Annotated in this window: 98 protein-coding genes, 1 tRNA gene, 1 pseudogene and 1 riboswitch (2 of these 101 only partly in view); of the genes and pseudogenes, 37 read left to right on the top strand and 63 right to left on the bottom strand. The window is 71.3% G+C overall.

Features of this window, described 5'->3' with window-relative positions:
- A protein-coding gene (locus ACFFIA_RS38815; protein ID WP_377261330.1) for an AI-2E family transporter crosses the window boundary here: on the bottom strand, positions 1-1,271 show its 5' portion. It extends 28 nt beyond the left edge of the window; only the first 1,271 of its 1,299 coding nucleotides appear in the window; the start codon lies at positions 1,269-1,271; its stop codon lies off the left edge, out of view.
- A gap of 111 nt (positions 1,272-1,382) precedes the next feature.
- Here ACFFIA_RS38815 and ACFFIA_RS38810 point away from each other — a divergent pair, with 111 nt between their 5' ends.
- Entirely contained in the window at positions 1,383-1,721 is a 339-nt protein-coding gene (locus ACFFIA_RS38810) for a GroES family chaperonin (protein ID WP_377261328.1), read from the top strand.
- Here ACFFIA_RS38810 and ACFFIA_RS38805 read toward each other — a convergent pair.
- Both ACFFIA_RS38805 and ACFFIA_RS38800 read right to left on the bottom strand, forming a co-directional pair.
- Positions 1,712-3,079: pseudogene (locus tag ACFFIA_RS38805) on the bottom strand (PrsW family intramembrane metalloprotease); the annotation flags it as partial. The gene ACFFIA_RS38810 and the pseudogene ACFFIA_RS38805 sit on opposite strands and share 10 nt — an antisense overlap.
- 157 nt (positions 3,080-3,236) lie before the next feature.
- The gene (locus tag ACFFIA_RS38800) at positions 3,237-4,373 is read right to left on the bottom strand and encodes an FUSC family protein (protein WP_377261326.1); all 1,137 of its coding nucleotides are present in this window, start codon (positions 4,371-4,373) and stop codon (positions 3,237-3,239) included.
- A 29-nt stretch (positions 4,374-4,402) separates the two neighbouring features.
- On the opposite strand from ACFFIA_RS38800, the gene ACFFIA_RS38795 reads away from it, so the two are divergent.
- Positions 4,403-5,026, top strand: coding sequence for an HD domain-containing protein (locus tag ACFFIA_RS38795; protein ID WP_377261323.1), 624 nt, complete (start codon positions 4,403-4,405; stop codon positions 5,024-5,026).
- Here the strand turns inward: ACFFIA_RS38795 and ACFFIA_RS38790 are convergent.
- A complete protein-coding gene (locus ACFFIA_RS38790; RefSeq protein WP_377261320.1) occupies positions 5,013-5,282 on the bottom strand; it encodes a DUF4031 domain-containing protein in 270 nt (89 codons plus the stop codon). The genes ACFFIA_RS38795 and ACFFIA_RS38790 overlap by 14 nt on opposite strands.
- A gap of 55 nt (positions 5,283-5,337) precedes the next feature.
- Here ACFFIA_RS38790 and ACFFIA_RS38785 point away from each other — a divergent pair, with 55 nt between their 5' ends.
- Entirely contained in the window at positions 5,338-6,732 is a 1,395-nt protein-coding gene (locus ACFFIA_RS38785) for an FAD-binding oxidoreductase (RefSeq protein ID WP_377261318.1), read from the top strand.
- A gap of 100 nt (positions 6,733-6,832) precedes the next feature.
- Here ACFFIA_RS38785 and ACFFIA_RS38780 read toward each other — a convergent pair whose 3' ends face one another.
- Complete coding sequence (locus ACFFIA_RS38780) at positions 6,833-8,614, bottom strand: glycerol-3-phosphate dehydrogenase/oxidase (protein ID WP_377261317.1); 1,782 nt, start codon at positions 8,612-8,614, stop codon at positions 6,833-6,835.
- Between the two features lie 87 nt (positions 8,615-8,701).
- Between ACFFIA_RS38780 and ACFFIA_RS38775 the strand changes: the two genes are divergently transcribed.
- Genes ACFFIA_RS38775 through ACFFIA_RS38765 form a run of 3 tightly spaced genes read left to right on the top strand, consistent with a single transcriptional unit; the run spans position 8,702 to position 13,298 of the window.
- Entirely contained in the window at positions 8,702-10,948 is a 2,247-nt protein-coding gene (locus ACFFIA_RS38775; protein WP_377261316.1) for a S8 family serine peptidase, read from the top strand.
- A 22-nt stretch (positions 10,949-10,970) separates the two neighbouring features.
- Positions 10,971-11,861 (top strand): GNAT family N-acetyltransferase, encoded by an 891-nt coding sequence (locus ACFFIA_RS38770; RefSeq protein ID WP_377261314.1) that lies wholly within the window; start codon positions 10,971-10,973, stop codon positions 11,859-11,861.
- Between the two features lie 27 nt (positions 11,862-11,888).
- Positions 11,889-13,298: a sugar porter family MFS transporter gene (locus tag ACFFIA_RS38765; RefSeq protein ID WP_377261311.1), complete on the top strand. Its 1,410-nt coding sequence runs from the start codon at positions 11,889-11,891 to the stop codon at positions 13,296-13,298.
- A gap of 4 nt (positions 13,299-13,302) precedes the next feature.
- Here ACFFIA_RS38765 and ACFFIA_RS38760 read toward each other — a convergent pair whose 3' ends face one another.
- Complete coding sequence (locus ACFFIA_RS38760; protein ID WP_377261309.1) at positions 13,303-13,914, bottom strand: dihydrofolate reductase family protein; 612 nt, start codon at positions 13,912-13,914, stop codon at positions 13,303-13,305.
- 206 nt (positions 13,915-14,120) lie between these two features.
- Here ACFFIA_RS38760 and ACFFIA_RS38755 point away from each other — a divergent pair, with 206 nt between their 5' ends.
- Entirely contained in the window at positions 14,121-14,435 is a 315-nt protein-coding gene (locus tag ACFFIA_RS38755; RefSeq protein WP_377261307.1) for a hypothetical protein, read from the top strand.
- Between the two features lie 100 nt (positions 14,436-14,535).
- On the opposite strand, the gene groL is transcribed toward ACFFIA_RS38755, so the two are convergent.
- Both groL and ACFFIA_RS38745 read right to left on the bottom strand, forming a co-directional pair.
- Positions 14,536-16,158, bottom strand: a complete 1,623-nt coding sequence (gene groL, locus ACFFIA_RS38750) for a chaperonin GroEL (protein WP_377261305.1) — start codon at positions 16,156-16,158, stop codon at positions 14,536-14,538.
- A gap of 368 nt (positions 16,159-16,526) precedes the next feature.
- Positions 16,527-16,730 carry a cold-shock protein gene (locus tag ACFFIA_RS38745; protein ID WP_173040429.1) on the bottom strand — a complete coding sequence of 68 codons (204 nt, stop codon included), beginning with the start codon at positions 16,728-16,730 and terminating at the stop codon, positions 16,527-16,529.
- Between the two features lie 269 nt (positions 16,731-16,999).
- Between ACFFIA_RS38745 and ACFFIA_RS38740 the strand changes: the two genes are divergently transcribed.
- Positions 17,000-17,818 carry a serine hydrolase gene (locus ACFFIA_RS38740; RefSeq protein ID WP_377261303.1) on the top strand — a complete coding sequence of 273 codons (819 nt, stop codon included), beginning with the start codon at positions 17,000-17,002 and terminating at the stop codon, positions 17,816-17,818.
- Positions 17,819-17,828: 10 nt separating this feature from the next.
- Positions 17,829-18,335 (top strand): GNAT family N-acetyltransferase, encoded by a 507-nt coding sequence (locus ACFFIA_RS38735; RefSeq protein WP_377261300.1) that lies wholly within the window; start codon positions 17,829-17,831, stop codon positions 18,333-18,335.
- A 19-nt stretch (positions 18,336-18,354) separates the two neighbouring features.
- Here the strand turns inward: ACFFIA_RS38735 and paaN are convergent, their stop codons facing one another.
- The 5 genes from paaN to ACFFIA_RS38710 all read right to left on the bottom strand — a co-directional run bounded on the left by paaN (position 18,355) and on the right by ACFFIA_RS38710 (position 26,788).
- A complete protein-coding gene (paaN, locus tag ACFFIA_RS38730; protein ID WP_377261297.1) occupies positions 18,355-20,031 on the bottom strand; it encodes a phenylacetic acid degradation protein PaaN in 1,677 nt (558 codons plus the stop codon).
- Positions 20,032-20,241: 210 nt separating this feature from the next.
- Positions 20,242-21,261 (bottom strand): GNAT family N-acetyltransferase, encoded by a 1,020-nt coding sequence (locus ACFFIA_RS38725; RefSeq protein WP_377261294.1) that lies wholly within the window; start codon positions 21,259-21,261, stop codon positions 20,242-20,244.
- A gap of 354 nt (positions 21,262-21,615) precedes the next feature.
- Positions 21,616-22,917 (bottom strand): threonine synthase, encoded by a 1,302-nt coding sequence (gene thrC / locus ACFFIA_RS38720; RefSeq protein ID WP_377261291.1) that lies wholly within the window; start codon positions 22,915-22,917, stop codon positions 21,616-21,618.
- 11 nt (positions 22,918-22,928) lie between these two features.
- Positions 22,929-23,064, bottom strand: a riboswitch (SAM riboswitch).
- 71 nt (positions 23,065-23,135) lie between these two features.
- The gene (locus ACFFIA_RS38715; RefSeq protein ID WP_377261289.1) at positions 23,136-24,002 is read right to left on the bottom strand and encodes an ABC transporter permease; all 867 of its coding nucleotides are present in this window, start codon (positions 24,000-24,002) and stop codon (positions 23,136-23,138) included.
- The gene (locus ACFFIA_RS38710) at positions 23,999-26,788 is read right to left on the bottom strand and encodes an alpha/beta fold hydrolase (protein WP_377261287.1); all 2,790 of its coding nucleotides are present in this window, start codon (positions 26,786-26,788) and stop codon (positions 23,999-24,001) included. Before ACFFIA_RS38710 ends, ACFFIA_RS38715 begins: the two co-directional genes overlap by 4 nt.
- A gap of 110 nt (positions 26,789-26,898) precedes the next feature.
- Between ACFFIA_RS38710 and ACFFIA_RS38705 the strand changes: the two genes are divergently transcribed.
- The gene (locus tag ACFFIA_RS38705; RefSeq protein ID WP_377261387.1) at positions 26,899-29,091 is read left to right on the top strand and encodes an AAA family ATPase; all 2,193 of its coding nucleotides are present in this window, start codon (positions 26,899-26,901) and stop codon (positions 29,089-29,091) included.
- Between the two features lie 244 nt (positions 29,092-29,335).
- Here ACFFIA_RS38705 and ACFFIA_RS38700 read toward each other — a convergent pair whose 3' ends face one another.
- The 5 genes from ACFFIA_RS38700 to ACFFIA_RS38680 all read right to left on the bottom strand — a co-directional run bounded on the left by ACFFIA_RS38700 (position 29,336) and on the right by ACFFIA_RS38680 (position 33,168).
- Complete coding sequence (locus ACFFIA_RS38700; RefSeq protein ID WP_377261285.1) at positions 29,336-29,728, bottom strand: type II toxin-antitoxin system VapC family toxin; 393 nt, start codon at positions 29,726-29,728, stop codon at positions 29,336-29,338.
- 171 nt (positions 29,729-29,899) lie between these two features.
- Positions 29,900-30,283: a DUF3263 domain-containing protein gene (locus tag ACFFIA_RS38695; RefSeq protein ID WP_377261282.1), complete on the bottom strand. Its 384-nt coding sequence runs from the start codon at positions 30,281-30,283 to the stop codon at positions 29,900-29,902.
- 49 nt (positions 30,284-30,332) lie between these two features.
- Positions 30,333-31,355 carry an ABC transporter permease subunit gene (locus ACFFIA_RS38690; RefSeq protein WP_377261280.1) on the bottom strand — a complete coding sequence of 341 codons (1,023 nt, stop codon included), beginning with the start codon at positions 31,353-31,355 and terminating at the stop codon, positions 30,333-30,335.
- The gene (locus tag ACFFIA_RS38685) at positions 31,352-32,323 is read right to left on the bottom strand and encodes an ATP-binding cassette domain-containing protein (protein WP_377261278.1); all 972 of its coding nucleotides are present in this window, start codon (positions 32,321-32,323) and stop codon (positions 31,352-31,354) included. Before ACFFIA_RS38685 ends, ACFFIA_RS38690 begins: the two co-directional genes overlap by 4 nt.
- 59 nt (positions 32,324-32,382) lie before the next feature.
- Positions 32,383-33,168: a DeoR/GlpR family DNA-binding transcription regulator gene (locus tag ACFFIA_RS38680; protein ID WP_377261276.1), complete on the bottom strand. Its 786-nt coding sequence runs from the start codon at positions 33,166-33,168 to the stop codon at positions 32,383-32,385.
- 172 nt (positions 33,169-33,340) lie between these two features.
- Here ACFFIA_RS38680 and ACFFIA_RS38675 point away from each other — a divergent pair, with 172 nt between their 5' ends.
- The 3 genes from ACFFIA_RS38675 (at position 33,341) to nagA (ending at position 36,346) form a co-directional block, all read left to right on the top strand.
- Positions 33,341-34,261 (top strand): SIS domain-containing protein, encoded by a 921-nt coding sequence (locus ACFFIA_RS38675; RefSeq protein WP_377261273.1) that lies wholly within the window; start codon positions 33,341-33,343, stop codon positions 34,259-34,261.
- A 76-nt stretch (positions 34,262-34,337) separates the two neighbouring features.
- Positions 34,338-35,249: an ROK family protein gene (locus ACFFIA_RS38670; protein WP_377261271.1), complete on the top strand. Its 912-nt coding sequence runs from the start codon at positions 34,338-34,340 to the stop codon at positions 35,247-35,249.
- Positions 35,246-36,346, top strand: coding sequence for an N-acetylglucosamine-6-phosphate deacetylase (gene nagA, locus ACFFIA_RS38665; RefSeq protein WP_377261269.1), 1,101 nt, complete (start codon positions 35,246-35,248; stop codon positions 36,344-36,346). The genes ACFFIA_RS38670 and nagA overlap by 4 nt, the downstream gene beginning before the upstream one ends.
- Positions 36,347-36,358: 12 nt before the next feature.
- Here nagA and ACFFIA_RS38660 read toward each other — a convergent pair whose 3' ends face one another.
- A complete protein-coding gene (locus tag ACFFIA_RS38660) occupies positions 36,359-37,069 on the bottom strand; it encodes a phosphatase PAP2 family protein (RefSeq protein WP_377261266.1) in 711 nt (236 codons plus the stop codon).
- Between the two features lie 9 nt (positions 37,070-37,078).
- The gene (locus tag ACFFIA_RS38655) at positions 37,079-38,260 is read right to left on the bottom strand and encodes a trypsin-like serine peptidase (protein ID WP_377261264.1); all 1,182 of its coding nucleotides are present in this window, start codon (positions 38,258-38,260) and stop codon (positions 37,079-37,081) included.
- Positions 38,261-38,473: 213 nt separating this feature from the next.
- On the opposite strand from ACFFIA_RS38655, the gene ACFFIA_RS38650 reads away from it, so the two are divergent.
- The gene (locus ACFFIA_RS38650) at positions 38,474-39,700 is read left to right on the top strand and encodes a DUF4032 domain-containing protein (protein ID WP_377261262.1); all 1,227 of its coding nucleotides are present in this window, start codon (positions 38,474-38,476) and stop codon (positions 39,698-39,700) included.
- Here ACFFIA_RS38650 and ACFFIA_RS38645 read toward each other — a convergent pair whose 3' ends face one another.
- Positions 39,701-41,464, bottom strand: coding sequence for an NAD-binding protein (locus ACFFIA_RS38645; protein WP_377261260.1), 1,764 nt, complete (start codon positions 41,462-41,464; stop codon positions 39,701-39,703).
- Between the two features lie 190 nt (positions 41,465-41,654).
- Here ACFFIA_RS38645 and ACFFIA_RS38640 point away from each other — a divergent pair, with 190 nt between their 5' ends.
- Complete coding sequence (locus ACFFIA_RS38640; RefSeq protein ID WP_377261258.1) at positions 41,655-42,824, top strand: hypothetical protein; 1,170 nt, start codon at positions 41,655-41,657, stop codon at positions 42,822-42,824.
- Positions 42,825-42,953: 129 nt separating this feature from the next.
- Here ACFFIA_RS38640 and ACFFIA_RS38635 read toward each other — a convergent pair whose 3' ends face one another.
- From ACFFIA_RS38635 to ACFFIA_RS38625, 3 genes are all read right to left on the bottom strand, one after another.
- Positions 42,954-43,388, bottom strand: coding sequence for a PIN-like domain-containing protein (locus ACFFIA_RS38635; RefSeq protein ID WP_377261256.1), 435 nt, complete (start codon positions 43,386-43,388; stop codon positions 42,954-42,956).
- Between the two features lie 2 nt (positions 43,389-43,390).
- On the bottom strand, positions 43,391-44,077 hold the full coding sequence (locus ACFFIA_RS38630; RefSeq protein ID WP_377261254.1) for a DUF433 domain-containing protein: 687 nt from the start codon (positions 44,075-44,077) through the stop codon (positions 43,391-43,393).
- A 120-nt stretch (positions 44,078-44,197) separates the two neighbouring features.
- Positions 44,198-44,271: transfer RNA gene (locus ACFFIA_RS38625), tRNA-Thr, on the bottom strand.
- A 312-nt stretch (positions 44,272-44,583) separates the two neighbouring features.
- On the opposite strand from ACFFIA_RS38625, the gene ACFFIA_RS38620 reads away from it, so the two are divergent.
- The gene (locus ACFFIA_RS38620; RefSeq protein ID WP_377261252.1) at positions 44,584-45,675 is read left to right on the top strand and encodes an ABC transporter ATP-binding protein; all 1,092 of its coding nucleotides are present in this window, start codon (positions 44,584-44,586) and stop codon (positions 45,673-45,675) included.
- Between the two features lie 261 nt (positions 45,676-45,936).
- Here ACFFIA_RS38620 and ACFFIA_RS38615 read toward each other — a convergent pair whose 3' ends face one another.
- From ACFFIA_RS38615 to ACFFIA_RS38575, 9 genes are all read right to left on the bottom strand, one after another.
- Entirely contained in the window at positions 45,937-46,875 is a 939-nt protein-coding gene (locus ACFFIA_RS38615) for a pectate lyase family protein (RefSeq protein ID WP_377261249.1), read from the bottom strand.
- Between the two features lie 63 nt (positions 46,876-46,938).
- Complete coding sequence (locus ACFFIA_RS38610) at positions 46,939-48,558, bottom strand: pectate lyase family protein (RefSeq protein ID WP_377261247.1); 1,620 nt, start codon at positions 48,556-48,558, stop codon at positions 46,939-46,941.
- 143 nt (positions 48,559-48,701) lie between these two features.
- Positions 48,702-50,291 carry a pectate lyase family protein gene (locus tag ACFFIA_RS38605; protein ID WP_377261244.1) on the bottom strand — a complete coding sequence of 530 codons (1,590 nt, stop codon included), beginning with the start codon at positions 50,289-50,291 and terminating at the stop codon, positions 48,702-48,704.
- A gap of 13 nt (positions 50,292-50,304) precedes the next feature.
- Entirely contained in the window at positions 50,305-51,639 is a 1,335-nt protein-coding gene (locus ACFFIA_RS38600) for a pectate lyase family protein (protein ID WP_377261241.1), read from the bottom strand.
- Between the two features lie 191 nt (positions 51,640-51,830).
- Positions 51,831-53,135, bottom strand: a complete 1,305-nt coding sequence (locus tag ACFFIA_RS38595; protein WP_377261239.1) for a Gfo/Idh/MocA family protein — start codon at positions 53,133-53,135, stop codon at positions 51,831-51,833.
- Entirely contained in the window at positions 53,132-54,634 is a 1,503-nt protein-coding gene (locus ACFFIA_RS38590; RefSeq protein WP_377261236.1) for a mannitol dehydrogenase family protein, read from the bottom strand. The genes ACFFIA_RS38595 and ACFFIA_RS38590 overlap by 4 nt, the downstream gene beginning before the upstream one ends.
- Positions 54,631-55,941 (bottom strand): enolase C-terminal domain-like protein, encoded by a 1,311-nt coding sequence (locus tag ACFFIA_RS38585; protein ID WP_377261234.1) that lies wholly within the window; start codon positions 55,939-55,941, stop codon positions 54,631-54,633. The genes ACFFIA_RS38590 and ACFFIA_RS38585 overlap by 4 nt, the downstream gene beginning before the upstream one ends.
- Complete coding sequence (gene uxaC / locus ACFFIA_RS38580; protein WP_377261232.1) at positions 55,938-57,365, bottom strand: glucuronate isomerase; 1,428 nt, start codon at positions 57,363-57,365, stop codon at positions 55,938-55,940. Before uxaC ends, ACFFIA_RS38585 begins: the two co-directional genes overlap by 4 nt.
- Positions 57,366-57,390: 25 nt before the next feature.
- Positions 57,391-58,728 carry a Gfo/Idh/MocA family protein gene (locus ACFFIA_RS38575; protein ID WP_377261229.1) on the bottom strand — a complete coding sequence of 446 codons (1,338 nt, stop codon included), beginning with the start codon at positions 58,726-58,728 and terminating at the stop codon, positions 57,391-57,393.
- A 233-nt stretch (positions 58,729-58,961) separates the two neighbouring features.
- Between ACFFIA_RS38575 and ACFFIA_RS38570 the strand changes: the two genes are divergently transcribed.
- The 6 genes from ACFFIA_RS38570 to ACFFIA_RS38545 all read left to right on the top strand — a co-directional run bounded on the left by ACFFIA_RS38570 (position 58,962) and on the right by ACFFIA_RS38545 (position 65,167).
- Positions 58,962-59,966, top strand: a complete 1,005-nt coding sequence (locus ACFFIA_RS38570; RefSeq protein WP_377261226.1) for a LacI family DNA-binding transcriptional regulator — start codon at positions 58,962-58,964, stop codon at positions 59,964-59,966.
- A 7-nt stretch (positions 59,967-59,973) separates the two neighbouring features.
- Positions 59,974-61,281, top strand: a complete 1,308-nt coding sequence (locus ACFFIA_RS38565) for an ABC transporter substrate-binding protein (protein ID WP_377261223.1) — start codon at positions 59,974-59,976, stop codon at positions 61,279-61,281.
- A 30-nt stretch (positions 61,282-61,311) separates the two neighbouring features.
- Positions 61,312-62,295: a carbohydrate ABC transporter permease gene (locus ACFFIA_RS38560; protein ID WP_377261221.1), complete on the top strand. Its 984-nt coding sequence runs from the start codon at positions 61,312-61,314 to the stop codon at positions 62,293-62,295.
- The gene (locus ACFFIA_RS38555) at positions 62,295-63,170 is read left to right on the top strand and encodes a carbohydrate ABC transporter permease (protein ID WP_377261218.1); all 876 of its coding nucleotides are present in this window, start codon (positions 62,295-62,297) and stop codon (positions 63,168-63,170) included. Before ACFFIA_RS38560 ends, ACFFIA_RS38555 begins: the two co-directional genes overlap by 1 nt.
- A gap of 8 nt (positions 63,171-63,178) precedes the next feature.
- Entirely contained in the window at positions 63,179-63,784 is a 606-nt protein-coding gene (locus ACFFIA_RS38550; RefSeq protein ID WP_377261216.1) for a hypothetical protein, read from the top strand.
- A 96-nt stretch (positions 63,785-63,880) separates the two neighbouring features.
- Positions 63,881-65,167 carry an ABC transporter substrate-binding protein gene (locus ACFFIA_RS38545; protein ID WP_377261385.1) on the top strand — a complete coding sequence of 429 codons (1,287 nt, stop codon included), beginning with the start codon at positions 63,881-63,883 and terminating at the stop codon, positions 65,165-65,167.
- A gap of 398 nt (positions 65,168-65,565) precedes the next feature.
- On the opposite strand, the gene ACFFIA_RS38540 is transcribed toward ACFFIA_RS38545, so the two are convergent.
- The 3 genes from ACFFIA_RS38540 to cysS form a co-directional block, all read right to left on the bottom strand.
- The gene (locus tag ACFFIA_RS38540; protein ID WP_377261214.1) at positions 65,566-68,226 is read right to left on the bottom strand and encodes an Hsp70 family protein; all 2,661 of its coding nucleotides are present in this window, start codon (positions 68,224-68,226) and stop codon (positions 65,566-65,568) included.
- A 265-nt stretch (positions 68,227-68,491) separates the two neighbouring features.
- A complete protein-coding gene (gene rlmB, locus ACFFIA_RS38535) occupies positions 68,492-69,610 on the bottom strand; it encodes a 23S rRNA (guanosine(2251)-2'-O)-methyltransferase RlmB (RefSeq protein ID WP_377261212.1) in 1,119 nt (372 codons plus the stop codon).
- Positions 69,600-71,015, bottom strand: a complete 1,416-nt coding sequence (gene cysS, locus ACFFIA_RS38530) for a cysteine--tRNA ligase (protein ID WP_377261210.1) — start codon at positions 71,013-71,015, stop codon at positions 69,600-69,602. The genes rlmB and cysS overlap by 11 nt, the downstream gene beginning before the upstream one ends.
- A gap of 49 nt (positions 71,016-71,064) precedes the next feature.
- On the opposite strand from cysS, the gene ACFFIA_RS38525 reads away from it, so the two are divergent.
- Together ACFFIA_RS38525 and ACFFIA_RS38520 are read left to right on the top strand one after the other, a co-directional pair.
- Positions 71,065-71,712, top strand: a complete 648-nt coding sequence (locus ACFFIA_RS38525) for a helix-turn-helix domain-containing protein (protein ID WP_377261208.1) — start codon at positions 71,065-71,067, stop codon at positions 71,710-71,712.
- A 122-nt stretch (positions 71,713-71,834) separates the two neighbouring features.
- Positions 71,835-72,755 carry a type IV toxin-antitoxin system AbiEi family antitoxin gene (locus ACFFIA_RS38520; RefSeq protein WP_377261206.1) on the top strand — a complete coding sequence of 307 codons (921 nt, stop codon included), beginning with the start codon at positions 71,835-71,837 and terminating at the stop codon, positions 72,753-72,755.
- A gap of 52 nt (positions 72,756-72,807) precedes the next feature.
- Here ACFFIA_RS38520 and ACFFIA_RS38515 read toward each other — a convergent pair whose 3' ends face one another.
- From ACFFIA_RS38515 to ACFFIA_RS38495, 5 genes are all read right to left on the bottom strand, one after another.
- Positions 72,808-73,608, bottom strand: coding sequence for an HAD family hydrolase (locus ACFFIA_RS38515; RefSeq protein WP_377261203.1), 801 nt, complete (start codon positions 73,606-73,608; stop codon positions 72,808-72,810).
- Positions 73,605-74,960 (bottom strand): class II fumarate hydratase, encoded by a 1,356-nt coding sequence (locus tag ACFFIA_RS38510; protein ID WP_377261382.1) that lies wholly within the window; start codon positions 74,958-74,960, stop codon positions 73,605-73,607. Before ACFFIA_RS38510 ends, ACFFIA_RS38515 begins: the two co-directional genes overlap by 4 nt.
- Positions 74,961-75,181: 221 nt before the next feature.
- Entirely contained in the window at positions 75,182-78,202 is a 3,021-nt protein-coding gene (locus tag ACFFIA_RS38505; RefSeq protein WP_377261201.1) for an AfsR/SARP family transcriptional regulator, read from the bottom strand.
- Positions 78,203-78,464: 262 nt separating this feature from the next.
- On the bottom strand, positions 78,465-80,132 hold the full coding sequence (locus ACFFIA_RS38500) for a fumarate hydratase (RefSeq protein WP_377261199.1): 1,668 nt from the start codon (positions 80,130-80,132) through the stop codon (positions 78,465-78,467).
- Positions 80,133-80,276: 144 nt separating this feature from the next.
- The gene (locus tag ACFFIA_RS38495) at positions 80,277-81,674 is read right to left on the bottom strand and encodes a PQQ-binding-like beta-propeller repeat protein (RefSeq protein ID WP_377261197.1); all 1,398 of its coding nucleotides are present in this window, start codon (positions 81,672-81,674) and stop codon (positions 80,277-80,279) included.
- Positions 81,675-81,804: 130 nt separating this feature from the next.
- On the opposite strand from ACFFIA_RS38495, the gene ACFFIA_RS38490 reads away from it, so the two are divergent.
- Genes ACFFIA_RS38490 through hisC form a run of 3 tightly spaced genes read left to right on the top strand, consistent with a single transcriptional unit; the run spans position 81,805 to position 84,463 of the window.
- Positions 81,805-82,428 carry an RDD family protein gene (locus ACFFIA_RS38490; RefSeq protein WP_377261195.1) on the top strand — a complete coding sequence of 208 codons (624 nt, stop codon included), beginning with the start codon at positions 81,805-81,807 and terminating at the stop codon, positions 82,426-82,428.
- The gene (locus tag ACFFIA_RS38485; RefSeq protein ID WP_377261193.1) at positions 82,425-83,384 is read left to right on the top strand and encodes an RDD family protein; all 960 of its coding nucleotides are present in this window, start codon (positions 82,425-82,427) and stop codon (positions 83,382-83,384) included. The genes ACFFIA_RS38490 and ACFFIA_RS38485 overlap by 4 nt, the downstream gene beginning before the upstream one ends.
- Positions 83,381-84,463: a histidinol-phosphate transaminase gene (hisC, locus tag ACFFIA_RS38480; protein WP_377261191.1), complete on the top strand. Its 1,083-nt coding sequence runs from the start codon at positions 83,381-83,383 to the stop codon at positions 84,461-84,463. The genes ACFFIA_RS38485 and hisC overlap by 4 nt, the downstream gene beginning before the upstream one ends.
- Positions 84,464-84,485: 22 nt before the next feature.
- Here the strand turns inward: hisC and ACFFIA_RS38475 are convergent, their stop codons facing one another.
- Positions 84,486-85,079, bottom strand: a complete 594-nt coding sequence (locus ACFFIA_RS38475; RefSeq protein WP_377261189.1) for a GNAT family N-acetyltransferase — start codon at positions 85,077-85,079, stop codon at positions 84,486-84,488.
- 198 nt (positions 85,080-85,277) lie between these two features.
- Between ACFFIA_RS38475 and ACFFIA_RS38470 the strand changes: the two genes are divergently transcribed.
- Complete coding sequence (locus ACFFIA_RS38470) at positions 85,278-86,120, top strand: helix-turn-helix domain-containing protein (protein ID WP_377261187.1); 843 nt, start codon at positions 85,278-85,280, stop codon at positions 86,118-86,120.
- Positions 86,121-86,145: 25 nt separating this feature from the next.
- Positions 86,146-86,355, top strand: coding sequence for a DUF397 domain-containing protein (locus ACFFIA_RS38465; RefSeq protein WP_377261185.1), 210 nt, complete (start codon positions 86,146-86,148; stop codon positions 86,353-86,355).
- Positions 86,356-86,466: 111 nt separating this feature from the next.
- Here the strand turns inward: ACFFIA_RS38465 and ACFFIA_RS38460 are convergent, their stop codons facing one another.
- The 3 genes from ACFFIA_RS38460 to ACFFIA_RS38450 form a co-directional block, all read right to left on the bottom strand.
- The gene (locus tag ACFFIA_RS38460; protein WP_377261379.1) at positions 86,467-87,714 is read right to left on the bottom strand and encodes an outer membrane protein assembly factor BamB family protein; all 1,248 of its coding nucleotides are present in this window, start codon (positions 87,712-87,714) and stop codon (positions 86,467-86,469) included.
- A gap of 24 nt (positions 87,715-87,738) precedes the next feature.
- Positions 87,739-88,215 carry an SRPBCC family protein gene (locus ACFFIA_RS38455; protein ID WP_377261183.1) on the bottom strand — a complete coding sequence of 159 codons (477 nt, stop codon included), beginning with the start codon at positions 88,213-88,215 and terminating at the stop codon, positions 87,739-87,741.
- Between the two features lie 79 nt (positions 88,216-88,294).
- Positions 88,295-89,152: a hypothetical protein gene (locus ACFFIA_RS38450; RefSeq protein ID WP_377261180.1), complete on the bottom strand. Its 858-nt coding sequence runs from the start codon at positions 89,150-89,152 to the stop codon at positions 88,295-88,297.
- 95 nt (positions 89,153-89,247) lie between these two features.
- On the opposite strand from ACFFIA_RS38450, the gene ACFFIA_RS38445 reads away from it, so the two are divergent.
- The gene (locus ACFFIA_RS38445) at positions 89,248-90,444 is read left to right on the top strand and encodes a homogentisate 1,2-dioxygenase (protein WP_377261177.1); all 1,197 of its coding nucleotides are present in this window, start codon (positions 89,248-89,250) and stop codon (positions 90,442-90,444) included.
- 8 nt (positions 90,445-90,452) lie between these two features.
- On the opposite strand, the gene ACFFIA_RS38440 is transcribed toward ACFFIA_RS38445, so the two are convergent.
- From ACFFIA_RS38440 to ACFFIA_RS38425, 4 genes are read right to left on the bottom strand one after another with little or no spacing between them, the layout of a single operon-like run.
- Positions 90,453-91,472, bottom strand: a complete 1,020-nt coding sequence (locus ACFFIA_RS38440) for a tetratricopeptide repeat protein (RefSeq protein ID WP_377261175.1) — start codon at positions 91,470-91,472, stop codon at positions 90,453-90,455.
- Between the two features lie 15 nt (positions 91,473-91,487).
- Positions 91,488-91,961, bottom strand: a complete 474-nt coding sequence (gene ispF, locus ACFFIA_RS38435) for a 2-C-methyl-D-erythritol 2,4-cyclodiphosphate synthase (protein ID WP_377261172.1) — start codon at positions 91,959-91,961, stop codon at positions 91,488-91,490.
- Between the two features lie 31 nt (positions 91,962-91,992).
- Complete coding sequence (gene ispD, locus ACFFIA_RS38430) at positions 91,993-92,688, bottom strand: 2-C-methyl-D-erythritol 4-phosphate cytidylyltransferase (protein ID WP_377261169.1); 696 nt, start codon at positions 92,686-92,688, stop codon at positions 91,993-91,995.
- 47 nt (positions 92,689-92,735) lie between these two features.
- On the bottom strand, positions 92,736-93,221 hold the full coding sequence (locus ACFFIA_RS38425) for a CarD family transcriptional regulator (RefSeq protein ID WP_091551228.1): 486 nt from the start codon (positions 93,219-93,221) through the stop codon (positions 92,736-92,738).
- Positions 93,222-93,515: 294 nt separating this feature from the next.
- Between ACFFIA_RS38425 and ACFFIA_RS38420 the strand changes: the two genes are divergently transcribed.
- Positions 93,516-94,268, top strand: coding sequence for a hypothetical protein (locus ACFFIA_RS38420; RefSeq protein WP_377261166.1), 753 nt, complete (start codon positions 93,516-93,518; stop codon positions 94,266-94,268).
- Between the two features lie 17 nt (positions 94,269-94,285).
- Here ACFFIA_RS38420 and ACFFIA_RS38415 read toward each other — a convergent pair whose 3' ends face one another.
- The 4 genes from ACFFIA_RS38415 to ACFFIA_RS38400 all read right to left on the bottom strand — a co-directional run bounded on the left by ACFFIA_RS38415 (position 94,286) and on the right by ACFFIA_RS38400 (position 97,908).
- Positions 94,286-94,786 (bottom strand): DUF6023 family protein, encoded by a 501-nt coding sequence (locus tag ACFFIA_RS38415; RefSeq protein ID WP_377261163.1) that lies wholly within the window; start codon positions 94,784-94,786, stop codon positions 94,286-94,288.
- A gap of 165 nt (positions 94,787-94,951) precedes the next feature.
- Positions 94,952-95,986: a type III polyketide synthase gene (locus tag ACFFIA_RS38410; RefSeq protein ID WP_377261161.1), complete on the bottom strand. Its 1,035-nt coding sequence runs from the start codon at positions 95,984-95,986 to the stop codon at positions 94,952-94,954.
- An 8-nt stretch (positions 95,987-95,994) separates the two neighbouring features.
- Entirely contained in the window at positions 95,995-97,164 is a 1,170-nt protein-coding gene (locus ACFFIA_RS38405; protein ID WP_377261158.1) for an acyl-CoA dehydrogenase family protein, read from the bottom strand.
- A 21-nt stretch (positions 97,165-97,185) separates the two neighbouring features.
- Positions 97,186-97,908, bottom strand: a complete 723-nt coding sequence (locus ACFFIA_RS38400; protein ID WP_377261156.1) for a methyltransferase domain-containing protein — start codon at positions 97,906-97,908, stop codon at positions 97,186-97,188.
- 47 nt (positions 97,909-97,955) lie between these two features.
- On the opposite strand from ACFFIA_RS38400, the gene ACFFIA_RS38395 reads away from it, so the two are divergent.
- The 4 genes from ACFFIA_RS38395 (at position 97,956) to disA (ending at position 102,514) form a co-directional block, all read left to right on the top strand.
- On the top strand, positions 97,956-98,792 hold the full coding sequence (locus ACFFIA_RS38395; RefSeq protein ID WP_377261154.1) for a UbiA family prenyltransferase: 837 nt from the start codon (positions 97,956-97,958) through the stop codon (positions 98,790-98,792).
- 143 nt (positions 98,793-98,935) lie between these two features.
- Positions 98,936-99,643: a hypothetical protein gene (locus ACFFIA_RS38390; RefSeq protein WP_377261152.1), complete on the top strand. Its 708-nt coding sequence runs from the start codon at positions 98,936-98,938 to the stop codon at positions 99,641-99,643.
- Between the two features lie 37 nt (positions 99,644-99,680).
- The gene (gene radA, locus ACFFIA_RS38385; RefSeq protein WP_377261150.1) at positions 99,681-101,123 is read left to right on the top strand and encodes a DNA repair protein RadA; all 1,443 of its coding nucleotides are present in this window, start codon (positions 99,681-99,683) and stop codon (positions 101,121-101,123) included.
- 191 nt (positions 101,124-101,314) lie between these two features.
- Positions 101,315-102,514 (top strand): DNA integrity scanning diadenylate cyclase DisA, encoded by a 1,200-nt coding sequence (gene disA, locus ACFFIA_RS38380; RefSeq protein ID WP_377261148.1) that lies wholly within the window; start codon positions 101,315-101,317, stop codon positions 102,512-102,514.
- A 92-nt stretch (positions 102,515-102,606) separates the two neighbouring features.
- Here disA and ACFFIA_RS38375 read toward each other — a convergent pair whose 3' ends face one another.
- The 3 genes from ACFFIA_RS38375 to ACFFIA_RS38365 form a co-directional block, all read right to left on the bottom strand.
- Positions 102,607-103,305 carry a hypothetical protein gene (locus ACFFIA_RS38375; RefSeq protein WP_377261145.1) on the bottom strand — a complete coding sequence of 233 codons (699 nt, stop codon included), beginning with the start codon at positions 103,303-103,305 and terminating at the stop codon, positions 102,607-102,609.
- Between the two features lie 108 nt (positions 103,306-103,413).
- Positions 103,414-103,965, bottom strand: coding sequence for a peptide deformylase (locus ACFFIA_RS38370; RefSeq protein WP_377261143.1), 552 nt, complete (start codon positions 103,963-103,965; stop codon positions 103,414-103,416).
- On the bottom strand, positions 103,962-104,528 hold the full coding sequence (locus ACFFIA_RS38365) for a glycine cleavage system transcriptional repressor (RefSeq protein ID WP_377261141.1): 567 nt from the start codon (positions 104,526-104,528) through the stop codon (positions 103,962-103,964). Before ACFFIA_RS38365 ends, ACFFIA_RS38370 begins: the two co-directional genes overlap by 4 nt.
- Positions 104,529-104,631: 103 nt before the next feature.
- On the opposite strand from ACFFIA_RS38365, the gene ACFFIA_RS38360 reads away from it, so the two are divergent.
- Positions 104,632-105,513, top strand: coding sequence for an iron-sulfur binding domain-containing protein (locus tag ACFFIA_RS38360; RefSeq protein WP_377261139.1), 882 nt, complete (start codon positions 104,632-104,634; stop codon positions 105,511-105,513).
- Positions 105,514-105,607: 94 nt separating this feature from the next.
- On the opposite strand, the gene ACFFIA_RS38355 is transcribed toward ACFFIA_RS38360, so the two are convergent.
- The 3 genes from ACFFIA_RS38355 to lysS form a co-directional block, all read right to left on the bottom strand.
- On the bottom strand, positions 105,608-108,133 hold the full coding sequence (locus ACFFIA_RS38355) for an ATP-dependent Clp protease ATP-binding subunit (RefSeq protein WP_377261137.1): 2,526 nt from the start codon (positions 108,131-108,133) through the stop codon (positions 105,608-105,610).
- Between the two features lie 556 nt (positions 108,134-108,689).
- A complete protein-coding gene (locus tag ACFFIA_RS38350; protein WP_173057610.1) occupies positions 108,690-109,040 on the bottom strand; it encodes a histone-like nucleoid-structuring protein Lsr2 in 351 nt (116 codons plus the stop codon).
- 90 nt (positions 109,041-109,130) lie between these two features.
- A complete protein-coding gene (gene lysS, locus ACFFIA_RS38345) occupies positions 109,131-110,585 on the bottom strand; it encodes a lysine--tRNA ligase (protein WP_377261135.1) in 1,455 nt (484 codons plus the stop codon).
- A gap of 132 nt (positions 110,586-110,717) precedes the next feature.
- Here lysS and ACFFIA_RS38340 point away from each other — a divergent pair, with 132 nt between their 5' ends.
- Entirely contained in the window at positions 110,718-111,467 is a 750-nt protein-coding gene (locus ACFFIA_RS38340; RefSeq protein WP_377261133.1) for a class I SAM-dependent methyltransferase, read from the top strand.
- Positions 111,468-111,486: 19 nt separating this feature from the next.
- Here the strand turns inward: ACFFIA_RS38340 and ACFFIA_RS38335 are convergent, their stop codons facing one another.
- The 4 genes in view from ACFFIA_RS38335 to ACFFIA_RS38320 are tightly spaced (at most 52 nt apart) and all read right to left on the bottom strand, a layout consistent with a single transcriptional unit that may run on beyond the window.
- Positions 111,487-112,245 carry a type III pantothenate kinase gene (locus ACFFIA_RS38335; RefSeq protein WP_377261131.1) on the bottom strand — a complete coding sequence of 253 codons (759 nt, stop codon included), beginning with the start codon at positions 112,243-112,245 and terminating at the stop codon, positions 111,487-111,489.
- 10 nt (positions 112,246-112,255) lie between these two features.
- Positions 112,256-113,131 (bottom strand): carboxylating nicotinate-nucleotide diphosphorylase, encoded by an 876-nt coding sequence (nadC, locus tag ACFFIA_RS38330; RefSeq protein WP_377261129.1) that lies wholly within the window; start codon positions 113,129-113,131, stop codon positions 112,256-112,258.
- Complete coding sequence (locus ACFFIA_RS38325; protein ID WP_377261127.1) at positions 113,128-114,759, bottom strand: L-aspartate oxidase; 1,632 nt, start codon at positions 114,757-114,759, stop codon at positions 113,128-113,130. The genes nadC and ACFFIA_RS38325 overlap by 4 nt, the downstream gene beginning before the upstream one ends.
- 52 nt (positions 114,760-114,811) lie before the next feature.
- Positions 114,812-115,343: the 3' portion of a septum formation family protein gene (locus ACFFIA_RS38320; RefSeq protein WP_377261124.1), read on the bottom strand. The gene runs 377 nt beyond the window's last position; 532 of the gene's 909 nt are visible here — the last part of the coding sequence; its start codon lies beyond the right edge, outside the window; its stop codon occupies positions 114,812-114,814.

Genomic DNA, 115,343 nt, shown 5'->3' with positions numbered 1-115,343 from the left:
GCGTCGGGAGGCACCTCGGGGCGGCGAGGGCGGCTCAGCCGGCGCGCCGCCGTGTTGAGGACCGCGACCAGCGGCACCGCCACCAGCGCGCCCACGATGCCGGCGAGCACGACACCGGCCGCGATCGCCACGATCACGGCGAGCGGATGGATCGCCACCGCCCGGCCCATGATGAGCGGCTGGAGCACGTGCCCTTCGACCTGCTGCACCGCGATCACCGCGCCGAGCAGGATCAGCGCGCTCACCCAGCCGCTGTCGACCAACGCGATGAGCACCGCGACCGCGCCGGAGAGCGTGGCACCGACGATCGGGATGAACGCGCCGAGGAAGACGAGCGCCGCCAGCGGCAGCGGGAACGGCACGCCGAGGATCCACACCGCGACGCCTATGCCGACCGCGTCGATGAACGCCACGAGTACGGTCGCCCGCACGTACGCCACCAGCGTCAGCCACGAGGCGCGGCCGGCGTCGTCGACCTGCCACCGGGCCCGCAGCGGCAGGATCCGGACCAGGAAACGCCAGATGCGCCCGCCGTCGCGGAGGAAGAAGAACGTCGAGAACAGCACCAGGAACATGCCGGTGAGCAGTTCGAAGAGCGTGGTGGCGGTGGAGACGGCCCCGCTCGTGAGCGACTCGGTGTTGTCGTCGAGCCACTTTTCGGCGGTGTCGACGTAGCTGTCGATCTGCCGGTCGGAGAGCTGGAGCGGACCGGTCTGCAACCACTCCTGGATCTGCCGGATGCCCTGCGTGGCGCTCTCGGTGAGCTGCGGCAGCCCGTCGATGAACTCGGTGATGACCAGCGTCAGCGTGCCGGCCACCGCGGCGAGGCCGCCGATCAGTACGACCGCGGTCGCCAGCGAGCGGGGGAAGCCGAGGCGCAGCAGCCAGCTCACCGCCGGCGCGAGGAGAGCGGAGAGCAACAGCGCGATCACCAACGGGATGACCACGATGTGGACGACACCGATGATCTTGAGCAGCGCCCAACCGAGCACGCCCAGGACGATCAGGCGCCACGCCCACGCCGCCGCGATCCGCAGCCCTCGGGGCACCTCGCCGTCGTCGCGGCTCGCAGTGGAAGGATGTACGTCGGGTGACGTCGCTGGTGGTGGCTCCTCGTCGCGGTAGCCACCGTTGCCGTTGCCGAACTCGCTGGCACGCCGGGCCTCCTCGCGACGTGCCCGCACGGTCTCGCGACCCGCCTCGTATGCCCGGCGCAGATTTGCCCGAACGCGTCCTACCCGACCCTCGCCGCGTTCGCTCACGTCACGCACACCCCCTCCGCTGGCGTTGACGTTTCCCTACCGTATCGGGGACGAAGCGCTCAGCCCTGCCTATTTGTCCCTGAGTTCTCCCCCACAATCGCACGCTGTAGCGTTCGGTAGGTGACCGCCGAACCCGACATCGACCAAGGCTTGCCGATCAGGCTGCTGCACGATCGCGTCCTCGTCCGGCTTGAGGGCAACGAGGGCGAGCGCCGATCGAGCGCGGGCATCGTCATCCCGGCGACCGCCGCGATGGGGCGCCGGCTCTCGTGGGCCACGGCGGTCGGGGTCGGCCCGCACGTACGCTCGATCGTCGCCGGCGACCGGGTCCTCTTCGACCCCGACGACCGCTCCGAAGTGGAGCTGCACGGCCGGGAGTACGTGCTGCTCCGCGAGCGCGACGTGCACGCCGTCGCCGCCCAGCGGGTCGAGACCGACGCGACCGGCCTCTACCTGTAGGGCCGGTCGTGGCCATAGGGCCGGTCGTGGCCATAGGGCCGGTAGTAGCCGTAATGCGGCACCGGCGGCGGGGGTGGCGGAGGTGCCAGCACCACCGGGATCGGCACCACCGGCTGCTCGGGCTGCTCGATCGTGCGCGCGACCCCGTCCGGGAAGGTCACCTGATAGCGGGCGCCATCCCACCGCGCCGCCGGCGCCTGCGGGTCGCGCCCGGCGAAGACTTGGCGGTGCCCGTTGATCGCATCGAGTAGCTCCTGCTCCTCCGCCGACGCGCGAGCCGCCTCCTCGGGGCTGGCGTACAGCCCGCGGCGCATCCCGTCGCGGAGCAGCGCGAGCCGGGTCGCGGAGAACTGGTATCCCCGCATCGCCTTGAGCCCCGGGTCGCCCGCCACACGCCGGGCCCACCGCCGGGCCGAGTGGCGCCGCCCGAGGCTGCCCAGCGCGGCCACCTCCGGCGGGGAGAGCCAGCCGGCCCGCACGTAGTCAGGGAGCATGCGCTCGGTGAGCCGCCCCTCCCAACTGCGCAGCCACACCGCGAGCCCCACCATGCCTAAGAAGACCGGCAGCATCACGCCGATGAAGCCGTACAGCAGGATGAGGTTTTCGCCGGTGACCTGGGTGAGCGTGGGGATGAGGTTCCACGCGCCGTGCAGGATCATCGCGAGCAGCAGGCCGCCGAGCGGGGCGAGCCACCGGATGCGGCGGTCACTCGTGCGGGCGGCGATGCCCAGCCCCACGCCGGTCATCGAGGTGAAGAGCGGGTGGGCGAAGCCGAAGAGCAGGATGCGCCCGATGAAGAGCGCGAAGACCATCTGCGCGCCGGTGGCCGGACCGTACTGGTCGGCGCCCGACGCGTAGCCATGCCCGCCGAGGTAGAGGATGTTTTCCACCATGGCGAAGCCGATCGCGGAGAGGCCACAGTAGACGATGCCGTCGGTGATGCCGGACCACTCGCGCCGCCGCCGCCACAGCAGCAGGAACGGCCCGACCGCCTTCATCAGCTCCTCGATGAACGGCGCGACAAGCACCGCCACCAGCGCGTCCGGCACGTCCCAGCGCTCGAAGAGCATCGCCGCGCCGGTGTTGACCCACAGGGCCGCCAGCGTCGAGGGGAACGCGCCCCAGGCGAAGCAGAAGACGAGGTACCTGGCGGGCTCCGGCTCGTACCGGTCGAGCCAGAGGAAGCAGGCGACCAGCACGGGCACCGGCAGGATGGCCGCCACCAGCCCGATGATCAGCGCGGTGAGGCCGATGTTGTAGCCGAGGAAACCCAGCATCGCGATCGCGCACACGGCGATGAACCCGATGACCGCGCCGATCAGGATGCCGCGCCCGACCGACGACCGGCGCGGCGATGCCGCCCCGACGTCGCTCATGCCCGTCCTCGCTTCGCCGCGGGCGGACATTTCGCTGCGGGCGGGCACGAGGCTCCAAACGCACTGAGCTTGATGACTCGCTCGCCGCGCTCGCTCATGCCGCCCAGCCTAGCCGTCCGCCGGAAAGGGCCGGGTCTCATCAGCCGCGCGGGGAGGGCGGCACATGCCGGCCCACCGCGCGGCGCACCAGGCGGTTGGCGTCCGACCCGTTGACACCGGACGCGCGGACCAGGTCGACCGCAGTGGAGCGGACCTGGGCGACGATCACGCTGCCGGAGAAGCCGACCCCCGCCGCGTACGCCACGCCGGCCTCGCTCGCCGCCCGCAGCGCCCGCTCCCGGGCCGCCACCGGCTCGACCGCGTCCGCCAGCTCCCGCCGCAGCCAGCCCACCGCCTCGCCGAGCGCCTCGACCGCCTCGACCAGTTCCGCCGGCAGCGGCTCGCCGTCGCGCAGCAGCGTGAGTGCCCGCCGCACCAGTACGCGGCTGTTGCGCAGGGCGCGGGCCACGTGTTCGGCCGCGTCGACGTACTGGTTGAGCGCGCCCCGCGCCCGCCACCGCACCGGCGCCAGCGCGGTGGTCTCGCTCGCCGCCTCGATCGCCTCCTGGAGCGTGCGCAGGTCGCCCTCCGCCGCCCGCAGTCGCGCCAGCGCCGCCTCCGCCCGGTCGGTGTCGCGCGACGCGAGCGCCTCGGCGGTCGCGGTCAGCCCCTCCCCGAGTACGTCGAGGGCCGGTCCCGCCGCCCGCCCCACCACGGTCAGCGGGTTGAGCGGGAGCAGCAGCGCCATCACGCCGAGCCCCACCAGGCCGCCGACGAGCGCGTCCACGAACCGGTCGTACGAGATACCGGTGATCGTGGGCGGGGTGAGCGTGGCGACCAGTACGGCCGACGAGGCGGCCTGCGTGACCAGGGCCGACCCGCCGCCCACGAAGATCGCGGTGACGATCGCGAGCGTGACCACCAGCCCGACCTGCCACGGTCCGGTGCCGATCAGGTAGATCAGCAGGTCGCCGACCGCGATCCCGATCGCGACCCCGAAGACCAGCTCGAACGCCCGCCGCAGCCGCTGCCCCACCGACACCGCGAGCGTGATCACCGCCGCGATGGGGGCGAAGAAGGGCGCGCTGTGGCCGATCAGCTCGTGCGCGATCAGCCAGGCGAGGCCGGCGGCGATCCCGGTCTGGAGCGCCAGCAGCACGTTCATCCGCACGCGGCGAAGGCGGTCGCGCAGATCGGCACCGGTGCGCCGGGCCAGCCCATCGGTTGCGAGCGCCATGCCGGGAGACTACCGGGCATGATCGGCGCATGACCCTGATCGAGCGTTGGACGGTGGCGGCGCGAGGCGCCGGCTCGACCGCCGGCGACGCGACGCTGGCCGAGGCGGGCGCGGCCCTGCTCGCCCGGTGGCGGGAGCCGCAGCGGCACTACCACACGGTCGAGCACCTCACCGCGATGCTGTCCACGGTGGACGCGGAGGGCGGTGGCGACCCGGTACGCCTCGCCACCTGGTACCACGACGCCGTCTACGACCCGCGCTCCCCCGGCGACGCCAACGAGCGGGAGAGCGCCGCGCTGGCCCGCGCCGAGCTGGCCGGGCTGGGCGTGCCCGAGCCGGTCGCGGCCGAGGTGGAACGGCTGGTGCTGCTCACGGCCGGGCACGTGGTGGCGCCCGGAGACGCCGACGGCGAGCTGCTCTGCGACGCCGACCTGGCCGTGCTCGCCCGCCCGCCGGCCGAGTACGACGCCTACGCCGCGGCGGTGCGCCGGGAGTACGCGCACGTGCCCGACGACCTCTTCCGGGCCGGGCGGGCGGCCGTGCTCCGCGGCCTGCTCGACCTGCCCGCGCTCTACCGCCGCCCGGCGCTCGCCGCCCGGTGGGAGGCTCCGGCCCGCGCCAACCTGAAACGGGAGCTGCTCAGCCTCGCCTGACCAGGTGCTTGGGGCGGCGCAGCCCGGTGCCGCGGAGCAGGCCGACGATCTCCCGGCTCGACACCAGGCGGGCGCCGAGCCACACCGCCACCTGCACGCGCGCGGCCGGCACGTCGTAGTGATCGCGGTCGAACCCGCGCCGGGGCACGCCGAGCATCTCCGCGAACGCGTGCAGCTCGTCGTACGACACGTCGCTGATCAGGTGGGACCACAGCCGCCCGCGCGCCGGCCAGGCAGGCGGGTCAACGTACAGCATCGCCCGTAACCTCGCTCATGGCCGTCACCGTAGCGCGACAGCTAGCCTGCGAGGCATGGCCGATCTGCTCGCAGCGCTGCGTACCGCCCTTCCAGCCGAAGCCGTCCTGACCGACCCTGACCTGCTGAGGGGCCACCAGCGCGACGAGGCCGACCTGTGTGCGGCGGGCGAGCCGGCGGTGGTCGTACGCCCGCGCACGACCGAGCAGGTGGCCGCGGTGGTGAAGATCGCAGCGGAGCACCAGGTCCCGCTCGTACCGCAGGGGGCCCGCACCGGCCTGGCCGGCGCCGCCAACGCGGTGGACGGCGCGATCCTGCTCTCCACCACGGCGATGAACCGCATCGTCGAGATCGACCCGGTCAACCGCACCGCCGTGCTCCAGCCTGGCGTGGTCAACGCCACACTCGCCGCCGAGGTCGCCAAGCACGGCCTGCGCTACCCGCCCGACCCCGGCTCGTGGGAGTCCTCCACGATCGGCGGCAACGTGGCCACCAACGCGGGCGGCATGTGCTGCGTCAAGTACGGCGTCACCACCGAGTACGTGCTGGGGCTGGAGGTCGTGCTCGCCTCCGGCGAGGTGCTGCGCACCGGGCGGCGCACCGCCAAGGGCGTGGCCGGCTACGACCTGACCCGCCTCTTCGTCGGCTCGGAGGGGACGCTCGGCGTGATCACCGAGATCACGGTGAGCCTGCGCCCGGCCGCCGAGGAGTCGCTCACGCTGGTGGCGCTCTTCCCGTCCACGGCCGCGGCCGGTGCCGCGGTCGCCGCCATCTCCGCCCAGGGGCTCTCGCCAAGCCTGCTGGAGCTGCTCGACCAGACCCACCTGTTCGCACTCGAGGCGTACCAGCCGATGGGGCTGCGCACCGAGGCGAAGGCGCTGCTGCTCGCCGCCTCCGACACCGGCAGCCGGGCCGCGGCCGACCTGGAGCGGATCGCCGCGCTGTGCGAGACGGCGGGCGCCGACGAGGTGTTCGCGGCCACCGACTCCGTCGAGGCGGCCCAGCTGCTCCAGGCGCGGCGGCTGGCGCATCCGGCGATGGAGAAGTACGCGGCCGAGATGTTCCCGCAGGGCAACGGCGGCCTGATCATCGACGACGTGGCCGTACCCCGCTCGGCGCTGGCCGCCCTCCTCGACGGCACCGAGAAGATCGCGGCCGAGCACGGCGTCGCGATCGGCGTGGTGGGTCATGCCGGCGACGGCAACATGCACCCCAACATCGTGGTCGATCGCGCCGACCCCGCGAGCGTGGCGAGCTGCCAGCGGGCCTTCGACGACATCGTGGAGCTGGCGCTCGGGCTCGGCGGCACCTGCACCGGCGAGCACGGCGTCGGCCTGCTCAAGCGGGAGTGGCTGGCCCGCGAGATCGGCCCGGTCGGCGTACGCGTCCAGCAGGCCGTCAAAGCCGCCCTCGACCCGGCCGGCCTGCTCAACCCCGGCAAGATGCTCTAGAAAGGCGTGCTCATCTCCACCAGCTCGACGATGCGCTTCGCGGTGGACGGGGCGTCGCCGCAGTCAGCCCACCGCATGGACGGTACGCCTGGCCCGTTTCTCACGAGGCGAGCGGGCTGGCTCCCCGCACATCCGGCGCGCCGAGCCGGGCCGCGTCGGCCGTCGCGTCGTCGGGCATCTTCTGCGACTGGCGCTCCGCCTCGACCCGCGCCAGGTAGTGCTCCACCTCGCGGGCCCGCGCGTCGGCGTCCCACCCCAGCACCGCGCCCATGATCTCGGCGGCGTGCTGGGCCGACTCGGTGCCCCGGTGCGGCGTCTCGAACGAGATGCGGGTGCGCCGGGTCAGCACGTCGTCGAGGTGCAGCGCGCCCTCGGCCCGGGCCGCGTACGCCACCTCCGCCGTCAGGTACTCCGGTGCTCCGGCCAGCGGCGCGGCCAGCCCCGGCTCGGCGTGGATCATCGCGATGAGCTGGGGCGCGAGCGAGCCGTACCGCTCCAGCAGGTGCTCCAGCACTCCGGCCCGCACGCCGTACCGCCGCGCCAGGTCGAGCCGGTCACGCCACATCGCCGCGTACCCGTCGGCGCCGAGCAGCGGCAGGTCGGCGGTGCGGGAGGGCACACGTACGCCGAGCCGGCGGGCGGCCCGGTCGACGACATCGGCGGCCATCACCCGGTACGTCGTGTACTTTCCCCCCGCCACCAGCATCAGCCCGAGCATCGGCTCCACCACGGCGTGCTCGCGGGAGAGCTTCGAGGTGGGCTCGGCCTCGCCGGAGAGGAGGGGGCGCAGCCCGGCGTAGACGCCCTCGATGTCCGAGGTGGACACCGGCCGGTCGAGCACCTGGTTGACCTGGTCGAGCAGGTACTCGATGTCGCGTGCCGAGGCGGCCGGATGGTCGCGGTCGAGTTGCCAGTCGGTGTCGGTCGTACCGATGATCCAGTGACCGCCCCACGGCAGCACGAAGAGCACCGAGGTGGACGTGCGCAGGATGAGGCCGGCGTCGCCGGTGATCGCCGAGCGGGGCACCACCAGGTGCACCCCCTTGGAGGCGCGCACGCGCAGCCCGGGCCGCACACCGACGTCGCCGAGCATGGCCGAGATGTCGTCGCTCCACACGCCGGTGGCCGCGATCACCGTACGCGCGCGCACCTCGAACTCGCCGGTGCCGGACTCGAGATCGCGCACGCGTACGCCGGTCACCTCGCGGGCTTGCCGCACCATCCCGACAGCGCGTGTGCTGGTCACCACCGTCGCGCCGAGGCTGGCCGCGGTGCGTGCGAGCGTGACCACCAGGCGGGCGTCGTCGACCTGCCCGTCGTAGTAGCGGATCGCGCCGGTCACCGTGTCCGGGCGGAGGCTCGGGAAGACGTGCCGGGCGCCGTCGCGGGAGAGGTGGCGGTGCAGCGGCATGCCCCGCCCGCCGCCGAAGAGGCCGGCGAAGGCGTCGTACGCCGCCACGCCCGCCCCGTAGTACGCCCGGCGCCACGCCCGGCCCGGAAACTCGCGCGGCGAGTGGCCACCGGGCAGCGGTACGAGGATCGGCACCGGCCGCACCAGGTGCGGGGCGAGGCGAGTGGCGAGCAGGCCGCGCTCGGTGAGCGCCTCGTGCACGAGGTGCAGCTCCAACTGCTCCAGGTAGCGCAGGCCGCCATGGATCAGCTTGCTCGACCGGCTGGATGTGCCCGAAGCCAGGTCACGGGCCTCGACCAGCGCGACCTTGAGCCCGCGGGAGGCGGCGTCGAGCGCGGCGCCGGCGCCGGTGACGCCACCGCCGATCACCAGGACATCGAAGCGTTCGGTCCGCAGCCGGCGCAGGTCGGCGGCGCGGCGCTCGGGTGAGAGCTCGCTGGCGGCGTACCGGGACACGGCAGGATCTCGCACCCGTCCACCGTAGCCGCCGCCCCGCCACCGTGAGCGACCTACCGGCTCGGCGGTGGCCGCGTCACCGCACCCCACTAGGGTTCGCACATGGCGTATCCGTATCCCGCCGGCCCGGAGCGGCCCACCAGCCCGTGGGTGGTCGTCGCCGCGGCGTCGATCGGCGTTTGGGCGGTGGTGGCGACCGTCCTGTGCCAGGCGGTGGGCTGGCTGGCCGACCAGGTGCTCCTGGTGACCGGCCTCCATACGCCCGCCTGGACCTGGCCGGTCGTCGCGATCGTCAACGCGGTGCTGGTCGGCACGCCGTCGGTGATCCTCGCGTTCGTGCCGCGCTCCGCCGCGATACGCACCGCCGGGCGGGTCTGGCTCGCCGGCGCGGCGGCACTGGGCGGCCTCGGCCTGCTGCGCGCCGTGCCCCAGCCGCAAAACGAGTTCTACCTCGCCCTCCTCGCCCTGCTCGCGGCGGGCGGCGCGATCCTGCTGCGCGGCCGCCCGAGCCTCCCGGCGCTCGGCTTCGCGGCCGGGCTCGCCGTGCTCCTGCCATGGCTCTGGATCGGCGCGCTCGGCGGGCTGGCGGAGACCGTGCTCGCACTGCTCGCGGCCGCCGCGGTCGGCTGGCTCGCCGCCGCCATCCTCGACGCCGCCTTCTGGGACCGGTACGGCGTGGTGCTCGGCGGCTTCATCGCCGGCGTCACGCTGCTGCTGCTCGCGGCCGGCGTGGGGCAGGCCGGCGCCCAGCTCGCCGCGATGCTGGTGCTGCCGCCGCTCGGCTTCGCGGCCGCCGCGCTGCGCAGCGCCGCACCGCTGGTCGCGGTCGCAGCCGCCGGCCCGCTGGCCTTCATCGATCCCGAGGAGATCACGCTGCTGCTCAGCAGCGGGCGGGACCTGCCCGCGTGGGCCGCCATCGCCGCCGCCGTCTCCCTCGCCGTCGCGGTCCTGGTCGGCATCGGGTACGGGCTGGCGCGTTCCCGCCTCGCCCACCGCTGGGCCGGTGCGGTGGCGGTGGTCGTCGTGGTGATCGCCGGCGGGGCGATATACCTGGGACCGGGCCAGCCTGGCCTGCACGGCGAGCGCCTCTTCGTGATCCTCAAGTCGCAGGCGGACCTGACCGGAGTGACCGGCGGCAGCCACGAGGCCCGGGTCGCCAGCGTGTACGGCCGGCTGGTCGAGCACGCTCAGAGCAGCCAGGCCGACCTACGCCGCACGCTCGACCGGTGGCACCTGGACCACACGCCGTACTACCTGCTCAACGCCGTCGAGGTGGAGGGCGGCCCGGCCGTCCGGGCGTGGCTCTCCCGCCGCGACGACGTCGACCGCGTGCTGCTGAGCCAGCGGCTGCGCCCACTGCCCGCAAATCCGGGCGTGAGCCACGGCGACGAGCCCGCCCCTTCCGCCCCGCCGTGGAACATCACGCTGATCGGCGCCGACCGCGCGGCCAGCCAGCTCGGCGTCGACGGCTCGGGCATCGTGGTCGGCAGCTCGGATTCCGGTGTGGACGGTGCGCATCCCGCGCTCTCCGGCGGCTTCCGCGGCGGCGACGACTCCTGGTACGACCCGTGGAACCACACGCGCACGCCCACCGACCGAAATGGGCACGGCACGCACACGCTCGGCTCCGCCGTGGGACGTACGGTCGGCGTGGCCCCCGGCGCGCAGTGGGTCGGCTGCGTCAACCTCGACCGCAACCTTGGCAACCCGGCCCGCTACCTGGACTGCATGCAGTTCATGCTGGCCCCGTTCCCGTACGGCGGCGACCCGCTCACCGACGGCCGCCCCGAGCGGGCCCCGCACGTGCTCACCAACTCGTGGGGTTGCCCGCCGATCGAGGGATGCGACCAGGGGGCACTGCGCGGGGCGACCGCGGCGATGGCGGCGGCCGGCATCTTCTTCGCCGCGGCGGCGGGCAACACCGGCCCGTTCTGCGGCTCGATCGACGACCCGCCCGCCCCGTACGCCGATGTGGAGACGGTCGGCGCGGTCGACCGGCGCAAGGAGGTCACGCAGTTCTCCAGCCGCGGGCCCGCCGAGTCCGACCTCGCCAAGCCCGACCTGGTGGCGCCCGGCGACGACATCCTCTCCGCGATGCCCGGCGGCGGATACGCCCAGCTCAGCGGCACCTCGATGGCGACTCCCCACGTGGCCGGCGTGGTGGCGCTGATGTGGTCGGCAAACCCCCGGCTGGTCGGCGACATCCCGCGTACCCGGGAGATCCTGCGCGACACGGCCGTGTCCGCGAGCCCCGGCGACAGCACGGGCGAGTGCGCCCCGGTCGACGTGACCGGCGCCGGGATGGTCGACGCGTACGCGGCGGTGCAGGCGGCACGCACGGCATCGTGACCGCCCATTAATGTCGGCCAACGTGGAGTTCTCGATCGCCGCGCTGGCCGACACCGACGTACCCGCTGTGGTTGACCTGTGCCGCGAGGCGCTGGACCTGCCCGAAGACGCCGCGGAGGCGGATCAGATCATGGCCCGGCTGCGGGAGCGGCCGGGCGTGGGCTTCACCGCCACCGCCGACGGCGAGCTGGCCGGCGTGGTGCTCGGCTCGCTCTCGCACCGCGACGACTCGATCGGGCACATCGACCTGATCGCCGTCCGTCCAGCGGCCCGCCGCCAGGGCGTCGGGCGAGCGCTGCTGGCGCGGGCCGAGGGCGCGCTCGCCGGGCGGGGTGCGGTCGAGGTGTTGCTCGCCGGCAACCCGCCCACGTACGCCTGGCCGGGCATCGACGTCCGCTACACGCCGGCGGTCTGCGCGGCCATCGCCCACGGGTACGAACAGGACCGCACCGCCTGGAACATGACCGCCGACCTCACCGGCCTGCGCCCCACCGAGCCGGCCGAGGAGCGGCTGGCGGCGAGCGGCGTGACCGTGCGGCGGGCCGAGGCCGCCGACGTGCCCGCGCTGGTCGAGTTCGCCCGCGCCAACTTCAGCGACGGCTGGGCCGGCGAGGTCTCCGACTCGGTGGGCCGGTCCGGCGCGGGCTGCCACCTCGCGCTGCGCGACGGGGAGGTGCTGGGCTTCGCCGCGTACGGCTCGTCCCGCCCGAGCTGGTTCGGCCCGATGGGCACCGCGCCGGCCGCGCAAGGGCTGGGCATCGGGGGCGTGCTGCTCCGCCGCTGCCTCCGGGACCAGCGGGACACCGGGCTCGACACGGCTCAGATCGGCTGGGTCGGGCCGGTGCCGTTCTACGCCTCGGCGGTGGGCGCCCGGATCGAGCGCGTCTTCTTTCTTTACCGAAAGCAGCTATAAATCGGCTTGATCTGCGCAATATGGGTTATGGCGACGACCGCCCGTCCCGATACCGCTGGCAGCAGCTCCCACACCGGCGCCGTCCTGCTGGTGACCATCGCGGCCGCGCTCGGCGGCTTCCTCTTCGGCTACGACACCGCCATCATCAACGGCACCGTCGACGCGATCGAGGCCGAGTTCGGCATGTCCTCCGCGCTGCTCGGCTTCGTGGTCTCGTCAGCGCTGCTCGGCTGCGCGGTGGGCGCCTGGTTCGCCGGCCCCATCGCCGACCGCGTCGGCCGCGTACGGGTCATGCTCACCGCCGCCGTCATCTTCGGCGTGAGCGCGGTCGGCTCGGCGCTGGCGGTCGGCCCGATCAGCCTGACGCTGTGGCGCATCGCGGGCGGCCTCGCGATCGGCGCGGCGAGCGTGATCGCCCCCGCGTACATCGCCGAGATGGCCCCGGCCCACCTTCGGGGGCGGCTCGGCTCGCTCCAGCAGCTCGCGATCGTGACCGGCATCTTCGTGTCGCTGCTCGTCGACTACGTACTCGCGAACTCGGCCGGCGGCGCGAGCGGCGACGTGCCCTGGGGCGGTACGGCCTGGCGGTGGATGTTCGCCTCGGCGGCCGTGCCCGCGGTCGTGTACGGCGTGCTCGCCCTCCGGATCCCCGAGTCGCCCCGGTACCTGGTGAAGAAGCAGCACTTCGCGCAGGCCCGCGAGGTACTGCGGCGGTTTGTCGGCGGCGACGTCGAGCTGCGCCTCCGGGAGATCCGGCGCTCGCTGGCCGGCGGCGACCAGGCCGTGCACCTCTCCGACCTGCGCGGGCCCCGATTCGGGCTGCTGCCGATCGTGTGGGTCGGCATCCTGCTGTCGGTCTTCCAGCAGTTCGTCGGCATCAACGTGATCTTCTACTACTCCACCACGCTGTGGCAGGCGGTCGGCTTCTCCGAGGACGACGCGATGCTGACCAGCGTCATCACCTCGGTCACCAACATCCTCACCACGCTCGTCGCGATCGCCCTCATCGACAAGATCGGTCGCCGCCCGCTGCTCATCATCGGCGCGGCGGGCATGGTGGTGACGCTCGGCACGATGGCCATCTGCTTCAGCACCGCCACAGGCAGCGGCGACGACCTGAGCCTCGGATCGGTGGCCGGCCCGATCGCCCTGGTCGCCGCCAACCTCTACGTCGTCGCGTTCGGCATGAGCTGGGGCCCGGCGGTGTGGGTCCTGCTCGGCGAGATGTTCAACAACAAGATCCGAGCGACCGCGCTCGCCGTGGCCGCGGCGGCCCAGTGGATCGCCAACTGGCTGATCTCCACGTCGTTCCCGGCGCTCGCGGACGTCGGCCTCTTCCTCGCGTACGGCATCTACACCGCCTTCGCCGCCCTCGCGCTCCTCTTCGTGCTGCGCTCGGTACGCGAGACCAAGGGCCGCGAGCTGGAGGACATGTAGCGGCTCACTCAGCGGGCAGGTGCGCCTTCGCCTCGTCGTAGCCGCCCTCGGGCGCCTCGGCGGCGGGGCCGTAGACCAGGTACATCACGCCGGTGGTGAACGGCGTCGACGACAGGAGCGTGAGCGGGATCGAGGCGTCGCTCTCGTCGAAGAGGCGCGTCCCCTTGCGTACCGCGATCGGGTGCACCAGCAGGTGCAACTCGTCGAGCAGCCCCGCGGCGAGCAACTGGCGCACGATCGAGATCGAGCCGCTGATGCCGATCGTGCCCTCGCCCGGCTCGTTCTTCAGCGCGGTGACCGCCTCCGCCAGGTCGCCCCGCAACAGCTCCGAGTTGCGCCAGGTGAACTCCAGCGGCTGCCGCGAGACCACGATCTTCCGGGCGTCGCCCAGCTTCTTCGCGAAGGGCGCGTCCTCCGCACCGGCGGCCTCCCGCTCCGGCCAGGCACCGGCGAAGCTGTCGTACGTCACGCGCCCCAGCAACAGCGTGTCCGCCGCGCCGAGCTGCCCGTCGACGGCCGCGCCCATCTGTTCGTTGAAGTACGGGAAGTGCCACTGGTCCGGAGCCTCGACAACGCCGTCCAGCGAGATGAACAGGCCAGCGGTGATCTTCTTCATGACGCTTCTCCCACGTATCCGTCGAACGCTCGGTCTCGGATAAGACGGGGCGAGCCCGTTCAACTCATCGGTGACCCTACCGAGCCGCCCATCCCCCGCGCCGGAAGTCGCACTATAACCGGCAGGACGCACATCTGGATCGATACTCTCTTTTCACCGCGAGCTACCCGATCGACCCATAACGTTGCCCCTGGAAGGAGGAGATCATGGCCAAGGAAAAGCGACCTAAGGACGATCTCCAGACGATGGCGAAGTCCCGGATGGCTCAGATGCCGGCCGAGACGGCTGGGGGCAGGCTCGACGAGAGCCCCCCTCCAGGCGCGGCCCGACCCGACCGGTCGGACCGCCCGGAACGGCCCGACATGGCGGCCAGGCGGGACCTGAACCCACCACAGCACAACCAGCGCCAGTCGCAGCCTGGGCAGCCACGCGAGATGGGCAGTCCACCGCCGTCCAACGAGGACATGCCGCCGAAGCCGATGTCGCGGGCGGACAAGCAACGCAACCAGCCACGCCGCTGAACCGGTACGACCGTGCCGCAGCGACGAGCGCGCTGAACAGATAAAGAAAGGGGCGAGCCGGAGAACCCGGCTCGCCCCTCCTCGTTTGAGACGTGGACTGTCAGAAGTCCATGTCGCCGCCGCCGGGCGCACCCGCCGGGGCCTTGTCCTTCTCCGGCTTGTCCGCCACCACAGCCTCGGTGGTGAGGAACAGGGCCGCGATCGAAGCCGCGTTCTGCAGCGCTGAACGGGTCACCTTGGCCGGGTCGATGATGCCCGCCGACAGCAGGTCGACGTACTCACCGCTGGCCGCGTTGAGGCCGTGGTTGGTCTCCAGGTTGCGCACCCGCTCCACCACGACGCCACCCTCGAGGCCGGCGTTGACGGCGATCTGGCGCAGCGGCGCGTCCAGCGCGATCTTCACGATCTGGGCGCCGGTGGCCTCGTCGCCAGCCAGGTCGAGCTTGTCGAAGGCGGTCTTGCCGGCCTGGACCAGCGCGACGCCACCACCGGGGACGATGCCCTCCTCGACAGCGGCCTTGGCGTTGCGGACCGCGTCTTCGATGCGGTGCTTGCGCTCCTTGAGCTCGACCTCGGTGGCCGCGCCGACCTTGATCACCGCAACACCGCCGGCGAGCTTCGCCAGGCGCTCCTGCAGCTTCTCGCGGTCGTAGTCGGAGTCGCTCTTCTCGATCTCGGCGCGGATCTGGTTGACCCGACCCTGGATCTGGTCGGCGTCACCGGCACCGTCGACGATCGTGGTCTCGTCCTTGGTCACCACGACCTTGCGGGCGCGGCCCAGCAGGTCGAGCGAGGCGGCGTCGAGCTTGAGCCCGACCTCCTCGCTGATGACCTGGCCGCCGGTGAGGATGCCGATGTCGGTCAGCATCGCCTTGCGGCGGTCGCCGAAGCCGGGCGCCTTCACCGCGACGGACTTGAACGTGCCGCGCACCTTGTTGACGACCAGGGTGGCCAGAGCCTCGCCCTCGACGTCCTCGGCGATGATCGCGAGCGGCTTGCCCGACTGCATGACCTTCTCGAGGATCGGCAGCAGGTCCTTGACCGACGAGATCTTGCTGTTGACGATCAGGATGTAGGGGTCGTCGAGGACGGCCTCCATCCGCTCGGCGTCGGTCCAGAAGTAGGGCGAGATGTAGCCCTTGTCGAAGCGCATGCCCTCGGTGAGCTCAAGCTCAAGGCCGAAGGTGTTGCTCTCCTCGACGGTGATGACGCCTTCCTTGCCGACCTTGTCCATCGCCTCGGCGATGATCTCACCGACGGTGGCGTCACCGGCGGAGATGGAGGCGGTGGAAGCGATCTGCTCCTTGGTCTCGACGTCCTTGGCGATCTTCGCCAGCTCCTCCGCGACGTTGGCGACAGCCGCCTCGATGCCCCGCTTGAGGGCCATCGGGTTGGCGCCGGCCGCCACGTTGCGCAGGCCCTCGCGAACCAGCGCCTGGGCCAGGACGGTCGCCGTCGTCGTGCCGTCGCCGGCCACGTCGTCGGTCTTCTTGGCGACCTCCTTGACCAGCTCCGCGCCGATCTTCTCGTACGGGTCCTCGAGCTCGATCTCCTTGGCGATGCTCACACCATCGTTGGTGATGGTGGGCGCGCCCCACTTCTTCTCGAGCACGACGTTGCGGCCCTTCGGGCCGAGCGTCACCTTTACGGCGTCGGCGAGGGTGTTCATGCCCCGCTCAAGGCCGCGGCGCGCCTCCTCGTCGAACGCGATAATCTTGGCCATACGGCGTTGTCCTCCAGCTGGACATCCACAGCACTCCGAGCCATCAGCTCGAAGCGACCTTCCGTCCGGCCGGGCCGGATAGCCCGCGACGACCGGCCCGTGCCGCGCCACCGTTACGGTGCTCACGACCGTGGCCCCACCGCCCCGACCATTGGCACTCACATGCCGCGAGTGCCAATCACTTGTTTAGCACTCTCCCCTAGCGAGTGCAAGCGCGTCCGGTGAACGCGGAGTGGCTGCCACGTGCATGTCGCCCGCGCGGCGGGAAGCCGAGGGCTGCCTCGTGTGAGGTGGGCACGCCCTGGTGCTGGAGAAAGCTGGAGGCGGGGCCGGATACCGGTGCCCCGCCTCTACGGTTCGCTGAAGGATCAGGCGATGAGCCGGACCTTCTCGGCCTGCGGCCCCTTCTGGCCCTGAGCGATCTCGAACTCCACGCGCTGACCGTCATCGAGCGCCTTGTAGCCGTCCATCTCGATCGCCGAGAAGTGGACGAAGACGTCCTGACCGCCATCGACCGCGATGAAGCCGTAGCCCTTTTCGCTGTTGAACCACTTGACGGTGCCCTGTGCCACGGTGCACTTCCCTCACTTCGATGGTGCTGGGTTCGACAACCCCCGGCCAAACTGTTTGCTGGCCGGGGCCGCCGATCCGTGGTCCGGGGTGGTCCGTCGAACACAGCGGCCGAAATCGCACGCTACACGAGGACCCCCGCCCGCGCACTACCCCAAACCGGACACGGGGGTCGGGACCAGGCATCCTGCCGCCCCCACCAGCGCCCCTGCCTCGTTGAACCGGCGTGGTTTCGAACCGACGACACGCGCCCGGCAGGCATCGAGCGCGGTTGAGCCAGCGGTGGCTCGCGGCGGGGTACGCGACGGCCGCGCTGACCGCCGTCGCACTGCTCGCCACCGTGAGTACCAGCCAGGGCGCGATCCCCCGCTGGGTCGCCGGTGAGGTGCCGGCGTCACCGATCCCGGCGCCGAAGCCACCGCCGGTCGTCCACATCGACCACAGCGGCTTTCTCTCCTGGGCACTGCTGGACCGCCGCACCGGACGGATCAGCGGCTCGGCCAACCTGGGCGCCCCCAGCGACACCATGTCGATGGTGAAGGCGTGGATCGCGGCGGACTACCTACGCCGGCTGGGGAGCGAGGAGCTTGGCGAGACCCGCCGGCGCCAGCTCACCATCATGATCCGGGACAGCGACAACGCGGCCGCGCAGGCGCTGTTCGAGGCGGTCGGCCGCCGCGCCTCCATCGAGCGGCTGATCGAGATCTGCGGGCTCACCGAGAGCAGCGCGTACGGCAACTGGTGGAGCAAGACGTCCGTCACCGCCCGGGACACCGTACGGCTGGGCGCCTGCATCGCCGACGGGCGCGCGGCGGGACCAAAGTGGACGGCCTGGCTGCTGGACGAGATGCGCCAGGTACGCGGCGCGGGCGACTTCGGCGTACGCCTGTCGCTCCCCCAGCCCGAGGCCGTGGCGATCAAGAACGGCTGGCTCCTGCGCGACGAGGACAGGCTGTGGCACATCAGCTGCCTCGCGATCAGCCGCGAGTGGGTACTCGGCGTGCTCGCCCGCTACCCCGGCGAGCTGGGCTTCGACTACGGCACCTCGCTGTGCCAGGAGGTGGGCCGGCAGATCGTCACAGCCGTTTAGGGTGACCTGCATGACGACGCGAGCGACCGTGCGCCGGGTGCGGCGCCAGGACGCCGGCCGCATGCGCGCGCTGCGGCTGGAGATGCTCGCCGACACCCCGCTCGCCTTCCTGGAGACGCTGGCCGAGGCGGCAGCGCTCCCGCACGAGGAGTTCGCCGACCGGCTCGCACGCAGCTCGTTCGGCAACTTCTGCGCACAGTTCATCGCCGAGGTCGACGGCCGCTTCGTGGCGCACGCGGGCGGGCTCGCCGCGCCCGACGACCCCAAGGTCACGATCATCTTCGCCGTCTACATCACGCCCGCGCACCGCGGCGCGGGCATGCTCGAATACCTGGTGGCCGAGGTGGCCGCCTGGTCGCGCAGCGCCGGCCGCCCCGAGCTGATGCTGGAGGTCGTGGTCGGCAACGACCGGGCCCGCCGAGCGTACGAGCGGCTGGGCTTCACCGACACCGGCGTGCGCGTGCCGCACCCCGTGATCCCGGTGCTCACCGAGTTGCAGATGCGCCGGCCCGCCTGAGACGGGCCGGCGCGGAGCGTCAGGCGGTGTGCCGCCGCGACTGCACGATGCGGAAGCGGCTCGCCACGTAGGCGCCGTCGGTGAGCGCCGCGTTCGCCGCCGGATTGGCGCCGCTCGCGTGGAAGTCGGAGAAGGCCGCCGACTGGTTGACGAAGACGCCGCCGGTCAGGTTGCAGGAGAGGTGGACCCCGACGTCGAGCGCCGCCGCCTCCGCCGCGTCCAGCACCTTCTCGTCGGTCGAGTACACCGACGCGGTCAGCGCGCCCCGCTCGCCCACCGTCGACCGGAAGATCTCCAGGCTCTCCTCCGTCGACCCGGTCGCGATGACGAAGGAGATAGGCCCGAACCACTCCCGGCCGTAGGTCGCCGCGGCGTCCGCCGGCAGTTTCACGATCAATGGGGTACGAACGACGGCGCCCTCGAACGCCGGATGCTCCACGACCCGCGACTCCAGCACAGGCTCGCCGATCGACTTGACCTCGTCGAGGCGGTCGAGCACGCCGTCGTTGACGATCGCGCCGGTCAGCTCCACCGCGCGGGCGGGGTCGCCGGTCAGCTTGCCCACCGCGCCCGCGATGCCGGCCGCCACCTCGTCGAACGACTTGTGCCCCTGATCGGTGCCGATGCCGCCGGCGGGTACGAGCACGTTTTGCGGCGTGGTGCACATCTGGCCGCTGTAGAGGGTCAGCGAGAAGCCGAGGTTGCGGCACATCCCGGCGAAGTCGTCCGTCGAGTCGACCACGATCGTGTTGACCCCGGCCTTCTCGGTGTAGACGGCGGCCTGCCGGGCATTCTCCTCCAGCCACTCGCCGTACGCCGTCGAGCCGGTGTAGTCGATGATCTTCACTTCGGGACGGAGTGCCAGTGTGGACGCGAGCGCCTCGCCCGGCGCCTCCGGGGCCAACAGCACCAGGTTGGGATCGAAGCTGGCCTCGGCGAGCACCTCGCGGGCGTACCGCACGGTGATGGCGAGCGGCAGCACCGCCCGCGGATGCGGCTTGACGATCACCGGGTTGCCGGTGGCGAGGGAGGCGAAGAGCCCGGGGTACGAGTTCCACGTCGGAAACGTGTTGCAGCCGATGACCAGCCCCACGCCGCGCGGCACCACGTGGAACGTCTTGGTCATCCGCAACGGGTCGCCCTTGCCGGCGGGCTTCTCCCACCGCGCCGTGCCGGGGTGGCGGGTCATCTCCGCGTACGCGTACGCCACCGCCTCCAGCGCCCTGTCGAGCGCGTGCGCCCCGCCCGCCTGGAACGCCATCACGAACGCCTGCCCGCTCGTGAACTGCACCGCGTTGGCCAGCTCGAACACGTGCGCGTGCAGCCGCGCCAGGATCTCCAGGCAGACACCGACCCGGGCCTGCGGACCGGCGTCCCGCCAGGCCGGCAGGGCGGCCGTCGCGGCGGCGATCAACGCCCCCGCGTCGGCGTGCGGGTACGTCACCGCAAGCTCGACGCCGAAAGGGCTCGCCTCGGTGGCGATCCAGCCGTCGGTGCCGGGCTGGTCGAGCGGGAAGCGGTTGTCGAGGTACGCCCGGAACGCGGCTTCGCCTTCCGTGGCGGCTGTCTCGCCGTAGACACGAGGGCTCGGCGACTCGGGGTAGGCCGACCAGTAGCCACGGTCGGTGATGGCGCTGAGGGCACGCTCGAGGGTGGCGGCGTGCTTGTCGTGCAGGAGGCGCGGGGTGTCCGTCATGCCGTCATCATGCCGCAGTTCCGGTGGGATCGAGCGGTCGTCCAGCGGTGCGCCCAGCCCTCTTCCCGCTATACGCGCTCGCCTCCGCCTACTCGTACCTGATGACCGGCGGCTACGGCTGCCGCAACGTCTTCGAGCGGCACGCGGGGCTGACGGCTGGTGGCTACCGCCAACTCCCGCCGCGTCCCTGGGCCCTGCGGACAGGCACCGTCATAGGTCGTGCTGCCAGTTCTGCCAGGCATCGACGGGGCGGAAACCCATCGCCTCGTTGATCGAGATCATGTGGTCGTTGACGCCCGCGTTCCACGTGTCGATCACGCGCAGCCCTGGCTCGTACACGCGCGTGTACCGCAGATTTTCGATCTTGGCGACAGTGCCGAGGCGGTGGCCGCGGTGGGTCGGGTCGACGATGGTGATCTGCTGGAAGGCGTGCCAGTCGGCCGTGCCGGCGAAGTCGATCGTGGTGAACGAGACGACCTTGCCGCTCTCGTCGTGGCGCATCGCCGTGTGGTAGCGCCGGCGCCCGCGGGCGGCGACCACGGCGTCGATCGCGCGGATGCGGGACGCGTCGACGTTTTCCGCCTCCCAGGCGAGGTCGCCCATCGGGGCGTCGGTGAGCAGGCGGCCATCGAGGTAGGCGACGTCGTCGATGATCTCCTCGGGCGTCGCGCCCTTCCACTGGACGATCGAGTAGCCGCCGGCCCGCTCCCAGGCGGCGGCGAGCTGCCGGTCGAGGTCGGCGTCGTCGACCGTGGTGACGTCGAGGCGCCGGCGCACGTCGGTCAACGCGCCCTTGGCGCCCATCGCCGTGGCGAAAGCGCCGCCCGCCTCGTCACGCGCCACACCGCCGGGCAGCGTCTCGACCGACATCCCCATGATTCGCTTGCGGCCCAGGCCGCGGACCACGCCTCGCACATGGTCGTAGAGCGCGCGCCCCACACCGCGCCGGCGAAACTCCGGATGCACGGTGAGATCGGCGTCGGCGTTGTCGAGGTTGTCGAGCTGAGGCAGCTCGATGACCACGTATCCCGCGGCGGCGCCGTCGATGGTGGCGACAGCCCGCTCGTGCGAGGCGCCGGGCCACGGGTGACGCAGCTCGGCGAGAAAGCGCTGCCGGCCCACGGGTGGGAAGTCCGGCACGTCCGCGGCGATCGCGGCTTCGACGACCTGGTAAGCCTGCTCGACGGCTTTTTCGTCGGCCGGATCCAGGGGCTTGACGGCGATGTCCATGTCACCGAGGGTCTCGCGCTGGACCGCGCTCCGCGACCGATTTACCCGGGCGGCTTTGGTCGGGAGGGACGGTCGCACAGCGCCTCCGGCGCTGGGACGTTAGAGCAAAGCCTACGGCGACCGCCCTCCCGCACGGAGCATCCTGCGTCGTCCAGGTGGCTCCGTCAAGTCCCCACAGCGGTGTTTTCTCGACGGACGGCAAATTCACGACTACGCAATGCAACTTCCATCCCGGTCAGACCCCTCGCGACCTGCACTTCCCTCCATGGTCGCGCTCCCGCTCCGCGTAATCGGGAATCGCAAAATCGACGAAGGCATCTGGCCGGTCGCGCCTGACGGCCCCGGCCGCAAGGCTCAGGAGTCGAGGAGGCCGGCGTCGCGCGCGCCGCGGAGCGAGGGCTTGATCCGGTGGGTCGGACCGACCTGCTCGGCGACCGCGTCGATGGTCTTGAGCCCTTCGCCGGTGTTGTAGACGACCGTCTCGGCGTCCGGGTCGAGCTTGCCCGCCTCGACGAGCTTCTTGAGCACGGCCACCGTGACGCCACCGGCCGTCTCGGCGAAGACGCCGGTCGTCCGCGCCAGCAACTGGATCGCGTCGCGGATCTCGTCGTCGCTGGCGTAGTCCATCCAGCCACCGGTGCGGCGGACGGCCTCCAGCGCGTACAGCCCGGCGGCCGGGTCGCCGATGTTGAGCGACTTGGCGATGCCGACCGGTTTGACCGGGATGATGTCGCTGACCCCGTTGTGCAGCGCGACGGCGATGGGGTTGCAGCCGGCGGACTGTGCCCCGAAGACCCGCCATCCGTTGGCCGGCGCCTCGACCAGCCCGATCTCGACCAGCTCGCTGAACGCCTTGTCGACCTTGGTGAGCAGCTCGCCGCTCGCCATCGGGATGACCACCTGCTCGGGGATGCGCCAGCCGAGCTGCTCGGCGACCTCGTACCCGAGGGTCTTGGAGCCCTCCGCGTAGTAGGGCCGCACGTTGACGTTGACGAACGCGGTGTCCTCGAACTCGTCGGTCTCCACCAGCTCGCTGCAGAGGCGGTTGACGTCGTCGTACGACCCCTCGATCGCGACCAGATCGCCGCCGTACACGGCCGTCGTCACGACCTTGCCGGGCTCGAGGTCGCCGGGGATGAAGACGATCGACGGCACGCCGGCGCGGGCCGCGTGGGCGGCGACCGAGTTGGCCAGGTTGCCGGTGGAGGCGCAGGCGAACCGGGCGAAGCCCAGCCCTCGCGCCGCGGTGAGGGCGACCGAGACGACCCGGTCCTTGAACGAGTGGGTCGGGTTGGCGCTGTCGTCCTTGACCCACAGCGGCCCGCGGATGCCGAACTCGGCGGCGAGCTGCCCGGCGGAGATCAGCGGGGTCAGCCCGGGGTCGAGGGTCACTCGGCTGGCCGGGTCCTGCCCGGCGGGGAGCAGCGCGGCGTACCGCCAGATGCTCTCTGGGCCCGCCTCGATCTGTGCCCGGGTCACCCGCGCGAGAGCGGCCTGGTCGTAGGCCACCTCGAGCGGGCCGAAACACTCGTAGCAGGCGTGCTGGGCGGCGAGCGGGTACTCCTTGCCGCAGCCGCGACAGACGAGCGCGCGGGCCGGGCTGGCCGGAGCCGAGGTGCCGGAGGTGGTGGTTGTAGCGCCGAGGGTCGACGTCATCGCGAGGCGTCCTCTCATCTTTCCCTGCGCCGCACCGTGCGGCGGGGACGGAATTGGCACCTGTCCCGCGAAATCTCGTCGTCGAGTCGTGCGGGGTGGTTGCCGGGGCGTCTTCGGGCCGTATCCCTCAGCCCCTCTGGATGAGGTATTCAGTTGTGGTCCGACCAGTGTACGGGGCGGAAGCGGCTACCGGGCCTTTCCGGTGACCTGCCTCACGATCACGACACGACATCCTTTCGGGTGAATCGCCAGAAGGCGAGCGACCAGAAGAGCGTGGCGTACGCGACCGCCGAGATGCAGCCCTTCACGATGTCGTCGGACTGTGCCGGGGTCGAGAGGAGTCCCAGCCAGGCGTTGCTGTAGTGCGTGGGCAGGAACGAGCGCAGGCTGCCCAGCGCGGTGATCTGGTCCAGGATGCTGGAGAGGATGAAGAGCAACACCGCGCCGCCGACCGCGCCGAGCGGGGCGTCGGTGAGCACCGACAGCAGAAACGCCAGCCCGGCCACCACGAGCAGCCCCACCGCCAGGTAGCCGAGGATGCCGAGCAGCCGCAGCAGCCCCTCGCCGGCCGGGATCTCGGCGGCGACCGTGCTGCGCAGCGGCGACCAGCCGTACCGCAGCGTGCCGACGAGCAGCGCGGTGCCGGCGAGCAGGAGCAGGGCGATGGCCGAGTACGCGAGCGCGACCACCAGCTTCACCGCGAGCAGGCGGGCCCTCGGCACCGGTACGGCCAGCAGGTAACGCAGGCTCCCCCAGCTCGCCTCGCTGGCCACCGTGTCGCCGCAGAAGAGTGCCACCACGACCGTGAGCAGGAAGCCGGCCGAGACGAAGAGTGTGAAGAGCGTGAAGTTGAGACCGCCGGTGGTGGCCAGGTCGATCAGGCTGGCGAACTCGCCGCCACCGTTGTCGTCGTCGCCGCTGTCGAACTGGAACGCGATCAGCACGATCAGCGGCAGCAGCACCATGAAGCCGAGCGCGAGCTGCGTACGCCGCCGGGACGCCTGCCGCCGCCACTCCTGCCACACCGAGAGCGTGCGCCCGGGGCGGTAGCCGGCCGCCGCGCCACGCGTGGTCACCGTGCTCATCGGTCGCCACTCCCCCGCGAGTTGTCGCCCACCAGGGCCAGGAACGCGTCTTCGAGCCGCCGCCGGGGCACGACCCGGTCGACGCCCACGCCGGCCCGGACGAGCTCGGCGACCACCTCGCTGCGCGCGGTGCCGTTGATGTCGACCACGAGCCCGTTGGAGCCGTCGGTGGCGACCGAGCGCACGCCGGCCAGGCGGTCGAGCACGGCCTCGGCGGCGTCCACGTCGGAGACGTCGAGCCGTACGGTCGGCGAGTCGCCCACGATCTCCTCGACCGGGCCGGACGCCACGATCTCGCCCTTGTTGACCACGACCGCGTGTGTGCAGGTCTGCTCCACCTCGGCGAGCAGGTGGCTGGAGACCAGCACGGCCCGCCCGTCGGTGGCGTACCGCTTGAGGACGCGCCGCATCTCGGCGATCTGCGGTGGGTCGAGCCCGTCGGTCGGCTCGTCGAGCACCAGCAGCTCGGGCAGGCCCAGCATCGCCTGGGCGATGGCGAGGCGCTGCTTCATACCGTGGCTGTACTTGCGGATCTTGCGGTGGATGGAGTCGCCCAGCCCGGCGATCTCGATCGCCTCGTCGAGCCGCGCCTCCGCCTCCGGCCGCCCGGTCGCCCGCCAGTACGCCTTGAGGTTCTCCAGCCCGCTCAGGTGCGGCAGGAATCCCGGCCCCTCGACGAGCGCGCCGAGCCGGGACAGCACCGGCGAGCCGGGCACGAGCCGGTGCCCGAAGACGAAGATCTCGCCGCCGCTCGGCTGGGTGAGCCCCATGAGTACCCGGAGCGTCGTCGTCTTGCCCGCGCCGTTGGGGCCGAGGAGCCCAACCACCTGCCCCCGCGCCACCGTGAAGTCCACATTGGACACCGCGACGAAGCCGTCCGCGTACTCCTTCCGCAGTTGGCGGACGACGAGCGGCGTCTGCGCGTACTCCTCGACGATGGAGGAGTCGGCGCGGCGGTGCCGGCGGCGCACGACAAGGATGACCACCGCGAGCCCGAGCAGCACCGCGGCGACGAGCCCGGCGAGGACCCAGCGCCACAGCACCGCCGTGGTGGGGATCGGCTCACCGGCGATCGTGGGCACCGTGACGCCGTCACCGTCCAGGGCGACGGTGTAGAGGGCGGGCTCGGTGGGCGTGGCATACGACTGGTCGGAGGTGGCGACGACGACCCGCAACCGGTGTCCGGCCTCGACCCGGCGCACGATCGCCGGCAGCGTCACCGTGACCGCCCGCGCCTGGGCCAGGTCGGTGGGGAGGCCGGTCAGCCGCACCGGCGCCACGATGCCGCCGGGAAGCGTGGCGGTGCCGTCCTCGGCTACGTCGTAGAGCTTGACGAAGAGCACCGCCTCGCCGGTCGGCGATGCGGCCCGGATCGAGACCGTGGGCGCGCCGGCGATGTCGACCGCCTGGTCGAGCGGCTGCGACTGGAAGACGGCGTGCTGCCCGGGCAGGTCGCCGCCGAGCCCGCCGGCCGCCGAGGCCGCCGCGCCAAGGCTCCCGATCCCGGGGAGCGTGGAGATGGCGGCCGGGTTGCCGCCGGGCGGGTTGGCGATCGGCTGCGGCGGCCCGCCGACGGTCACGCGCTGCGTGGTCGTGCCGGTAAGGCCGGGGTAGTCGTCGACCGAGTAGCCGTTGGTGACCAGGCCGCGGTCCATCGCGTTGAAGCCGGCGACGCGCGACCAGGTGAAGCTGTTGGCCGGCGCCTCGCCCTCGCCCTTGACGTAGTGGTCGAGCCACTGCGCGGTGAGGAACCGCGTGCGGTCGCGGTCGGACTGCGGGCCCAGGCCGCCGTCGTGGCCACCGGTGAACCAGGCGACCCGCACCGGTGTGCCGTTGGCGGCGATGCCCCGCGCGTTGGCGTCGGCCTCGGAGAGCGGGAAGAGCGTGTCCGCTTCGCCCTGGATGAGCAGGGTCGGTGCCTTGATCCGGTCGAGTACGGTCGCCGGGCTGGAACGGCGCAGCAGCTCGACGGCCTCGGGCGTGGCCCGGCCGGAGGTGGCGGTGCGCTGGTACATCTCGCACACGTCCCGCGCGAAGCGCCCGCAGGTCGGGTCGAGTCCGATGCCTTCTCCAAGGTCGAGGCCCGCGCCGCTTTCTTCGAGGGCGCTGTCTCCTTCGAGGGCGCCGACGCCGGCGCTGCCGCCGAAGAAGAGGCCGGCCCAGCCCTTCTTGAAGACGCCGTCGACCGGGTCGCCACCGGTCGACTCGGGGAGGAACGAGCGGGCCAGGTCGTTCCAGGTGATCATCGGGACGATCGCGTCGACCCGCTGGTCCTGGGCGGCGAGGAGCAGGGCCAGGCCGCCGCCGTACGAGCCGCCGACCACACCGACCCGGGGATCTCCGTCGGCGTCCTTGCGCACCTCGGGCTGGGCGGCGAGCCAGTCGAGGAGGCGCTGCGCGTCGCGTACCTCGTAGTCGGGGCTGTCGAGGTGAATTTCGCCACCGCTGCGCCCGAAGCCACGCGCCGTGTACGCCAGCACCGCGTAGCCCAGCCCGGCCAGGTCCTCCGCGTCGGTGTGCACGCTCTGCTTCGTGCCGCCGAAGCCGTGCGCGAGCAGCACCGCCGGCACCGGCCCGCTGCGGTCGGCGGGCAGGTAGAGCGTGGTGTCCAGGTCGACCGGCTCGTCGCCGGCTGGCCCGGAACGGACCGTGAGCACCTGCTCCCGCGTCGTGTACGCCGCCGACTCCGGCCAGGCCAGCCACACCGCCGCCCCGACGAGCAGGGCGAGCGCGACCGCCGCCGCGGGGAGGGCACGGCGCAGGCGCGCGGACCGGATCGCTGGCATGACGCAAACGGTACGGCTCGCCGCACCGACCTGACTGAGAACCCTCTCAGGATGAAAGGCCGGGCTACTCTCGGCGGGTGGCCGAACGCGATCTCACGCTGACCGCAAGCATGCGTCCGGCGGCACTGGACGCCCGGCGTGGCGTGGTGCGGCTCCATCCCGAGGTGCTGACCGCGCTCGACCTCAATCCCGGCGACCCGGTGCGGCTGACTGGCAGGCGAGCGACCGCCGGCATCGCCGCGCGCGCCGAGCCGGGCGCCAGCCGCGCACTGCTGTACGCCGACGACCTGATCCTCGGCAACCTCGGCGTGCGCGACGGTGGCCAGATCACGGTCACCCCCGCGCCGGTCGTGGCCGCCCGGCGGGTCACGCTGGCCGGGCCGGTCGAGATCATCGCCGCCGTCTCCCCCGAGATGCTGCGCCTCGCGCTGCTCGGCAAGGTGGTCACCGCCGGCGACAACGTCTCGCTCCTCCCCCAGGACGTGGTCACCGAGTCCGGCGTCCGCGCGCTCATCCAGGCCGCGCGGCGCAGCCTCGCCAACACCGTCGGGTACGCGTGGACGAGCACGCTGCTCACGGTCACCGCCGTCGAGCCGGCCGACGCCGCGCTGGTCACGATGGACACGGTGGTCGCCTGGGAGGGCGGGCAGGCCACGCACGAGCCCGGCTCGGTGACGGTGCAGCCACCGGCGGCCGCCGCCAGTGCCGCCGCCCCCGAGGAGGCCCCCTCGGTCGACGACCTGCCCGGGCTCCGCACGCAGGCGCAGGAGCTGACCGAGCTGCTCGACCTGGGCTTTCACCACAGCGAGGTGCTGAGCCGGCTCGGCACCACCGTCGCGCTCGGCGTGCTGATCACCGGCCCGGCCGGCTCGGGCAAGTCGGCGCTCGTACGCGCGGTCGCCGCCGCCGTCGGGGCGCGCGTGACCACCGTGTGGGCGCCCGAGGTCGCCGCGCTCACCAACAACGACGCGGCGGCGAGGCTCCGCTCGGCCGCGGCGGGCGTACGCTCGGGCGGCCCGGCCATGCTACTCGTCTCCGACGTGGAGGCGCTCGCCCCGCGCGAGCAGCCCGGCCCGCTCGCGACCGTGTTCCGGCAGCTGATCGCCGAGGTCGTCCGCGCCGGCGCCGCCGTGGTCTGCACCACGAGCCGCCCCGAGTCGGTCGACCCCACGCTGCGCGGCCCCGACCTACTGGCCGTGCAGCTCGCGGTGGCTCTGCCAGACGCCGCCATGCGCCGCGAGCAGTTGGCCGTACTGAGCCGGGGCATGCCGCTCGCCGAAGACGTACGGCTGGACGACGTGGCGAGCCGCACGCCCGGCTTCGTCGCCGCCGACCTGGCCGCGCTCACCCGCGAGGCCGGGGTGCGCGCGGCGCTCCGCATCCGGTCTTCCGGCGCGCCCGACGACGCCCCACCGACCGTCTCGATGGCCGACTTCGAGGCGGCTCTGGAGGTGGTCCGCCCCACGTCGATGGCACAGTCCACACTGGAGCTCGCCGCCGTCACGCTCGACGACGTGGGCGACATGGTCGAGGTCAAGCAGATGCTGACCGAGTCGGTGCTGTGGCCGCTGACGTATCCCGACACGTTCGCCCGGCTGGGCGTGCAGCCACCGCGCGGCGTGCTCCTCTACGGGCCGCCCGGCTGCGGCAAGACCTTCCTGGTCAAGGCGATCGCCGGCACCGGCAAGGCCAACGTGCTCTCCGTCAAGGGCGCCGAGTTGCTCTCCAAGTGGGTCGGCGACAGCGAGCGGGCGGTGCGTGAGCTGTTTCGCCGGGCCCGCGAGGCGGCGCCGACGCTGGTCTTCCTCGACGAGGTGGACGCGCTGGCCCCGATCCGCGGGCAGGCCACCGACGGCGGCACCACCGACCGGGTCGTGGCGGCGCTGCTCACCGAGCTCGACGGCGTGGAAGACCTGCGCAACGTCGTCGTGGTCGGCGCCACCAACCGCCCCGACCTGATCGACGCCGCGCTGCTCCGCCCCGGGCGGCTGGAGCGCCTGGTCTACGTGCCACCGCCCGACGCCGAGGCCCGTGGCGAGATCCTCCGCGCCGCCTCCCGCGGCGTGCCCCTCGCGGACGACGTCGACCTGCCCTCGCTCGCCTCGTCGCTAAAGGGCTTTTCCGCGGCCGACTGCTCCGCGCTGGTACGCGAGGCGGCACTCGCCGCGATGCGCGAGTCGCTGGAGGCGTCGTCGGTGACCGCCGCCCATGTGGCCACCGCCCGCGAGCGAGTGCGCCCCTCGCTCGATCCGGGGCAGGTCGCATGGCTCGAAACGTACGCGGAGCAGCAGGCCGCCCGCTGACCTCGCGCCCTCCCGCGCGACGACGTCGTGGCCTGCCGATCGGCGGGCTGCCGGCACAGCAGGGAGAGCGGTGTGGCTGGCTCTGCTCTGCCTCCGCGGAGGAACGCGTTAGCACCTGCTGTGTCGCCGATGCGGAAGCAAAGCAGAGCCGGCCGGCCCTTGGACCGTCGCGGTGCGCGGTCAGACCTGAACGCTGGTCGGCGGTAAAGGCCGGCCGCTCTGCCCTGCTCGCGGCGGTGCTCGGTCAGGCCGGCGCCGCGACCGGCAGGCCCTCACTCGCTGCCGCGTCGGCCTGGCGTTTGTCGTAGGTGACGAACGCCTCCAGCCCTTCCGCGATCGTCTTCGCCGTAGCCAGGTGCAGCGCGTCGAGCGTGCGGACGAGCGGCCCACCGGCCGTGGCGGCGCTGGTGACGATGTCGCTGGCGAGCGGCACGGTCATGACCCGCTGAGTGAGGGCCACGGCGCGACCGACCAGGTCCGGCTGGTGCCGGGCGGCCATCCGGACCAACTCCGGATAGAGCAGTGCGGAGGAGACCAGCGGCACGGCGATGCGCTCCGCGAGGAACGTCGTCAACGCCACCGACTCGGGCTCGGCCCGCACCAGCTTTGCCGCAGCCGAGGTGTCGAGGTAGATCACCGCTCGGCATCCCGCTCGGCGATGACCGCGCCGGCCAGACTGCCGCCCTCACCCTCTCCGCCGCCGCGCAGGCCCAGCCACCACGCAGGCCCAGCCACCGCACCACGGCGGGCCATGGCCGGGCACCGCGCGACGGAAGTCAGGTCCGGAAGCGCCGGCCCCGGGCGGACGTCAGCGGCGCCGGGTGCGGGCGCGCGTGGAACGGATGCGCCGCAGCCGCCCGACCACGACCGGATCGTGCGCGAGTGCCGCCGGGTTGTCCAGCAGTCCATTGAGGATCTGGTAGTAGCGCGTCGCGGAGAGGTCGAACTCGTCGCGGATCGCCTGCTCCTTCGAGCCGGCATGCTTCCACCACTTGCTCTCGAAGGCCAGGATCTGCCGCTCCCGCTCGGACAGCGCCGGCGGCCCCGCCACCTCGTCGGCCTCGACAGTGGAATCCGCGTCGAGCGCGGCGTCCGAGTCGACGTCTGCGTCGGGCTCGACGTCGAGATCACCCTCCACAGTGGGGGCTCCCTCGGCGTCGAGCGACCGAGCGTCAGCGGCGGGGGGCTTCATTAGGCTCCTCGCGAGATATTGATTAGCACGGAAGTACTAAGAGACTACCTCACGTGATGTCGCGGCTCCTCATCAGCCAGATCGCCGCGGCCAGCACCGCAGCCGTGCCCACGCCGAAGACCAGGGCGGACTGCTGCCAGGTCACGACGAACGTGTCCGGCTCGCACTGGCCGAACGAGAAGTTGCACGAACGCCAGTCGGTCAACTCCCACCGCTTCTGGAACCACGCCAGCGCGTAGGTGGACAGGACCCACCGGTCGCCGAAGCGTACGCCGGCGATGTCCAGCGCGATGCGCATGCCGATCTCGCTGACCACGCCGAGGCCGACCGCCGCGCCCAGCGCCATCGCGGTGTGGCGCCCGACCGACGCGAGGCCGAACGCGACCGTGGTCACCGCCAGCACCAGGCCGACGCCGCGCGCCCCGCTGAGCGCGAACGACTCCCAGGCCCCCTGCGTCATCTTGCCGCTCTGCCCGTCGAAGCGGCCGATCAGCCAGAACGTGAGGGTCCACAGTGCGCCGAGCAGGACCGTGAGGCCGAGCATGCCGCCGAGCAGCACGCCGAGCTTGGTGAGCAGCACGTGGAGCCGGCGTGGGCGCCACAGCAGGAGGTTCATCATGCCGCCGCTGTTCCACTCGGCGCCCACGTACGACGCGCCGAGGATGAAGCCGACCAGCGCCACGATGCCGGCGAACACCGAGATGAAGGTGCTGAAGTGCTCGCGGAAGTTGAACTCGTACGGCAGGTGCCACTCGGCGCTGAAGTGCTCGCGCTGTGGCGCGTACGTGGGGTCGCTGCCGCAGTCGGGCGGGTAGCGGTCGGCGATGGCTTCGCCGCGCGCCTTCGCCGCCTCGCACTCGGTCACCATCTGCTGGTGGTAGATGAGGGACTGCTGGTAGTCCCGCTCGGCCCTGGCCTCGGCGGCGGCGACCTGGGCCGGCCCGATCTTCTGGCTGGCGACGGTGAACGCGACGGCGATCGCGCCCAGCCCCAGCACCAGCAGGACCACCATCAGCCGAGTGATCCGACGCTTGGTCAGGCGACGCACCTCGGCCCGGATCAGCCCCTTCATGCCGGCACCTCCACGGACTGGTCGACCTGACGGTGCTGGCCGGCGACCGGCGCGGTGCCGGTCAGCTCGAGGAAGACGCTCTCCAGGTCGACCGTGACCGGGGCGAGCTCGTTGACGTACAGGTCACGGGCGGCGAGCGTGCGGGTGACCCACGCCGGCTTCTCGATGCCGGTGACGAGCAGGTGGTCGGGCTTGAGGTCGACCCGCGCACCGGCCGCGACCAGCACCTGCGCGGCGACGGGCAGGTCGGTGGCGGCCTCCAGCCGCACGACCACGCCGCCGCCCGAGTGCTCCGCCAGCACCTCCGCGACCGGCCCCGAGGCGACCCGGCGGCCAAGCGAGATGATCGTGACGGAGTCGCAGATCTGCTGCACCTCGCCGAGGATGTGGCTGGAGAGCACCACCGTCATGCCGGACGCGGAGAGCTGCCGCATCAGGTCGCGCATCTCCCGGATGCCGCCCGGGTCGAGCCCGTTGGCCGGCTCGTCGAGTATCAGCAGCTCGGGCTGCTTGAGCAGCGCTGACGCCACGGCGAGGCGCTGCTTCATGCCGAGGGAGTAGGTCTTGACCTTCTCCTTCGCCCGGTCGCGGAGCCCCACCAGCTCCAGCACCTCGGCCACGCGCGTCTGGGGCACCTCACCGGCGTCGGCGAGGATCGACAGCGTGTCTTGCGCGGAGAAGTGCGGGAAGAACTGCGGGCTCTCCACGATCGCGCCGACCCGGCCGGCGACCTCTGGCAGGCGGGCCGGCACCTCCTCGCCGAGGATCGCCATCCGGCCACCGTTGGGACGGATCAGACCCAGCAGAGTGCGCAGAGTGGTCGTCTTGCCGGACCCGTTGGGCCCCAGGAAGCCGTGCACCTGCCCGGCCTCCACCACCATGTCGAAGCCGTCGAGCGCCCGTCGGGCCCCCTTGCGACGGCTGCGGTAGGTCTTTTGTAGACCTTCTATCTCCAACACCGCTGTCACGCCCGACAACATACTCGGTATGCACCACGGCGCGCTGCCCCATCGCGGATGATGGCGAATTAGGCGCAGATAACCCTTACGCCCACAGCCTCGAACGCGGCGACGGCCTCCGGCAACGCGCCCGAGTCGGTCACCAGCATCTCGATCCGCTCGATGGGGCAGATCCGGGCGAACGCGTGCCCGCCCAGCTTTGAGGAATCGGCGATGATGACGACCCGTTTCGCCCTAGCGACCATCAGGTTGTTCATCGACGCCTCGCCCTCGTGGTGGGCCGCGGCACCGAGCTGCACGTCGATCGCGTCGACGCCGAGCAGCGCCACGTCGAGCGTCACCTCCCGCAGCAGCGCCCCGCCGAGCGGCCCCACCAGCTCGTACGACTGGGGGCGCACCACACCGCCGGCCACCACGATCTTCATCCGCGAGCGCACGAGCAGCTCGTTTGCGATGTTGAGCGCGTTGGTCACCACGGTCAGCTGGGCGCCGTCGTTGCCGCTGTTGAGGTCGGGGCGTACGGCCAGCGCGCGGGCCACCTCGGTCATCGTCGTGCCGCCGTTGAGCCCGACCACCATGCCCGGCGCCACCAGGGCGGCGGCGGCCGCGCCGATGCGCTGCTTCTCCGCGGAGTGCTTGGCGGTCTTGTAGCGCAGCGGCAGGTCGTACGACACGCCGTTGGCGACAGCGCCACCGCGCGTGCGCGTAATCATCTGCTGCTGGGCGAGCTGGTCGAAGTCGCGGCGTATCGTGGCCTGCGAAACGTCCAGGCGGGCGGCCGCGTCCTCCACGCTGACCCGCCCGCTGTCGGTCAGCAGCTCGAGCAGGGCGTTCCAGCGTGCGTAGCGATCCACCGTAGCCTCCGCCGTACGGACGGTGCATGAATGCGTGCACAATAGTGCGCGAAACATCGGTACGCAAAACAGGCCGCTGCGCGAAGTTGCGCACGGTTGCCACCGACCAGCCGGACCGCGCACAATAACGCTCGAAAGCGGGCCGGACCGAGCCGTTACGCGCAGGAGAATCATGGCTTACGTTGACGGGGAGATAGCCAGTCAGCCCGACTGCTGGCGACAGGCGGCAGACCTCGCCGGCCGGTCGGTTGGCCTGCCCCGCCCGGGGGAGCGAGTCGCCGTGGTCGGTTGTGGCACGTCGTGGTTCATGGCCATGGCCTACGCGGCGCTGCGCGAGCGCGCCGGCCACGGCGAGACCGACGCCTTCCAGGCCTCCGAGTTTCCGGGCAACCGGCGCTACGACCGGATCGTGGCGATCACTCGTTCGGGCACCACGACCGAGGTGGTCGACCTGATCGGTGCGGTCGAGGCGCCCACCACCACGATCGCCGGCGACCCCTCGTCGCCAGCCGTGCAGTTGGCGACCGACGCCGTGCTGCTGCCCTTCGCCGACGAGCGGTCGTTGATGCAGACCCGCTTCGCCACCACCGTGCTCGCGCTGCTCCGCGCCCACCTCGGCGAAGACCTCGGGCCGGTCGCGGTCGACGCCGAGGTGGCCGTCCGCGCACCGCTGCCGGTCGACGCCACGCTGGTCGAGCAGGTCACGTTCCTGGGTCGCGGTTGGACGGTAGGGCTGGCCCACGAGGCGGCGCTCAAGTGCCGCCAGGCCGCCACGCTCTGGGCGGAGGCATACCCGGCGATGGACTACCGGCACGGTCCCATCTCGATCGCGACGATCGGGCGAGTGGTGTGGGCGATCGGCGACGTGCCAGAAGGGCTGGCCGAAGACGTGGCGGCCACCGGCGCGGCCTTCGTGCACGGCAGCCTCGGCGGCGGCTACTCCGCGCTCGGTCACTGGGGCGGTGGCCGCCAGCCGCTCGACCCCATGGCCGACCTCGTCCTCGCCCAGCGCTTCGCCGTGGCCAACGCCGCCAGCCGCGGGCTCGACCCGGACACTCCCCGCCACCTCAGCAGGTCGGTCGTCCTCGCATGACCGAGCGCAGCGGGCGAGTCATCAGGCACAGCGGGCTTGGCGCCCCAGTCCCGCCCGCGATAAAGCGAGGACGGGCGTGAGCCGGGCGGTCGTCGCGCTCGACGTCGGCGGCACCGGCATCAAGTCCGCGCTCGTCTCCGAGAGCGGCGCGGTGCTGCACACCGAGCGCCACGCCACCGGCGCCGCACGCGGCCCCGACGCGGTGGTGGAGACGATCCTCGACCTGGCTGAGAGCCTGGCCGGCAAGGCCCGCGCCGACGGTCTCACCCCGGTCGCCGCCGGCGTCACCGTGCCGGGCGTCGTCGACGAGGCGGCCGGTGTGGCGGCCTGGTCGGCAAACGTGGGCTTCCGTGACGTACCCCTGCGTGATCTTGTGTCGGCGCGGCTCGGCCTGCCCGCGGCGCTCGGCCACGATGTGCGCGCGGGCGGCCTGGCCGAGGCGCGGCTGGGCTCCGGGCGCGACTTCCGGCAGGTGCTCTTCGTGGCGATCGGCACCGGCATCGCGGCCGCGCACGTGGTCGACGGCAAGGGCTTTTCGGGCGCGCACGGCGCCGCGGGCGAGCTGGGGCACATCGTCGTGCGCCCCGGCGGCACCATCTGCGGCTGCGGCGCGCGCGGCTGTCTCGAGGCCGAGGCGTCGGCGGCCGGGGTGAGCCGGCGATACGCGACCGCCACCAGCAGCGCCGCCACCGCCGCCGAGGTCGTCGCACTCGCGGCCGCTGGCGACGCCGCCGCCACGGAGGTCTGGAGCGAGACCGTCGAGGTACTGGCGGACGGGCTGGTCACCGCGCAGACGCTCTACGACGTCGAGGCGATGGTGCTCGGCGGCGGCCTGGCCGAGGCGGGCGACGCGCTGCTCGTCCCGCTGCGGGTCGCGATCCGCGCGCGGCTCCGCTTCCAGGCCGAGCCGGCCCTGGTGCGCGCGGCGCTCGGCGACGAGGCCGGCTGCGTCGGCGCCGCCCTCCTGGCCCTGGACGCGCGCGCGTGAGGATCGACGGCCGAGTCGTCACGCCCACCGGCGTCGTACACGGATATGTAGAGGTGCGCGGCGACACGATCGCCTCGGTCGGTGCCGCCGACACGGTGGCCGACCGGTGGATCGTGCCCGGCTTCGTCGACATCCACACGCACGGCGGCGGCGGGCACACGTTCACGACCGGCGACGCCGCGGCCGCCCGCGAGGCCGCCGCCTTCCACCTGCGGCATGGCACGACGACGCTGGTTGCCAGCCTGGTCAGCTCGCCCTACGAGCTGATGCGCGACGCCACCGCCGCCTTCGCCCCGCTCGTGGCCGAGGGCGTGCTGGCCGGCATCCACTACGAGGGCCCGTACCTGTCGCAGGTCCGGTGCGGCGCGCAAAATCCCGACCACCTGCGCGACCCGTCGCTCGACGAGCTCTCCGCGCTGATCGCACTGGGCGGCGGCGCGTTGCGGATGGTCACGCTCGCCCCCGAGCGGCCGGGCGCGCTGGAGGCCATCGAGCTGCTCGGCGCACACGGCGTGGTGGTCGCGGTGGGGCACACCGACGCCACGTACGACCAGACGCTCGCCGCGGTCGCCGCCGGCGCCACCGTGGGCACACACGTCTTCAACGGCATGCGCCCGCCACACCACCGCGAGCCGGGGCCGGTCTTCGCGCTGCTCGGCGCCGCGCCGGTGGTGTGCGAGCTGATCGCCGACGGCACACACCTGCACGACGGCACGCTCGCCTTCGCCGCCAAGGTCACCGGCCCCGACCGGGCCGCCCTGATCACCGACGCGATGGCGGCGGCGGGCATGCCCGACGGCGAGTACGAGCTGGGCGGTCAGACGGTGGTGGTGGCCGACCGCGTGGCCCGGCTGGCCCGTGACGGTTCGATCGCCGGCAGCACGCTCACCATGGACGCGGCACTGCGCCGGGCGGTGGGCGCGGGCATCGCGATGACCGACGCGGTGCGCATGGCCGCGACGACGCCGGCCCGCGCGATCGGCCTCGCCGGTGAGGTGGGCGCGCTCGAGCCCGGCCTCCGCGCCGACCTTGTCGTGCTCGACGACGCTCTCCAGGTGCGGCAGGTGCTGCGCGCCGGCTCCCCGATCGCTCTCTGAGCCCGCCCAAGCTCAGAGATCGGCTGGTGGGGCCTCGCCGGAGGTCTCAAGATCGGGGCGCGGCAGGGCGGGCCAGGGCACGCGCGCCAGCAGGCGGTCCAGCACGATGCCCAGCAGGACGCCGGCGATCGAGTCGGTGACCCAGTGGTAGTTCAGGTAGACGGTCGTGACGAAGACGATCGTCGGCGGGGCGATGCGCAGCCAGCGGCGGGCGGTACGGCCCAGCCAGGGAGCGAGCAACAGCGCCAGCACGCCGTACCAGACGATGGTGTTGACCATGTGGCCGGAGGGATAGGAAAGGCTGTACTCATCCGGCGGCAGGTGATTGAAGATCTCCACCGCGTCCGGGAGGATCGAGCGCGGCGCGGCCCGGTCGGTCCAGAGCTTGAGCGGCATGATGGCGAAGCCGGTGGCCAGAAACGCGGCGACCACCAGCGCCAGGGGCCAGATCGAGCGACGGCGGATGCCGAGCCAGATCGCGATGATCCCGCTGATGACGGTGAGCGGGCCGCCGCTGCCCAGGAAGTTGAGCGTGCGAGCGACCCAGTAGCCCGGATCCCACTCGTGCGCGAAGAGCCAGTCGGCGACGTCGCGGTCGAGGTCGAGCAGCCAGCCGGCCGCGAGGGCAGCGGTCAGCGCGGCGAACGCGACCAGCAGAAGGGCGTCGAACCACCATCCGGCCGGTCGCACGCGGCTCGGGCGACGGGTGACGGTCTCCTGCACACGCCCAAACTACAGTTGCGACTTGATCTTGTTGTAGATCAGGTCGATGCGCACGCCGGAATTGGGGCAGCCGCCGAAGTGGTGCAGCGCGAGCACCTTGTTGGTGCGCTTCGAGATGACCGGCGAGCCGGAGGAGCCGCCCTCGGTGTCGCAGAAGTACGAGACGTCGGACGCCTTGGCGTACCCGGTGTAGCTGGGGTCGTCGATCGCGCAGTTGCCGTTGTCCGCGTCGCTGTCCATCGCGATCTGGGTCGGGTCACCGCCGGGGTGCTGGGGGATGTACAGCTCCTCCCCCTTCGCCGGCCGCCGCAGGTCGAACTCCAGGTAGCCGAACTTCTTCACGCTGTCGAAGTCTTCGATCGTGAAGAGCGTGTAGTCGAGTTCCTCGTTGGTGCTGAGCACCTTGTCGCCCCACACCTTGGTCGACCGGAAGACCGCGTGGCCACCGCACTGGGCGCACTGGTAGTTGAACCACACCTCGGTGTCGTACGCGTCCCTCGACGTCGCGATGCAGTGGTTGTTGGTCATCATGCGGTTGGTGGGGCCGACCCGCCACGCGGTGCACAGTTCGTTGCCGTTGATCAGGAGGCGGGCGACCGCCTTGGAGCGCTCGTACGCGACCGGATCCGACGACTTGTAACAGACCGCGTCCGCCTTCTCGTCGCCGCCGCAGATGCTCTCCGGCGTCCGCTGCGGCTGGCGGGCCCGCTCGTCGGCGCTGAAGCCGTGAGCCACCTTGTCGACGCCCACGCCCAGGTTGGCGATGGTCGACTCCAGCCCGAGCAGGTCGGGGCGGATCGAGTGCAGCTCGACCACCGCGGTGTCGCCGGAGACCGACATGCCCCACCGGCCCGCCCCCGACAGCAGGCCGGACTCGACCCGGTGCACCTCCGTGCCGGTCGGGTCGGAGATGGTCAGGTAGTCGCCGGGCAGCAGCAGGACCCGGCTGAAGTGTGGCTTCACGTAGGTGGCGCCGGGGTACCGCAGCGTCATCCGGCGATCAGCGTCCAGGTACCCGATGACCCGGTCGATCTGCTCGACCGACCCGATCTGCTCGCGCCCGACGAGCGTGCGCCCGGTGCTGCCGCGCTCCTCGGTCCGCGGGGCGGTGCTGGTCGTCCGGCGGGGCGCGGCCTGTCCGGGCGTGGAGGCGGCTGCGCCGGCCGGCTCGTCCGCCACGCGCTCCGGCATGGGCGCGCTCACCGCGGGCGGTGCCGGCGCCTCTCCGGTTCGGGCGTACGCCGTCGCGCCAGCCACCCCCGCGAGTGCCACCACTGTGCAAGCCCCCGCCGCCAGCGCCACCGTTCGCCGCATACCTGTCCCCCACAAATCACATATCGTGACAATCCGTTCCGACTGTGTGTAACGAGCCACGGTTAGCGGCGTCGCGCGCTCTCGAACGGCATGCTTGTGTACGTGCGGATCACATCGGCCCTCGTGGACCCAGCGCTGCTCGACCTGCCGTGGTCGACGCCGCTGGAGGAGTGGCCCGCCGACCACCTGGTGGCGCTCCCCCAGGGCATCTCGCGGCACGTGGTGCGCTTCGTGAAGATGGCCGGCACCGTCTACGCGGTCAAGGAGACCGGCGAGCGAGTGGCCGAGCGGGAGTACGACCTGCTGCGCGCGCTGGAGCGGATCGACTTCCCGGCGGTGCAGGCGGTGGCGATCGTGGCCGACCGGGCGACCCCGGACGGTGAGCCGCTCGACCCGGTGCTTATCACGCGGCACCTCCAGTTCTCGCTGCCGTACCGGGCGCTCTTCTCGCACACGCTCCGCCCGGAGACGATGACCCGGCTGCTCGACGCGCTGGCCGCGTTGATCGTGCGGATGCACCTCACCGGCTTCTTCTGGGGCGACTGCTCGCTCTCCAACACGCTCTTCCGCCGCGACGCCGGCGCGTTCGCCGCCTACCTGGTCGACGCCGAGACCGGTGCGCTGCGCCCCTCACTCTCCAAGGGGCAGCGCGGCGAAGACGTGGAGATCGCGCGGGTCAACATCTTCGGCGAGGCGCTCGACCTCCAGGCCGCCGGGCTGCTGCACGAGTCGATCGACCCCGAGCTGGTCGCGGAGGAGGTCGTCGAGCGCTACGAGCGGCTGTGGCACGAGATCACGTACGAGCAGGAGGTCAAGCGGGAAGACCGCCACGACATCGAGGGGCGCATCCGCCGCCTCAACGAGCTCGGCTTCGACGTGGCCGAGGTGGCGATGTCCCTCGTGGACGGCGACGGTGGCTACCGGGTCCGCCCAAAGGTGGTCGACGCCGGCTACCACACGCGCCGGCTGCTGCGCCTGACCGGCCTCGACGCCGAGGAAAACCAGGCCCGGCGGCTGCTCAACGACCTCGACACGTACCGGGCGGAGAGCGACCTCACCGACGAGCAGCAGGCGGCGCACCGCTGGCTGACCGAGGTGTTCGAGCCGGTGGTCCGCGCCGTCCCGGCCCACCTGCGGCGCAAGCTGGAGTCGTCCGAGCTGTTCGTGCAGATCATCGAGCACCGGTGGCGGCTGTCCGAGGAGGCCGGCCGCGACGTGGGCCTGGCGCCCGCGGTGCAGTCGTTCCTCGCCGACGTGCTGGTGCACCGCCCCGATGAGCAGGCCGTACTCGGCGTCGAGCTGACCCCCTCGCTCTGATCAGGGCGTCTCCACGGCCGGCTCAGGCTGCTCCATCGCCCGCTTGAGCAGCCAGCCGAGCCCGGAGCGGCGGGCCACGACGGTGAGGCGGTCGCCACCGTCGATCCGGAACGCGCTGGAGGGCGTCCACATCGGCCGAGGCTCGCCGAACCTCGCGAGCGCGATCACGCGTACCTCGCCGGCCCGGCTCGCGTCGCCGACCGTGGCGCCGTCGAGCAGCGAGCCACGCGCCACCACCACCTCGGAGACCAGCAGCACGTGGCGGTCGACCGGGATGGTGGCGATCACGTCGCGGTTCATCAGGGCCGCGACGAACGCGGGGGCGGCCAGGTAGGAGACGCTGCGCGAGGTGCCGATGTTGAATGCCTTCTGGATCCGGTACGCCAGGTCGCCGTCGAAGAGGCGCATCACGACCCGCACGTCGGGGCGGATCGCGCGGCCATTGAGCGCGGCCTGGAGGTTGCTGACGTCGTCGGTGGAGACGACCACCAGCGCCTGGCAGGTGCTTACCGACGCGGTGCGGAGCACGGCCTCCTGCGACGCGTCCCCGATGATCAGCGGGATGCCCAGCTGCCGGGCGACCGGCGCGCCTCGGGCCTCGGCGTCCTTGTCGATCGCGACGACCTCGATACCCAACTCGTGGAGCTGGCGGATGATCCGGGTACCGACATTGCCCACGCCGACCACGACGACGTGGTTTTCCCGGGGCATGTGCAGCCGGCCGACGTTGAGCGCGAGGCGGGCGTTGACGATCGCGTCGACCACGACCGCGGTGATCAGCGGGATCAGCGCGAGCCCGGCGAGCGTGAGCACGACCTGGATCACCTGTACGCCGAGCGACGCATCGAGGTCCACATCAGACCCGGTGATCGTGGTCAGCAGCGTGACGTAGAGCGCCTTCCACAGCCCGAGGTCCTGCGACCGGGCGAGCAGCCCGCCGAAGATCGTCGACACCGCCAGTACCGCGATGGTCGCGACGCCCAGCTTGCGGCTGACGAACCAGCGCAGCCCTCGGAAGAGCACCGCGAACGGCCGGCGCCACCGGCGCCGCTGGACGATCCGGCGGGCCGCGACCACCGTGCCGGCCTGCTGCCCCATCACCTCGGCCAGCACCAGGTCGGCCCGGCTCTGGTCGGCCGGCAGCACGCGGGGGTTGTTGCGCTCGGTGGTGTCGGCGAGCCCGCAGACGACGCTCTCCGGCAGTACCTCGGAGCGGCGGGCCACGTAGAAGTTGCGGCCGGCGTGGTGGAAGTCGGTCGGCGCCGGCTCACCCAGCGCGGCGGCGACGAAGGCGGGCGCGGCCATCGCCGAGTCGGACATCACCTCGCAATCGGCGAAGAGGCGCTTGACCCCCTCTGCCAGCCGAGGCGTGAACATGCGGAGCACCAGCCGCACGCGCGGCTCCACCTCCTGCGCGCACAGGGCGGCGTGGATGTTGCCCACGTCGTTCTGGTGGAGCAGCGCGAGGCCGTCGGCGCCGGCCAGCCCCGCCCGCCGGAACGCGTCTTCGTCGAGCCGGTCGGCCCGGACCAGGTGGATCCCCTTGATCTCGGCGATGTCCGGACCGTCGGGGCGCCGGCGGCTCGGCACGATGACGGTGATCCGCGCCTCGTACGACTGTGCCAACTCCCGCACCACGCGGTAGGCCAACGGATCGCTGCCGCAGATGACGTAGTGCGGCGCGTCGCCGTTGGGCCGAAGTCCTTCACGCAGGCGGGAGACGACCGCGCGCCGTGCCCGGTTGCGCCACGGGTCTACCGACATGCCCGGATCGTAGTCAGGTCGTTCACGCCCCCGCAGCCCTGAAGATCACGAACCCGGGCCTGCCCCGGCGGAACGCCTTTGACGTGCGTTTTCGCCCCGGCAGGAACGGTTTGGCGTGCGGCTCGTTGGACGTTTTGGCGTACTTAGCACCAATTGCTCGGTGCTACCGGTAAGCACTGAATGGATGGACATGAACAAGTGGTTCTATCGTGCGGTGGGGACGGTCGGCATCGCCGGCGGCTTCCTGCTGCTCGGCGGCGGCGCCGCGCAAGCCGAGGACGTCGACGCCACCCCGGTCAGCGACCCTCAGCAGCTCCAGGGCCTGCTCGACGGCTTCTTCACCCCTCTCGGGGGTAACGACTTCTCGCAGGTCAACCTCGGCCCGAACGCCAAGGGCGTCACCCCGGACGTGGTGATGAGCGGCCAGCTCGGCTCCCTCGGTGGCGACGTGATGCCGACCCGCGACCTCGGCTTCGTCGGCTCGGCGCCCTCCTCGCCCACCGCCTCGGTAAGCACCGACGCGCTGGGCCACGGCTCGCTCGACCGCGCGCTCGGCGCCTCCATGGCCGGTGGCGAGGCGCACGCGGAGAAGCCGAACCTGATCTCCGAACTGCCCGTGGCCGGTACCTTCACCGACACCGTCGGCGCGACCCGCGCGGTCGACTCGCTCGGCCTGAGCGGCACCACGACCACGCTGCTCAACGGCGCGAACGGCCTCAGCGCCAACGCCGGCGGCATGGACGACCTGGTGCCCGCCACGTCTGATGTGGACGCCTCCCGCGCCGGCGCCGCCGTACCCGCCTCGCTCGGCCTCGTGCCGGCCGACGCGATCCCGGGCGTGAACACGCACAAGGCGGTCCGCGGCAACACCAACGGGGTCGCCCGCTCCACCGGCTCGCAGGCCCAGGACATGGTGCCCGCGCTGATCGGCGAGGCGATGACCGCGCAGAACCCCGAGCTGTTCACCCGCTCCTTCGAGTACGGCCAGCCGGAGGCCCTGCCGCCGGTCGCCACGCTCCCGCTGGTCGGCGACCTGCACCTCAAGGGCGTGCCGGGCGCAGCCGACAACCCGACCAACGAGATCCCGATCGTGGGCGCGCTCGGCTCGCTGGGCCTGCCCGGCGGCGCCGCGCCGGCCACCACGCTGCCGGCTCCGGCCAGCGACGCGGACACCAAGCAGACGCCGCCGCGCCGGGTGCACAGCACCAACGAGCGCCCGGTGGCGGGCGAGGACGCCGACTACAGCGAGGCCGCCCAGATCGGGCTCCCGCTGGTCGGGGACATCAGCAACGTCACCCGCGTACTGCCCACCAACGGCAGCCTCGCGGGTACGCCGGGTCTGGCGTACATGCCGTTCTGAGTCCTCTCCACCTGAGGGGCGTGGGTCGACCGACCCGCGCCCCTCAGCCTTTAGTCGTGGGCGGTCACTCGACTGAAAGGGCCTGGGGACATGGTCGGTCGTGCGCTACCTACGCCTCGGGTGCGCGCATCAGGTTGAGAGGCTGATGCGACGCAAGTTGGTCCGAGAGGCAACATAGTTAAACGGGCCCGGTTGCTCATAGAGGTCGACAATCTGCCGCCACCGGCACATCACGATCTCCAACTGGTCGAAGGTCCCATGCGCCTGCGAGGTGTCCAGGGCCACCATCTTGGCGCTATGTTCGCGTACCTCGGCCAGTTCCTTGGTGTGCACTTGAATGTGACCGTCTCGCGTGATGATCAGCCAACCCCTCGCAGCCACCAAGCCGATCCAGTCCTTGTCCGGGACAGCCGGACTCCTGATCGGGCAGGGCGGCCGGATTCGCTTCCGAACAGTGGCTCCAGGATCGCCCGGGTAGGTAACGTCGTCACGGAGGCCAGCGAGGACGTGGGCAAGTCCGAGGATGTCTGCGTCGATGTAGAAGCGGACTTCAGCTGGACGCATGCCTACGCGGCATTCGCGGACTTGGCGCGTTGCGAATTCTCGTACGCCAACGCCCACCGGACGTCAGCTTGCGTCAGGCTATAAAGGACCGCCAAGTCGGCCACGTCCTCCCCCGCATCCTCCTGCTCCCAGATCGCTGCGGTGCTGATGCCCTTGACGGCGGGGCGACCGAAGCGAACCTCGGGGCGAATCCGAACGGTTGACCCCTCCTCCGCGACGGGCAACCAGCCCGCCGCCTGGTCGCCTTCCCAGTCGACTCGGTCGTAGAAGTTCTGGGAGGGCGCCGTAAGGATCAGCTGACCGCTGATCACCGCAACGAGGTGGAACTCAGGATCGAGGCCAGACGAGAGTTGGGCTTCGAGTACCAACTCTCTGTTCATCGCGTACGGACGACGGTCGGCCAGCGGGTAGGGCACGCCCAACTCGTCTCTCATCCGGTCGATGAAGACACGAAGCTCTGCCATCGGCACCTTGTGGTGGCGCCGGTACTGCCGAAGCAACCCGGCTTCGACGAATTCAGCCCATGTGACGGTGCGCCTGCCTGTGGGCTCAGCCCGCAATACAGGTTTGTAGGCCTTGCCTCGGTAGGTCCGGCCCTCGAGCCAGTAGTGCAAGGTGCCCTGGGCCACATTCAGGAGGCGCGCGGCTTCCGCCTCCGTGTACATCTCGCGGTCAAGGACGGTCGCCACGCTGCCAGTGTCGCACTCCCGCGACGCCGCCACAGCCCCGTTAGGCGAGTGGCGTGTGCGGGAAACCTGCCCACTCCCATGCGCCCATGACAGCATTTTCGCAGGTGAGGAACCTCGTCGAGCCCCCGGTCGGATTCGAACCGACGACCACTCGCTTACAAGGCGAGTGCTCTGGCCAGCTGAGCTACAGGGGCGTCTCGTCGCCAGCATAACGACCGACGGGCATACCTGGTGATCCGCGTTTGGGCAGCGTACGCGGCGTGTTGAAAGGCCCCCGCTCGGTGAGCATGAGTGGGGAGCGCCGTTCGTGCCCGAGTGACCGAATGATCCTCTCAGCGGGCTCTCAGATACGCGCTCCCACCTTGGCAGCCAGCCGGAAACCGTTTACCGTGGCGTGACACGGGCGACACCCTGGTGCGCGCCCGTTGGCCGGCGCAGCGTGTGCCGGTCGCTCCTTCACTCGGATCGTCCGGCACGTTCCTGCCGGTGAAAGGAAGCGCTTCACCATGGCTACGGTCACGTACTCCAAGGCGACCCGCGTCTATGCGGGCACCGAGCGTCCCGCGGTCGACCATCTGGACCTGGAGATCGGTGACGGGGAGTTCCTCGTCCTGGTCGGCCCGTCCGGCTGCGGAAAGTCCACCAGCCTGCGGATGCTCGCCGGCCTGGAAGACGTCGACGAGGGCTCGATCCACATCGACAGCCGCGACGTCACCCACCTGCCGCCCAAGGCCCGCGACATCGCGATGGTCTTCCAGAACTACGCCCTCTACCCGCACATGACGGTGTACGAGAACATGGCGTTCGCCCTCAAGCTCCGCAAGACCCCCAAGGCGGAGATCGACCGGCGGGTCAAGGAGGCGGCCGCGCTGCTCCAGCTCGAGGAGTACCTCAGCCGCAAGCCCAAGGCGCTCTCCGGTGGTCAGCGCCAGCGTGTCGCCATGGGCCGCGCGATCGTGCGTGAGCCCCAGGTCTTCCTCATGGACGAGCCGCTGTCCAACCTGGACGCCAAGCTCCGCGTGCAGACGCGTACCCAGATCGCGACCCTCCAGGCCAAGCTCGGCATCACCACCGTGTACGTGACCCACGACCAGATCGAGGCCATGACGATGGGCCACCGCGTGGCGGTCCTCCTCGACGGCGTGCTTCAGCAGGTGGACACCCCGCGGGAGCTTTACGACCGCCCTGGCAACGTCTTCGTCGCCGGCTTCATCGGCTCGCCCGCCATGAACATCAAGACCGTCCCGCTCACCGAGCAGGGCGCCGTCTTCGCCCAGATGATCGTGCCGCTCACCCGCGAGCAGGTCGCGGCCGCCCAGGCCGAGGGCGGCAACAACAAGATCACCGTCGGCTTCCGCCCTGAGGACTGCGACCTGGTCAGCCCCACCGAGGGCGGCCTGCCCGTGGTCGTCGAGCTGGTCGAAGACCTCGGCTCCGACGCCAACGTCTACGGCCACGCGGCCCTCGACGGCGGCTCCGAGCGCTTCGTCGTCCGCACCGACCGCCGCCACATGCCCAACATGGGCGACACGGTCTTCGTCAAGCCGCGCACGGGCCAAAACCACGCCTTCCACGCGGTGACCGGTCAGCGCCTCTGACCCACGCTCAAGCACGATGAGGGGCGGGCCCGCGGGGCCCGCCCCTCATCTCTTCCCGCAACTCCGCCGCGACCACATCCGTGAGAGAGATCCCGTGGACGCTGAGGATGAGGTCACACTCGGCGGCGACGACGAAACCGCCCATCGCCTCGAGCAGGTCCCGTTGCGGGCTAAGTCCGCCATCCTAAATGGAGCGCCGCCGGAGCGTGGTCGGGACCACGACAGCCGGCGGCGCTCACTTTGTGGGGAACTGGTGCAAGGTCAGACGCTGATGCGGCCCGCTCCCGCGCCACTCGTGACGATGGACTTCACGTTGGAGGCGTTGTCCAGGGAGTACGAGTAGGGGATGCCCGACACGCTGCCGCCGCCGCTCTCCGGGCTGCCGGAGCCGACGAAGACGTTGTTGCGCTGCACGATGGCGCCGTCGTCCGAGCTGGCGTAGCCGATCAGCGTGGGCTCGTCGACGTTCTCGAAGTAGTTGCCCTCGACCAGCACGCCGGCGCCCATCGTGGACGCCACGCCGTACTCGTTGTTGTAGTAGTAGTTGTTGTACACGTGGACCGGGTTGCCGAAGCGCACGCGCGGGTGGCGAGTGCCGGATCCGTCAAACCAGTTGTGGTGGTAGGTCACGCGCAGCTGGCCACGGTCCTGGCTGGCGTACCCGTCGGTGAAGCTGTTGTGGTCGACCCAGACGTTGGTCGACGAGGTCTCCACGTTGATCGCGTCGTCGTCCCAGCCGCGGAAGCTCAGGTTGCGGATGATGACGTTGCGGCTGCCGCTGAGCGTGAAACCGCAGCCGGAGATCGTGGCGCCGGAGTTGCCGAGGATGGTCTTGTTGGAGCCGACCTGAAGCATGCCGGAGCAGGAGATGGTTCCGGAGACGCGGATGACCGCGGAGTTCGTACCGGAGATCGCGCTGCTCAGCGCCGACGAGCTGGTGACCGTGGTGGAGCCGGAGTTTCCGCCACCGTTGGTGCCGCCGTTCTGGGTCGCCCAGCCGACGAGGCCGTTGGCGTTGCCGGGCGGCGGCGTGGTGGGCGGCGGGCCCGTGGTGGGAGGCGGGCCGGTCGTGGGCGGCGGGCCCGAGGTGGGCGGCTGGCTGGTCGGCGGGGTCGTACCGGAGTCGCTCACCACGATGTCGTCGAAGCGGGCACTGGCGCCCGCACCGGCGGCGAGGAGGAGCTTGTGTCTGACGCGCATCGGATGTGCCCCCTTTCGTGGGGGTGGGGCGGCGGTCCCTCCAGCCGCCGCCCCGGTTTGTCGCTAGATGCGGCCCGCGCCGGCCTGCGCCGTGACGATCGACTTCACGTCGCACTGCGGGGCCAGGGTGTACGAGTAGGACGGGTTGGACACGCTGCCGCCGGTCTGGCCGGAGCCGGAGTTGACCAGGCAGTTGTTGCGCGCGACCAGCCGGCCGTCGCCGGAGCTGCCCTCGCCGAGGTGGTACGGGTCGTCGACGTTCTCGAAGTAGTTGCCCTCGACGATGACGCCCGCGTTCTCCGTGGAGGCGACGCCGTAGTTGCCGGTGTTCAGGTAGTAGTTGTTGTAGACGTGCACCTGGTCGCCGAAGCGGATCCGTGGGTTGCGCTGGTTGGTGTTGTCGAAGAAGTTGTGGTGGTACGACACCTTCAGCCGGCCCACGTCCTGGGCGGAGTTGTCGTCGTCGTGGCCGAGCAGCATGTTCTTGTCGGTCCCGTCGGCGTGGTTGTACGAGATCGTCACGTACGACGAGCCGCGCTTGACGTCCACGCCGCCGTCCGCACCGGTCGTCCACGTGTTGTGGTCGACCCAGATGTGGTGGGAGAACATCTGCACGTTGATCGCGTCGTCATCCCAGTTGCGGAAGTTCAGGTTGCGGATGATGACGTTGTGCACCGCGTTCGACGGGGGCGAGGTGATGTCGTCGTCGATCGGCAGGCCGACGTTGAGACCGCCACCGGTGAAGCCGGAGTTCGAGCCGACGCCGACGATCGTCTTGTCCGAGGTCACGTCGTGCATCGGACCGGGCAGGTCGATCATGCCCTGCACCTGGATGACGCGCGGGCCGGCGGTGGCCACCTCGGCGAGGAACTCGGAGGCGGTGTCCACGGTGACCGTCGGGCCGCCGGCGCCGCCGGTCGTGCCGTTCTGGCCCCACGCGTCGACCGACGCCCAGCCGTCGGCCTGGTTCGGGCCGGGGTTCGGCGGCGGGCTCGTGGGCGGGGTGGTCGTCGGCGGGGCGCTCGTGGGCGGGGTACTTGTCGGCGGCGTGGTGGGCGTGGAGCCGATCGTGCTCACCACGACGTCGTCGAAGTTGGCCGCGCCGTAGAAGGTCGCGACGCCGATACGGCCGGCCGAGTACTGGCTGTCCGTCGCCTCGGTCAGCAGGTTGCCGTTGACGTAACCGCGCAGCGAGGTGCCGGAGACCTCCAGGCGCACCGTGTACCAGGTGTTGGTGCTCACGGTGAGACTCGCGGAGTCCAAAGTGGTGGACGAGCCGTTGACGAGCTTCTTCAGCTCGACCGTGTTGTTGCCGCGCAGCGCCACGTAGTAGTAGCTGGTGTTGCTCTGTACCCGGGCGAGCACGGCGACGAAGCGGTTGCTGCCGCTGAACGCGGTCGGCTTGACCCGCGCCTGCACCGAGTACGCGTTCCAGCTCTGCGTGCCCGCGGTGTACCGCGCGTCGCTGCTGGTGCCGCTCTGCCGGAGCACGCGGGAGCCGTCGGTCGCGACCGACCAACTGCCGCCGGAGCCGCTCCAGCCGCTGGAGTTGCCGTCTTCGAAGTCGTCGGAGAACAAGGTGTCGGCGTACGCGACCGCGCTGTAGCCGAGGGCGAGGACGACGGCGGCCAATGCCGCCGCGACCGGTGCGAGGATCCGCACCCGGGCGTGTTTGAGCTGCACGGGGGCCTCCTTGCGAGGTGGGACGGGAGGACCGGCCGGAGGCGGGACGCGGGAGACCCGGGCTGTGCCGCCCGTGCCCCGACCTCCGGCCGGCTGGGGTGCCCGCGGGCGGTGTCTGCCCACCGCCCGCGGTCACATCTGCGTCACAGTCGCCCAGTGCCCGCGCCGGCCGTCACGACCGACTTGATGGTGTTCGGGTCCGCGACCGTGTAGCTGTAGTACGTCGACGGCTCCTGCACGCTCCCGCTACAGTCCGGCTGGCCGGATTCACCGACGAAGACGTTGTTGCGTGCCACGCAGCGGCCGGCCGGCCCGGCGTACCTGTTGGTCACCGGCTCCTCGACGTCCTCGAAGTAGTTGCCCTCGACGACGCAGCCGGAGTTCGCCTGGCAGGCCGGGCCCGTGTCGGTGTTGTAGACGAAGTAGTTGTTGAAGATGTGCACCGGCTCCCCGAAGCGGACCCGCGGGTTGCGCTGGGGCGTGCGGTCGAACCAGTTGTTGTGGTAAGTCACCTTCAGATAGCCGGTGTCCTGGGCGGCGTTGTTGTCGTCGTGGCCGAGCAGCATGTTCTTGGTGTGGTTGTGCACGTGGTTCCACGAGACCGTCACGTACGACGAGCCACGCTTGATGTCGATCAGGCCGTCATAGCCGTCGGCCAGGTCGTTGTGGTCGATCCACACGTGGTGCGAGTACATCTGCACGTTGATCGAGTCGTCGGCCGCGTCCCGGAAGTTGAGGTTCCGGATGATCACGTTGTGCACCGCGTTGGCCGGCGGCGAGGTGACGTTGCTGACCGGCAAGCCGATGTTGAATCCGGCACCGGTGATCCCCGAGTCGGCGCCGACGCCGACGATCGTCTTGTCCGAGGTCACGTCGTGCATCGGGCCGGGCAGCGCGATCATCCCCTGTACCCGGATGTTGAGCGGGCCGGGCTGGGCGATGGCGGTGAGCAGCTCCGACGCGGTGTCCACGGTGACCGTCGGGCCGCCCGCGCCGCCGGTGGTGCCGTTCTGGCCGAGCGCGTTGACCGATGCGAAGCCGATCGGCGGCGCGCCCGGGTCGAGCGGCGGCCCGGTCGGCGGGAGCGTGGGGCCGCCCGTCGTGGGGCCGGGCGACGGCGTACCGGTGGCGGTGCTGGCCACCACGTCGTCGACGGTCACGCTCGCGTAGTTGGCCGCGATGCCGGCCCGGCCCGCGCTGAACGCGCTGTCGGTGGCCTGGACGGCGAGGTTGCCGTTGACGTATCCGGACAGTTGGCTGCCGGACGCGGCGAGCGTGAGCGTGGTCCAGGTGCCGGTGCCGCCCGCGCCCGAGCCGGTGGCGAGCACGACCGGCTCACCGCCCGCCCGCTTGATCAGCTGTACGCCGCCCGAGCTCGTGAGCACCAGCGCGTAGTAGTTGCTGCTGCTCTGCGCGCGGGCGATCAGGCCGGCGTACCGGTTGGCCGCGGCGAAGCCGGTCGGCTTGACCCGCGCCTGCACCGAGTAGTCGGTCCAGGTCGTGGGGCCCACGAGGCTGCGGGCGTCGCTGCTGGTGCCCGACTGCCGGTACGCCAGCGAGCCGTCCGTCACCACCGACCAGGTACCGCCGGACTTTGACCAGCCGTTGGAGTTGCCGTCCTGGAAGTCGTCGGAGAGCAGCGTGTCGGCGAACGCGTTGGTACTACCGAAGGCGACCAGCGCCGCGGCGAGTGCGCCCGCCAGCCCCGCTGCCGCGAGACGTTTGCGGTTCACAGTTGACCTCCTGTCACAGCCGGGCGCCGGCCAGCGCCAGCGTGGCGAGGGGGACGAGGGGGGCGGGGAGCACCGGTCCGTGCCGCAGGGTCGGCTTCCAACCGGCGTCGGCGCCGAGGTCGGGATCGTGGGTCGCGTTGTACGCGCCGAGCAGGCTCACCTGCCTGGGCCAGCTGGAGCCGGCGCGGACCCAGTTGCCCTTCTCGGTGATTGCGGTGCCGCCCCAGTCGTAGAGGATGTCCTCGGTCGCGACGCCGTCCTCCAGCGCGAAGTAGTTGTTCTCCGCGTAGATGGCCGACTGGACCCCGACGCCCAGGGCGTACGCGAAGCCGTCCCCGCCCAGGTTGTAGTAGTTGTTGTAGACGTCGACCTGGCCGAAGCGCACTCTCGGCAGCCGCTGGAAGGTGCCGTCGAAGACGTTGTGGTGCAGCGTCACGTTGAGCCGCCCGACGTCCGGCCCGACCGTGTTGGACGAACCGATCAGCATCACCTTGTCGCGGCTGACGAAGCGGTTGTACGACGCGGTGACCAGGCTGGCCGTGTGCGTGATGTCGAGCGAGCCGTCGTGCACCTGGTACGGGCGCCCGAAGTGGAGCGGCTGGCCGCTGTCCGGGTTGTCGCCGTCGGTGAACGTGTTGTGGTCGACCCATACGTTCTCGCTGCGCCGTACGGACATGAGGTCGAACTGGGAGTTCCAGTTGCCCGCCTCGCCGTCGGTCGGCGCCCAGGCCGGGAAGCAGTCGAAGGCGTCGACGAAGTTGATGTTCCGGACGATCACGTTGTTGGCCGAATCGACCATCAGCGTGAGGTTTTCCAGCTTGGCGCCGCGCTGGCCGATGATGGTCGTGTTGGGACCGACGTTGATCTGCGTGTAGCGCGTCTGGTTGGCCACCGAGCGCACGCGCGCCTCCTCCAGCGGCCCGCTCGGGTTGACCCGCCCCCACACCGCCGGGTCGTACGTGGCGAGGTAGGCGTCCAGCGTGTACGCCGGGTCGGCCAGGTCGTCACAGCGGCCGGGGAGCCCTTCGAAACCGTTGATGTCGCCGCGCACGATGATGATCTTCGGCGTGGCGTTGGTGCGGTTGGTGGCGTTGTCGCCGCCGAGCGCGTCGATCAGCTCGGCGCGAGTGTCCACATAGTGCACTTCGCCGCTGGCGGCAGCCGAACCGCCGGTCGTGCCGGGCCCGGAGGCGGCCCAGCCGTCCTTGGCCGGCAGCACCTGCCGGCCCAGCTTGAGGATGTGCTTGTCGTTATGGCGGCTGCCGCCGGCCCATGCGGGGCCCACAGGACCCAGCGCCGCGACAAGACCGATACCGACCGCCGCAGCGGCCAATCTCTTAAGTTGCATCGCACTCTCCGCGGTTGCCCGATTCTCGTTTGCGGATCTCGTAACGAAGCCGAAATCTACTTAACGAAAAAGTAGGTATTTGCGCTTAAGAGTGTCAATGCCCTGTGTTTGCAGGTATTTTGCAGTAAAACCAGGCAAGGGCGAATTGCTCGGCGACGAATTGCCGAGAAAGCTGGTGTCCCGTCCGATTTTTACCGAACGGTTGTCTCCGTGGTTTGCAGTTCGGTTTCCGGTGTTGCCGTGAGGCGCACGCGATGCGGGTCCACCGCCCACGGCACCGGCACCTCCGACAGCAGAGCCAGCCTCTCCGCCGCCTGCCGGAGCGCCGCGTCGACGCCCCGGATCATCACTGTGCGTGCCGGCGTCTCGCCCTCCTCGACGACCACGTCGCCGCCCAGGAACGCCGGCACGGGAGCCGAGTTGAGCACGTCCAGCACCGCGGTGAACGGCTCAGTACGCGCCAGCGGCACGATGAGCGGAGTGCCGTCAGCGCGGTGCCGAAGGAGGTTTTCCAGGAGGCTCGCCCGGCCGGGAATCGCACGGAAGTCGGCGTCTCCGGGCAGCTTGAGCCGGTCGGTCGGATATTCGAGTACGGCCTTGCCGGCCGTGCCGTGCACGATGACCTCGCCCTCGATCTTCTCCTCGCCGCACAGGGTCACCGCGACGAGAATCGGCCGCCCCGAGGCGAGCGTGATCCGCATGGTCGCGGTGTCGTCCACCTCGATGTCGCGGCAGCGGTAGCGCTCCAGCTCGACGCCGACCGGCGGGTCGTCGTCCATGATGGCCAGGCACTGCATCCAGGCGTGTGCCAGCGGGTTGGCGAGCGCGCCGTCGAGCGCCGGTCGTCCGTCCACTGTGCGCCTTCCGGCCCACGGCGAACGCTGGTAGTAGGCGTCGTCGCGCTGCCAGGAGGCGACCGTGGAGACACCGGTGACCGTGCCGACCACGCCGTACGCGATGGAGCGCCGCAGCTCGGCCAGTGCCGCCGAGCCGAGCGCCTGGAAGCCGATCTGGCAGGCGCGCCCGGTCTCGGCCAGCACCTCGCTGAGCGCGCGGTGCTCGGCGAGCGAGAGGACCGGCGGCTTCTCCAGCAGCACGTCGGCACCGGCTCGGAGCGCGTCCGTCGCGATCGGACGGTGCGTGTGCGGCGGCGTGCAAATGACGACCGCGTCCGGCCGGGTCTCGCGCAGCATCTCGCGATGGTCGGTGAAGTGCGGCACCGAGTCGGGCCCCGGCTCCACCGGGCGTACGTCGACGAGCGCGACAAGCTCGGCGACCCCCGCCTCGCGCAGCGCGGGGATCTGCCGCCGGTGCCAGCGGCCATGCCCGTTCGCGCCGATCAGCGCGACCCGCCCGCACGGCACGCGCCCGCCGTGGCCAAGGCCCGCAGCAAGGCCCGCAGCCTCGCGACTCTCGCCCTGAGCCAACCACGCTCCGTCACTCGGCGCACGGCCACCGCCCAGGTCAAGATCCGTAGCCTCGCGACTCTCGCTCATGGCAGCTCCCGCAGCAGTGGCTCGACGCCGTGGCGTTCCAGGGCGCCGAGCCAGCCTGCCACGAGTTGCCGCACGGTGTCGTCGGCGGTCAGCTCGGTGGGGAAGACCTCACTCAGCCCGAAGAGCGCGTCGACCACGCCCTCGGCGGTCGGCTTGCCCTCGGCGAGCGCCGTGCGGATCCGGTCGGCCAGTGGGTCGTCCAGCGGCAGCGCCACGCCCGCGTCGCTCTCGCCCTGGACGAAACGCATCCACGCCGCGAGTACCAGCGCGCCCCACCTCGGCTCCGCGCCGGCCGCGCGGCGGTCGGCGATGGTGTGCAGCACGCGCTGCGGGAGCTTCTGCGAGCCGTCCATCGCCACCTGGATGGTGCGGTGCCGGATCGCCGCGTTGGCGAAGCGATCCAGCACCGAGTCTCCGTACTCGACCACCGAGACGCCGTCCGGCGGAGTGAAGCTGCCGGCGACGTCCTCCGCGACGAAGCGGCGCAGCGTCGCCCGCATACCGGGGATCTCCAGCGCCTCGGCGATCGTCTCCCGACCGGCGAGCGCGCCCAGGTACGCGATGGCGGAGTGCACGCCGTTGAGCGCGCGCAGCTTGAGCCGCTCCCACGGGCTGGCGTCATCGGTGAGCACCGCGCCGGCACGCTCCCAGGCGGGGCGCCCGGCCGGGAAGTCGTCTTCGATCACCCACTGCTGGTAGGGCTCGGCGGCCACCGCGGCCCGGTCGGAGACGCCCAGCGCGCGCTCGACCGTCGCCAGCGTCTGTGCGGTGGTGGCCGGCACGATGCGGTCGACCATCGTGCCGGGGAACGTCACGTTGGCGTGTACCCACTCGACGAGCGCGTCCTCGGTGCCGCCGTACTCCAGCGCCTGTGTGACCAGGCCGTGCAGGCGCTTTCCGTTGGACGGGAGGTTGTCGCAGCTCACCAGCGCGATCGGGCCGGCGCCGGCCCGTGCCCGGGCGATCAGGCTGCGCACCAGCAGCCCGGGCACGGTCGCCGGCGGGCCGTCGCCCACCAGGTCCGCCGCCACGGCCGGGTCGGGCCGCAGCCGGCCGGTCGCGGGATCCATCTGGTACGCCTTCTCGGTCACCGTCAGCGTCACGACCCGGATCGCCGGGTCGGCCAGCCGCGCGACCACCGCCATCGGGTCGCTGGCCGCGTGGCAGACGCCGGCGAGCGCGCCGACCACGTGGGTGCGGGACTCGTCGTTGGAGAGCGACGTGACGCTGAACAGGTTGTCCTGCGCGGCAAGCGCTTCCACCACGTCCGTGCTGCGCGGGGCCACGCCGAGGATGCCCCAGTCGCCGCCCGCCTCCGCGACCGCCGCCTCGGTGTAGACCGCCTGGTGCGCCCGGTGAAACGCGCCGAGTCCAAGGTGGACGATGCCGGCCGGCACGGTGCCGGGCCGCACACGCGGCCGGCTCTCGACCGGCACCTGGCGCAAGGAGCTGAGGCCGAGCCGCCGTGCGCTTCGTGGTTCGCTCGCGAGTTCGCTCACCGAGCGCTCCACACGGGACCGTGCGGAAACGTGTACTCCGCGATCGACGCGGCAAGCATGGTGGCGCTGTAGCCCGGCGCCTCGGGCAGCAGGTAGCGGCCGCCGTTGGTGCGCACCGGGTCGATGAAGTGCTCGTGCAGGTGGTCGACGTACTCGACCATGCGACCCTCCAGGGAGGTGCCGACCCGCAGGTAGTCGAAGACGGCGAGGTGCTGGACGTACTCGCAGAGCCCCACGCCGCCCGAGTGCGGGCAGATCGGCACGCCGAACTTGGCCGCCATCAGGATCTCGGAGAGCACCTCGTTGACCCCGCCCACGCGGCAGGCGTCGATCTGCATCACGCCGATCGCCTCGGCCTGGAGCAGTTGTTTGAAGATGACCCGGTTGGCGGCCACCTCGCCGGTGGCGACCCTGCACCGCCCCTTGGTTAGCTGCGCGACCGCTCGTGCGATGCGTGCGTGTCCCAGGACGTCGTCGGCGTGCGTCGGCTCCTCGATCCAGTACGGGTCGAACTCCGCCAGCCTGGCCATGTTGGAGATCGCCTCGTCGACGTCCCACACCTGGTTGGCGTCCATCATCAGCAGCGCCTCCGGGCCGATCTCCTCGCGGATGATCCGGGCGCGGCGCACGTCGTCGTCGATCGGGCCGCCGACCTTCATCTTCATCGCCCGCCAGCCGTCGGCGTACGCCTGCCGGGTCAGCGACCGCACCTTCTCGTCGGGATAGCCGAGCCAGCCCACCGAGGTGGTGTACGACGGGAAGCCGTCCCGCTCCAGCTCGGCGCGGCGATCGTCCAGACCGGAGAGCCCTTTGTCGAGGATCGCGGCGGCCTCGTCCGGCGTGAGCGCGTCCGTGATGTGGTGGAAGTCGACGTTGCGGACCAACTCGTCACTCGGCATCTCGGCGAGCAACCGCCAGAGCGGCTTGCCCTCGAGCTTGGCCCGCAGGTCCCAGACGGCGTTGACGATCGCGCCGGTGGCCATGTGGATGACGCCCTTCTCCGGCCCGAGCCAGCGCAGCTGGACGTCGGCGGAGAGCGAGCGCCAGAACGCCACCGGCTCGGCGAAGATGTCGGCGGTGGACCGGCCGACCACGTGGTGGGCGAGCGCCCGCACGGCGGCGCAGGTGATCTCGTTGCCCCGTCCGTTGGTGAACGTGAAGCCGGCTCCCTCCACTCCGGCGTCGGTGGTGAGGGAGACATAGGTCGCCGAGTAGTCGCCGCGGTTGATGGCGTCGGAGCCGTCTCCCGCGTCGGCGGTCGGGAACCGGACGTCGTGGACGTCAAGACCGGTGATCACAGCGTTCACAGTCGGAAGATCCCCTTGGGCAGTCGGTAGGCGAGGTCGACGATCGTCTCGGCCGCCTCGTCCAGTGGCAGGCGGTGCTCCGCCACCAGCCGGGCGAGGAAGCCGGCGTCGATCCGGCGGGCCACGTCGTGGCGTACCGGGATGGAACAGAAGGCCCGCGTGTCGTCGACGAAGCCGGAGGTGTTGTAGAAACCGGCGGTCTCGGTGACCGCCTCCCGGAAGCGGCGCAGCACCTCCGGCGAGTCGAGGAACCACCACGGCGCACCGAGGTACATGGCGGCGTATCCACCGGCCAGCGGCGCCAGCTCGCGGGTGAACGTGTCTTCGTCCAGCGTGTACACGACGAGGCGGAGCCGAGGGTCGTTGCCGTACGCGGAGAGCAGCGGCGCCAGCCCGTGCACGTAGTCGGTCGCCTGCGGGATGTCGCCGCCCACGTCCCGCCCGTGCCGGCCGTACAGCCAGCGGTTGTGGTTGCGGACCGAGCCGGGGTGCAACTGCATGACCAGGCCGTCGTCGATGGACATCCGGGCCAGCTCGACAAGCATGTGCGCGCGGAACGCCTCGGCCTTCTCCGGGTCGCCCTCGCCGCGCAGGTGTGCCTCGAAGAGCGCCGCCGCCTCGCTCTCGTCGAGCAGGAGCGTGCGGGCGGTGAGGTGGCCGTGGTCGGAGGACGTGGCGCCGGCGGCGATGAACGCCTCCCGCCGCTTGCGCAGCGCCGCGAGGTAGCCGAGGTAGGTGGCGGTGTCCTCACCGGTCAGCTCGCCAAGCCGGGCGACATTGTCGGCCCACGCTGTGCCACTCACCGGATCGAGAAACTCGGGGTCGACCACGTTGTCCGGCCGGAACGTCGTGATGACCCGCCCGCCCGGCCCGCCCCAGCCGTCGGCCGCGAGCTTCGCGTGCCGGCCCAGGTCGTCCAGTGGCGACTCGGTCGTGGCCAGCACCTCGATGTTGAACCGCTCGAAGAGCGCCCGGGGGCGAAACTCCGGCTCGGCCAGCTTCGCGGCGATCGCGTCGTACACCTCGTCGGCGGTCTCCGGCCCGAGCGGGGTGGTCACCTCGAAGACCTCGCGGAACGTCTCCTCCAGCCAGAGCCGGGAGGGGGTACCCCGGAAGAGGCGCCAGTGCGCGGCGAACGTCCGCCAGATCGTCCGGCCGTCCGTCTCGTACGGCTCGCCGTCCAGCGTGCGTACGCCCAGCGAGGCCGGCGGCACGCCCTGGCTGAGCAGCATCCGCGTGACGTAGTGGTCGGGGCAGATGATCAGTTGGGCCGGGTCGGGGAACGGCGCGTCGTCGGCGAGGATCGCGGGGTCGACGTGCCCGTGCGGCGAGATGATCGGCTGGTCCTTCGCGAGGGCGTACAGCTCCCGGGCGATGGCTCGCTGCGTGGGCTCGGACGGGAAGAGCAGGTCGGCTCGGGTCACGTCGGGCTCCTAAGCAAGGTGAATCCTAAGCAAGGTGAAGGAGGTCGGCGGTGAGCAGGTCGGCGACCTGGACCGGCAGACCGGTCTCGAACGATCGGTTGGCGGCCAAGCCGGTGAGCAGCGCCAACGCGCCGTCGCGGGCACTCGCTTCCCGGCCCATGGGGTCATTTTCGCCGCCGAACAGCACCGCGGTCATGCGGGCGTCCGCGCCTCCGTGGCCTTCGCGCGTGTGTCCGGGTACGGGCACCTCGCGCGGCTGCTCCCAGAACGGATGCACGGTGATCCTCGTCGAGCCCGCCTCGATCGCCGCCTCGACGCCGTGCAGAGCGCCCTTGACGCCCCTCGCCCCGGCCGGGCTGACGAAGTCGTTCTCCACCACATGCAGCTCGAGCCGGCCCCGGCTGCCGTTGAACATGACCCGGTATCCCTCCCACGGCGAGTACGCCGTCAGGTGGTAGGTCATCGTGGCGCCGGAGGAGTAGCGGGCGAGGACCGACATGTCGTCCTCGATCGTCACGCCGGGGGCGAAGACGTTCTGGTCGCGGTGGTAGCCGTCCTCAGCCTCGGCGTCGAGGTAGAGCGCGCGCAGGTGCGGGTTGGCGGCGAGATCGATGGCGAACGGGTCGTCGGCCGCCGAGGTCGCGCCGTGGGCCCGGTCATAGTCGCGGGCGTACCCGTGGCGTCGCCCCTCCGCGCCATAGAAGAAGAGCCGCCCGTACGCCATGACCTCGACGGGCACCGCGTCCAGCCACCAGTTGACGAGATCGAAGTGGTGGCTCGCCTTGTGCACCATCAGGCCGCCGGAGTTGGCCTTGTCGCGGTGCCAGCGCCGGAAGTAGTCGGCGCCGTGCCGCACGTCGAGCAGCCACTCGAAGTGCACCGAGCCGATCTCACCGATCTCACCGGCGGCGAGGACCTCGCGCACCTTCTCGTGCAGCGGGTTGTACCGGTAGTTGAACGCGACGGTCACCTGGCGGCCGGTCTCCGCGACCGCGTCGAGGATGCGCTGGCAGCGGGGCACGTCGGTGGTCATCGGCTTCTCGGTCACCACGTCGCATCCGGCCTGGAGCGCGGCCACGATGTACTCGTCGTGGGTGCGGTCGACGCTGGTCACCAGCACGACGTCCACCCGCTCCTTGTCCAGCATGATCGCGAAGTCGCCTGCCCGGTACGTCGGAACGGGAGACGCGCCGGCCGTGGCGAGCCAGGCGTTGTGCGCGTCCATCCGGGACTGGTTGACGTCGGCGAACGCCACGAGCTCGGCCGACTCGGAGTGGTCGTGCAAAGACCGGACGAACATCTCCGCGCGGGAGCCGGTGCCGACGAGGGCGTAGCGACGCCGTCGCGGCGCTTGATCCGGCATCGAGCATCCTCTCTTGGTATGCAAAGGTTTGCAGACGCAAGGTGCCATGGCAGACCACGAGGAGTCAACGCTGGTGGAGAAATGTCCGCCTATGTCGCGTTGAACGCCTGAAGCAAGCGCTTTCCAACCAACCCGTCGTAACGAACCCGCAATCTCAGCCCGTTGACACGTGAGCAACCGTTTGCATTAATTGGCCCACCTGAGTGACCGGCGACACACGGAGAGGAGTGCGCGTGCCAGCCACGATTCGCGACGTCGCGCGTGCGTCGGGAGTGCACATCTCCACCGTGTCGCGCACGTTCTCGGCGCCGCACCTGGTCAATCCGGAGACCCGCAGCCGCGTGTTGGCCTGCGCCGAGCACCTGGGCTACCGCCCCAACCGGGCCGCCCGGGCGCTCATCACCGGGCGCACACACAACATCGGCCTCATCGTCGCCGACATCGCCAACCCGTTCTTCCCGCCCCTGATCAAGGCGGCGGAGAGCGCCGCACGCCACCGCGACTACCACATCTTCGTGACCGACACCAACGAAGACCCGGCGGTCGAGGAGGAGCTGGTACACGCCCTCGCGAAGCAGGTCGACGGGGTGCTGCTGTGCAGCCCACGCATGAGCAACAGCCTGATCGAGCAGCTCAGCCGCGAGGTGCCCCTCGTCGTCATCAACCGGCAGGTCACCGGCCTGCCGTCCGTGGTGATGGACGTCGGCCAGGGCGCCCGCCTCGCGGTCGAGCACCTCACGAGCCTCGGCCACCGGCAGATTGCCCTGCTGGGCGGGCCGCGCGGCTCGTGGACCAGCCGCGAGATCCGCCGGGCTGCCACCATGGCGGCCCGGGCGGCCGACGCCGAGCTCACCGTGCTCGGCCCCAACCAGCCCACCGAGCACGGCGGCACCGGCCAAGCGGAGCACGTCCGCCGCCTCGGCGCCACCGCCGTGCTCGCCTACAACGACCTCATGGCGATCGGCCTGATCGAAGGGCTCGACTCGCAGGGGGTACGGGTCCCGGAGGAGGTCAGCGTCGTCGGCATCGACGACATCTCGCTGAGCCGCCTCACCCGGCCCAAGCTGACGACGGTGGCCAATCCCACCGGGGCCGCCGGCCGGGCGGCCGTCGACATGCTGCTTCAGCACGGCGACGACCGTCGCACCACCGCACAGGTAACGCTCCAGACCGAACTGGTGATCCGCGACTCGACAGGCCCAGCACCAACGGGCAAACCGCACACTGTCAAGGAGTGACTCGAGAATGCACCCCGGCTTGCGTACGCACAGACGCCGCCTGCTCCGCGGGTTCGCCGCGGCAGCCATTGCGATTCCGCTGGTCTTCGGCGCCGCCGCCTGCGGCGACGAGGAGGAAGGCGGCAGCACCGACCCCAATGCCCCGGTCCGCCTCTCCGTCTTCTACTGGGGCAGCGAGGCTCGCGCCAAGCTGACCGAAGACGCGCTCAACGCATACAAGGCCAAGCACTCCAATGTGGAGTTCGAGGTGACCTGGCAGGCCAACCAGGGCTACGCCGACAAGCTGGCCACGCTCGCCGCCGGCGGTGACGTGCCCGACCTGTTCGCCCTCGACGACAACATGCTCGCCGACTTCGCCACCCGCAACGTGACCGCCGACCTGACCGAGTTCAAGGGCGGCAAGCTCGACGTCTCGAAGTTCCCGCCGAGCCTTGTCGAGTACGGCACGGTCGACGGCAAGCTGATGGGCATCGCGGCCGGCGAGAACACGCAGGGTCTCGTCTACAACAAGACCCTGCTGACCAAGAACGGCCTGCCCGAGCCGACCACCGGCCAGACCTGGGAGCAGCACATCGACTGGGCCGCGCAGGTTGCCCAGAAGACCAAGATCCCGGGTACGCAGGACCCGAGCGCCGACTACAAGGCGTTCTGGGTGTGGATCCGCCAGCAGGGCAAGGACCTGTACAACGGCAAGCAGCTCGGCTTCACCGAGGCCGACCTGGCAGCGTGGTTCGCGCTGTGGAAGGGCGCTCGGGACAAGGGCGCGACCCCGACGCCGGACGTGATCCACGAGGGCAACGTCACCGACATCAGCAAGCAGCTCGTCGTCACCGGCAAGGCCGGCACCTCCTGGGTCTGGGCCAACCAGATGCCGGAGTTGAAGAAGAACACCAAGGACGAGCTGGGCGTCGTGGCCTACCCGGGCGACCCGAGCGGCCAGTGGGCCCGCGCCGCGATGTACTGGAGCGTGGCGCGTAGCAGCGACAAGAAGGACACCGCCGTTGACGTGATCAACTTCCTGCTCAACGACCAGGAGGCCGTCAACATCCTCGGCACCGACCGCGGCCTGCCGTCCAACCTGGACCTGCGCACCGCGTTCGCCGACACGGTGACCGACGCCAACATGAAGCTCTCCATCCAGGTGGAGAACGACCTCGCGGCCAAGTTCGGCAAGGCCCCGCAGGTGCCGCCGAAGGGCCACAGCACCTTCCGCTCCGAGCTGATCAAGGCCGCGGAGAACGTCCAGTTTGGACGGGCGACGCCGGAGAAGGCCGCCGCCGACCTGTTTGCCGTCGTCCAACCGAAGCTCGGTTAGCCCGGCGCTGGTACGGAGAGGAGTTCGCTCGTGGCGTTGACCACGGCAGAACAGCCGTCGGTACGCGCGAAACGGGCCCCCGGGATCCCCGCCAAACGGCGGGGGTCCCGGCGCGGCCGGCGTAGCGAGGCAGCGGCGGGTTACGTCTTCTTGTCGCCATGGCTGATCGGTCTCATGGCCATCACCGCGGTGCCGATGCTCCTGTCGCTCTACATCAGCTTCACCAACTACGACATCCTCAGCCCGCTGAGCGAGGTCGAGTGGGTTGGGCTGGACAACTACAAGCGGATGTTCACCAACGACCCGTCGTACTGGCGGTCGGTCACGGTGACCGTCTCCTTCGCGCTGATCGCGGTGCCGCTCAAGCTCGCGGCGGCGCTCGGCGTCGCACTGCTGCTCAACCGCGCGTGGCGCGGCGTGGGCCTCTTCCGGGGCCTCTTCTACCTGCCCTCACTCATCGGCGGCAGCGTCGCGCTCGCCATCGTCTGGGTGAACATGTTCAACCGGGAAGGCGCCTTCAACGGCTTCCTCAGCTTCTTCGGCATCGAGGGCAAGCCGTGGGTCAACGACCCGACGTGGGCGCTGGAGACCCTGATGGTGCTCGCCATCTGGCAGTTCGGCGCGCCGATGGTCATCTTCCTGGCCGGGCTCAAGCAGGTGCCGACCGAGCTGTACGAGGCCGCGTCGGTCGACGGTGCCGGGCGGTTGCGCCAGTTTCTCAGCGTGACGCTGCCGATGCTCTCGCCGGTCATCTTCTTCAACCTGGTGCTGGAGACCATCAACGGCTTCCAGGGATTTACCGCCGCCTTCGTGTTGAGCAACGGCACGGGCGGTCCGGTCGACTCCACCCTGATGTACACGCTCAACCTCTACATCAAGGGCTTCACCGACTACGAGATGGGCTACGCGTCCGCGATGGCGTGGGTGTTCCTGCTGGCGATCGGCATCATCACCGCCGTGTTCTTCTCGACCGGGCGGTTCTGGGTGCACTACTCGGATGGAGATGACCGCTGATGAGCGCGCACACGATCGCGGTGAGCCGCCGCGGTTCCGGTGTCGGGCGCGGGATCGTACGCACACTGATCCTCCTCGCGATTCTCGGCATCGTGCTCTACCCGCTGCTGTGGATGATCGGCACCTCGCTCAAGTCGCAGCCGGAGATCGCGAGCAACACCGGCCTGCTTCCGGAGGAGTTCACCCCGGGCAACTACACCAAGGGGTGGAACCACTTCGACGTCAGCTTCACCCGCTTCTTCCTCAACAGCACGATGGTGGCGCTGCTGACCGTCATCGGAAACGCGGCCTCGTGCCTCGTCGCGGCGTACGCCTTCGCGCGGCTGCGGTTCCCGCTGCGCGGCTTCTGGTTTGCGATCATGATCGGCACGCTGCTGTTGCCGCAGCACGTACTGACCGTGCCGCAGTACATCCTGTTCAAGCAGTTCGGCTGGGTTGGCGGCGACTGGCCGTACGTGCCGCTGCTGGTGCCGCAGTTCCTCGCCACCGAGGCGTTCTTCGTCTTCCTCATGGTGCAGTTCATGCGGGGCATCCCGCGCGAGTTGGACGAGGCTGCGAAGATCGACGGGGCCAGCCCGTTCGGCATCTTCCGGTACGTGATGCTGCCGCTCAGCCGCCCGGCGCTGGTGACCACGGCGATCTTCTCGTTCATCTGGACGTGGAACGAGTTCTTCCGGCAGCTCGTCTACCTGTCCGACCTGAGGGACTACACGCTGCCGGTGGCGATGACGCTGTTCATCGACTCCAGCGGGCAGAGTTCGATCGGGCCGATGTTCGCGATGTCGGTGCTTTCGCTGCTGCCGGTGTTCCTGTTCTTCGTGGCCTTCCAGCGGATGCTGGTCGAGGGCATCAACACGAGCGGGCTCAAGGGGTGAGCGTCGACATGACGACCGAGGACGCGCCGCGCATGGTGCACGGTGGCTGGCGGGACACGTTCCGCAACGCCAGCGACCTGGCACTGCTCGGCATCCTCGTGACGGTCGGCTCGTTCGGCATCGTGACAGCGGGCGCGGCGGTGGCGGCCGCCAGCGCCGCCTTGCACGACTGGTCCGCCGACGAGCGGTGGCCGGGGGTGCGCGTCACCCTCGGCCGCTTCGTCCGCGGGCTGCTGCCGGGCGTCCTACCCACACTGCTGGGCGCCTTCTGCGGCGCGCTGCTCCTGCTCAACCTCGCCGCGATCACCCGCGGCGTCGTGCCGGGCGGCGTGGCCCTGGCCGTACCCACGTTGGTCGTCATGATCGGGGCGGCGGGCCTGGCCGGCCTGACGGTGGTCGAGATGGGCAAGGCGGGCGGCGCGGGATGGCGTGCCGCCGCCCGCGCGGCGCTGGCGCACGGACAGCGCCGGCCGTCCGCCGTGCTGGCGTGCGCCGGCGTGGTCGCGCTGGTCGTGGCGCTGGGCTTGATGATCATTCCGGTACTGGTACCGGTGCTCGCCGGATACGCGATCTTCGCGATGCACGCGGTCGCGCGACGACTCCCACTGCGCTGAGTGATCAGGGTGTCCACGCTGGGCACCCTGATCACGAGTCGTCCGTATGGCCCTCCCACCAGGAGGAATCGCGCCCTAAGGTCGATATCCGTGCGGATGACTATCGGGATGCGCGCGATCGGATGCCTGGCCGCGGCGGCGCTGCTCGCCACGACCGGGTGCGGCGGTGACTCGGACGACACCGAGGTCCAGGACCAGAAGGTCGAGATCAACATCTTCTGGTGGGGCGGCGACAAGCGGGCCGAGATGACCGAGCAGGCACTGGCCCTCTACACCGCGCGCCATCCCAACGTCACGTTCAAGACCCACTGGCAGGGCAACCAGGGCTACTACGACAACCTGGCCACTCAGGCAGCCGGGCCGGACGCGCCGGACATGTTCCAGATCGACGACAACTACCTGACCGAGTACGCCGAGCGAAATGTGACCCTCGATCTCTCGCCATACGTGACGAGCGGGGCGCTCGACGTCAGCAGGCTCCCCGACAGCCTCGCCAAGTACGGGCAGGTCGGCGGCCGCACGGTGGGCGTCGCGGGCGCCGAGAACACGCCGGCGATGGTCTACAACCGCACCCTGGTCCGCCAGCTCCAAATGCCCGAGCCCACCGTCGGCATGACGTACGAGCAGCTCTTCGCCTGGGCCACGCAGATCACCGAGGCCACCGAGGGCCGGGTCGCCGGCACGATGGACCCGTCGGCTGACTACAAGGCGTTCTGGCTGTGGTTGCGCGCGCAGGGCAAGGAGCTGTACGCGGGCAAGCAGATGGGCTTCACCGCCGCCGACCTGACCACGTGGTTCGAGATGTGGCAGGACGCCCGGAAGAGCGGCGCCGCGCCCCCGCCCGAGGTGATCAAGGAGGCCAACGGCGGCGACGTGACCAAGCAGCTCGTCGTGACCGGCCGGGCGGCCACCAGCTTCATGTGGTCCAACCAGCTCCCCGAGCTCCAGGGCAAGACCGAAGACGAGCTGGCGCTGGTCTCCTACCCCGGCGATCCGAAGGGGCAGTGGGCACGCGCCTCGATGTACTGGTCCGGGTTCCGCGGCACGCGCCATCCCGATGTCGTCGTCGACGTAATGAACTTCCTGGTCAACGACCCGGAGGCGGGCAAGATCCTGGGCACCGAGCGAGGTCTGAGCCCCAACACCGAGGTACGGCGCGTGGTCAGCGAGGAGCTGAAGGACCCCGCGGCCCGCGCCACGATCGACTTCGAAAACGCGATCACGCCACGCTTCGGCGCCGCGCCCGCGCCACCGCCGAGGGGGCACGCCAAGATCCGTTCACTCCTGACCTCGGCGGCGGAGAGCGTACAGCTTGGTAAGCGGTCGCCCAAGGCCGCGGCCGAGCAGTTTCTCAACCAGGCAAACGGCACGCTCGCCACGTAGGGCCGCGCGGCTCCCAGCCTCCTAAGGGTCGTCTGGGCGGCCATGCCCTTTGAAAGAGGATCTATTCCAAGGCATAGACCTGGGCTACCGCGATGTCCGCCGCGCTCCAGACCGCCGCTCCCGCAGCCGCACCCTCCGCGGTACACAACCAAACCCGCCCTCGCCCCACGACATCGAGAGGGCTACTTCCGGGAAGCAGCCCTCTCACGCCGCCGGCAAAGGGCTGTTTCCCCGAAAGAGCCCTCCGGCGGGTCAAAGAATCGCCACGGACGCGCAGCGACCGGAGCCAGGGCTTGAGACTGCGATGGGTGAGGCTGCGGGAGCAGCGGTCTGGACCACGACGAGCGTCGCGGCAGCCCATATCCGTCCCTTGAAATAGACCGCTATGAAACAGGCCCCTAATCCCGGGCGAACCGGGCGACTACGAAGTCGGAGCGACCGGCGCAGACGATGAACTTCACGTTCCACGAGCAACTGTCGGTCTTCACGTCCTTGAGCTGCCCCATCTCGATCACGTCGGTCGAGCCCACGTGCAGGCCAGCGAGGCTGTAGTCGTCGGCGATGGAGCTGATCTCTTCGAAGAGCAGCAGGTTGGCGGCGTCGACCCGGCCCGCCGCGCCCTCCCGGTCGAGGACCTCCTTGCCGTCCCGGTTGAAGACCCGGAACCGGTAGTCGCCGCTCCTCGACCGGGCGACCACCTCCTGCTCACCGAGGTGCAGGATCACGTCGGCGTCCGGCGCGGGGCTGCGCCACAGCTGCCCGCCCTTCTCCAGGTCGATCGCGACGAGCGAGGTCGACTTGCTGTCGGAGCCGATCGAGTCGAGCAGGCACGCCCGGGTCTTGCCGCACATCGCGAACAGGTCGAGCCGGTACCGGTCGTCGGGCGCGGTGTAGAGGTTGACCGGCTCGCCCATCGTCTCCAGGTCGTACCCGGAGAGGCGGTATCCGTCCTGCGCCGAGGAGACCAGCAGCCGCCCGTTGTACGCGACCACGCCATCGCTCGGGTCGGCCACGTTGGTGCGCTTCTTCAGCTCGGTGCCCCGGACGGCGTCGATCACGGTGGCCGAGCGGTCCGCGCCAATCTGCACGAACCGCTGGTCATCGTCCATGACCGGCGCGAAGGGGCGGCCGTTCGCGTTGGCCGGGCCGGAGACGTCCGCGACGGTCTGCACCGGGTAGATCGCCGTGCCGGTGAGCCCATCCGACTTGCCCGGATTCTGCCGCTCCCACCTGGTGGTGCCGGTCTTGATGTCGAGCCCGAGCAGGCGCTGCTCGCCCCGGTCGGCAAGCACCAGCACGTCCTTGAACGGGTACACGTTGTCGTCCGGCCGGATCAGGCGGTGCCACATCTGCCGCCCGTCGTCTGGGCTGTGCACCGCCATGTCGCGCATCTCGGTGCTGGAGATGCTGCTGCTCTGGAACGCGAGCACGGCGTTGGGCAGCGCGCTGATCCCGTCCCACCGGTCGGCAGCGCTCTCGGTCTGCACGCGCCAGCGTTCCTTGGCGGTGGTGGGGTCGACGGAGATGATCTCCAGCCGGTCGTTGTCGTCCCGCTCGAACGCCAGGTAGGCATTGTCGCCGACCATTTCGGTGTAGACGTAGTAGGGCTGCTTGTCCGTGGACCGGACGCGTCCCACCTCGGCCACGGGCTGGAAGTCGACCTCTTCGTTGCCGAGCAGCACGAGCGCCGCGGCCGTGACCACGCCGGCCAGCGCGACCACCGCGGCGGCGATCCACAGGACCGGACGGCGATAGAACGGGCGCGGCGTCCGTGGCACCGCGGGCGGGCCGGGCGGATACATGCCCGCCGGGGCCGGGGAGACCGACATCCCGGGTACGGACGAGACGGGCGACCCGGACGGCGACACCGGCACCGACGACACGGGCAGCCCGGTGCCCGCGGTGGGAGCCGGCCCGGGCGGTGCGACGGCCGCGGTCGCGGTGGGCACGGTGGCGACCGCCCGGGCGCGCGGGGCCAGCTCGGCGAGCGCCCCCTCGGCCACCGGCAGCTCAGGCTGCTCCAGGACGGTCGGCGCGATGCCCAGCTCGGCGTGGAGCAGGCGGGCCACGAGCGGTACGCGGGACGAGCCGCCGACCAGGAAGAGGCCGGCGAGCTGGGTCGGGGTGAGCCCGCAGGCGCCGATGACGGAGGCCGCCTCGTACACGCCCTGGCGCAGCAGCGGCGTGACCAGCCGCTCCAGCTCCTCCCGCGTGAGGTGTACGGCCTGGTCGATCCCGGGCACCGGCACGGGCGCCGCCGCGGTGCGGGAAAGCATCTCCTTCGCACCGCGCACGTCGTCCCAGAACTGCCGGCGGCTGCGCCACTGCCCTGCCGTGGCCGGCTGGGCCAGCGCCTGCCATGCCTGGCCGTGGACCGGGGCGAGCACCTGGCCGAGATGATCGACAAGTGTCGCGTCGAGGTCGAGCCCGCCCAGCTCGGCGACGCCGCCCGAGCCGACGACCGCGAAGCCGGTGCCCTCGTTGCGGACGACCGCGATGTCGAGCGTGCCGCCGCCGAAGTCGAAGACCGCGAGCGAGGCACCGACCGGTACAGGCCGGCGCAGCACCTCGGCGAAGTAGCGGGCGGCGGCGACCGGCTCGGGCACCAGCCGCGTGCCCTGCTCGCCAACGGGCGGCCAGCCGGCGCGGGCGATCGCGGCGGCCAGCACGTCGCGGCGGCGCGCGCCCCACGCGGCTGGGTAGGTCACCACCGCCGGCGGGAGGAAGCCGACCGCCTCCACCGCCGTACGCGCGACCGCGCCGAGCACGGCCGCGAGTAGGTCGACCGTGGGCACCTCGCGGCCGCCGAGCAGCACGCTGGGCTCGTCGACCCGGCGCTTGGGGTTGGGCTCGTACCGCGACGGGTCGCCCTGGGCCAGCCGCTGCGCGTCGCGGCCGACGTGGAGCCCCGCGTCGTCGAGGAAAACCGCCGACGGCATGATCGGCTGCCCGTCGAAGAGCAGCGGGCGGGTGCGGCCGTCGGGCCAGCGCAGGACGGCCACAGTGTTGGACGTGCCGACGTCGACGCCGAGCGCGTAACCGCCGTCCGGGCCTGCCATCTCTGCCGCTCCTCACGGGGGTGCGGGTATCCCCGGCAAAGCATGTTACGGGGGCCGCGCAGCCCTGCCCGCTCACGCTGGTGTCGTGATCGACTGGCGCTGGGCTGCGGCGACGTACGCTCCCGGCCTCGGCACACGCCTCGTGTCCGGACCTTCAGCCCACCGTGATCGGCACCGCTGGGAGCTGACTCGCCCGCGACGCCGAGCGACCTCGGCCGCGCTGCGGCACGGGCTCAGCGTGGCCTCAGCCCGTGTCGGAGCGGGCTCAGCCCGCGGCGCGGCGGCGGGTGATCTCGGCGAGGGTCACGGCGGCGGCGACGCTCGCGTTGAGTGACTCGACCGTGGAGGCCATCGGGATGCTCACCCGCAGGTCACAGGTCTCGCCGACCAGGCGGGAGAGGCCACGCCCCTCCGAGCCGACCACGACCACCACCGGGCCGACGGCCGCCTCGAGGTTGTACACATCGGTCTCGCCATCGGCGTCAAGGCCGATCACGACGAAGCCGGCCCGCTGGCACGCCTTGATCGCCCGGGTCAGGTTGGTCACCTGGGACACCGGCATGCGCGCGGCGGCGCCCGCGCTGGTGCGCCACGCTGTCGCGGTCATGCTCGCGGCCCGCCGCTCGGGGAGGAAGACCCCCTGCGCGCCGAACGCGGCCGCCGAGCGGATCACCGCGCCCAGGTTGCGCGGATCGGTGACCCCGTCGAGCGCGACCATCAGCGGCGCCACGGCCTCCGCCGACGCGACCAGCAGATCTTCGAACGGCTCGTACGAGTACGGCGGCACCTGGAGCCCGACGCCCTGGTGCAGCACGCCGCCGGTCATCCGGTCGAGCTCGGCGCGGCTGACCTCCAGGATCGGGATGCCCCGGTCGGCGGCGGTGCGGACCAGCTCGTTGACCCGGTCGTCGATCTCGATGCCGAGCGCGATGTACAGCGCGGTGGCCGGCACCTGCGCGCGCAGCGCCTCGACCACCGGGTTGCGGCCGACGAGCAGCTCGGGCGCCCCCTTGGCCGGCACCGACTTGCGCCCAGGCGCGACCTTGGGGCCGCCGCGGCGGGCCGGCTGGCCGCCACCGCCGCCCCGCTTGGTCGGCTTGACGCCCTGCGTGCCGCGGCCCCATGTGGTGTCCTTGGTGCCGGGGACGCCGATCTTGGGAGCCCGCCCCTCCTCGGAGGCCGCGCGGCGCTCCTTCTCCTGCTTCCACGCGGTGCGCTGCGGCAGCTTCTCCGTGCCGGAGTAAGCCTTGTGCCACGGCCGCTCGTCGGCGGGCAGCGTGCGCCCCTTGCCAGCGAGCCCGGCCCGGTTTTTGCCGCCGGAGCCGGCCGAGGCGCCCTTCTTCGGCGTGACCCGCCGGCCGCGCCGCTGGGAGTTACCGGCCATCGTCCACCGTCCATCGAGGTCCGGCCGGTGTGTCCTCCACGATGACGCCGGCCTGCTTGAGCTGGTCACGTACGGCGTCGGCAGCGGTCCAGTCCTTGCGGGCCCGGGCCTGCGCGCGCTGGTCGAGCGCGAGCGCGACGAGGGAGTCGACGACCTCCTTGAGGTGATCCCCCTGGCCCCCGCCGCCCCACGCGTCGTCGAGCGGGTCGATGCCGAGCACGCCGAGCATCCCGCGAACGGATGCCAGCGCCTCCCGGATCGCCGTCTCGTCGCTGGTGTCGAGCGCCGAATTGCCGTGGTGGACCACGTCGCGAAGGGTGGCCAGCGCGGCGGAGGTGTTGAGGTCGTCGTCCATCGCGGCGACGAACGCCGGCGGCAGCTCAGCGGCGGGCACCGCGCCCACGCGGTCGACCGCCCGCTGCACGAAGCCCTCGATCCGCCGGAGGGCCACCGCCTTCTCCCGCAGGTGCTCGTCGCTGTAGTCGATGCGCGAGCGGTAGTGCGACTCGAGCAAGTAATAGCGCAACTCGATCGGGCGGATGCCCATCGCCGCCACGTGGTCGAGGTCGATGACGTTGCCCAGCGACTTGCTCATCTTGGCCTCGCCGAGGTTGAGCAGCGCGTGGTGCACCCAGTAGCGGGCGAACGGCAGCCCGGCCGCGCGCGACTGGGCGATCTCGTTTTCGTGGTGCGGGAACGTCAGGTCGAGCCCGCCGCCGTGGATGTCGAACTCGGCGCCGAGGTAGCGCCAGCACATGGCCGAGCACTCGATGTGCCAGCCGGGGCGGCCGCGACCCCACGGCGAGGGCCAGGTGGCGTCGGCCGGCTCGCCAGGCTTTTCGCCCTTCCACAGCGCGAAGTCGTTGGGGCTCCGCTTGGCCCGCACCGAACCGTCGTCGGGATGCTGCATCGCGTCGGGGTGCTGGCCGGAGAGCGACCCGTACGCCGGGAAGGAGCGCACGTCGAAGTAGACGTCGCCGCAGCCGTCGGCGGCCACGTAGGCGTGCCCGGTCGCGATCAGCTTTTCGATCAGCTCGTGCATGTCGGGGATGTGCCCGGTGGCCCGCGGCTCGTACGTCGGCGGGAGCACGTTGAGCGACCGGTACGCCGCCGCGAGGACGATCTCGTTGGCGTACGCGATGGACCAGAACGGCCGCCCGTACTCGATCGACTTGGCCAGCACCTTGTCGTCGATGTCGGTGATGTTGCGGATGAACGTCACCTCGTAGCCGGCGCGCAACAGCCACCGGCGCAACACGTCGTAGTTGACGCCGGAGCGAAGGTGGCCGATGTGCGGCTCGGACTGCACGGTGAGGCCACACAGGTAGATCCCCACCCGGCCGGCCTCACGCGGGACGAAGTCCCGCACCGATCTGGTGGCGGTGTCATACAGGCGTAGCGTCACCATGCAAGGGTAGCGGTCGCCTACGGCCCGTTTTCGTAGGCTCACACCTGTGGACCACGCCGATCGTGCACCGGAGACCGCGCAGACCCTCGATCGGGGCCTGCGCCTGCTCTACCTCGTCGCCGAGGCGCCCGGCGGGCTGACCGTCACGGAGGCGGCATCGCGGCTCGGGGTGGGGCGCGCGGTGGTGTACCGGCTGGTCGGCGCGCTGGTCGAGCACAGCATGGTGCGGCGGGACGGGCGCGGGCGGCTACGCCTCGGCGCGGGCCTGCTACACCTGGCCAACCGGGCCCAGCCGCTCCTCGCCGACGCGGCCCGCCCGCCACTGCGGCGGTTGGCGGAGGCGGTGGGGGCGACCGCGCACCTCACCATCGCGGAGGGGGGCGAGGCGGTGGCGCTGGCCGTGGTGGAGCCGAGCTGGACCGCGTTCCACGTGGCGTACCGGGCCGGCTCCCGCCATCCACTCGACCGGGGCGCGGCCGGCCGGGCGATCCTCGGCGGGCGGCAGGGTGACGCGAGCGTGGTGACGACGAGCGGCGAGTTGCAGCCGGGCGCGTACGGCGTGGCGGCGCCGGTGCTGGGGCTGGAGGGCCTGGAGGCGAGCGTCGGCGTGGTCGCGCTGAGCCCGCTCGACTCCGACCTGGTGGGCCCGCAGGTGGTATCGGCGGCGGCAGCGGTGGCCGAGGCGCTGAGCTGAGCCGGGCATCATACCGACCCTCGGGAGCGTCGCCGAGTTATCCACAGGCCACAGTGGATCAAGCGGCCGAGGTTGTCCACAGGCGGTACTGATCACGCCCACGGCTCGCGATCCTGGGCGGCATGGCACGCACATCCCACCGGCCACGACCACTCCAGTGGCAGGTCTTCCGGGGCAGTGACGCGGTCAAGCGCGAGCTGGTCTCCGCATACCAGCTGCGCAGCACATCCTGGGTCCGGGTGCGCCACGACGTCTACGCCGACTCGCGGATCAAGCTCGACCACCTGCTGGCCTGCCGGGCCACGGCGCTGCGGCTGCCGGTGAGCGCGGTGTTCGCCGGCCCCTCGGCGGCCTACCTGCACGGTGTCGAGCACGCTGCGGGCTACAACGACGACGTTCACGCCATCATCCCGCCCGACCTGCGGCTCCGGTCCCACCAAGGGCTGCGGGTCCACGCCGCCGAGGTCGAGGCAGACGAGGTGGAGGCGCGCGACGGGCTGCGCCGCACCACGCCCGCCCGCACGGTGTGGGATGTCGCCTGCTGGCTGGAGCTGACCCACGCGGTGTCGATCGTCGACCGGCTGCTCGGCCATGGCCAGATCGAGCCGGCCGACCTCGCCGAGGTGGCTCACCGCCACGCCCACCACTCCAGCCGGAGCCGGGCCCTGCGGGTCTTCGAGCTGGCCGATCCCCGCGCCCGCTCCGCGATCGAGTCCCGCCTGCGCATCCGGCTGGTCACCGCCGGGCTCCCCCGCCCCGTCGCCCGCCATCCGGTGGAGCTGCCGACCGGCCGGGTCCTGCACCCAGAGGTGGCCTGGCCGGAGTTTCAGGTGGCGGTGGAGCTGGATGGCCTCTGCCCCGGCGACCAGTCGCGCTGGGCTGACGACATCGACCCTGACCTGCTGCGCCGCTACAGTCGCCGGCAGCTCGTCGCCGCCGGCTGGGTCGTGCTGCCGGCGACGGTGCAGCAGGTGCGTCGCGACTTCACCGACTTCGTCACCGCCGTGCGGCGCGCTCTCCTCGCCCGCGGCTGGCAGCCGTGACCCCGTCGCACCGGCCGCCCGCGCGGTGGTCGGTGAGCGCGGCGGCGCCGGCTCAGCCCGTGTCGCTGGCGGCCGCGGCCGCCTGGCTGGTGACGCTGGCATCGCTGCTCGCCGGTGGGCTGGTGCTGACGGCGGTGGTGAGCGTGGTCGTGGGGCTCGTGCCCGCACCGCCCAGGGCGGCAAGCACCGCCGGCAGCTCGGCGAGCGACCGCACCTCGGCGTCCGGCGGTGGGCCGGCCGGGCGTGGCTCGCCGGCGCGGTTGAGCCACACCGCGCGCAGGCCGGCGGCCCGCGCGCCCACCACGTCGTGCTCCCACGAGTCGCCCACGTGCACCACGGCTCCCGGCGCGCATCCCGCCGCCTCCACCACCGCGGCGAAAAACTCCGGCGCGGGCTTCTTGGGCAGGCCGTTCTCCAGGGCATACACCTCAAAGGCGAATTCGCCGGCCAGCCCACACCGCTCGGTGCGGCTGTTGCCGTTGGTGGCAAACCCGATGGTGTACTTGCGGCGCAGCTCCGCCAGCACCGGCAGCGCGTCGGCGAAGGGGCGGCTCAGCGCAAACTGCCGGGCGAAGAAGACCTCGGCGACCCGTTCCAGCTCCGCCTCCAGCCCGATGCGGACGAGCGACCTGGTGAGCGCCGCCCGCCTGACCTCGCTCGCCGGTGCCGCCCGCATCACCGCGAAGGCCGGCGACCAGTCGGCGGCGAGGTCGGCCACGGTGAGGGCCTCGGCCGCCGGGGTCAGCCGCCGCATCTCCTCCAGCGCCGCGAGGAGTCCGCCGGCCACCGCGGTCGAGAGGTCGACAAGTGTCTCGTCGGCGTCGAAGACCACCGTGGTCAGCGGCACCGTCATGGGCGGGTCATCCGGAGCACGTCCAGCGCCTGTTCCAGCTGTTCCTCGGTGATCCGTCCAGCCTCCACGTGGCCCCGGTCGCGCACCACGGCCCGGATCGACTGCCCGGAGGCGAGCGCCTGCTTCGCGATCGAGGCGGACTCCTCGTAGCCGAGGTACCGGTTGAGCGGCGTGACGATCGAGGGCGACGACTCGGCGTACTCGCGGCAGATCTCCACGTTGGCCACCAGGTCTCGGATGCACCGGTCGGCGAGGAGGCGGCTCGATGAGGCCACCAGCGTGATCGACTCCAGCAGGTTGCGGGCCATCACCGGGAGCATGACGTTGAGTTCGAAGTCGCCCTGCGATCCGGCGAAGGCGACCGTCGCGTCGTTGCCGATGACCTGCGCGCACACCTGGCGCAGCGCCTCGCAGACCACCGGGTTCACCTTGCCTGGCATGATCGACGAGCCGGGCTGGAGGTCGGGGATCTGGAGTTCGCGCAGGCCGGCGCGAGGGCCCGAGCCCATCCAGCGGATGTCGTTCGCGATTTTGTAGAGCCCGACCGCGACCGTCCGCAGCTGGCCCGAGGTCTCCACGAGCGCGTCACGCGCCCCCTGCGCCTCGAAGTGGTTACGCGCCTCGACGAGCGGCAGCCCGGTCATCTCGCGCAGCCTGGCGATGACCTCGGGGGCGAAACCGGGCGGCGTGTTGACCCCGGTGCCCACGGCGGTGCCGCCGAGGGGCAGCTCGGCGAGGCGCGGCACGATCGACTCCAGCCGCTCGACGCCATACCGCACCTGCGCCGCGTACCCGGAAAACTCCTGCCCCAGCGTGACCGGAGTGGCGTCCATCAGGTGCGTGCGCCCAGCCTTGACCACGGTGGCAAACTCGTCGGCCTTCGCCTCCAGGGCAGAGCCGAGATGACGCAGGGAGGGCAGCAGATCGTTCACCACCGCGTCGGTCGCCGCGAGGTGGATCGACGAGGGAAAGACATCGTTGCTCGACTGCGAGGCGTTCACCTCGTCGTTGGGGTGCACCTGCCGGTCCAGCTCCCGGCTGGCGAGCGTGGCGAGCACCTCGTTGGCGTTCATGTTGGAGGAGGTGCCGGAGCCGGTCTGGAAGACATCCACCGGAAACTGGTCGTCGTAGCCGCCATCGGCCACATGCGCGGCCGCGGTGGCGATCGCCTCACCGACGTCCGCCGGCAGCACGCCCAGCCGCGCGTTGACCTGCGCGGCCGCCCCCTTGATCTGGGCGAGGGCCTTGATGTGCGACGGTTCGAGCCCGCGGCCAGAGATCGGAAAGTTCTCCACCGCTCGCTGGGTCTGTGCCCGCCACAGGGCGTCGGCCGGCACCTGGACCTCGCCCATCGTGTCTCGTTCTACGCGCCAAGCCTGCTCAGTCACCCACCCATCCTGACCCAATGATCGTCCACCTGCCTCATCGTCGGGCCAGTCTCACGTCGGCCATCGCCCGCGACGCTTTGCGCTCACGCCGCATCGCCGTGCGACGCCTCACCCCCACCGCCGCACACGACGCCTCCCCGCGCACGCCCGGCGACCCCGCGGGCGGCCGGCACCGCGCACGTCCCTCAGCGGCGTACCGCGCCCGCCGCCTGCGAGGCGTCCAGCTCGGCCAGGGCACGCTCCACCGCGGACGCCTCGGGAAGACCCATGTCGCGGCGGATGGAGAGGCACCGCTCCCAGTACCGCCGGGCCTGGGCGGGGTCGGCGGCCCGCAGCCAGGTGGCGAGCCCGTCCAGGGCGCGGGCCTCCTCGTAGCGGTGCTTGATCTGCCGCGCGATGGCCAGCGCCTGCGTGTGCTGCTCGCTAGCCTCGGCCGACCGGCCGGCGGCGGCGAGCATGATGCCCAGGTCGTTGCGGACCAGCGACTCGCCGCGACGTTCACCGATCTGCCGCATGATGGCCAGCGCCTCCCGGTGGTATCGCTCGGAGGCGACCAGGTCACCACAGAGGCGGTGCGCAACACCGAGGTCGTTGACCACCTCGCCCTCGCCGTATCGGTTGCCCGTGCGCCGTTTGATCTTGACGGCGCACCGGAGCAGGCGGATAGCCACGGGGAGCTGGCCGATCCGCAACCGCACCTGGGCGATGTGCCCGAGCGCGACCCCTATCTGGAAGTCGAGCCGGTTCTCGACCGCGAGCTGAAGGTGGCGGCGGTGCATGTCCAGCGCTTCGTCGTACCGGCCGAGCAGCATGTACGACATGCCGAGATCGGCCAGTGCGGACGAGATGCCCCGGTCGTTGGCCAGCCGCCGCCAGGTCGCGAGTGCCTGCTGGGAGCACTCCACCGCCTCGGTGAGGCGCCCGAGCTGCACCATCACCACGCCCAGGTTGCCCCGGCAGACGGCGGCGTCGCGCTCGTGGCCCAGCCGCTCGCGCAGCTTGAGGGCGGCCTCCACGTGCTCGATCGCGTCGAGGTACTCACCAGCTCGGAAGTACACCGAGGCGAGGTAGTTGTTCATCGTCGCCACCGCGGCGTCGTCGCCGGAGCGCTCCGCGGCGGCCAGCCCGTCGAGTTGAGTGGCGAGCAGGTCGTCGCTGTAGCAGCGGATGAAGAGAAACCGCCACATCGCGCGGGCGAGCTTCCAGGCGTACTCGTTGTGCCCGGTCTCGGCCGCCCGCCGCACGAACGCCGGCAGGTTGAGCCGCTGCTCCTCCAACCACGCCGAGCCCTCGTCACCAAACGGCACCACCAGGTCGGGGCGCATCGGCCGGCTGAGGTTGAGCGAGCCGTGCAGCAGCCCTCGCTCCAGCTCGCGGGTCGCGTCGGCCACCGCGTGCAGCGCCCAGTCGAGGAGCCGCCCGCTCGCGGCCTGGCGGGCGGCCTCGGGCTCGGTGGCGGTGACCAGCTCCCAGGCGTACTCGCGCATGAGGTCGTGCAGCCGAAACCGCCCCGCGTTGGGCTCCTCCAGCAGGTGGCGGTCGACAAGCTCGTCGAGCTGGTCCTGCGCCTCGGCGAGTGGCAGGTCGGCGAGCGCGGCCGCGGCCAGCGCGTCGAACCACACGCCCGGATAGAGCCCGAGCAGCCGAAACAACCGCTGGGCCGGATCGGGCAACTGCCGGTACGACAGCGCGAACGCACTCGCCACCGTGCGCTCCTCGGCGGCCAGCTCGGGCAGCACGGGCCGCTCGCGGCGCAGGCGGGCGGCCAGGTCGGCGACCCGCCAGCTGCGGCGATGGGCGAGCCGAGCGCCGGCGAGCCGGATCGCCAGCGGCAGGTATCCGCAGCGGCGCACCACCTCGACGGCCGCCGCCGGCTCGTCCGCGATGCGCTCGGGGCCGGCGACCCGGGCCAGCAGCTCGACCGCCTCCGGCTCGGCCAGGACCGGCAGCGGCTCCGGATGTACGCCGTCGAGCCCCACGAGCCGCCGCCGGCTGGTCACCAGCGCCAGGCAGCCGGGAGCGGCGGGGAGCAGCGGGCCGACCTGGGCGGTGCTGGCCGCGTTGTCGAGCACCACGAGGACCCTGCGCGCGGCCAGCTCGGTGCGCCAGAGCGTGACCCGCTCGTCCGGCGAGGGCGGGATCCGCTCGCTCGGTACGCCGAGCTGCCGCAACAGCGTGACCAGCGCGGCGCTCGGATCGAGTGGCCGCCGCTCGCTGTGCCCGTGCAGGTCGACGAAGAGCTGTGCGTCGGGATAGCGCCCGGCGAGGAGAGTCGCCACGTGTACGGCCAGCGTCGTCTTGCCGCTGCCCGCCATCCCGTCGATGAGCTGGATCACCGGGCCGCCCGGGTCGGCCCGCTCGACCGCCTCGACCAGCCGGGCCACGACCTCCCCGCGTCCGGTGAAGTCGGCCGCGGTGCGGGGCAGGCAGCGCGCGGGCGGAGGCGGCCGGCGGTCGTCGACCGGCGCGACCAGGTCGCCCACCAGGATCCGCTGGTGCATCTCGCGCAGCGCCGGCCCCGGCTCGATACCCAGCTCGTCGGCGAGCACCTTGCGCCCGTCGCGGTACACGCTGAGCGCGTCCGCCTGCCGGCCGGCGCGGTACAGGGCGAGCATGAGCTGGGCGCGCAGCCGCTCCCGCAGCGGGTAGCGCTCGACCAGGTCGGTCAGCTCGCCGAGCAGCTCCCGCTCCCGGCCCAGCCGCAGCTCGACGTCGACGCACTCCTCGATCGCCACCGTCTGCTGCTCGTCGAGCGCGGCGGCGCCCCGCCGCACGGCCCGGCTGGGGATCCCGGAGAGCGCCGGCCCGCGCCAGAGATCCAGCGCCGCGCGAAACGAGTCGCGCGCCTCGGCGAGCCGGTCGCCGTCGGCGGCGACGCGCGCCTCGGCGGTCAGCCGGGTGAAGACGGCGGCGTCCAGTTCGTTCAGGTCGACCCGTGCGGAGTATCCGGCCGGATCGGTCACGATCACCTCGTCGCCCACGGCCGCGGCGAGCGACCGGCGGAGGCGGGAGACGCAGGTCTGGAGCTGCCCTCGGGCCGTGGTCGGCGGTGCGCCGTCCCACATCGCGTCGACCAGGCGATCGACTGGTACGACCCGGCCCGCGTTAAGCAGGAGCATGCCGAGGACGACCCGGTCCCGCCCGGCGGTGACCGTGGCGTCCTCGGTGCCGCCCACTCGCAGCGGCCCCAGGATCCCGAAGCGCATGTCCGCTCCTGGTAGATCGGCCTTCATAAAATCTATCGCTGTTTCACACCAGTGAAAGCGACGTCCGGCACGTGGGACGGAGTCGCGGCTACGCCGGAGGTATCCGGACCGGCGCTCCACGATAGTGAAATGGCAGCGGATCGAGAGCCCTGGCAATCAGTATGGACGCGCGCGACCCGGTGACGGGGCCCGTGCCGCTCATAACGGGGGGTCGTCTTTCCGCAAAAAGGACAGGCGGCTATATGGGCGGGCGCCGACGATCTCAGCGCCGGCCGACGGTCAGCACGGGCTTTGTCACCTCTGCGAAGAAGTCGTTGCCTTTGTCGTCAACCACGATGAAGGCGGGGAAGTCTTCGACCTCGATCTTCCAGACCGCTTCCATGCCGAGCTCGGGATATTCGAGCACCTCGACGTGCTTGATGCAGTCCTGGGCCAGCCGCGCGGCCGGTCCACCGATCGACCCCAGATAGAACCCCCCGTGCTGGTGGCACGACTCGGTGACGCCGCGCGAGCGGTTGCCTTTGGCGAGCATGACGTGCGAGCCGCCCGCAGCCTGAAACTTCGACACGTACGCGTCCATCCGCCCGGCCGTGGTGGGGCCGAACGAGCCCGACGCGTACCCCTCGGGGGTCTTCGCCGGCCCGGCGTAGTAGACGGCGTGGTCGCGCATATACGCCGGCATCGACTCGCCCGCGTCGAGGCGCTCGGCGATCTTCGCGTGGGCGATGTCGCGCGCCACGACCAGCGGCCCGGTCAGCGACAGCCGGGTCTTCACCGGGTACTTGGAAAGCTCGGCCCGGATCTCGTCCATCGGCCGGTTGAGGTCGACCCGCACGACCTCCTCGGTCTCCAACTGCGCGTCGGTGACGTCGGGCAGGAAGCGGGCCGGGTCGGTCTCCAGCCGCTCCAGCCACACGCCGGAGGGGGTGACCTTGGCCAGCGCCTGCCGGTCGGCCGAGCAGGAGACCGCGATCGCCACCGGGCAGGAGGCGCCGTGGCGGGGCAGCCGGATCACGCGAACGTCGTGGCAGAAGTACCGCCCGCCGAACTGCGCGCCGATGCCGAACTGCCGGGTCAGCTCCAGGATCTCGGCCTCCAGCTCGACGTCGCGGAAGCCGTGCGCCTTCATCGAGCCCTCGGTCGGCATCGCGTCGAGGTACTTCGCCGAGGCGAGCTTGGCGGTCTTGAGCGCGTACTCAGCGGAGGTGCCACCGATCACCACGGCCAGGTGGTACGGCGGGCAGGCCGACGTGCCGATCAGCCGCAGCTTCTCGTCCAGGAACTGCATCATCCGCGTCGGATTGAGCAGCGCCTTCGTCTCCTGGTAGAGGTACGACTTGTTGGCCGAGCCGCCGCCCTTGGCCATGAAAAGGAACTTGTACGCGTCGGGGTGGCCGCCCGGGTCTTCCGCGTAGAGCTCGATCTGCGCGGGCAGGTTGGAGCCGGTGTTGCGCTCCTCCCACATCGTCAGCGGGGCGAGCTGCGAGTAGCGGAGGTTGAGCCGCGTGTACGCCTCGTACACGCCGCGCGCGATGGCCTCCTCGTCGGTGCCGTCGGTGAGCACGTGGCGGCCGCGCTTGCCCATCACGATCGCGGTGCCCGTGTCCTGGCACATCGGGAGCACGCCGCCGGCCGCGATGTTGGCGTTGCGAAGCAGGTCGAGCGCGACGAAGCGGTCGTTGGGCGAGGCCGCGGGGTCGTCGATGATCGAGCGGAGCTGGGCCAGGTGGGCCGGGCGCAGGTAGTGCGCGATGTCGTGCATGGCCTCGGCGGTGAGCTGGGTCAGCACGCCCGGCTCGACGGTCAGGAAGCGCCGCCCGCCCGGCCCGTTGACCACATCGACGCCCTCGTCGCTCACCAGCCGGTATTCCGTCTGGTCGACGCCCGTGGGCAGCAGGGGGGAGTGGGAGAAGGCTGCGGCGGCACTCATGCCCGTCCTCGCTTCGCTGCGGGCGGGCACGAGGCTCCAAGCACCCTGTGTTCGATGATTCGCTCGCTCCGCTCGCTCATGAGCGGCAAGCCTAAGCCAGCGGGCGCGTCCGTTCCCACCCGCCGGGCCATCCTGCAACAACGATCACTTGTCCTGGCCACAGGTAGGTTCCTTCGGGCCGTCGCAGAGCGAGGTGTCGGCGGGCGCGGGCGTGGCGCCGGGAGCGGTCGAGGCGCCGCCGAAGGGGATGAAGCCGATCTCCCGCTGCTCACCGATGATCATGCCGGTCGGCCCCACGGCCAGGACCTTCGCCGACGAACGCACCTCCACCAGCGTCCGCCCGCTGGCTGGCGCCAGCGCCACGACACGATCCGGATCCTCGGGTACGACGATCGCGGCGAACCGGGTGATCGCGGCGCCCGCCTTCGGGTCCGGAGTGTCGAAGCTCCACCGCGCCTGTTTAACCCCGAACTCGTACGAGCTGACCGACTTGGCGCCGGAGAGGCGGACCAGCGCGTACTGGTCGTCGACCGCCAGCAGCTTGTCCCCGTGCCCGCCGAGCCACAGCACGCGCCCGTCGTACGCGTCGAGCACCGCCTCCCGCCCGTCCGCGGTGACGCCCACGATCACGTTCTGCCCGCCGGCCGGGTCCTCTCGCTGGGCACAGCCGGCGCCATCCGCGGTACGCAGGTTGACCGCCTCATGCCGCCACACCTCCCGCTGGAGCGCGGGGTCGGTGGCGGTGACCGTGAAATAGCAGGTGCCATCGCCGGAGCGGGCCTGTACGCGGATCACCCGCCCTCCGACCGCCACATGCCGGTCGCGGCGGTCGGGCTTGAAGTCCTGCACCACGCGGCCGGCCGCGGTGTCCACCACGCGCACCTGCCCGTCGACCGGGAAACCGAGCAACGACGGCATCAGCACCGGACCGCCCGCGTCACCGGCGACCCGCCGCGTGTTGATCGGCTTGGCGTCGAGCACGTCGGGATTGTCGGCGAATAGCACGAAACCGACGCCCGGCAGGTCGACCGTCCACATCGGAGCGCTGCCGCGTGGCTCCCAGGCGGTGAGCTGGCACTCCTTGGCGTCACCGCAGCGCACGTCGAGCAGCGCGTTGCGGTACGTCCACACCGCCACCGCCTGCTTGTCGGTCCGGCGCACCGTGCCGCTGACCGGGTCGAGCACCTCGTACCCCTTGGTGAGAAGCTCGCCCACGACGACGACCGAGTCGAGCCCCTCGCCGGCGACCGCCGCCCAGTCCTTGTCCTTCTCCCAGAGCCGCGCGCCGGAGCTGATGCCGCGCGCCTCGACCGACGTACGATGCTCGACCACCACCGCGTTGCCGGCGAACGTCACGCTCTGCGGGCCGCTGCCGAGCCGCTGCTGCCAGGCGACGTTGGACGTGGCGATCGGCTGGCTCGTGTTGACCCATTCCCAGATACCGGGAAAGGGATTCCAAGTATTGGTGCTGACCAGGAAGACCAGCACGAGCAGGGCAGCGACTACCCAGCCCGCCCTGCCGTTGGCCCTCCCTTTAGCCACGCCGACACGGTAACGACACGCGGGATCTAATCCGGCTAGCGCGATCCGCCCGTGTCGATGCGGTTTGAGGTGATCTTCCCGTACAAGATCCGGGGGCGGGAGCCTCGCGGAAACCTGTAAGACTGTCCGCGTGACGCAACCGTCCACCCCTCCACCAGCGCCACAGCCGGGCGGCTGGCAGTTGCCACCGCCGCCCTGGGCCGCCACGCCGGTGCCGCCACCCCCGCCACCGCCCGCACTGAGCCCTGCCGGGCAGCCGCTCGCCAGCTTCACCGACCGGCTCCTGGCGTACCTGATCGACTACGCCGTCTTCGTCGCCTTCGGACTCCTGCTCGGGGTGCCGGCGCTGCTCATCTTCTTCCTCGTGGTCGCGCCCGACCTGTTCCAGATCCAGCCCGACGGCACGCCGGTCGAGCTGGGCTTCCTCGACTTCCTGCTGCCGCTGCTGTTGATCGAGGCTGGCTTCATGGTGGCGCTCGTCATCGCGTCGTACGTCTACTACGTCGAAATGCTCTTCCGCACCGGGCAGACGCTCGGCAAGCGGGCGATGAAGATCAAGATCGTCCCGCTCGCCCCCGACGCGGAGCTGAGCCGCGGCTCAGCGGCCAAGCGATGGCTGGTCGGATTCGTCGGCGCGTACTTCGTTGCCGGCTTCCAATACGTCGACGGATTCTGGCAGTTGTGGGACAAGCCATACCAGCAGTGCCTCCACGACAAATTCGCCGCGACCGTGGTCGTTAAGGTTCCTGCGTGAGCGTCGCACCTGGCTGGTACAAAGATCCGGCTGAGCCGAGCACCCAGCGTTACTGGGATGGTGAGGGCTGGGTAGGTGATGCCCTGCCCTCGGATGCCACCCCGCCTGACGGCCCGCCCCCGCCCAGCGCGCCGGCCCCGCCACCGGAGGCACCGACCACACCGGCCGCGCCACCTCAGGCCGCACCGCCGCCACCGGTCATGCCGCCGCCACCGGTCGTGCCGCCGCCGATCTCCGGGCCGCCCACGCCCAGCGGGCCGCCGCCGCAAAACGGCGCCCCCCAGCCCCTCATCCCGGGCCAGCAGTGGGGCCCCATGCCGCCGCCCGGCATGCGCCCGCCGCCCGGCTACCCCTATCCGCCGTACGCCTACCAGCCGCCCCCGCCGCCCCGGCCGCACGGGATGAAGCTCGCGCCGCTCGGCGCCCGCGTGGTCGCCCGGCTGATCGACATCGGCATAGTCGTGCTGCTCAACGTGGTGGTCAACGGCTGGTTCATCTACCGGTGGTACCAGGAGTACGCGCCGGTGATCCGGGAGTGGAACCGCCGGATGGCATCGGGCGAGCCGATGCTGCAAAACCTGCCCCAGCCCGGTGCCCAGGCCGACGGGCTCCAGGTCGCCATCTTCATCATCGGCATCGCCCTGTGGTTCGCGTACGAGGTGCCCGGTACCGCCAACACCGGACAGACGTTCGGCAAGCGCATCATGCGGATCAAAGTGATGCGGGTGGAGAGCGCCGAGCGGCTGGGCTTCGGCCGCTCGCTGCGCCGCTGGAACATCATGGGTCTGCCCACGTTCCTCTGGTCCTGCCTGGGCATCGGCTTCATCCTGCAGCTGGTGGACAACGTGTTCCCGTTCTTTGACCGCCCGCTCTACCAGGCGCTGCACGACAAGTCCGCGCAGACCGTCGTCGTCGAGGTGCCCGAGACCGCGGACGCACCTGGAGGTACGAAATGACCAAACTGACCCGCGCCGACCTGGAGGCACTGCCCAACTACGTGCCCGGCCGCAGCGCGGTCGACCTGGCCCGCGAGCTGGGCCTGCCCGAGGCGATCAAGCTGGCCAGCAACGAGGTGCCGTACGGCCCGCTGCCCGGCGTGGTCGAGGCGGTCACCGAGGCGGCGAGCGGCGTGCACCGCTACCCGGACATGGGCGTGGTGGCCCTGCGGGCGGCACTCGCCGAGCGGTACGAGGTGGCGGCCGACCGCATCGCCACCGGTTGCGGCTCGGTCGCCCTCTGCGAGCACCTGGCCCGCGCCACCTGCCTGCCCGGCGACGAGATCCTGTACTCGTGGCGCTCGTTCGAGGCGTACCCGATCATCGCGGCCACGACCGGCGCGACCAGTGTGCGCGTGCCCAACAACACGGCCCACGGCCACGACCTCACCGCCATGGCCGCCGCGGTCACCGACCGCACTCGCATGATCCTGGTCTGCAACCCCAACAATCCGACGGGTACCTCGATCCGCCGCCCCGACCTCGACCGGTTCCTCGACGCGGTCCCCGACGACGTGCTGGTGGTGCTCGACGAGGCGTACCGCGAGTTCGTGACCGACCCCGACGTACCGGACGGCCTGCGCACCTACGGCGACCGCCCCAACGTGGTCGTGCTCCGCACGCTCTCCAAGGCGTGGGGCCTCGCCGGCCTGCGCGTGGGCTTCCTGGTCGCGCAGCCCGAGGTGGCCGCGGCCGTACGCAAGGTGGTCACCCCCTTCTCCACCAGCGCCGTCGCCCAGGCCGCGGCGCTCGCGGCGCTGGCACAGCAGGAGGAGATGGCTCGCCGCTGCGGGCTCGTGATCGCCGAGCGCGACCGGCTCACCGAGGCGACCCGCAAGCTGGGCTTCGACGTGCCGGAGAGCCAGGCCAACTTCATCTGGCTGCCGCTCGGCGGCCGGTCGGCCGAGTTTGGCGCGGCGTGCGAGGCGCGTGGCGTGATCGTCCGCCCGTTCCCCGGTGACGGTGTGCGCGTCACGGTCGGTACGCCGGCCGAAAACGACGCCTTCCTCGCCGCCGCGGAAGCCGCCGCCCAGGTGTAAGGGCCGGCTCGCGAGATCGGCCTCAGTCCTGCCGGACGGGCTCCCGCCACATCGGCCAGTAGGGGGCCCCGTCCGGCACGGCGAACATCTCGCCCGTGCGATAGCCGTGCCGCGCGTACAGGTCGCGGCTGGGCGAACTGCTGGCCTCCAGGTAGGCGCCGATGCCGGCCGCGTCCAGGCGGGCGTGGTGGTGGCGCAGGAGCGTCGAGCCGACGCCCTCGCCCCGCCGGTCGGGGTGCACCGCCAGGTACGACAGGTGGTGGTGCGGCCGCCGGGGATGGCGGGCGGCGAAGAGGCGGTCGACGGTGCGAAACCGGTCGGCCCACTGACCACACGCCTTGACCAGCCGCTCGTCGTAGTCGGGCGGGGGCGGAAGGCGACGATCGTGCGGGAGCCACACCGCGACCCCCAACCGGTCGGCCGTCACGTGCACGTATCCGTAGCGCATCGCGTGCTCGATGTGGATGCGGACATGGCCGTGCATCACGGCCCATCGCTCGGGTCGCCGTGGCACGAGCCACACAGACACGGCGAGATGTTGGAAGGAATCGGCGATCAGATCGGTGATGGCATCCACGTCGCCGTGGTCGGCCCGCACGATCGACAGCTGCCTCAACGGCGTTCTCCCCCGATTCGGGCTTGTTTTGAGAACAGAACGCAGCGACTCACGCACCGGGCGTGATGCAGTTGACAAGTGACTATTAACCCGGTAGCCACACCAGAATGCACCTGACACACATGCAACGCAACTCCCGTTTTGATTCGCGGACGACCTTGGTGGCGCGCCGTGGATAGAGGTGCGAAACTCGCTGCCGTGTCTGGAAGTCCCACAGTTCGCCGCCGCCGTATCGCCCGAGAGCTCCGTCACCTGCGCGAGAGCGCGGGGATGAACCTCGAGCAGGCGGCGCGGCAGCTCGATATGTCCAAGAGCAACCTGTCCCGGATCGAAAACGCGCAGATCGGGATCAAGCCCCGCGACGTACGTGCCGCACTCGCCCTGTACCAGGTGACCGGCACCGACGCCGAGGCGCTCATCGACATCGCACGCGGCGCTCAGCAACGCGGGTGGTGGCAGAACTACAGCGATGTGCTGCCGGTCTGGTTCGAGTTCTACGTCGGCTTGGAGGCCGAGGCCTCCGCGGTTTGGACTTACGAGGCCGAAACTGTTCCCGGGCTGATGCAGACCGAGGATTACGCGCGGGCGGTTTACCGGCTCACCGCGGGCGACGACGACCTCGACCGCAAGGTCGCGGCCCGGATCCGCCGGCAAGAGGTGCTGCACCGGGAAAACCCCGTCGAGTTGTCAGCGGTACTCAACGAAGCCGTTCTCTTGCGCTCAGTGGGCGGCCCCGAGGTGATGAGCCGCCAACTCGACCATCTGGCGGATCTGTCGGAGCTACCTAACGTGACTATTCAGGTACTGCCGTTTTCAGTTGGCGGACATCCGGCAATGACAACACCCTACGTGATCATAAGCTTTCCCGACGCAGCCGACGAGCCGGTGGTCTATCTGGAGAATTTGACAAACGGGCAAGCCTTGGAAGAGCAGGATCACGTGCGCGGGTATACAATCGTCCACGAGAGGCTGCGCAAAATGGCGCTCGCTCCCGATGAATCGACCGCCTGGATCCGCAAGGCTTCTCGCAACCGTCCGTAATCAATCTAGGGACAAGGGGTGCGGAATGGCCGCCCTGGACCTGACCCGTGCCGCGTGGTTCAAGAGCACGCGCAGTAGCGGGAACGGCAACTGCGTTGAGGTCGCGATCCTCGACCGCGGGGTCGCGGTGCGCGACACTAAAGACCGGAGCGGACCGGTGCTGTTCTTCACGCCGGCCGAGTGGGAGACCTTCGTCGCCGGCACCAAGAACGGGGAGTTTGATCTTCACGGCTGACGACTCAACCGCACATCCGCCACGGCTCTCAAATCCCTAGGGGGCCGTAGTTTGCTTTTCGGGGGCACCTTCACCGGGTGCCCCCGTTCGCTTGCTGTCGGTTAAGGCTTTCTAGGTGCGCGCGAGGATTACCGGCAACGCACCAAAATACTCATCCGCCTCATCGGCATCACTGTTGTCAACCTCGGCCAGTCGCTCTACGGCGACGAAGCCGTCACCGGCGCGTACCAACCCCGGCTTCCAGTTGACGCGTTCGCGTCCGTACGCCAACAGGAAGCGTGACTTCTCTCTCCCCGTTGCCGGATCCAGAGTGACGAGGTCGCGCTTTTCCGTGAGCACGTGTATGGCATCGGACTGCGCGGCGAGCACTTTCGAGGCGTCGCCCCGCCACCGCCAGACTTCGGCACCACCGCGCAGCGAATGGGCCACGATGTCGCCGTCGACGTAGCCCACTCCGACATCGCCGACGATCAGAGCGCCCGGCGGGTCGAGGGCCGGCGCCGCGGTCACCGAGACACCGCCGGGCGCCTCCGCGTCGGCGAGGAGCCAGCCGCGCGCCCCGGCCGCCTCGGTGGTACGCAGCCCGGCACACGCGGACCGGGCCGGTGCGCAGCCGAGCGGCTCGACCTCCGGCGCCCGCGTGCCAGCCGGCGGCTCCCAGCGCCCCCGCGACTGCCCGGTCGCCACGTCGAAGAACTCCACCACCGGCTTGGGCGCGCAGGTGTCGACGGTGGCGTAGCTCCCGCCGGCCGTGGTGAAACCGCCCACCTGGCAATCCGGCAGTGCCCTGCGCCACAGCTCCCGTCCGGTGGCGACGTCGAGCGCCCGTAGGTAGGTGGCGTCGCGTACGAGCACGCGGTCGCCGGCCGTGTGCAGCCCTTCCGGCTCGTACACGGTCTCCGCCCCGGTGTTGCCCCCCGCGTATCCGGACTCCTCCGGCGGCTCGCCCTCGGCCCGCCAAGTGACCTTGCCGGTGCGGGCGTCGAGCGCGACGACATCGCCGTCGGACCAGCGCCCCAAGACGGTGGTGCCGGCCGCCACGACGCCGAGGAGCTCCTCCGGCCAGCGCCGGTACGACCAGTACGGGGTCCGCTGGGTCCGGGCGTCGACGGGCCCGTCGGCGCGCACCTGTCGGTTTGCGGCGTAGATGCGCAGCCGCCCGTCGACGATGAGCGGCGCCGCGGGGAGCGAGCCGATCACGCCGGGCTGTGCCGCGGGCGCCGCCGGGTATGCCGTCGTGGCGGCCGAGACCGTCTCGGCCGGCGCCAGCACACGGTAGGCGATCACACCGCCGACTGCCAGAACACCGGAAGCCGCCACGGTGACCGCGCCCACACGCAGCCAGGCCGAAGGTCGCATGCCCACGCCGGGCAGGTTACCTGGCTACGCTGCCGCGGGCCTTACGGCCGCCAGAGCCAGGTCGGTCAAATCCTGCCGCAGGGCGCCCTCGACGGTGCGCGCCGCGAGCCCGCCGAAGACGAGCGCGAGCAGCCGGCCGCCCGGCGCGGAGGGGGCGCCCTCCTGCACGACGGTCACCGCCGTGCCGCCCCGGTGGCGACCCACTTCGACCGGCGTCAACGTGTATGTCATCCGGTAGTTGGCACCGATGCCGGGCGAGGCGACCACGAAGCGGCTCGGCGCGTCGCACCGCAGCACGGTGAACTCCTCGGTCACCTGGACGTCGCCGGGCATCGTGCGGGTCTCCCGCCACACGGTGCCGAGGCCGAAGAGGCCGGGCGTCATCACCTCGATCGCGTCCACAGTGGAGAGCCAGGCGGCCCGTGCCGGCAGGTCGGTGAAGACCCGCCACACGCGCACCGCCGGAGCGTCGATCAACCGCGTAACCGCCACCGTGGACATCGCGCCTCCCCGCGAACCACGGTACGCCCGTCACAGCGTGTATCCCAGCCAATTACCCGACAGCACGGCGCGCGCCTCGCTACTGGTAGCCACCGTTGACGAGGCCCAGGCGGATCAGGTCGGTGAGCGGCTCGACGACGCTGCACGAGCCGAAGCCGATCCAGAGTGGACGTACGCGCTCGCGCAGCGCGCGGGCCGGCTCGATCAGCGGGATGGGATCGGTGGCGGCGAGCAGCTCGGCCACTTCGGCCACCTCGGCACCGTCGGCGGCCGAGGCGGTGCCGACCAGCACGTTGAGAAAGCCGTGGTGCACGAAGCCCGTCTCCGGGTCGGTGTGCCGGATCGCGTGGTGCAGCCCGGCGGTGAGCTTGAACGGCAGCTCGCGGTCGCGGCAGGCGCAGATGACCGCGGCCAGCTCCACCGGCGTGGGGAAGAGCTCGGCGGCCAGCCCGCCGGTGCGAAACTTCGCGGCCACCGCCACGCCAGCGGCGCGCGCCTCGGCCACTGTGTCCAGCGCCGCGAGCAGGCCCCAGGTGAGCGGGATCTCCGCGTACCCCATGAGGGAGGAACGCTCGCCGAGGAGCGCGAGCAGCCGGTGGAGGCCGGGCTCGGGATCCTCGCCGCGCTTGGCGACCGCGACCTCGACCTGGCCGATCGCGAGGCGCGGGTCGGCGGCGTCGATGGCGGCGGGCAGCGCGTCGACCCCGGCGTCACCGATCAGGCCGACGTCGATCCGCTCGTCGGCCCCGAGCAGGCGGGCCGCGTCGGGCAGCGCCGACGCGGGCAGCAGGAGCGGGCCGACGAGGTCGGCATACCACCCCGCGCGGTGCTCGCGATGCCCGATGATCGCCTCAGGCAGCGGCGCGCTCCCGGGCGGGAACACGGCGGCGTCGTCCACGAGGCGTGTGAAGAGCGCCGGAAGCAGTCCGGTTGACACGAACAGAGAACCTAATGGACGCTACAAGGAGCGGACAATAGCGTCCGATAATCGGACACTATCGGCCGGTGAACAGGACATAACGGAGGGTAGACATGCCCTACTACCGGAGCGTGGGAGATGTCCCGCGCAAGCGACACACGCAGTTCCGTCAGCCGGACGGCAGCCTCTACAACGAGGAGCTGGTGGGCCAGGAGGGCTTCTCGTCCGACTCGTCCCTGCTCTACCACCGCTACATGCCCACCGCGATCGTGGCCGCGGAGGAGTACGACCCGCCAGCGTGGACACGCACCGCCAACCGGCCCCTCAAGCCCCGCCACCTGCGCACGCACAAGCTCGACGCGGGCGGTGCCGACCCAGTGCTCGGGCGGCAGCCGCTGCTCGCCAACGACGACGTGCGCATCTCGTACGTGGTGGCCGACCGCCCCTCACCGCTCTACCGCAACGCGATCGGCGACGAGTGCGTGTACGTGGAGTCGGGCACCGCGCGGGTCGAGTCGACCTTTGGCACGCTCGACCTGGCCAGCGGCGATTACGCGCTGATCCCCACCTCGGTGATCCACCGCATCGTGCCCACCAGCGACCTGCTCCGGCTGCTCGCCATCGAGGCGACCGGCCACATCGGACCGCCAAAGCGCTACCTCTCGGTGCGCGGGCAGTTCCTGGAGCACTCGCCGTACTGCGAGCGGGACGTGCGCGGCCCCGATGCCCCGCTGCTCGTCGAGGAGTCCGACGTCGAGGTGTACGTCCAGCACAGGTCGCGGGCACGCCCGCCTGCAACAAGCTCAGCCTGGACGCGTCTTGTTTACGCCCACCACCCCTTCGACGTGGTCGGCTGGGACGGCCACATGTACCCGTGGGCGTTCTCCATCCACGACTTCGAGCCGATCACGGGACGGCTGCACCAGCCGCCACCGGTACACCAGACGTTCCAGGGGCCAAACTTTGTGATCTGCTCGTTCGTGCCCCGCAAGGTCGACTATCACCCGCTCGCGATCCCGGTGCCGTACAACCACCACAACGTCGACTCCGACGAGATGCTCTTCTACACCGGGGGCAGCTACGAGGCGCGGCGCGGCTCAGGCATCGAGCAGGGTTCGATCTCGCTGCATCCGGCCGGCTTCACACACGGGCCGCAGCCGGGCGCGGCGGAGCGGGCCCTCGGAGTGGAGTACTTCGACGAGCTGGCCGTCATGGTCGACACCTTCCGGCCACTCGACCTCTGCGAGCCGGCACTGTCCTGTGAGGACACCGGGTACGCGTGGACGTGGGCGGGACGCAGCCTGGGCTGACCCCGCCCTCACCCCATGCGGGTGAGCAAGGTGAGACCGGCGACCGCGGCGGCGATCGCGAGCGCCAGCGGCCAGGGCGTGCCGATCAACGCGTACAGCACGATGAGAAACGGCCCGGCCGACACCGCGATCGTGGCCAGCCGGCCGGGGCGTCCACCGAAGCGGTCGCCGCGCGGCAGCCGGGACACCAGGATGCCGATGGCGAGCAGGCCCACACCACCGAGCACGCCGGCCAGCAGCTGCGAGCTGGCACCGCCGGCCGCCTCCACGAACGCCACGAGGATCGCTGTGACCAGGCTGTGTCCGGCACCGAAGAGCACCATCGGCCGCAGGCGGTCGGCGGGCCGCTTGGCCGCTGGCACCGGCGCCGGCTGAAACGCGGGCACCGGCGGAAGCACCGCGCTCTCGGAGACCCGCTCCAGCGCCCGCGCGTATCGCCGGCGGTCGAGCCGCACGATGCCCGGCTCGTCGGCCGCACCGGCGAGCGTGGAGTCCAGTTGCAGCGCCTCGTGGTAGGCCCGCTCGGCCAGCTCGAAGCGCCCCAGCCGGCCCGCCACCAGCGCGAGCACCAGATGGGCGAGCGGGTCGCGGGGCGCCAGCTGCACGGCCCGCCAGGCGGCGTCGATGGAGGTCTGGCCGTTGCGCGAGTCGGCCAGGATCGCGGCCGCGCTCCGCTGCGCGTACGCATCCGCGGGGCCGAGCCGGAGGATCTCGGCGGCCACTTGCGCCGCCTCGCCGAAGCGGCGCAGGTCGGTGAGGGCCATCGCGCGGGTCACGAGGGCGGGCAGGTCATGGGGAGCGGCGGCGACGGCCGCGTCGGCCGCCTGGAGGGCCTCCGCCGGGCGCTCGGCGGCCAGGTGGACGCTGGCCAGCGCCGCGTGCGCCGCCGGATGGCCAGGCTCGAGCGTGAGCGCGTCGGCCAGCTCGCCGGCCGCCTCGTCGTAGCGGCCCAGGTCGGCCAGGAGCGCGGCGCGCTGGACGTAGCTGTCCGGGGTGGCGTCACGGTCGGACGGCGCATCGCTGGGCACGACGCCGAGCCTACGTCAGCGTTGGTAGACCACCGCCACCGCGAGACCCGCGAGGCCCTCCCCACGGCCGGTCAGCCCCAGCCCGTCCGTGGTGGTGCCGGAAACGGTCACAGCGGCCCCCACAGCGGTCGAGAGCGCCCGCTCGGCCTCGGCCCGGCGTGGACCGATCTTCGGCCGTACACCGACCACCTGGATGGAGACATTGCCGATCTCGAAGCCGGCCACGCGTACCCGCCGGGCGGTCTCGGCCAGCAGTGCGACTCCCGAGGCGCCGGCCCACTCGGGGCGGTCGGTGCCGTAGTTGGCGCCGAGGTCGCCGAGGCCGGCGGCGGAGAGGAGCGCGTCACAGGCGGCGTGCGCGGCCACGTCACCGTCTGAGTGGCCGGCCAGGCCGTCGACGCCGGGCCACTCCAAGCCCGCGACCCAGCACGCACGCCCAGCGGCGAACGCGTGTACGTCGGTGCCGATGCCGACCCGGGGAACGATCACGCCGGCGAGCCTATCGGGAGCCCGCCGCCGCTCAGGCCGGACGCTCCAGCAGCAGCTCGGCGATGGCCAGGTCGAACGGGCGGGTGATCTTCAAGGCGTGCTCGTGGCCGGGCACGCACGTCACCCGTACCCCCAGCTTCTCCACCAGGCCCGCGTCGTCGGTGAGCGACGCGGCGGCGCTGGCGTGCGCGGCGGCGAGCACGGAGCGCCGGAAGCCCTGCGGGGTCTGTACGGCGCGCAGCGTGGCCCGGTCGACCGTGCCGAGTACGAAACCGTCGCCGTCGACCTCCTTGACGGTGTCGACAACGGGAAGGACCGGGATGACGGCGTCGCTGCCCGCGCGCACCGCGGCTGCCACCGACTCGACGAGGGACGGCGGGGCGAGCGCACGGGCCGCGTCGTGCACCAGGATGATCTCGGGCCCCACGGGCACCGCCGCCAGGGCCGCCGCGACCGACTCCTGCCGCTCGGCCCCGCCCGGCACCACGAGCACCGGCGCCACCGGTGCGAGGAGGGCGTGCACGGCCTCGACGTCGAGCGGCGGCGCGGCCACCACGATCGTGCGTACGGAAGGTGCGGCCGCCACGCGCCGGATGGTGTGTACGAGCATCGGCTCGCCGCCGAGCTGCCGCAGGGCCTTGGGTCCGCCGGCGCCCAGCCGCACGCCGGCACCGGCCGCAGGAACGAGGACCGCGACGTCACCGCACGGATTAAGCTGCGCGGTCACGTCGCGGTCCCCGGAGGAGAAGTTGTAAGAACGGGTCAGCCGGAGGGTCAGGCCTCGGTGAGCACCTTGTCGAGGAGGATCTCCGCCTCGTCCTTGGTGCTCTTTTCCGCCAGCGCGACCTCGCCGACGAGAATGTCGCGAGCCTTGGCCAGCATGCGCTTCTCGCCAGCCGACAGGCCCCGCTCGCGCTCACGCCGCCACAGGTCACGGACAACCTCGGCCACCTTGAGCGGGTTGCCAGAGGCCAGCTTCTCCAGATTCGCCTTGTAACGCCGCGACCAGTTGGTCGGCTCCTCGGTGTGTGGAGCGCGGAGGACGTCGAAGACCTTGCCCAAGCCTTCCTCGCCAACCACCTCGCGCACACCAACGATCTCGGCATTCTCGGCGGGCACCCGCACCGTCAGGTCACCCTGAGCGACCCTGAGGACGAGGTACTGCTTTTCCTCGCCCTTGACGACCCGAGTCTCGATTGCCTCGATGAGTGCGGCCCCGTGGTGGGGGTAAACAACGGTCTCGCCGACACTGAAAACCATAGGTTCGAAACCCCTTTCGCTGTGTCTAGGGTAACACGCTCAGGCACCGATGTCCCGTCCCGGTCCTGACCGTAAGCCCAGCTCAGGGGGCCTGTGAGAGGCCTTTCTCCAGCTTGACAAGAGGATTCCATCGACCATCGGCCACGCAGAGTAATGCCCAAATGAGCAATGCGCGACACCAATCGCCGCCCCGAGGGGCACCGTAAGGACCGATGCCCCCTAGCGGTCCCACCCATCGGTGAGAGACCCTAGAGGTAGACCCCGATCTACTTCTCGACACGTGGGCAGGGGGACATGGGATCCACGGGCAACGGCAACGGTGGCACTCCGCCCGACGGCGGCGGACGCCCCGAAGGCGTGCCCGACCTGCCGCCCGAGTGGGGCACGGTGGTCATTCCCGACGATCTGAGCGAGCTCGCCGAGGAGTCGGCGGCGGTGCGCAAGGATCTGCGCCGCCAGGCCCGGCGCGACGCCTGGAGCCGGCGGTTCGGCCGCGGGCCCTCCCAGTCCTCGATGCGCGTGACCCTGCTGATCATGGCGGTCGCCGTGCTCGCGACGCTGACCAGCCTCTTCGCCGTGACCTGGCCGGGGCGGCAGCAGCAGCCACTCCCGCCAGTCGCCCGCCAGACCACCAGCGCACCGGCGCCGACCCGCACCATGCCCGCCCTCGACCTGATCGACGTCGATGGCTCGCCGGTCGCGCTGCGCGGCCTGCTCCCGGCCGCGGTGCTGCTCACCGACGGCTGCGAGTGCACGAGCCTCATCGCCGACACGGCGGCGACGGCGAAGCCCGGCGTCACGGTGGTGACCGTCACGAGGTCGTCCGCGCCACCGCCGCGCGCCAGCACAGCCCGCGCGCCCGGCACCGGCGTCCGCACGCTCGCCGACCCGACCGGCGGGCTGCGCGGCAGCCTCCAGCTCGGTACGCAGGGCGCCGGTCAGGTCGCCACGGTGCTGATGGTCGCCCGCACCGGTGAGATCATCGCCACCGTGCCCGCGGCCCGCACCATCGAAGACATCCGCCTCGATCTCGCCAGGCTCGGCTGAGCCTCACCCGCGGCGGGTCAGCGCAGGGCGACGACCTGCATGGCCACCTCGACCGGCTCATCCTCGCGCAGGGTCACGTCGACCGCCAGCCTGTGCTCGGCCGCGGTAAACCTGATCGTGCCGGAGCCGCCGCCGAAGGGCGCGCAGTCGACCTCGTACATCTCCGTGCCCTGGGTTGTGTCCCGGACGCGCAGCCGGAGCGATCCGTTGCCGATGCAGACGTACTGGAGCAGGTAATCCTGGTCTTCGGTCGACTCGACGAAGAGGTGCAGACCCTCACCGGAGTCGAGCCTGCCGACGTGGCGCTCGAGCGTGTTGGGGACCTCGGGCAGGTAGCTCTCCGGCCCGGCCCGCTCCGGGGGCTCGACCACGGCCGGTGGCACCGGCTCTGGCCGGAGCGGCTCCAGCGTCACCCGCTCGGGCGCGGCGGTCACCCACCAGGCGCCCCCGACTGTGAGCACGAAGGCGGCGGCCCCGGAGAGCACGGCGAGGCTCAGCCGCCCGTCCGTCCGATCCACGCTGGCACTCTAGCGGGCGCTGGCACATCCGGTGAACCTTGTCGATGCGGCGCGGCCGGGTCCGCACAGCGGGTCGTGTGAATGCGGAGGGTGCGGCTGCGGGAGCGGCGGTCAGGACCGCGACGGGCATCGCGGTAGCCCAATCTGTCTCTTGGAAGAGATCCTTCAGGTGCGCTCCAGGAGTGCCGCGTAGAGCGTGAGACCCGGGCCGAACGCGAGCGTCACCACTCGGCGCGGCGGGTCGGGTAGCTGCCGCATCGCCTCCAGGATCAGCAGGACGGTGGGCGAGGAGCAGTTGCCGTACGTGGCGAGCGTCTCCCGGGATACGCCCAGCGCGTCGGGGGGCAGCGCCAGCTCGCGCTCCACGACATTGAGGATGCGCGGCCCGCCGGGATGCACCGCCCAGCCATCCACATCGGACAGTACGAGCTCGTGGCGGGAGAGCAGCCCGTCGATGAAGTCGCGTACGTGCACCGACAGCACCTGCGGCACGCGCGGCGAGAGCCCCATCCGGAAGCCGAGATCGGTGACGTCCCAGGTCATGTGGTCGGCGGTCGAGGTGTCGGTGATCGAGGCGACCTCGCGGACCGTGTACCCGCCGGTGTCACCCGGAACGAGCACCACGGCGGCGGCCGCGTCCGAGAAGAGCGCGTGGGCGACGATCTGTTGGGTATCCACGCGGGCCGAGGCGGGCTGTAGGTGCAGGCTGGTCAGCTCGTTGCAGAGCAGCAGCGCCGGGCGGCCGCGGGCGGTCACGAAGTCGGCCGCCGCACCGATGCCCGGCATCGCCGCGTAACAGCCCATGTGTCCCACGAAGAGCCGCTGCGTGTCACTCGCCATGCCCATGTCCCGGGCGAGCAGGATGTCCAGCCCTGGCGTGACGTAGCCGGTGCAGGAGCAGACCGCGAAGAGCCCGATGTCGGCGGCGGAGACGCCCGCGTCCACCAGCGCGCGGTCGACCGCCTCCTTGCCGAGCGGCAGCGCCTCGACCAGGTAGCGGGTCATGCGCCGCTCGGTGGGCCAGCCGGAGACGTCTTCGATCAGGGGGTTGGCGACCGCGTTGCGGGTGCGTACGCCGGCGTTGGCGAAGATCCGCTCGGCGAGCGCCCGGGTCGTACCGGCGTAGCGGTTGACGAAGAAGCCCCGCCACAGCTCGTCCTGGTGTGCCTGGGCGGGCACGGCCATCCCCAGCCCGGTCATCGTCGCGCTCACCATCTCGGTGTGGTCCCCTCGCGGTCGGGATCGCCGCCGATCGCGGCCACGCCCAGCCAGTCCGCGCACACGTCGGAGGTGGCGGGGTGGAGCGAGCCGCAGCGGGCGTCGCGGTAGAGCCGCTCGAGCGGATGGCCGCGGCGCGTGGCGGAGGTGCCGGCCGCCTCCAGCATCGACGCCGCCACCTCGGCCGCGGTGGTGCCGGCCAGCAGCTTCGCACGCCACACCCAGCGGTTGGTCTCCTCGGCACCGGGCTCCTCGTCGACCCGCCGGGCGGCCTCCGCCACCACGAGGCGGGTCGCCGCCACCGCCGCGTCGGCGCGACCGATCCGGGAACGCACCGACGGCAGCTCGGCGACGCCCCGCTTGACCACGTGCTCGACCGCCGCGTCGACGGTCGCCTGGGCCACGCCGACGTACACGGCCGCGTAGCTCGCGATCAGCCAGTGCGGCATCATCTGGGCCACGACCAGCGCCAGCCCTTCCACGCCGCCGAGCAGCGTGTCGTCCGGTACGACCGTGTCGATGTGCAGGTCGTGCGAGGCGGTGGCGCGCATGCCGAGCGAGTCCCAGGTGGGCTCGACGGTCAGGCCGCCCGCCGTCGCCGGTACGAGGAACTGCGACACCACCGACTGGTCGCTCGCGCTGCGGGCGGCCACCAGGTAGGCGTCCGCGTTGCCCGCCCCGGAGCAGAAGGTCTTCGAGCCCTTGATGTGGTAGCCGCCGTCGACCTGCTCGTACATCGTCGCGAGCTGGGACAGGCGCGGGCCGGCGCCGCGCTCGCTCATGGCCACGCCGTACCACGATCCGGCGGCCGCCTCGGCGAGCATGCGGTCGCGGGCGGCCAGGGCCTCGTCGGGTACGCCGAGCGACTCGGCCACGTCTTCGTTGACCGCGCTCAGCGCGCCGGTGACCGAGGCGTGCATGTTGAAGACCAGGGCGGTCGCGCCGTTGCCCCGGGCCAGCTCGTACGCGACCGTCGCGTACTCCGCGAAGCCCGCCCCCTTGCCGCCCAGCCGGCTCGGCACCATCAGTCCGAAGAGCCCCGCGGCGCGCAGGTCGGCGAAGTCATCGACGGGGAACGAGCCCTCCCGGTCGTGTTCCGCCGCCCGTGCCGCCATTCGCGGCGCCAACCGCCGCGCGGCGCCGATCGCGTCACCTGCCATACCCTGCCCCTCTCGTGTGCCCTAGCCGCCCCCGTCGCTATGGCCGCCTTTGATGCCCCGCCCCTGGTAGAGGATGGCCGCCGACCAGGTGGGGACGATCCGCCCGCGCCCCCGGCCCAGCCCGGCGAGCCAGCCGACCACCGCCGGCACGGTCGGGCGTACGCCGCGGATGGCGAGCCGCACGCCGTGCCGCGCGCACTCCCGCCCTAATACCCGCGGATCGACGAAGAGTGCGGGGTCGTGGAGGCCGCGCGGCACGCCCCGGATGCGCTCGGCGAGCCTCACGGCGACCAGCCGGCTCAGCGCGGTCGAATTGAGAGTGTCGAGCACGAGCAGCCCACCGGGACGCAGCACGCGGCACGCCTCGGCGACGGCCCGGGGCAGGTCGGGGACGTGCTCAAGGATCTCGCCCGCGACGACCACGTCGGCGCAGCCGTCGGCCAGCGGGAGGGCGCCGGCGTCGGCCCGCACCGGAGTGAGGCCGTGCGCCGCCGCCTGGTCGAGCGCGGACCGGGTGAGGTCGAACCCGACGTGCCGGTAACCCTTTCCGGCCACATGCGGGGTGAGGAGCCCGCCACCGCAGCCGATGTCGACGAGTATCGCTCCGGGCCGGGCCGCCGGCGGCACCAGCCGTCCGCGTGCCTCCGCCAGCCAGTGCAGGATCGCGAAGGCGCCATCGGGCCGCCACCATTCCCCGGCAAGCTCGTCGTACTGCCGGGGATCGTTGGGCGGCAGGATGGGCATGGCTTCGAGCGTGGCACGACTCACCGGTAACGGCCAGACTTCCCGGTATGCGTACGCCGTGGGGCCTCCTGCGCGCCAGCCACCCCGAGCCCGGGTTGGCCGTGACCCTCGCCGCCGCTCTCCTCGCCATCGGGGTCGGCCACGACGCGGCGGGCGCCGCGCTGGTCGCCCTGACCGTCCTCGCCAGCCAGCTCGCCGTCGGCTGGACCAATGACTGGCTCGACGCCGAGCGGGACCGCGCCGTGGGTCGCACCGACAAGCCCATCGCGACCAGCGCGGTAAGCCGTCGGACGGTGGGCGTGGCCGGGCTCGTGGCCGCGGTGGGCGCGCCGCTGCTGGGCCTCACGCTCGGCGTGCCGGCCGCGCTCTGCATGACCGCCGCGCTGCTCAGCGCGCTGCTCTACAACTGGCCGCTGAAGTTCACGGCGGCGTCCGTGGTGCCGTACGCGTTCTCGTTCGCCGCCCTGCCCGCGTTCGTGCTCTTCGCCCTGCCGGGCACGCCCACGCCGCCACTGTGGATCATCGCGGCGGGCGGGCTGCTCGGTGCCGGCGCGCACTTCGCCAACGTGCTCCCCGACCTCGACGACGACGCGCGCACCGGCGTTCGTGGCCTCCCGCACCGCATCGGCCCACTGTGGTCCCGGGCGGCCGCCGCCGGGCTGCTCCTCGCGGCCACCGTCACCCTGGTCTTCGGCCCGCCCGGACGCCCGAGCTGGTACGGCATCGCGGCGGTCGCGGCCGCCGCCGTGGTCCTGCCCGCCGGTTGGTACGCCAGCCGCCTGGCCACCGCCCGTGGCGCCCGCCCGGTCGCGGTGTTCCGGGCCGTGCTCGTGGTCGCCCTGATCGATGTCGTCCTCCTGGTGACGAGCGGCCTCGTGGTCTGACCCCCGGCCGCCGACAGGCGCGCGCCGCGGGCAGCGGCGACCCCTCGCGAAAGGCCGTGGGACACAAGTGGCGGGCCTGGCGCGAACGGGCGATCACGGGCAACTACTCTGGGGCGCGGTCAGACACGACAGGGAGGACCGACGTGAGGCGCTCGATGACGCTCCTGGCTGGTGCGGCCATGGCGACCGCCCTGCTGGCATCCGGGTGCAGCGCAGGACAGATCGCCGAGACCGCTGTGAAGGTGCCCTCGGTGCCGGGCGCCAACGGCGACGTCGCCGGCACCAACGGCAACCTGTCGGTCCGCAACGCGGTCGTGGTCTACCACGAGGGGGGTTACGCGGCGGGCGCGGACGCACCGCTCGACCTCCACATCTTCAACGACACCGAGCAGGCGGTCACGGTCACCGTGACGAGCCCGGACGCCAAGTCGGTCACCCTGGTCGCGGGCGCGCTCGGCACACCGTCGCCGTCCGCGTCGCCCACGCCCTCGGCCACAGCCACGCCGTCCGCCACCGCGATCCCGTCGGCCACCGCGACTCCGTCCGGCACGGTCGCCCCCTCGGGTACGCCGAGCACGCCGGCCACCACCGAGCCGACCCCGTCCGCCGAGCCGCCGGCCCCGCGCCCGGCCACGGTGCGGATCGCGCCCGGCAGCTTCGCCGCGCTGACCTCCGGCGGGACGCAGTTCGTCCAGCTGGTCGGGCTCAACGCGGCACTCAAGCCGGGCGAAAACGTCGAGCTGCTTTTCGACTTCGGTGGCGGTCAGACGCTGACCCTGCCGGTGCCGGTGGGCACGCCGCTCACCCTGGTGCCGCGCGGCTCGGCCGTGCCGGACGAAGGCGGGCACTGAGCGCGCTTTCGTCGTACCTGCTGGTTAACGTGCTGGTGTGACGACGTCGAGATCTGTGCCGCGCGGGCCCGCCCGGGCCCGTCCCGCGGCGCGTGAGCCGCGCCCGGCCTATGAGTGCGACGCCTGCGGGCACCAGCCCCCCAAGTGGGTCGGGCGCTGCCCCGAGTGTGGCGAGTGGGGCTCGGTCGTCGAGTGCACCGTCACCGCCCCGATCGCGGCGGGTCGCGTGGTCAGCTCGCGCATGCCGTCCGAGCCGGCGCGGCCGATCGCGGAGATCAGCGCGACTCCGGCGCGGGCCCGCCCCACCGGCGTCACCGAGCTCGACCGAGTGCTCGGCGGCGGCCTGGTGCCCGGCGCGGTCGTGCTGCTCGCAGGCGAGCCCGGCGTCGGGAAGTCGACGCTGCTGCTCGACGTCGCCCAGCAGTGGGCGGCCGGGGCCGGCAGCCCGTCGCTGGTGGTCAGCGGCGAAGAGTCGGTGAGCCAGGTGCGCCTGCGGGCCGAGCGCATGGGCACGCTCCACGAGCGGCTCTACCTCGCCTCCGAGAGCGACCTGAGCGCCGTGCTCGGCCACCTCGACGCGGTCAAGCCCGGGTTGCTCGTGCTCGACTCGGTGCAGACCATCTCCACCTCCGGCACCGAGGGCGTGCCCGGCGGGGTGACCCAGGTGCGCGCGGTCACCGCGGCGCTGGTTTCGGTCGCCAAGGAGCGGGGCATCGCCACCGTGCTCGTCGGCCACGTCACAAAGGACGGTCAGGTCGCCGGCCCCCGCGTGCTCGAGCACCTGGTCGACGTCGTGCTCCACTTCGAGGGCGACAAGCACTCGTCGCTGCGCCTGGTGCGGGGCGTGAAAAACCGGTTCGGCACCGCTGACGAGGTGGGCTGCTTCGAGATGCACGAGGGCGGCATCACCAGCCTGCCCGACCCGTCCGGTCTCTTCCTCACCCGGTCCAGCGAGCCGGTCCCGGGCACCTGCGTGACGGTGGCGATGGAGGGGCGGCGAGCCCTGGTCACCGAGGTGCAGGCGCTGATCGGCGCGGCCGTGCCCGGCTCGCCCCGGCGCACGGTGTCCGGGCTGGACAGTGCCCGACTCGCGATGGTGCTCGCCGTGCTCCAGCGCCGCACCGACAGCCTCAAGCTGCACGACCGCGAGGTCTTCGCGGCCACGGTCGGCGGCATCCGGGTCGTCGAGCCCGCCGCCGACCTCGCGGTCGCGCTCGCCGTCGCCTCCGGCGGCCTCGACCTCGCGGTCGCCCCGCACCTGGTCGCGATCGGCGAGGTGGGGCTCACCGGCGAGGTGCGCCGGGTCGGTGCGGTGCCCCGCCGGCTGGCCGAGGCGGCCCGGCTCGGCTTCACGTTCGCGCTGGTGCCGACCGGCTGCGGGCCAGACGCCACGGGTGTGCGCACCAAGGGCATACGCGTTGTCGAGGTGCCCAACGTGCGGTCCGCGCTGCAGTGGGCGGCGCGCGCCTCGGCTGAGTAGGATCGCACGCCATCGATCTTCTTCAGCCTGGATCGGGCGTCATCCACCCCTGACCTTCCCCTCCGAGCCGCAGGCGCGACTGGAGGTCGGAAAGGGGTTCGATGGTAACCACCAGTTAGTCGACGTCACGCTACGGATCTGCCGCCGAACCGCAACAGCACAGGTCGGATGACGGTCCGTAGACTGTGCCCGTGCCGATCGACCGCGATGCGAACAGGACCGCCGCCGCCAGCCTGGCCGGCCGCGCGGGCGTGGTCGGCTCGCCCACGCGCACTGCCAGCGCTGGAGCGGCCGCCGTGCCCGGCCCGGCCGCGGGCCCAGCCTCAGGAGGTGACCCCCTGCGCGCCAATCTGGCGTTGATGGCGCCGGGCACCGCCCTGCGCGATGGGCTGGAGCGGATCCTGCGGGGGCGCACCGGTGCGCTGATCGTCCTCGGCCACGACAAGGTGGTCGAGTCGCTGTGCACGGGCGGCTTCCCGCTCGACGTCGAGTTCTCCGCCACTCGCCTGCGCGAACTGTGCAAGATGGACGGTGCGGTGGTGCTCTCCAGCGACGGCACGCGCATCGTACGCGCCGCTGTGCACCTTATGCCCGATCCGTCCATCCCTTCGGAGGAGTCGGGCACGCGGCACCGCACCGCGGAGCGGGTCGCCAAGCAGACCGGCTTTCCGGTCATCTCGGTCAGCCAGTCGATGCGCATTATCGGGCTGTACGTCAACGGGCAGCGCCACGTGCTCGACGACTCGGCCGCCATCCTCTCCCGGGCCAACCAGGCACTTCAGACGCTGGAGCGCTACAAGCTGCGGCTCGACGAGGTCTCCGGCACTCTCTCCGCACTGGAGATCGAAGACCTGGTGACCGTCCGCGACGCGGTCGCCGTGGTGCAGCGGCTGGAGATGGTCCGCCGCATCGCCGACGAGATCGCCGGATACGTAGTGGAGCTGGGCACCGACGGCCGCCTGCTCGCCCTCCAGCTCGACGAGCTGATGGCCGGTGTCGACGCCGACCGTACGCTGGTCATCCGCGACTACCTGCCGGCCGGGCGCAAGGCGCGCACGCTCGACGAGGCGCTGGTCGAGCTCGACCTGCTCACCGCCACCGAGATGATCGATCTGGTCGCGGTCGCGAAGGCGATCGGCTACCCCGGCGCCTCCGACTCGCTCGACGCGGCGGTCAGCCCGCGCGGCTTCCGCCTGCTTGCCAAGGTGCCGCGCCTGCCCGGCACAGTGGTCGACCGGCTGGTCGGGCACTTCGGGAGCCTCCAGCGGCTGCTCGGCGCCACGGTCGAGGATCTCCAGGCGGTCGACGGGGTCGGCGACGCCCGGGCCCGCGGCGTGCGCGAGGGCCTCTCCCGCCTGGCCGAGGCGTCGATCCTGGAGCGATACGTCTAAGGGCCTGCCCTGCGCCCTGGCACCACTCAGGCGTCCGCTGGGCGCCTGCGCCCGAGCGAGGCGTCGAGCCCGAGCGGGGCGTGCGACGGGCCTCAGGTGAGGGTGAGCTTGACCGGCGCGCTCAGGTCGGTGCCGAGCCGGCCGAAGATCTGGTATTCGCCAGGGCTGGGAGCGCTGCCCGTTGCCGCGCCGTTCTGGCAGCCGGTGCTCTGCCGACCGTTCCAGCTGACCCGGAACTCCATCTCGTGGTTGGGCGTAAACGGCTTCACGTCGGAGCCCCGGAAGGTGCTGCACCGGTCGGACGACCAGATGACCTGCGCGCCCTTCTTGATGTAGATCTCCTGCTCGTCAGGGCCGACGTCACGCGAGCACTCGCGGTCTGACTCGTTCTTGATCCGCAGCTTGATGACGATCGTCTGACCCGCGGGCGCGTTGGTCAGGTCGGGCACCGGGGTCACCTTGATCTCGGTGTCGGTGCACCCGTCGGCGGGCGCCTTGCCCGGCGCCGCGGCCGTGGTCGGCGACGGTGCTGCCGGAGCGCCTGTGGTCGGCACCGACGCCGGCGATGTGGTGGGCGACGCGTCGGGCGACTCCTCGGTATCCGGCGCCGGGGACGTGTCGGTGGCGTCGGGAGTCGGCGTACTCGTCGCGCTGGTCTTGCTCGCGCCCGAGCCGTCGCCCCCGCGACAGGTCGTGAAGAGCACCAGAAGGACGAGGAAGAGGGCACCGAGCACAATGGCGCGACGCCGCCAATAGACGGCGGAAGGAAGAGGACCAACCGTCAGTCTCATGATGCCCTCACGGTATCGGGGTCGACCGCGAGGATCCCGACGACGCGCCGCCCGCGGCGGTTTCATCTACGCCCACCGCCACGCGCCGTCCGGCCTCGGAGTCGCCGGCTACAGGTAGACCTTGCGTTGGTGAATCGCGTGCGCGCCGGCGACCCGGTCGAGGAAGAGCAGGCCGGCACAGTGGTCGATCTCGTGTTGCAGTGCGCGGGCCTCGAACGCGTCGGTGGTGAGCCGCACCGGCTCGCCAGTACCGGGCAGGACCGCCTCGACCACCACACGCGCGGCGCGCTTGACGTCGCCGGTGAGGTCGGGCACCGACATGCAACCCTCGCGCCCGGGACGCCATCGGCTCGCCTCGACCACCTTGGCGTTGCACAGGGCGAACGCGCCATGCAGCGTGGCCGCCTTGGGATGGCCGCTCACGTCGACCACGAAGACCTGCGCGGAGACTCCGATCTGGGGCGCGGCGAGGCCGACGCAGCCGGGCGACACGCGCATGGTCGCCATCAGGTCGGCGGCGAGGCGCACCACCTTGGGGTCGACCGGGTCGACCTCGGTGCCCGCCCGGCTCAGCACCGCGTCGGGCGCCTTGACCACGGGCCGTACCTCGCCGGGCTCACCGAGCGCCTCCGGCGTCCAGCCGTGGAACGGCTCGGTCACAGCACATCCGTTTCCGTGGCGCGGAGGGTCACCTCGACGTCGAGCCTGGCGGCCACCTCAGCGAGCCGCTTGGCGACGCTCTCGGCGGTGCCGGGCGGGAGGTCCACCTCGGCCACGAGCACGTAGAGCGGGCCGCTGAGCCGGGTCGTGAGGTCGGTGATGTTGCCGCCCACCTCGGCGAGCACGCGGGTCACCGCCGCCACGATGCCGAGGCGGTCGGCGCCGTGCACGCTCATCAGGTGCGGCTCGCCGGCCACCGTCGCCTCGACCTCGGCACCGACCTCCCGTACCGTCGCCAGCAGCCGGCCGTCGGCGGCGACCGGGGCGAGCGCGGCCTCGACCTCGGCGGCGCCCGGGCCGCTGCACACCAGCGTCCAGGTGAAGTGGCCGCGCAGGCGGGTCATCGTCGAGTCGGTCAGGTTGGCGCCGAGCCGGGCGAGCGCCTCGGAGACATCCGCGACGATGCCCGGTCGGTCCTGGCCGATCACCGTGATCGCCAGCTCGCCGCGGGGCCGCTCGGAAACCGTGGGGCGAGGCGGAGCGTCTTCCTGGGATGCCTTCACGGGTGCGAGTCTGCCCGATGCGCTCGCGCGTGGCAGGATCGACCCGCTGTGTTTCCAGGCGCTGGTTGGCCGTTTCGTGGGCCAGCGGCGCCCGAGGAGGGAAATGCCTGAGACCGACCTGGCCGACGCCGCCATCGAGTGGTTCGACGCCAACGCCCGTGACCTGCCCTGGCGCGCTCCGGGCACCACTGCCTGGGCGGTGCTGGTCAGCGAGATCATGCTCCAGCAGACGCCGGTCGTACGCGTGCTCCCCGCGTACGAGGCGTGGCTGGCGCGCTGGCCCGAGCCGGCCGCCCTCGCGGCGGACACACCGGCCGAGGCGATCCGGATGTGGGGGCGGCTCGGCTACCCCCGCCGGGCGATGCGGCTCCACGAGTGCGCGGTGGCGATGGTGGCGCGGCACGGCGGCGAGGTGCCCGCCGATCTCGACGCGCTGCTCGCGCTGCCGGGCGTGGGGGCGTACACGGCGCGGGCGGTGGCGGCTTTCGCGTACGGGCAGCGGCAGCCGGTGGTCGACACAAACGTACGGCGCTTCGTGGCCCGGGCCAGCCGGGGCAAGGCGGACGCCGGTGCCACCACCACGCCCGCCGACCTGGCCGACACCGAGGCGCTGCTACCGGTCGAGCCGGCGCGGGCGGCCCGGGCGAGCGCGGCGTTCATGGAGTTGGGCGCGGTCGTGTGCACCGCGCGCTCGCCACGCTGCGCCGACTGCCCCGTGGTGGACATGTGCGGCTGGCGGGCGGAGGGCCGGCCAACGCCCACCGGGCCAACCCGCCGCCCACAGCAATACGCGGGGACGGACCGCCAGGTTCGCGGTCTTCTGCTCGCGGTGCTGCGCGAGGCGCGCGGGCCCGTACCGGCGGGGCAGCTCGACCTGGTGTGGGCCGACGCCGTGCAGCGTGACCGGGCGCTGCGCAGCCTGCTCGACGACGGCCTGGTGTCGGCGGCGGGCACGGGCCGGTACGCACTGGCCGGCGAAGCGTAACCGCCAGTCCCCGACGCGCTGGCGCCGTTTGGACGTGGACGCGGAAAGGGGCGGCCCCTTTCGGGAACCGCCCCTCTCGCTGTCGGTGCTGCCGCTACTCCGCGGCCTCAGCGGCGCTGCCCAGGTCGGCGGGCACCGCATCGGGCACCTCGACCGGCTTGTCCGCACCGCGGAACACCAGCTTGGACTTGTCGACGTCGGCCGGGTCGCCCTCGCAGTCGACGACCACGATCTGGCCCGGCTTCAGCTCGTTGAACAGGATCCGCTCGGACAGGTTGTCCTCGATGTCGCGCTGGATCGTGCGACGCAGCGGCCGAGCACCGAGCACCGGGTCGAAGCCCTTCTTCGCCAGGTACTTCTTGGCGTTGTCGGTCAACTCCATGCTCATGTCCTTGTTACGCAGCTGCGTCTCGATCCGCGCGATCATGATGTCGACGATCTCGAGGATCTCGTTCTCGCGCAGCTGGTGGAACACGATCGTGTCGTCGATCCGGTTGAGGAACTCCGGCCGGAAGTGCTGCTTGAGCTCGTCGTTGACCTTCTGCTTCATCCGCTCGTAGTTGGAATCCGAGTCTTCCGAAGCCTGGAAGCCCAGCGACACCGCCTTGGCCACATCGCGCGTACCCAGGTTGGTGGTCAGGATGATCACCGTGTTCTTGAAATCGACGATGCGACCCTGACCGTCGGTCAGCCGCCCGTCCTCCAGGATCTGGAGAAGGGTGTTGAAGACGTCCGGGTGCGCCTTTTCGATCTCGTCGAACAGGACCACCGAGAACGGCCGCCGGCGCACCTTCTCGGTCAGCTGGCCGCCCTCGTCGTAACCGACGTATCCGGGCGGGGCACCGACCAGGCGGGACACCGTATAGCGGTCGTGGAACTCGGACATGTCGAGCTGGATCAGCGCGTCCTCGCTGCCGAACAGGAACTCCGCGAGCGCCTTGGACAGCTCGGTCTTACCCACACCGGACGGGCCGGCGAAGATGAACGAGCCCGAGGGGCGCTTCGGGTCCTTGAGGCCCGCCCGAGTACGGCGGATGGCCTTGGAGACGGCCTTGACGGCGTCTTCCTGGCCGACGACCCGCTTGTGCAGCTCGTCTTCCATCCGCAGCAGCCGGGAGGTCTCCTCCTCGGTCAGCTTGTAGACCGGGATGCCGGTCCAGTTGGCGAGGACCTCGGCGATCTGCTCGTCGTCGACCTCACTGACGACGTCGAGGTCGCCCGCCTTCCACTCCTTCTCCCGCTGCGCCTTCTGGCCCAGCAACTGCTTTTCCTTGTCACGCAGCTGGGCGGCCCGCTCGAAGTCCTGCGCGTCGATCGCGGACTCCTTGTCGCGGCGGACCTGGGCGATCCGCTCGTCGAAGTCACGCAGGTCTGGCGGCGCGGTCATCCGGCGGATGCGCATGCGGGCACCGGCCTCGTCGATCAGGTCGATCGCCTTGTCCGGCAGGTAGCGGTCGGAGATGTACCGATCGGCGAGCGTGGCGGCCGCCACCAGCGCGGCGTCGGTGATCGAGACCCGGTGGTGGGCCTCGTAGCGATCACGCAACCCCTTGAGGATCTCGATGGTGTGCGCCAGCGAGGGCTCACCCACCTGGATCGGCTGGAACCGCCGCTCGAGCGCCGCGTCCTTCTCGAGGTGCTTGCGGTACTCGTCGAGCGTCGTGGCGCCGATGGTCTGCAGCTCGCCACGGGCCAGCATCGGCTTGAGGATGCTCGCCGCGTCGATCGCGCCCTCGGCGGCACCAGCGCCGACCAAGGTGTGGATCTCGTCGATGAACAGGATGATGTCGCCCCGGGTGCGGATCTCCTTGAGCACCTTCTTCAGGCGCTCCTCGAAGTCACCGCGGTAGCGGGAGCCGGCGACCAGCGCACCGAGGTCGAGCGTGTAGAGCTGCTTGTCCTTGAGCGTCTCGGGCACCTCGCCCTTGACGATCCGCTGGGACAGACCCTCCACCACGGCGGTCTTGCCCACGCCGGGCTCGCCGATCAGGACCGGGTTGTTCTTGGTGCGGCGGGAGAGCACCTGCATCACCCGCTCGATCTCCTTCTCACGCCCGATGACCGGGTCGAGCTTGCCCTCGCGGGCCGCTTGGGTCAGATTGCGACCAAACTGGTCCAGCACCAGCGACGTCGACGGCGCTGCCTCGCCCGCCGCGGCACCGGCCGCGGCCGGCTCCTTGCCCTGGTAGCCGGACAGGAGCTGGATCACCTGCTGGCGCACCCGGTTGAGGTCGGCGCCGAGCTTGACCAGCACCTGGGCGGCGACGCCCTCACCCTCCCGGATCAGCCCGAGCAGGATGTGCTCCGTGCCGATGTAGTTGTGACCGAGCTGCAACGCCTCACGCAGCGAGAGCTCCAGCACCTTCTTGGCCCGCGGCGTGAACGGAATGTGCCCGCTCGGCGCCTGCTGACCCTGGCCGATGATCTCTTCCACCTGCTGGCGGACGCCCTCAAGAGAGATGCCCAGGCTCTCCAGAGCCTTGGCGGCGACGCCCTCACCCTCGTGGATGAGACCCAGCAGGATGTGCTCCGTGCCGATGTAGTTGTGGTTGAGCATCCGGGCTTCTTCCTGAGCCAGGACGACAACCCGTCGCGCTCGGTCGGTGAACCGCTCGAACATGCCCTCGTGCTCCTCACGTGCCGTGCGCCATGATCTTGGCGGGGCCAGCGCCGGGGACGCCTCGTCGGGGCGTCCGTGTCAATACTCTATCGCCGCGGACCGACTCTGCTCGTGCCGTGCGTGCCGGACTGGCCCACGTCCGCGACGTTTTCCCCAACTGTGCGCGCTGGTTCGCTGTTCCCCCGCCCTGACCGCTACGCGGAGAGCGAAATCCACAGCTCGCCCACTCGGCCATCCACAGCCTGTGGACAACTTCGTCCACCGCTGTGGACAACGCCACCGGGGATTGCGGGGTCACGGGTCTGGCGCTCGTATCGACCCGCTCCGGGTAGGCAACGCCGAGGGCCTCCAACGAATTCCGGTCGAAACTCGCTGGAGGCCCTTCTGACGGTATCTACGCGCCCGCGCGACCATGATCGCCACTCGGCCCCGCCGGCCCACTCGACTCCGGTCTACGGGAAGTCACCCCGGCGAGTCGCGCCCCCGGCAGATGCGGGCGGGCCCGCGGCGTATCACGCCACGGGCCCGTTGCCGGGTCCGGTCGCGGTGGCGAAGCTCAGCGGCCCGCCTTCGCGTGGTACTCGTCGACGATCTCCTGGGGGATCCGGCCCCGGTCCGAGATCTCCTTGCCTTCCTTCTTCGCCCAAGCGCGGATCGCCTTGTTTTGCTCACGATCCGCGGCGGCTCCACCCCGCCCACGGGCGGCGCGACCACCCACGACGACGCCACCGCGACCGATCTTTGAACCGGCCGCCGCGTATGGGGCGATTGCCTCCCGCAATTTGTCGGCGTTCTTCTTGGACAGGTCGATCTCGTACTGAACGCCGTCGAGCGAGAACTTGACCGTCTCGTCCGCGTCGCCGCCGTCCAGGTCGTCGACCAACTTGTGAATGATCTGCTTGGCCACGGGCCGCTATCCTTCCGAGCAGGGTTCCTCCCGCAAACAAGAGAACAATAGCTTGGAAGATGCTCCACCCGTCAATAGGATCGAAGAAATCTACTCGGGTCGGACCAGCGGGTACAGGATGGTTTCGCGAATACCGAGGCCGGTGAGCGCCATGAGGAGCCTGTCGATTCCCATTCCCATCCCGCCGGAGGGTGGCATCCCGTATTCCATGGCCCGGAGGAAGTCTTCGTCCAAGCGCATCGCCTCGTCGTCACCCTTCGCGGCCAACTGCGCCTGCCGGACCAGTCGTTCCCGCTGCTCCACCGGATCGACAAGCTCCGAGTAGGCGGTGGCCAGCTCGACGCCGAACGCGTACAGGTCCCACTTCTCGGCGAGGCCGGGCTGGTCGCGGTGTGCGCGGGTCAGGGGCGAAGTCTCCTCCGGGTAGTCCCGCACGAACGTGGGCAGCACGAGGTTTGGTACGACGAGCTCCTCGAAGAGTTCCTCGGCGAGTTTGCCCGGCCCCCACTTGGGCGACACGGGCAGATTGTGCTTCTCGGCGTACTGAACCAGGCGCGCCATGTCCGTACGGACCGTAACCTCCTCACCGAGCGCCTCGGAAAGGACGCCGTAGAGGGTTACAGAGCGCCACTGACCGCCGAGGTCGTACTCAGCGCCGTCGACATGCCTAACAACATGGGACCCAAAGGTCGCACGCGCAGCTTCCTGTACCAACTCGCGGGTCAGCGTGCCCATCGTGTCGTAGTCGGCGTACGCCTGGTACGCCTCGAGCATCGCGAACTCGGGAGAGTGCGATGAGTCAACTCCCTCATTCCGGAAGTTGCGGTTGATCTCGAAGACTCGCTCGATCCCACCAACCACACAGCGCTTCAGGAATAGCTCTGGTGCGATTCGCAGATACAGATCAGTATCCAACGCATTGCTGTGAGTCACGAATGGCCGGGCCGCCGCGCCGCCGTGCAGCAACTGGAGCATCGGCGTCTCGACCTCCAGGTAGTCCCGGGAGTGAAGCGAGTCACGCAGGCTCCGCACGACCGTGGAGCGGGTACGTACGGTTTCCCTCGCCTGCGGCCGGACGACGAGATCCACATAGCGCTGGCGGACCCGCGCCTCTTCGCTCAGCGGGCGGTGCGCCACTGGCAACGGGCGGAGCGCCTTGGCGGTCATCGTCCACGAATCGGCGAGTACGGAGAGTTCGCCCCGTCGGCTCGTAATCACCTCGCCCGTGATCCCCACATGATCACCGAGATCGACGAGCCGCTTCCATTCCTCCATCCGCTCGGCACCGACCCGGTCGAGCGAGAGCATCGCCTGAAGCTCGGTGCCGTCACCTTCCCGAAGCGTGGCGAAGCACAGCTTGCCGCTGTTGCGAATGAAGATCACGCGGCCGGTCACGGAGACCGTGTCGCCGGTGGCCGTATCGATGGGCAGGTCGGCGTACCGCTCGCGGATCTGGGCAAGGGTGGTGGTGCGCGGGTAACCCAGCGGGTAGGGCTCCACCCCATCGGCGAGCATCCGATCCCGCTTCGACCGGCGCACCCGCATCTGCTCGGGAAGGTCCTCGGCGGGGTCAACGGCGGCAGGAGTCGACTCAGTCACGGCACAGCTTTCTCAATTAAGAAGACGGATTCGCCACGAGGGTACTCGTAACCTGGGTACGGGTACCGTCGATAACCGATGGCTGATCGAACACACGCCCTCTCCTTCGGGGCGGCGGCTGCGGAGTACGACCGCTTCCGGCCCACCTATCCGGTCGAAGCGGTGCGGTGGGCGATCGGCCGGCCACCGCCGGCCGAGGTCGTCGACCTGGGCGCCGGCACGGGCAAGCTGACCCGCGTGGTGCGCGTGGCGGGATACCAGGTCACACCGGTCGAGCCCGACGCCGGCATGCGCGCCCAGCTCGCCGCCTCGACCGAGGGCGTGACCCCGCTGGCGGGGTTCGCGGAGGCCGTGCCGCTGCCGGACGCGAGCGCCGACGCGGTGGTGGCCGGGCAGGCATACCACTGGTTCGACCGGGATCGCGCCCATCCGGAGATCGCCCGGCTGCTGCGCCCAGGCGGCTGCTTCGGCGCGATCTGGAACCATCGCGACGACCGCGAGCCGTGGGTCGCCGAGCTGTCCCGGATCGCACACGGCACGCCCGACAACCGGGGCACCTGCGAACCCGAGCCGACCGTGGTGCCGGAGCTGGGCGGCCTGTTCGGGCCGGTCGAGCGGACGGAGTTCACGCACCGCGAGACGCGTACGACGGAGAGCCTGATCTCGATGCTCTCGACCCGCTCGTACTTCCTCACCGCCTCGCCGGAGAGCCGGGCCAGGATCGCGGCGGAGGTGCGCGAACTCACCGCCACGCACCCCGCGCTGGCCGGGCGGGCGAGCTTCGAGGTGCCGTACCGCGTGATCGTCTTCCGCGCGCGCCGCGCGTAGGTGGCCCGCCGCTCGTGGATCAGGTGTTGCGCTCGTAGACCATGCGCAGGCCGATGAGCGTGATCATCGGCTCGTGGTGCGTGATCGTGCGGCACTCTTCGATCACGACCGGTGCCAGCCCGCCGGTGGCGATCACCGCGCGCAGCGGCCCCAGCTCCTCCGCCATCCGCTCGACGATCCGGTCGACCTGGCCGGCGAAGCCGAAGTACATGCCGGACTGGAGGCACTCGACCGTGTTCTTGCCGATCACCGAACGCGGCTTGGTCGGCTCGACCTTGCGGAGCTGGGCAGCGCGGGCGGCCAGCGCGTCGAAGGAGATCTCGATCCCCGGCGCGAACGCCCCGCCCAAAAACTCGCCGCGCGCGCTGATCACGTCGAAGTTGGTGGTGGTGCCGAAGTCGACCACGATCGAGGGGCCGCCGTAGATCGTGTGCGCGGCCAGCGTGTTGACCACGCGGTCGGAGCCGACCTCCTTGGGGTTGTCGATCGCCAACTGCACGCCGGTCTTCACGCCCGGCTCGACGATCACGCTGGGCGTGTCGCCGTAGTAGCGGCTCAGCATCGTACGCAGCGAGCGGAGCGCCGCCGGCACGGTCGAGCAGGCCGCCACGCCGGTGATCTCCACGGCGTCGCCGGCGAGCAGGCCACGCAGCTTGAGCCCCAGCTCGTCGGCGGTCGAGCGGGCATCGGTCTTGATCCGCCAGGAGTGGACCAGCTTGTCGCCGTCGAAGGTGGCGAGCACCGTGTTGGTGTTACCGATGTCAATGCAGAGCAGCACGCGCTACCTCTTACCGGCGCAGGTCCAGGGCGATATCCAAGATAGGCGAGGAGTGGGTGAGGCCCCCCACCGAGAGGTAGTCGACGCCGGTCGCCGCGAACTCCGCCGCGACCCCCAGCGTCAGCCCGCCGGTGGCCTCCAGCTCGGCCCGGTCGCCGACCGCCAGGACCACCTGCCGCAGTAGATCGGGCGTCATGTTGTCGCAGAGCAGGAAGTCCGCGCCCGCCTCGACCGACTCCACCGCCTCGGCCACCGTGGTGACCTCGACCTGTACCGGCACGTCCGGGAAGAGCTCGCGCACGCGCCGGTACGCCGCCGTCAGCCCGCCCGCCGCCACCTTGTGGTTGTCCTTGATCATGGCGACGTCGTAGAGGCCCATGCGCTTGTTGGTGCCACCGCCGGCGCGCACCGCGTACTTCTCCAGCGCCCGCAGCCCCGGCGTGGTCTTGCGGGTATCCAGCACCGTCGCCTTGGTGCCGGCGAGCTGGTCGGCCCACGCCCGCGTGTGCGTCGCCACCCCGGACATCCGGCAGAGCAGGTTGAGCGCCGTGCGCTCCGCCGTGAGCAGGGCCCGGGTCGGGCCGGTCACCGTGGCCAGCACCGCGCCGCGGGCCACTCGCTCACCATCGAGGGCTCGGCTCTCCCATCTGGTACGGGCGTCCGTCTCCTCGAACACGGCGGCGGCGACCGCCAAGCCCGCGACCACCCCGTCCGCCCTGGCCACCACCTCAGCGGTGTCCACCTGGTCTTCAAGGATGGTGGCGAGGCTCGTGACGTCCAGCCGGGACGGGCCGAGGTCTTCCTCCAGCGCGGTACGCACGATGCTGGTTACCTCGGCCGGGTCGAGTCCGGCGGCACGAAGGGCTTCCACAGTGGACTCGTTCACAGCTTCTCCCAGCTCTCCACGACCTCGCCGCCCGGCGCGATACCGCCGAGCAGGTGGCCCAGCCACTCGTCGCTCGCCGACGGGAAGTCCTCCCGCCAGTGGCAGCCGCGCGTCTCCCGCCGGACGTACGCGGCCGCGACCAGCGTGGACGCCACGGTGAGCAGGTTGGTCGCCTCCCACGACGCGGTACGGGGCGCGCCCCTCGTGCCGCCGAGCCGGGTCAGCTCCTTCGCCGCGATGGCGAGCGAGTCGGCCGAGCGGAGCACGCCGGCGCCCCGGGTCATCGCCTCCTGGAGGGGAGTACGGGCCTCCTCGCCGACGACCCAGCCCGGCTCGCCCTCGACCGCCGCCGGCTCGGCCTGCGGGGGCAGGTCGCGGGCCACGTCCTCGGCGATCCGGCGGGCGAACACGAGCCCTTCCAGCAGGGAGTTGCTGGCCAGCCGGTTGGCGCCGTGCACGCCGGTGCAGGCGACCTCGCCGCAGGCGTACAGGCCGGGGATGGAGCTGCGGCCGTGCAGGTCGGTGCGTACCCCGCCGGAGGCGTAGTGCGCGGCCGGCGCGACCGGGATGAGATCGACGGTCGGGTCGATGCCGGCGGCCAGGCAGGCGGCGGTGATCGTCGGGAAGCGGCGCTGTACGTCCGGCAGGTGGCGGGCGTCGAGGTACACGTGGTCGGCACCGCTGGCCAGCATCACCCGGTGGATCCCCTTGGCGACCACGTCACGCGGGGCCAGCTCGGCCAGCTCGTGCTGCCCGACCATGAACCGCTTGCCGTCGCCGTCGACCAGGTGGGCGCCCTCCCCGCGCAGCGCCTCGGAGATGAGGGGTCGCTGGGTCTCGTGGACGTCCCCGCCCACGAACGACGTCGGATGGAACTGCACGAACTCCACATCGGTCACCACCGCCCCGGCCCGGAGCGCGAGCGCGACGCCGTCACCGGTGGACACCGACGGGTTGGTGGTGGCGGAGAAGATCTGTCCCATGCCGCCGGTCGCGAGCACCACCGCGCGGCCGAGGATCGCGCCGACGCCGTCTTCGCTGCCCTCACCGAGCACGTGGAGGGTGATCCCGCAGGCCCGCCCGTCCGGCGCGCGGAGCAGGTCGAGCACCAGCGCGTGCTCGACCAGGCGGATCCAGGGGTCGCGTCCCACGGCCGCGTGCAGGGCCCGCTGCACCTCCGCGCCGGTCGCGTCGCCGCCCGCGTGCACGATGCGGTTGGCCCGGTGCCCGCCCTCCCGGGTGAGCATCAGCGAGCCGTCCGGGTTGCGGTCGAACTCGGCGCCGAGGCGCATCAGCTCGCGTACCCGCAGCGGCCCCTCCTCGACCAGCACCTCGACCGCGGCCGGGTCGCAGAGCCCGACGCCGGCGACGACCGTGTCAGCGGCATGGGCGGCGGGAGTGTCCAGCGGGTCGAGTACGGCCGCGATGCCGCCCTGCGCCCACCGGGTCGAGCCGTCATCGATGTTGACCTTGGTCACCACGGTCACGTGCAGGCCGGCCTCGCGCAGGTGCAGGGCCGCGGTCAGGCCCGCGATGCCCGAGCCGACCACCACCACGTCGGTCGTCTCGAACCACCCCGGCTCCGGGGCGCCGAGCCGCCGGGGCAGCACGGGCAGTGCGACATCCATCCGACCAGTCAACCATCGCGCGCCCGCGTACGGCGGAGACTGTGATCAGTGACTAGTTCTCGTACTGGATGGGGAGGCCGTTGGGTCCGGCGCCCTTCATCGAGCGGTTGACCTTGCGCTCGCTGAGCCACAGGTAGCAGCGGACGCCCCGGTTGCCGCCATTCCACTCGTCCTGGTTGCCGGGGAGCGAGACCACACCGGTGCGGTACTTCAGGTTGCCGTCGTTGGGCACGCCCGCGTACTTGGCGATGATCTTGCGGCACTCGTTGTGCATCTTGTCCCAGTCGGCGCTCTTGCTCGGGTAGGCCCCGTCTGGCGCGTTGTAGACGCCGACGAACTCGCTGTTGTGATCCTTGGTGCACTCGGTCGCCGGCATCGTGTCGATGCTGCTGTCGCGGGCGAGCTTGACCTGGTAGCAGCCGAGCAAGAGGGGCGAGCCCGCCTTGAGCACGCCCTTGAGGCTGCCGCTGCGGCTGGTGGTGTCGCCGTTGTCCTCGACGTTGGTCACCTCGGTGAGGTCGCACCGGAACCACCGCGAGCCGCCGCTCCACGCCTGCGGCGAGGGAAGCACCACGCCCAGCCAC

Origin of the sequence: Phytohabitans kaempferiae, from assembly GCF_042433955.1 — a bacterium.
Lineage (GTDB): Bacteria > Actinomycetota > Actinomycetes > Mycobacteriales > Micromonosporaceae > Phytohabitans > Phytohabitans kaempferiae.
The sequence above is the reverse complement of the archived record's forward strand: the minus strand, read 5'-3'. Positions and strand labels throughout refer to the sequence as shown.

Coding starts and splice junctions, on each gene's coding strand:
- ACFFIA_RS38800 (WP_377261326.1), bottom strand. CDS start 4,373: ATGGCGCTCGCAACCGATGGGCTGGCCCGGCGCACCGGTGCCGATCTG.
- ACFFIA_RS38795 (WP_377261323.1), top strand. CDS start 4,403: ATGACCCTGATCGAGCGTTGGACGGTGGCGGCGCGAGGCGCCGGCTCG.
- ACFFIA_RS38790 (WP_377261320.1), bottom strand. CDS start 5,282: ATGCTGTACGTTGACCCGCCTGCCTGGCCGGCGCGCGGGCGGCTGTGG.
- ACFFIA_RS38785 (WP_377261318.1), top strand. CDS start 5,338: ATGGCCGATCTGCTCGCAGCGCTGCGTACCGCCCTTCCAGCCGAAGCC.
- ACFFIA_RS38775 (WP_377261316.1), top strand. CDS start 8,702: ATGGCGTATCCGTATCCCGCCGGCCCGGAGCGGCCCACCAGCCCGTGG.
- ACFFIA_RS38765 (WP_377261311.1), top strand. CDS start 11,889: ATGGCGACGACCGCCCGTCCCGATACCGCTGGCAGCAGCTCCCACACC.
- ACFFIA_RS38760 (WP_377261309.1), bottom strand. CDS start 13,914: ATGAAGAAGATCACCGCTGGCCTGTTCATCTCGCTGGACGGCGTTGTC.
- ACFFIA_RS38755 (WP_377261307.1), top strand. CDS start 14,121: ATGGCCAAGGAAAAGCGACCTAAGGACGATCTCCAGACGATGGCGAAG.
- groL (WP_377261305.1), bottom strand. CDS start 16,158: ATGGCCAAGATTATCGCGTTCGACGAGGAGGCGCGCCGCGGCCTTGAG.
- ACFFIA_RS38735 (WP_377261300.1), top strand. CDS start 17,829: ATGACGACGCGAGCGACCGTGCGCCGGGTGCGGCGCCAGGACGCCGGC.
- paaN (WP_377261297.1), bottom strand. CDS start 20,031: ATGACGGACACCCCGCGCCTCCTGCACGACAAGCACGCCGCCACCCTC.
- ACFFIA_RS38725 (WP_377261294.1), bottom strand. CDS start 21,261: ATGGACATCGCCGTCAAGCCCCTGGATCCGGCCGACGAAAAAGCCGTC.
- thrC (WP_377261291.1), bottom strand. CDS start 22,917: ATGACGTCGACCCTCGGCGCTACAACCACCACCTCCGGCACCTCGGCT.
- ACFFIA_RS38715 (WP_377261289.1), bottom strand. CDS start 24,002: ATGAGCACGGTGACCACGCGTGGCGCGGCGGCCGGCTACCGCCCCGGG.
- ACFFIA_RS38710 (WP_377261287.1), bottom strand. CDS start 26,788: ATGCCAGCGATCCGGTCCGCGCGCCTGCGCCGTGCCCTCCCCGCGGCG.
- ACFFIA_RS38705 (WP_377261387.1), top strand. CDS start 26,899: ATGCGTCCGGCGGCACTGGACGCCCGGCGTGGCGTGGTGCGGCTCCAT.
- ACFFIA_RS38695 (WP_377261282.1), bottom strand. CDS start 30,283: ATGAAGCCCCCCGCCGCTGACGCTCGGTCGCTCGACGCCGAGGGAGCC.
- ACFFIA_RS38690 (WP_377261280.1), bottom strand. CDS start 31,355: ATGAAGGGGCTGATCCGGGCCGAGGTGCGTCGCCTGACCAAGCGTCGG.
- ACFFIA_RS38675 (WP_377261273.1), top strand. CDS start 33,341: ATGGCTTACGTTGACGGGGAGATAGCCAGTCAGCCCGACTGCTGGCGA.
- ACFFIA_RS38655 (WP_377261264.1), bottom strand. CDS start 38,260: ATGCCGGAGCGCGTGGCGGACGAGCCGGCCGGCGCAGCCGCCTCCACG.
- ACFFIA_RS38650 (WP_377261262.1), top strand. CDS start 38,474: ATGCTTGTGTACGTGCGGATCACATCGGCCCTCGTGGACCCAGCGCTG.
- ACFFIA_RS38645 (WP_377261260.1), bottom strand. CDS start 41,464: ATGTCGGTAGACCCGTGGCGCAACCGGGCACGGCGCGCGGTCGTCTCC.
- ACFFIA_RS38640 (WP_377261258.1), top strand. CDS start 41,655: ATGAACAAGTGGTTCTATCGTGCGGTGGGGACGGTCGGCATCGCCGGC.
- ACFFIA_RS38635 (WP_377261256.1), bottom strand. CDS start 43,388: ATGCGTCCAGCTGAAGTCCGCTTCTACATCGACGCAGACATCCTCGGA.
- ACFFIA_RS38620 (WP_377261252.1), top strand. CDS start 44,584: ATGGCTACGGTCACGTACTCCAAGGCGACCCGCGTCTATGCGGGCACC.
- ACFFIA_RS38615 (WP_377261249.1), bottom strand. CDS start 46,875: ATGCGCGTCAGACACAAGCTCCTCCTCGCCGCCGGTGCGGGCGCCAGT.
- ACFFIA_RS38600 (WP_377261241.1), bottom strand. CDS start 51,639: ATGCAACTTAAGAGATTGGCCGCTGCGGCGGTCGGTATCGGTCTTGTC.
- ACFFIA_RS38595 (WP_377261239.1), bottom strand. CDS start 53,135: ATGAGCGAGAGTCGCGAGGCTACGGATCTTGACCTGGGCGGTGGCCGT.
- ACFFIA_RS38575 (WP_377261229.1), bottom strand. CDS start 58,728: ATGCCGGATCAAGCGCCGCGACGGCGTCGCTACGCCCTCGTCGGCACC.
- ACFFIA_RS38565 (WP_377261223.1), top strand. CDS start 59,974: ATGCACCCCGGCTTGCGTACGCACAGACGCCGCCTGCTCCGCGGGTTC.
- ACFFIA_RS38555 (WP_377261218.1), top strand. CDS start 62,295: ATGAGCGCGCACACGATCGCGGTGAGCCGCCGCGGTTCCGGTGTCGGG.
- ACFFIA_RS38550 (WP_377261216.1), top strand. CDS start 63,179: ATGACGACCGAGGACGCGCCGCGCATGGTGCACGGTGGCTGGCGGGAC.
- ACFFIA_RS38545 (WP_377261385.1), top strand. CDS start 63,881: ATGACTATCGGGATGCGCGCGATCGGATGCCTGGCCGCGGCGGCGCTG.
- ACFFIA_RS38540 (WP_377261214.1), bottom strand. CDS start 68,226: ATGGCAGGCCCGGACGGCGGTTACGCGCTCGGCGTCGACGTCGGCACG.
- rlmB (WP_377261212.1), bottom strand. CDS start 69,610: ATGGCCGGTAACTCCCAGCGGCGCGGCCGGCGGGTCACGCCGAAGAAG.
- ACFFIA_RS38520 (WP_377261206.1), top strand. CDS start 71,835: ATGGCACGCACATCCCACCGGCCACGACCACTCCAGTGGCAGGTCTTC.
- ACFFIA_RS38515 (WP_377261203.1), bottom strand. CDS start 73,608: ATGACGGTGCCGCTGACCACGGTGGTCTTCGACGCCGACGAGACACTT.
- ACFFIA_RS38510 (WP_377261382.1), bottom strand. CDS start 74,960: ATGGGCGAGGTCCAGGTGCCGGCCGACGCCCTGTGGCGGGCACAGACC.
- ACFFIA_RS38505 (WP_377261201.1), bottom strand. CDS start 78,202: ATGCGCTTCGGGATCCTGGGGCCGCTGCGAGTGGGCGGCACCGAGGAC.
- ACFFIA_RS38500 (WP_377261199.1), bottom strand. CDS start 80,132: ATGAGTGCCGCCGCAGCCTTCTCCCACTCCCCCCTGCTGCCCACGGGC.
- hisC (WP_377261191.1), top strand. CDS start 83,381: ATGACCAAACTGACCCGCGCCGACCTGGAGGCACTGCCCAACTACGTG.
- ACFFIA_RS38465 (WP_377261185.1), top strand. CDS start 86,146: ATGGCCGCCCTGGACCTGACCCGTGCCGCGTGGTTCAAGAGCACGCGC.
- ACFFIA_RS38460 (WP_377261379.1), bottom strand. CDS start 87,714: ATGCGACCTTCGGCCTGGCTGCGTGTGGGCGCGGTCACCGTGGCGGCT.
- ACFFIA_RS38455 (WP_377261183.1), bottom strand. CDS start 88,215: ATGTCCACGGTGGCGGTTACGCGGTTGATCGACGCTCCGGCGGTGCGC.
- ACFFIA_RS38445 (WP_377261177.1), top strand. CDS start 89,248: ATGCCCTACTACCGGAGCGTGGGAGATGTCCCGCGCAAGCGACACACG.
- ACFFIA_RS38425 (WP_091551228.1), bottom strand. CDS start 93,221: ATGGTTTTCAGTGTCGGCGAGACCGTTGTTTACCCCCACCACGGGGCC.
- ACFFIA_RS38420 (WP_377261166.1), top strand. CDS start 93,516: ATGGGATCCACGGGCAACGGCAACGGTGGCACTCCGCCCGACGGCGGC.
- ACFFIA_RS38410 (WP_377261161.1), bottom strand. CDS start 95,986: ATGACCGGGCTGGGGATGGCCGTGCCCGCCCAGGCACACCAGGACGAG.
- ACFFIA_RS38405 (WP_377261158.1), bottom strand. CDS start 97,164: ATGGCAGGTGACGCGATCGGCGCCGCGCGGCGGTTGGCGCCGCGAATG.
- ACFFIA_RS38400 (WP_377261156.1), bottom strand. CDS start 97,908: ATGCCCATCCTGCCGCCCAACGATCCCCGGCAGTACGACGAGCTTGCC.
- ACFFIA_RS38395 (WP_377261154.1), top strand. CDS start 97,956: ATGCGTACGCCGTGGGGCCTCCTGCGCGCCAGCCACCCCGAGCCCGGG.
- ACFFIA_RS38375 (WP_377261145.1), bottom strand. CDS start 103,305: ATGAGACTGACGGTTGGTCCTCTTCCTTCCGCCGTCTATTGGCGGCGT.
- ACFFIA_RS38360 (WP_377261139.1), top strand. CDS start 104,632: ATGCCTGAGACCGACCTGGCCGACGCCGCCATCGAGTGGTTCGACGCC.
- ACFFIA_RS38355 (WP_377261137.1), bottom strand. CDS start 108,133: ATGTTCGAGCGGTTCACCGACCGAGCGCGACGGGTTGTCGTCCTGGCT.
- lysS (WP_377261135.1), bottom strand. CDS start 110,585: ATGCGGGTGCGCCGGTCGAAGCGGGATCGGATGCTCGCCGATGGGGTG.
- ACFFIA_RS38340 (WP_377261133.1), top strand. CDS start 110,718: ATGGCTGATCGAACACACGCCCTCTCCTTCGGGGCGGCGGCTGCGGAG.
- ACFFIA_RS38325 (WP_377261127.1), bottom strand. CDS start 114,759: ATGGATGTCGCACTGCCCGTGCTGCCCCGGCGGCTCGGCGCCCCGGAG.